This window comes from Alkalihalobacillus sp. MEB130, assembly GCF_032335535.1.
Lineage (GTDB): Bacteria > Bacillota > Bacilli > Bacillales > Bacillaceae_D > Halalkalibacter.
On the sequence record NZ_JAOANA010000016.1, the window covers coordinates 1 to 115,343 of the forward strand.

Below are 115,343 nucleotides of genomic sequence, written 5' to 3' on the forward strand. Positions count from 1 at the left end.
TGACATTCACTATACTTTTCATAGTTGGAACTCCTTTTGTAGATGACTTGTTAGTGGGAACAACAAGCTCAACACATCTACAATAGGAGTTTTTTTTATTTTCGTAAATACTTATATACTTTTTACAATTTTTTCAAGTCATGCAACGCCAGTGGGTCTGACCCCTGATTGTACGACAAACAAAAAAAGCCAGACTTCCTTAGTGAAACAAACCATTTTCAAGGCTCATTTCACTAAGGGGTCTGACCCTTAAAATCCTTTTGGGTTTAGAGGATGTTCTTTTCTTGTAAGTAAGAAATAATAATCTCTACTGATTCCTCAACGGTCTGCTTGTCTGAATCTACAATAACCTCTGGAGATTCTGGTTCTTCATACGGAGAGCTAATTCCTGTAAATTCCGGAATTTCACCTGCACGAGCTTTTTTGTATAACCCTTTTGGATCACGCTCTTCACACGCTTCCAATGAACAGCGAACATACACCTCGATGAACTCTCCTTCTTCCACAAGATTACGTACGCGATCACGATCCTCTTTAAATGGAGAAATAAATGCTGTACAAACGATTGTACCTGCATCAACAAATAACTTTGCAACTTCTCCAATTCTTCGGATATTTTCTTTTCGATCCTCATCGCTAAAACCAAGACCTTTGTTTAAGCCGTGACGAACATTGTCCCCATCTAGTACATAACTATTCTTACCTTGTTTGAATAGTTGTTGCTCAAGTGCATTTGCAAGTGTAGACTTCCCAGCTCCAGATAGTCCCGTAAACCACAATATCGTGCTTTTATGTCCGTTCCGTTCTTGACGTTCTTCTTTTTTAATCGTTGTATCATGCCAGACAATATTGTTCTCTGTCATTTTTACTCCCCCTTATTAATCCTCTAAAAAGAGTATGTAACTTAAAACTATACACCATTCACAATCCCACTTCACTGTGCTTATAAATGAAGATCGTAATTCCTAAAAATAAGATCCATTATCGCATTGAATCTCTTGCCCCTAGAAAAACATGTCAAGAGCAAGCAAAATACAATTGCGACAATGGACATCATCTATTCAAATTAAGCATGTACCTTCTGCATACCACGAATTAACACTTCTACCACTTCACGTCGACTAAATTCCGGTGGTGGAACAACACCTTCAGATAACATTTCACGAACCTTCGTTCCTGAAAGGATCACACGATCTTCTTTCCCATGAGGACACGTTTTTGTAGAGGCCATGTTTCCGCATGCCTTACAGAAGAAACTGTGCTCAAAGAATAACGGATTAATAGCTAGATCGCCTTTTTCAAATTCAGAGAAAATAAGTTGAGCATCATACGTACCGTAATAGTCACCAACTCCCGCATGATCACGTCCTACGATAAAGTGTGTGCAACCATAGTTTTGACGAACAATCGCATGGAAAATCGCCTCACGCGGACCCGCATAACGCATTGCCGCAGGAAACACAGCTAAAAATACACGATCTTCTGGGTAGTATTTTTCGAGCAACACTTCGTAACTTTCCATCCGAACATCAGCTGGAATATCATCAGACTTTGTTTCACCCACTAATGGATTTAAAAATAAACCATCGACAATTTCAAGAGCTGACTTTTGAATGTATTCGTGTGCACGGTGAACTGGATTACGTGTTTGGAATCCAACAATACGTTTCCACCCTAATTCTTCAAATTTCGCTCTCGTTTCTTTTGGATCAAGATAATATGTCTCAAAACGGTCATGTTTCACCCGTTTAGTTAACGTAATTTCGCCTCCAACATACACATTTGGACGTTCAAACATTTTCTTTACACCTGGATGAGCATCATCAGTTGCACGGTAAACTTTTTCAGCCTCCACTTTTTTGTCCGGTGTAAAGATATCTGAAATTTCAACAACTCCATAAACGTCACCATTAAAAGTCAACTTCGCTTTATCCCCTACAGAAAGAACAGCAGCTACCTCTTCTGAAACTGGTAACGTTACAGGAATACTCCAAACGGTTCCATTTGCTAGACGCATGTTATGAACAACCGATTCATAATCTTCTTTTCCTAAAAAGCCTGTTAAAGGGCTAAATGCTCCAATTCCAATTAACTCTAAATCTGAAAGTGAAAAAGAATCTAGTTCAATTTCCTTCTTAATAGCTGTTGTGTCATAAGATTGATCGAATCGGTTAATGAGTGAACCTCCATGTGCTTGTATCATTGATAAACTCCCTTTCTAGATTAATTTTATTTGTGTAATCCACATTCAGTTTTTTCTGTGTTAGCCCAACGACCACTTCGAGGGTCTTCCCCTTCAGCAACTGGTTTCGTACAATATTCACAACCAATGCTCGGATAATTTTGATCGTGTAACTCGTTATAATCTAATTGATGAAGCTTAACGTACATCCAAATTTCTTCTTCAGTCCAATGAATTAACGGACAAATCTTAATCGATTTGAACCGATTATCTTGGTTAATAAACTGTGTGTTTGCTCTTGTTGGAGATTGTTCCCTACGTAAACCAGAAATCCACGCGTCATATTTACTCAATTCACGCTCAAGTGGAACCATTTTTCGTACATTACAACACGCGTCAGGCTCTCTTTCCCAGAGGCGCTCACCATACTGTTGTGCCTGTTGTTCAGGCGTTAGCTCTGGTTTCGCTAATTCAATATTCAACGTTGGATAGCGATTCTTCACTTTATTAATTAATTCATAGGTTTCTTTAAAATGAAAATCAGTGTCGAGAAAAACAATCGTCGCATCTTTTTTCACTTTGCTTATGAGATCAATTAACACCATTCCCTCAACACCGAAACTACAGGAGTATACTAATTTTTCCCCAAACTCACCATAGGCCCATTTTAAAATGTCTAATGAGTCTTTTCTCTCTAACTGCTTATTAATTTCTTCAAAATCTTCTTTAGTCATTAAATCATATTTATAGTCCATTTCCTCACCCCTCTATCCACAATAAAAAAAGCGTAAGTAAAGCTCATACTTACCAACGCCACCTCTAGTTTTCTAGTCAGCACGCCTTACTTCATTCGTACCTTTTCATTTTTTTCCAATTGAATCACTTTGCCATCTTGAACAATAAGAGTTACAGAACCATATTTTAAATCCTTTAAAAGCTCTTGTAACTGCTTACTAACACGACTCCATTCTTGTTCGCTTCCCATATATATCCTCCCTCAATTACGATTATTTAACACGAGGAAGTTTTAATTCCTTGTAATTTGATATGATTTATTAGTTTAATAGTATTCTATCCATCATTCACCAAAAAGTCAAGTTGATAAGTGTGAAAAATTAGATAAAAAAGAAGAGCACAGCCTGTTGTAAACTATCCCCTTGAAGATCGTTTTACTCAGCAATGCTCTTTATATTATGGTTGTGTTATTGTCCCTGTTACTTCCTCAATTGAAATATTTCCCCCACGACTTTCTAAAATTTCTACATCACCATTTACTCCAACAATATTGATGTTCCCTGAACCGCTTCGTATCGTTACATCTCCAACATGATCTTCAAATTCAATATGACCGGATCCCGCTATCAACCTAACTGGCCCATTCGAAGCCGTGACACTCGTTGTCCCAGCATTATTATTAATTGAAATCGTTCCATTTATATTCTCTAATGTTACGTGTCCTGCCCCATCTGTCACTTCCACATTTCCGTCAATGTCGATAAGAGTTAGATGGTTTGACCCATGTTGCACTTTCAAATCCGACTTCATCGATACGATTTTTAATTGTCCTTCATTTTGGCGATAAAAAATAGGAAGGGTAGGAGGAAGTTCGATATGTAAATGGATAAAGCCTTGCTCAATGTCAGTCCCTCTCTTGACAGATGTTATTAGCTGACCAATCCCCTCTTCTTCCTCCAAGCTGAGAAAAGTATTATTTTCACTAAACTCTTTGGCATGTTCAACATCTCGATCACTTAATGCTGCAAATGTAGCGGTTACTCGTACCTCATCTATACCTTCCACTCCAGTAATCGTCACATCCCCTTCATCTTGGTTAATAGAAAGTGCTTCTAATTGCGTCGCATCTAATGTGAAGGTTTCTTCTGATTCATATTGTACAATATTACAACCTGTAATCATGATTAGTGTCATGATACAGAAACTTGCTAATACGATTTTCTTCATTCCAATTCTCTCCTGTCTCTATTATTCATGCCAGTTTCCTAGTTAAGTGTACAGAAACTTACAAAGGAAGCCAACAATAATAAACAGAAACGCTCTTTTCTTCACCATTTAGTCACTTTTTGACAATGGGAATCACTTGCGCTGGCGCTTTCTTTTTAACGATATATTCCGTTTTATAACCTTCTTTTTCTCTTTTTATAAACGTTGATTTTGAAATCGGCCTAGCTCTAGACCATTGTAGTGAATCAATGTTTTCCCAACAATCGTGCGTAATTAATTCTTTTTTATAATAGTAATGATTGCCTGATGGAAAAGACTCACATATGTATTTAACCGTTTGCTTTGAATGCATAAAGTGTCCCCTCCTTTTTTCTATATCTTTGCCAGAACCCTTCAAACTTAAAACGCAGAAGCGCTATGATATGTAAAAAGATGCACAGAATATAGAAAAAAGCTAGCTGTGACATCACTTTCACAGCTAGCTTTTCACCTCCAACCCGAACTCTTTTCGAATCGCTTTTTCACGTCCTCGAAACAAAGAAAGTAATAAGGGCTTTGTCAGATAACTTGGAACTACTGATCGGAACTCGACGATATCTTCCATAATTGTGTATTCTCCCTTCACATGAAAGACATGTTTATGCTGCCACTCTAAAAAAGGAAAAGGAAGCTTCACTCCTTTATCGATAAAAAAGTGCGGAGCCTGTACTTCTTTAATAAGAGACTCCCACTTCAATGAGAAGCACACAAAACGAAGTTGCATCTGTATCAAGTTCCCTTGTCTTGTCTCAGGGCCACTAAGAATGCTAACCTTAGGGAAAGATGTAATTTTTGCTAAATTTTCAGCAGTTGAAAAAAATGCCCATACCTCTTCAATAGGGGCTTCAATCCTCGTTTTATAGGTAAATACTACCAACAGCTTTCCCCCTTTCTTAATAAATAAAAAATGAGGTCAATTAAAATGAAGCAAACTTTCACTTTCTATTTTGGATTTCTTTTAGCTGTTACTTTGCTTTTCATCAGCTTTTTATTGCAACCAATTGACTTTTGGGTTCTCTTTCCGCTTTCACTCGCTTTACTAACCGTCTACAGCTGGCTATTGGAGAAACCATCTGTCCACCACCTTGATACAGTTGATTGGACACTCGCAATAAGTAGCGGCATAGGTTTGTATGTTTTGTTTGCAGTTGGGAACTGGTTTATCTTATGGACAGGCTTACCCCTTATGCCTCAACTAGCCAGTCTTTACCAAACGGTTAAACCGATTGATCCCCTCCATTACGTATGGTTGTTTATCATTATTATTCCTGGAGAAGAATGGTTTTGGCGTGGTTTTATCGTTAAACGATTACAGAAAAGAATGACGGGCTTCAAAGCCGCACTGATCGGGACATTTTTATATGGAGGAGCCCATATCGTAACAGGCAGTTTCTTGCTCGTACTAGCAGCTTTGCTTGCCGGATTCATTTGGTCAGTCCTTTATGTTAAAACGAGAAACATTTTCCTTGTTATTGTCTCGCACCTTGTTTTTGACTTATTTTTGCTAGTTTTATTTCCGTTATTGTAATCACTAAATCTGCCCTCTAGCCTGTTTATACCACTATGCATTCTCATGCACTAGGACTACACTAGAGGGGCTAAAATCCACTTGCTAAATTGAAGCGGTATTAAGCATAAATATTGACTAATAACCCTTTTATCTCACCAACCATATCAAGAATATCGAGCCCTTTTTTCTCTTTTTGCAATACCGCATCCGTTAAATCTAACAACTTCCGATCTACTTCTTGGACGATTTTATAAATTTTTGTACGACCTCTTCGGTTAAAACCTCTTCGCTCCTCAAGGCTTAAACCAAACTGCACCGCATCTTCCATGAACTCTTTCACAAGTTGTTTGTACTTTCTTAACTCATCAACCGTTCGTGATTCGGCAAGTACTTTTCCTTGATCATCGATTTTACTCATTAACTGCGAAAGCCGTTCATAAGCCTTCTCATCACGTTGTTTTCCCATTACTTCTTGAAATGAAACTTTTGCTTCTGGACCCTTTTTTTTCGGTTCAATTCGTCCTAAACCTGTCTTAGCTATACGTTGTACGTCCATCGTGCACCTACTTTCTTTCTTAGCTAATCACTCTTTAGTGTAGCTTACCACAAATCTTCATACAAAATGAGGTGTCCCAAAAGGTTCAAGCTCCCTTTATGAAACACCTCGTAATTCTCATTATTGTAATAATTGTAAAACACCTTGTGGTAGTTGATTCGCTTGTGCAAGCATGGCTGTAGCTGACTGATTAAGAATATTATTACGAGTAAATTCCGTCATTTCAAGCGCCATATCTGCATCACGAATACGTGATTCAGCTGCTGTTAAGTTCTCGTGTGTCACTTGTAAGTTGTTAATTGTATGTTCTAAGCGATTTTGGATTGCACCAAGTTTGGAACGCGCTTCAGATACTTTCTGAATTGCTTCATCAAGTGATGTGATCGCCCCTTGCGCATCCGTCTCTACGTTGACCGCCCCAATTTGAAGGGAGTTCACATTCATAGCAGGAATATCAAACTGAACATCTTGACCGGAATTAGCACCAATTTGGAACGTAATATTCATGCCATTTACCCCATCTAACAGTGTACGTTTGTTAAATTCCGTTTTATCTGAAATGCTATCTATCTCTTCAATAAGCTGGTTAATTTCTTCTTGAATTTGCTTTTTGTCTTCAGGTGTATTCGTATCATTCGCTGCCTGAACTGCTAGCTCTCGCATACGTTGAAGCATAGCATGAACTTCTTGCATCGCCCCTTCAGCCGTTTGCATGAGAGAAATTCCATCAAGAGCATTTCTTTCTGCCATTTTTAAACCTCGAATTTGCGAACGCATTTTTTCAGAAATCGCCAGCCCTGCCGCATCATCAGCAGCACGATTAATACGGAGACCTGAAGAAAGCTTCTCTAAATTTTTAGAAGTACTAGCTTGATTTTGATATAGATTGCGATAAGAATTTAAAGCTTGAATATTGTTGTTAATTTTCATTCAACTTTGTCCTTTCATGACTCATAGAGTGAATTGGTTTCGTACGCATTAACTTTAGCTTTAGTTCCTTTAGCTGAAGAAGTTGGTTTTGTTTTCATTGATTCATTCCAAGATGACATAATCATGCTTATAAGTGAAATAATCTCTTTAATAATAGCAGTATCTTTTTTTATATTGGCTTCTACTAATTTATCCGCTATATAGTTATAAACTTGTTCTAGCTGATCAGCAATAATTCCAGCACTATAATTTAAGCCCGCGCCTAAACGATGAACAATATCACTTGTCTTCTTTAACTTTTCGTTTGCAGCAGAGAAATTTTTTTCTTCAATATGACTGATCGCCTCTTCTAAGTTCGTTACACACGCTTCATAAAGGAGTGCGGTTAGCTCTTGTGACGACTTTTGGTAAAGAGTCTCATTTGATAGGATTGTGGTCAAACATTCCACCTCCATATTTTCTATTCTTCCTTATTACTATTATCGGATCTTGTCGAAGAAAGTTTAATAGCTTTTTTCCATTTCTTCTATTAAAAGCAGGATCTCAGCCATAACCGAATAAAGTTGAGGTGGAATGTTGTCTCCTAAATCCATATCAAGTAAGTTTTCAACAAGTTTTGCATCTTCTTGCATATGAACATTGTTCTTTCTTGCTAGCTCCATTATTTGATTAGCCACTTGACCTTTTCCTTGTGCAACTACCTTTGGTGCTCCACCATTTTCCTCATCATAACGAATGACAGCAGCAGTTGGACCATTGATTTTCTTACGTTGTTTATGATTAATATGTCTTGTTACCATCATATTTTATAATCAAACCCTTTCTCACCAAAAATAGGTTGTTGAGTCGTCGTATCAGATTCTTGTTTGCCTGATGGGTCTTGAGTAGAATTTAATTTGCTATAGTTAATTCCATTGATTGAATAGCCTATTTCAGACAACTTTGTTACCGCCATATCAATGAGTGGTTTCATTTTCTCTTGAAAATCATCATTATCATTTTTTAATGTAACGGAAAGCTGACGCTCATTAGAAGATACAACAATGCCAATTTCGCCCATTTTCGGCGTTTCCATCAAAAAGTATAGACTGCAATTTTCCCAGTCAATTTTATCCCCTTCATTACGTGAATTAACATAGACTTGTAGATTCTCTACTTTATTCTCTAACAAGAATGGTAATTGAAAATAAAGGCTCTGTAAGTTGCTTTGATGATCTGATCTGCTTAATAGTTGCTGACCTGTTACATTGGTTACTGCTTGATTCGCTAGTTGTTGTAATCTAGAACCTTCCTCTTCCCCTCGAGCTAGCTGCATTAAAATTGATTTAAGATTTCTTTCAGATAGATCTTGTTGTTCACGCCCAGATGCTAACTGTAAAGCAATGTCCGAATCACGGTTTAATCCTACATTTCTAAGCATTTCAAACATTGCACGAGGAGAACCTTCTTGAATGGGTCCGCGAATCGTTTCAGCATATTTCGTTCCAAACGATTGAGCTGGTGACTGAAGTTCACGCAACGCTTGCTCATTAGCCGCTGTATAATGTTTGACCTTTGTATCTGAAGGTTGAAATTGCAGTTTCTCTATTTGTTGTTTTACATCATGAACAATCTCGCTAGCCTGACGGACTTGTCCGCGTCCTAATAGTTTCTTCGCTTCGGCCAATTGGCTGCTAGCTTGCATTAATTGGCGTTCCGTTTTCATATCTGTAAATAGCATCATTTCACTTTTTAAAATCGCGTTATCCAGATTTTTTATTGTAGCTTCAAGCACCGGCTTTGCTTGAGTTTGAGCTTGATGTCGTACTTGGTCCATTTGTCGGTTGACTAAATTTAAATTTCTTGTTAGGTCGCGTTGAAGTTTTTTAAAATCAAAGGTCATTTGTGCCATTTTCTCTGTCACGGTCGTTACGGCAATTGACTTACTTTCCACAGCAACACTTGTTTGAAATTCCTCATTTATACGATACGTATTTGTTTCAGCAACTCGTGCAGGTTGATTTTGCTGATTGATCTCTTGAAAAGTAGAAGCTAGTTCTTGACGAGCTTTTAATTCTCTTCCTTGTTGGTGTAACTCTTTTGCCGTATCTAAGGATTGGTTAATAAGCGATGTTTCACGTTCAGGTAACCTATCTGCACCTACTAACGATTGGATCTTCTGAAGAGCCTGTTCTAGTGACGCCTCTTTTCTAAGAATGGTTTCGGCTTCTTTCGTGATTTTACTTATCGGTTTCGTTAGCTCTTGTATCGGCGAACTTTCTTTACCCATTTCAGGTACTTGAGCTCTTTGTTCTAGTAAGTTCAATGATTGTTGCATTCTTTCGGTTGCTACAAGTTGCAATTGATTGGCTTGGCGAGTCGCTACAGAAAGATTGTCACGATCTGAAGAATGAGCTATAGACAATTGCTGTATGACATTGTCTATTTTTTGTCTAGCAGAATTGGACAACCCTTCTTGTTGAATCTGTTGTCTTACATCTGTAACCAATTGACGATCCGTTGCATTCGATCCGCTTGTTGATTTCTCCATTTGCTGTAAAGCTTGATTGACTCTTTCTGTTGAGATCGTTACTAAATGCCTCGACTCTGCAAGCAACCGTTGCACTGATCGACTCGTCTCTCGATCCACTTGTGGTTGATTGGCTAGTTCTTGAACTCGATCCGCTACTCTATGAAACATCTCACGCTGACTATCACTTTGCAATCGTGAAAGTTGCTCACGTATGGTCGGTTCTCTATTCCCTAGATCTGCACCTTGATGTAGTCTCTGTCCTGGCTCACTTCGATCTACTTGTCGAACTTGATTATCACGTTCTACTAATCGTTTTGTAACGTTAGATTCTAACTGATTGAACGCAGTAAGTAACCTGTCACGCGCAACAGTCTGGACTTGATCAGCTTGTCTCATTTCAGATGATAATTGTTCATGTACGTTCGTAAGCCCTCTGCCTGTTACATTGCTCATTTGTTCAATTCGCTCTTTTACTACTTGAGATAAACCTTGTTGCTCCAGTAATTGACGGACTTCTCTAATTGCTTGTCGATCCGAGGAGTTAGTTGAGTGATTCTCCAATTGCACGAGAACTTGTTGAATTCGATCATTCATTGCTCGATCCGTAGAGCGGACCTCTCTTAGTATATTTTCTGCATTCTTCATCGTTTCTTTATCTTGTTGAGATATACTCATTACCTGTTGAAGGCGGTCGCTCCCCCTCTGCAAGGACTCTCGCTGAATCACATTTCGTATGTCAGAAGCTGATTCACGCGAAAAACGAACTTCCGGTGTCGTTTTTTGAGATTGAGATAGACCTTGGTCTTGATGCTGATTTACCCTTCTATCGTGAGGTTCTCGCTTTTGACCCTGACTCGCTTGATCACTTTCTTGTGAAAGGCGTGGAGTAAACTCTCTTCGCTCTCTAGAAATCGGCTCTACTTTATAATCCTGATCAATTTCTTTAGCAATACTTGTTAAAACTTCATTCATTGGCCTTCCATGCATCGCTTCGTGTACAGCGCGCAAATGCGAACTCGTTACGTCTAGGCTCTTATTCGCAACAGCTTGGACTGTTTGCAATCTTTTAGCTGAATTCCCTTCATTTACAAACCGTTGCAAATCTCTAACAGATTCACGAGACAGTGGAACATTTTTATCTAGTAACATTCTAGCAGCTTCACGTAATTCCGTACTTGGTTGTGCCACACCTAACTGACGTAAAACTTGACTCACTTCCTGTGAACGTCCTTCTGCCGACTTAGAACGAGCTGCCTCTCTCTTCGTTTGCTCTTGAACGGCTCTCACTTGCATTGGCTCTGAATCAGAGCTTAGAACTTGAATAGTTGCACGTTCTCCTGCCGGTACCCCTCCTTCAAAGGAGGCTACCATCTCTCTACCTCTTACAGTAATGATTGCTTCATTCGATCCTTTTTGTTCCTTAATAAGGGCAGATACTACATCACCTGCTTTCATCTGAACTTGTCGTTCTGATTTCGTTGTATGTAAAGATGGTTGAATCTGCATGATGTTCACACTCCGCTCATTTATATCTACCTTTACTATCGGTTGTAATTGAGCAGATGTTAACCATCAATCCTCTAGATGTTTTTTCCAACCCTTTCTCACAACTCCTTCTCCAAACTTTTCCTGTAGTTGCTGGATCGTTTGATTTATTTCTTCTTTTTTTATATCTTCTTCATACGTAAATAGATCTAGCTGTTTATAGGCGTATTTCTTTTCAAGCAAATCGTAAGTACTAATGCCCAATAAACGAATTGCCTCACCACTCCATACTTTATCAAATAATAGTTGAGCTTCTTTGGCTAGTTCTTCGTGTGATTGAATAGGATTTACTACCTTGTGACTTTTCGTAACCATTTTCCAATTAGAGTATCGAATGGTTATTTGCACTCCTCTTGCAAATACATTCTTATTTCGTAACCTTTGTTGTACTCGCTTGGCTAATTCTTCTAAAGTTGAACGAATCATCTGAGTGTTTCTAGTATCATTCCTTAAAGTAGTTGAATGGCCGATCGATTTGTATTCAGAATAAGCGTGTGGATTCACAGGACGATTGTCGTTTCCATTTGCACGCTCTTGTAAATCTAAACCTCTTTCTCCAAATTTTTTTAAGATTTGCTCACGATCTGCTTTAGCTAAGTCCCCAATCGTATGAATATGTACCTTTTTCCATTTATCAACCGTACGCTTTCCAATTCCATGCATGTCATCAATTGGCAATGGCCATAATTTATGTTCAATCTCTCTTTTACGTAAAACAGTAATTCCGTTAGGTTTCTGCATATCGCTAGCCATCTTTGCCAAGAATTTATTTGGAGCAATTCCAATGCTACATGGGAGATGTAATTCATCAAATACTCTCTTCTGCATTTCTTTTGCAAGACGAATCGGGTCATCCTCTTTTAAATAGGAGGTCATATCAAGATACCCTTCATCAATTGAAACTTGTTGGACTAGCGGTGTGTAAGTAAAAAGGATTTCAAACAAAGCTTTAGAAGCCGCACGATATCGATCTCCATTTGGTCTAAGTACAATTAAATTAGGACATAGTTTCTTTGCTTGCCAAACAGGCATTGTTGTTTTTACACCTTTAGCCCTAGCTTCGTAGCTACTTGTCACGATAATCCCTCTACGTTCTTCTGGATTACCAGCTATTGCTACAGGCTTTCCTTTCAACGTACGATCAAACGCAATTTCTACTGATGCAAAGAAACTGTTCATATCTAAATGGAATATAAGCCGCGCGCGATTCATTCTAAAGCCCCTCCTTCCTCACTATTATACGAAAGTGCGTTCGTTTTTCAAAGGGAACTAGTTGCAGAGTACAGAAGTTTACGATAAGGTGAAGGTATCATATAAATAAAGGGGAGTTACATATGAAGATAAAAAAGACAGATTCGTTTTATTCTGATCTATTTGATCATGTATTGCTCCTTGAAAATATGATTCGCTATGAAAAAAATACCTCACCAACTATTGCTGAACTAGCAATGATGATTGGTTACTCAGAAGAACTTATTTTAGAATGCTTAGAGTTTGGTAGATCCGGACACACTCGGATCGTACACTAAACACCCGAGTACAACAAAATAGAATCTTCGCGATCACTTTAAAGTTACAAAAAAAGCAATCCAATGTATCAACTTGGATTGCTTTTGTCATTAATTGTTTGTGGATACTTCTTTAATTACAGCAACAACAGCTTCTGATAACTTTACTAATTCAGAAATAGGCATTCGTTCATTTTTTGTATGAATTTCTTCGTATCCTACAGCTAAGTTAACTGTTGGTACCCCATGGCCAGCGAAAATATTGGCATCACTACCTCCACCACTTTGTAAAAGCTTAGGTGTACGACCAATCTGAGACATAGCTCGCTTGGCTACTTCAACCACTTCATCGCCATCGCCTAATTTAAAACCAGGATACATAATTTCTACTTCCACTTCAGCAGATGTTCCCATTTCTTTTGCAGTAGATTCAAAAGCCTCTTTCATCTTTGCTACTTGCGCTTCCATTTTCTCTCCAATTAGTGACCTTGCTTCCGCCAAAATAGACACATGATCACATACGATGTTTGTTTGTGTTCCACCTTCAAAACGACCAATATTCGCAGTCGTTTCTTCATCTATACGACCAAGAGGCATTTTTGAAATAGCTTTTGCCGCTACAGTAATTGCAGAAATTCCTTTTTCAGGAGCCACACCTGCATGTGCTGTTTTCCCAAGAACAGTCGCTACTATTTTCGCTTGAGTTGGAGCTGCAACAATGATATTTCCGACAGGTCCATCACTATCTAATGCAAAACCATATTTTGCTTTTAAAAGCGTAGGATCAAGAACTTTTGCCCCGTTTAATCCAGATTCTTCTCCAACGGTAATAATAAATTGAATTGCACCATGTTCAATATTTTCCTCTTTAAGAACGCGAATAGCTTCAAGCATCGCCGCAATCCCGGCCTTATCATCTGCACCTAAAATGGTGGTACCATCTGTGATCACATACCCATCTTGTATGGAAGGTTTCACTCCTTTACCAGGAACAACTGTATCCATATGAGAAGTAAAATAAATAGGATCTACTCCTTCTTTCGTTCCTTCAAGTGTACAAATTAAATTCCCTGCTGCATGCTCTGTTTTACTAGCAGCGTCGTCTTCTATTACCGAAACACCTAAATCTTCAAACTTTTTTTTAAGAATTGGTGCAATAATATCTTCATGCTTTGTCTCTGAATCAATTTGGACAAGTTCAAGAAATTCATCCACTAAACGTTGTTCATTAGCCATAAGTACGTGCCTCCAAATTTTTTGTCTATGTATGATTGATCTGTTTGTCTAAGAAAAGATCTATAGTAAATGGTACCGTTCTCTTGCATAAAGCGCAAGTTTCCTTTATCAAATTACACCTTCTCACAAAACTCGTATAATACTCCCTTTGCTGACTTAGGATGAAGAAAAGCCACTTTTGCTCCACCTGCTCCATCAACAGGTTCATCATGAATCATCGCAATCCCGTTTTTCTTAATGTCCTCAATTCTCTTTTGAATATCTATTACACCTAATGCAATATGATGAATACCTTCTCCTCGTTTTTGAAGAAACGTTGCAATGGGACTTGACTCAGATAACGGCTCAAGTAATTCAATTTTAGACTGACCAATTTGTAAGAAAGCCACTTTTACCCCTTGAGATAAAATTTCCTCTTCTCCAAGAAAAGGTAAATGCAAGTGATCTACATAAAACGGCAAAGCTTCCTTTATTGAACTAACAGCAATTCCAATATGATCAATTTTCTGTATTCCATCTTTAGTCACCGTTATCAACTCCTTCTAGTTCTTATTCTATTTTGATATTCTTTTTCCGATGTTTAAATCCTGCTTTAATTTGGTATTTGTAGATTTCCCTTGTCCAATTAATGATAAAAAGCTAAAATAGAAAAAGGTATTGAAGAGGAGGGTTTCACATGCCACGCAAATTTCAAAAAGCTATTATTTATGTAATGATTGTCACTATGGTTCTTGGTACCCTTTTAATGGGAGTATCTTTTTTCTAAACAAATTAAAAAGCAAGCTCATTATAGCTTAAAAAAACCTGGTACCCATGTACCAGGTTTTTCACTTTATTGCACCAAATTCTTGGGCGATTTCGATAAAAGGTGTCTTTTCCTCTACTATATGGATCTTTGTACCAAGCGGGACTTCTTCAAATAATGTCTCTACAATCTCATTAGGTAACCGAATGCATCCTGCAGTAATTGAATACCCTATTGATTCAGGTCGATTCGTTCCGTGAATACCAAACGTCCTTCCATCGGTATTATCTGCATCAAATCCAATCCATCTAGATCCAAGTGGATTATTCGGATCGCCACCCGGGATGTCTTTTTTGCGATAATAAGGGTCCTTCGCCTTTACAATTATCGTGAATGTACCTAATGGTGTTTCATCGCCAGTCTTCCCTGTTGCCACTTTGTAAACATCCTTTATTTCTCCATCATTTATATACGCAAGTTCATGAGAAGAAACATTGACAATGAGAAAGGGATCTCCCAGTGTAGGATTTTCCCCAACAGGCCATATAGGAGAAGCCAACACGAGAGCTAACACGGACAGGATTGAGAGTTTCACATAAAAACCTCCCTTAAACGATACTTATACCCTTTTTTGTTAGCTTTTCTCTATAACCTTTTTTTATCCGCATGATTCCACAATCGATCTTTTATATGTAAATACTCCTCTAACTCATGCATAATATACAACAATGAAGATCTGACTTCAAACTCTTCTCTCGTTTTAGGAAGTGGCATTTCTTCAAAACCCGCCCTCATTAATTGGATTCTATCTAGAAAATATGGCACTCTATTTGCCGGACTTACCGATTGACTCAACTCTTCTAAGAAGTCAGCTACTGTTTCACTTTGAGCAACAGTATGATGGATTTTTGATACATAGGGCATTAAACGTTCAATGATTTCGAACTGCTTCTCGCGCATTTTAAAGTAATAATAATATTGATCATCGTATCGCAAAATATGATTATGAATATTTCGTAATGCAAGGTTCTTTCCTTCTTGCAATAAATCAACGGTTTCTGGAATTTCCTTTCCTTTCCATTCACTTTCCCCAAAGCGTAAATATACGGAAAGTTCATATAGAATGGTTTTAAAGTGTTCTTCAATGTCTTTATGATAGTTTCTCAATGCTTTCTCACTACTTGGCATATAAAGATTCATTAAAAGAGCTACTCCAACCCCAATCGTAATTAATAAAAGCTCATTCATAATAAGTGCTACTGTCATATCCCCTACTGTATATAGATGAAGGATAATAACTGAACTTGTAGCAATCCCTGCGTTCATTTTTAGCATAACTACAATAGGGATAAATAAGATCATGATCAAGGTGAGGGTCCAAGGTTGGTAGCCAATCACTTCAAACAATAATCCACTTATCGCCATCCCAATCATACATGACACAATACGTGCCCACGATACCTTCAAAGAATCCCTTCTCGTTACAGAAATACATAAAATCGTAATAATGGCTGCTGAGCCATAAAAATCTAATTGCAAGCCTTGAGCAATAGCAACAGCTAGACCTGCTCCAATTGCTGTTTTTAGCGTCCGATAGCCTATTCGAAATGACATGAGTTCCCCCACTTACATAAAATTTGCTTTATTTTACCATATATTGTGTTCAATCAATCGGTTTTATCAAAAAAAATGCACCTCCAACGTTAGTCAAACAATTGGGGTGCTGTTCAGGCATGTGTTTTGTTTTTTACAATACTTTCTCTAAGAACTCTTTAGCACGATCTGATTGTGGCGCATGAAAAAATTCACTTGGTGGAGCGTCTTCCATTAAAATACCCTGATCTAAAAAGAGAACACGATCGGCTACCTCTCTTGCAAAACCCATCTCATGAGTAACAATCACCATAGTCATTCCAGAAGTAGCTAAATCCTTCATAACAGCAAGAACTTCTTTTACCATTTCGGGATCAAGAGCTGAGGTCGGCTCATCAAATAACATAACCTCTGGCTCCATAGCCAATGCTCGAGCAATCGCTACACGTTGTTTTTGTCCACCAGAAAGGCGACTTGGATATTCATCTCTTTTTTCAAGCAACCCTACCTTTTTAAGCAGCGTTTCTGCTCGTTCTGTCGCTTCTAGTTTTGATATACCTTTTACCGTCATTGGTGCATATGTTAAATTACCTAAAACGGTCATATGTGGAAATAAATGAAAATGTTGAAACACCATTCCAATTTGCTGTCTTACACGTAACACATTTGTTTTTGGACTTGTTAATTCTTCTCCTCCAACAAAAATCGTACCAGAGGTCGGTTTTTCTAGTAAATTCATACATCTTAAAAAGGTCGATTTACCTGATCCGGAAGGGCCGATAATAGCCACAACATCTCCTTTTTTAATTTCTGTAGAGATCCCCTTTAACACGTCAACTTTCCCAAAGGATTTATATAACTCATTCACTTTAATCACTGCGCTGTAATCTCCTTTCAATGAGACGACCGATGATCGTTAATACCATCACGAGCAAGTAATAAATTAACCCAACAAATAGAAGCGCCTCAAAGTACCGATATATTTGTGCGTTTAAAACTTGGGCACGACGCATGAGATCCATCACACCGATAATCGAAACAATTGCTGACTCTTTTGTTAAATTAATAAATTCATTGAAAAGTGCAGGCAATATATTACGGAAAGCTTGCGGTAAAATGATTCGTAACATCGTAGGACGATAAGGAATCCCTAACGCTTCAGCAGCTTCCTTTTGCCCTTTGTCGACCGCTTGGATACCTGCACGAATGATTTCTGAAACATAGGCAGCTGAGTTTAAACCAAAAGCCAAAACCCCAGCAACATAAGCTGATATATCCATCCCGAATTGAGGTATTCCAAAATAAATAATTGATAATTGTAAAATTAGAGGTGTTCCACGGAATATAGACGTGTAAGCATCCGCAAACCAACGGAGTACACGAAATCGTCCAATTTTAAAAATGGACAAGATGATCCCTAACACAAGTCCTAAGACTAGTGCGGCTGATACAAATTGTAACGTAACCCCAATCCCTTGTAGTAAAAAAGGGATATGAGGTACGATTTGACTAAAATCCAGATTCATCCCCAATTATCCTTCCTATAAACATTCTTTTTCCAACACAACACATCCCGCGGCAAAAATTGCGCGCGGGTATGTCGAAACGTTTTTTCTATTATTGCGCCAAATGTCCTTCAGCAACAGTATCTTCCATTAGTATAGCATCAATACGTCCAGCCATTAATTCTTGCATAATTTCAGGAATACGATTTAATTTAACCACTTCAAATCCATACTCTTCAGCAAGTTCATCTGCTTCTTCTTCTTGAATAGAACCTAATTGTACCCCAACTTTTAATCCTTCTAGATCTTCAAGAGATGTTAAATTAGAACTTTCTTTTGAAACAATAAGATTTGTTGCTTCATAATAAATATCAGAGAAATCAACATTTTCTTGGCGTTCTTCTGTAGGCGTCATACCAGCTAAAACAAAATCAACACGACCTGATTCCATTGCAGGAATTAATGCATTAAAATCCATATCTTCAATTTGTAATTCATAGCCAAGTTCCTGAGTGATATGTCTAGCAATATCAATGTCAAAGCCGATAATTTCTCCTGTAGCAAGATCCACAGATTCGTACGGAGGATAATCAGCTGATGTTCCCATAATTAAAGTCGTCTCTGCATCGACCGGCTCTGTTTCATCCGCTGCTTCATCCGTCCCTGCTTCATCTGCATCAAACCATTTTAATACGAGTTCATCCAATTTTCCACTGTCAACTAATCCATTTAACGATTCATTAAACGGTTCAACAAGCTCGCTTCCTTTTGGAAAAGCAATAGCAGACCCAAGCTCTCCTTCACTTGGAATCTCAAAACTCACTAATTGATCCGCATCATCGCCACCACAACCAGCTAATATTCCAACAGATAAAATGGCGGACACTCCTACCATCCATAAACTTTTCTTCATCGTAAAAACCCCCTGTATTCTTTTTTAATATAATATTTATTCTTGTAAATGCATATTAACACATAGTTTGAGTGATGAAAATATTTTTTTCACAATTTTAGTCACATTATTATTGACAGAAAATTATTTCATTTTCAATTGTTACGGCAGAAAACTTATCAGTGATTTAAAGATTTATTTTGGTTTACTTGTTTGACTTTTTCAAAAAAAAGAAGAGCGACCAGACTTTGGCCACTCTTCTACGTTTCACATGTTAAGTATTATTCTGCATCTGCCTCATCATCTTCAACAGGTTCGTCAATTGTCGCTGGATCATCCACTGGTGCATTCTCATCCACTGGCTCTCCACATGCTGCTAATACACTAATAGAAAGTGCTCCTGCTAATACCGTATAAAGTAGTTTCTTGCTCATCGCAAATTCCTCCTTTGTCGTTGAGTTGGAATTATGATGCGCTTCCAACTGTACTAATCTTACTAAACTACTACAGACGTTAGAAGCCTCCTTCCTTTTTTTACAAATTTTCACAAACTTGTTTGATAATGTCCCAACATACTAGCTACTTTTTTAGATTTCAATAGGTTGTATATATTCTACAGAAAAATCGTGTATTCATGTTCTATATTCGCTATACTAAAAGGTATCTAAAGATCAAAAAGAAAGAGAGCGAGTATCATGCCCTATCGACGCAAAGAAGCTTTTCGTTATGCTTTTAAACAACCTATTATCGGGAAGTTTAAATTAATAAAATTAGCGAATAAAGAAGTATCTAGCTCTGAAGGACAATTAAAAATATTAGACATAAGTCGCGGTGGTTTAAGAGGAAATTCAACACTTTCCTTACCAGATCCTAAACTGGCACATACTTCAATGGAAATAGACTTTAAGCTTAATTCAAATAATGTCATTCTTATAGGGACAATCGTTTGGAAAAAAACATTAGCCCATTCCTTTGAATATGGGATTGAGTTTACAAGTAATGAGCAAGAGAGAACATACCTTTTAGATGAAATAAAAAAGTTTGTTCGAGAAAATAAAGAATGAATTTTATCAAAAAAACGAAGTGCTATGATAGTAGCACTTCGTTTTTTTTACCTTCTAACAAAGCAGGTAAAATAATCTCGATTTTCGTTCCAATTCCTTCCTCGCTATAAATATTAAACACCCCGTTATGGTGTTCAATGATTTTATAGCAAACCATCAACCCTAATCCGGTACCCTTTTCTTTTGTTGAATAGAAAGGCTCACCTAAACGTTCAATTCTCTCTTTAGAAATCCCGCATCCATTATCTTCCACTTGGATACATATTTGTTGATCGGGATGATTTAAAACTCGAATTGTAATCGTTCCATTTTCATTCATTGCCTCTATTGAATTACGTATTAAATTAATAAATACTTGTTTCAATTGTTTTTCTAGCCCAGTAATCATAGGGACTTCTTCATATTCAAACTCTAACGTGACGTTGTTCATATTAGATTGTGTTTTCGTTAACGTTAAAATTTGGTTCATTAAGTTGACAATTTCTAACTTTTTAAATTGATTATCAAAATTAGGTTTCGCTAACGTAAGATACTCATAAATAATCGACTCGACACGATCCAACTCTTCCATAACCAAATTCAAATAAAATGGATTATACTTTTGTTCCTTTTGAAACAATTGTAAAAATCCTTTTACAGTCGTTAAGGGGTTTCTTATTTCATGCGCTACCCCAGCAGCCAATTGAGCAACAACCGCTAACTTATCAGATTTTCTAATAAGGTCATCCACTTTCTTTCTTTCTGAAACATCTTTTAGAATGGTCCGAAACGCCGGCTTCCCTCGAAAGCGAATAACCGTTGTTGTTGCTTCTACTTCTAAAGCTTTTCCATGTTGTAACATAATTTGATAAATCGCATTTGAGACCGATATCTTACCGGATAAAAGCTGTCTGGCATCTTCCCTAGCCCGTGCAATATCGTGACTAGATAAAATACCTTGTAACTTTAACCCAATTAATTTCTGTGGTTGAGAAAATCCAAAAAGAGCTTTTCCTGCCGGATTTAAATAAACAATTTTCATTCCATCATGGACCATAATGGTTTCCGGAGTATTTTCTACCAAGCTACGGTAATTTTCTTCTTTTATTCTGAGCTCTTTTTCCATCTGCCTTCGCTCTGTTATATTAATAAAATACATGGTTACTTGTTCATCCGAACGGTACGCTCTAACATCAAACCATTGCTCACTTAAGTCATGAAAATATTCAACTTGAGCATACTCTTCACCTACAAGTAATTGATAAAATTTCTTTGTTAACGTTTCATTCTTTGTTTCTTTTAAACATGCCCAAAAATCACAATACTGCAATTGTTCCCATGTCATAGATAGCATCCGTTCCGCTTCATCATTAACATAAAGAAATTGTCCATCAAGTCTAATCGTTATAATAGCATCCGTAATTCCGTCTAATATCTTCTTGGGCAATCGTACTTCATCGCGGTTTCTGATACTAGCTTCAAGCAAAGAGCGCTCTCCTTCTAGGCCGCCTACATTCATTAATTGATCTAGTTGGATATGAAAACACGTCTGCTCCTTTTTAGAAACGTCTGTTACCGTCAGGAGAGTTTTCTGAAGATACCCTTTTCCATGCAAGATGAGTTTCTCAAATTGCTCCTTCTCTCTTCCTCTTTTGAGTAGAGGGTCTTTTTGTCTTGAGCGATCATGTTCTTCGTATATAAAAAAAGATTCTATACTTAGTAAGAGTACTTCCTCTTTCGCATAACCAAACTGCTCACAAAACGCTGTATTAACAAAGAGGAATTCTCCATTGTCATTTACTATGGCCTGTCCCAATAAAGACGCTTCTAAACATGAAGAAACAATTGAATCATTCATTCTCTCTACTCCTAACTTAGGCAAAACTAGACACCTCGATAAAATTCGTCGTTCTCCGCCTAAATCCTCCTTATTTCCATGTTTTTCGCTGTACTTTTATAAGATTCAGTACAAAAATACTAGATGAGTGACGATTTTCTGAGTCTAACTATATAGAGGAAGGCTATCCCATGTAAGTTTCTGAGATAGCTCTTGTCTAGAAAGGTCGTTATCCCATATGAGGTGGGAAGTGAGGATCTGATGGCAACATTGTATTGTGCACATAAGGTGGTGCTGGTCTTAATTTGGGTATTTTTCCAAAAGGTTTTGGATTGTGATAGTATTTAAATTCTCCCAATCCATCCATACTTGGACCAGATGCCCAACGTCCAGCTTTGCTAGCTGTTCCACCAGATAAATCATAATAATCGTATGCAACTTCTTGCTTTTCTAGAGCTCGTGGGAATGTACTTGGTACAACAATATTTTCTTTTTCTTCTAACTCACAAATGGCTGCATACCATTGGTTTTGATGCATCGTATCACGAGCAATTAAAAAGGATAGCATATCTTTTACACCAGGGTCTGTCGTCATTTCATACAGCCTCACTGCTTGTAAGCGTCCTTGTGATTCATATGTTAAGTTCATCCTAAAATCAGCCAATAAATTTCCACTAGCATTTATATATGCTGCTGTCCAAGGATTTCCAACACTATCTACTGGCATGGCTCCCAAACCACTTACAATGGCATGTTGTGGATTCATTCCGCCTAATACTGCACCAATAACAGGATCTTTCGCCGCCGCTTCCTGATCGCCTACAGGTGCATTATCTAAAAGTCGTGCAATCATTGTTGCTAACATTTCAACATGGGCCATTTCTTCTGTACCTGTAGCTAACAGAAGATCACGATATTTTTCTTCCCCACGAAAACTCCAACCTTGAAACATATATTGAAGCGCTACCGAGATCTCTCCAAATTGTCCACCTAATACCTCTTGCAATTTCTTAGCATAAACAGCATCAGGTCTCGCTGGTTTCGCATTGTATTGCAATTGGTCTACATGATAAAACATATTGTCATCTCCTTGCTATCTTACTTGGATAGGTACTCTTTACTGTATTCCCGTCTAGAGGTAATCGTTCCTAATTATCCATTTTTTCAATAAATATAAAAAAGGCAGGGAGTCCCCCTGCCCAATAGAAAACTGAAAACGTATTTTAAAGCACATCTAAGTTAACAAGTAACGCTAGGAGAATTTGTAGCAATAATTGGATATTCACACCAATTTGCGTATCTGTTGTTGTTACATCAACGTTTCTTGAATTTTCAATAACAGTCTTCTGGAATGTTAATTGCTTTGTTTTTGTGCTCTGTAATAATTCTTGTGTGATTTGTTCAGCTTGCTCACTGCTCGCAATTGAGATGCTAACAACCAATGCAATTGCAGCTTGTAATGATGCTTGCAATGATACAGCTGCTTTTGTATCCGTTGAGCTTACATTTACATCACAAGAGTCCTTGATGATAATATACTCCTCAGACTGTTGGAATGTTTTATCTACTTGACCAGCACTTTGTGTTACAGTGTCGTCATCCATCGGGTGACAAGCTGACGAGTCAAGCGCAGACCACCTTTTTGTATCTTCTTGTTTTGTTGAATAATACACATCTTGATTCATTTTCAATTCCTCCTTTCCTTTTCTAATTTACACTATGTCTTTTAGCGGATTTTGCTTGGTCATTTGCCTCGGTTAATACGTCTAATTTGTCATTTCTTTTTAAAAAGAGGGTGACTGTTATGGCTTTCCCATAAAGTCACCCTCTTTTTGTGTTAAAGAACTTCTAGATTAACAAGTAGCGCTAATAGAATTTGTAATAGTAATTGAATATTTACCCCAATTTGTGTATCTGTTGTTGTAACATTTACATTTTTGGAATTTTCAATGACTGTTTTTTGGAACGTCATTTGCTTTGTTTTTGTGCTTTGAATCAATTCTTGCGTAATACTTTGAGCATCGTCACTACTTGCAACTGAAATGCTTACAATTAAAGCAATCGCAGCTTGTAAGGATGCTTGTAGGGATACCGCTGCTTTCGTATCAGTTGAACTTACCGTTACATCAGCAGAATCACTTATTAATATATACTCCTCGGATTGTTGGAATGTTTTATCTATTTGTTCCGCATTTTGGTTTACCTCTTGACTCATTTCAATTCCTCCTTTCCGTTTCTAATTTACAGTATTGTTTTCGCCTGTATATTGATTGGTTATTTGTCCCAATGTCTACGCCTATTTTTCATCCTCAATAAAATAGAAAGACTAATTTCGCATACTTTGGTGTTTTATGGGATACGTGTTCTCCTCATGTTCGTTCCATTTCACTATTAGGAAAAACTACTTCATAATAAACTTACGAACAAGCGAATAGAAAAAGGAAAGCTCAATGAAGAACATTGAACTTTCCTTTTCTTCTTACTCTTGATTTCTATTTATAAACGTCTTTACTTGAGTTAAATCATTATTACTTTTCATGATTTTCTTTAATGATTCTTCAATCACTGGATTGGTTTGTGGTGAAGGTTGTGGTGAAGCTTCTTCTGAACTTTGTGGCTCGTTATATTGCTTAAAATCCGCTTCACTTAAATTTTTATTTTGATTTTCTAGGAACTTTTCTACTTCTGATTGAATTTCCCCGACAACTCTTTTCACTTTTTCTTTTTCATCATCTGTTAAGTCTGAGACAGGCTTTGCATTATGCTTACTTAAAACTTTTTTAACCATAATGTCCATAAGCTCTTGCTGATAATTTTCCATTTTAATACTCCTCTCTTCCTTACATTGTAGCCGCATGGCATTATTAGAATATGATACAAGCGGAGACGATGTGTTAGACAGTTGCGGATTTGCCTCTTTCCCAAAAGATTACTATAGCTTGACGATCGACAAGATTGGTTATACAACTAAAAAAAGTGCATAAAAGGAATCCCCCCTTTTATACACCCATATTATATGATTACTTGTTCTTATCTTGGTCCACTTCTAACTCTTCAATGAGACCTTCCTTAATTTCCTCTTTCATTTCCTCAATCATTTCTTCTTTCATTTCGTCGATCATTTCCTCTTTCATTTCCTCGATCATTTCTACTTTCATCTCTTCTTTCATTTCCTCTATGACTTCTTCCTTTATGTCTTCATACATTTCATCACGAATTTCTTCTTTGATTTCTTTCCGATTTTTTCTACGACGTTTTTTCCCTTCTAGCTTGTAATCTTTACCAAGCATAATTAATATAGATACAATCATGATGGTCATAATAATTGCAAATGGAAGAGCCGCAATAATAGAAGCTGTTTGCAACGCTCCTAATCCACCGTCACCACTAATTAACAGAACGGATGCTGTTCCTGCAATTAAAACTCCCCAAAGCATTTTTGAAAACAAGCTTGGGTTCAGACTCCCATTTGATGTCATCGCCCCTAACACATAAGAAGCTGAATCAGCAGACGTTATGAAAAAAATTAGAATGAGAATAACAGCAATAAAACTAGTAATCGCACTTAAAGGCAATTCTCCTAGAGTTGCAAATAAAGCAAGCTCAACGTTATTCATGACTAAATCACCGATCGGAGCTGCCCCAGCAATCTCTAAATTTAATGCTGTTCCACCAAATGTCGTAAACCAAACAACGGCCAATATGGAAGGTACAACTAATACACCTGTCATGAACTCTCTTATCGTTCGCCCTCGCGAAATTCTTGCTATAAAAATACCCATAAAAGGTGCCCAAGCAATATGCCAGGCCCAAAAGAAAATTGTATTGGTCCCTAGCCAAGCACTCTCAATAAAAGGGGTCATCGTCAAGCTCATTGAAGCTACATTTGTAATATACCCACCAAGGGTTGTCACGAAGCTCTCTGCTATAAACAATGTTGGACCAACAATGATAACAAATAGTAATAGGACCCCAGCAACTGCTAAGTTAATATTACTTAGTCGTTTAATCCCTTTGTCAACACCTTTAGCTGCAGAAAACATAAAAAGAAACGTAACAATGGCAATAATAATAACTTGCGTAGCTACTGTATTGGGAATGGGAGAAATGTACGAAAGGCCTCCGGTAATTTGCAATGCGCTTAGACCAAACGTCGTTGCAACACCTGTACAAGTGGCAATGACAGCTAAAATATCAATCGACTTTCCAAGCCATCCGTGCACTCTATCTCCAAGTAACGGATAAAAGGCCGAGCTAATTAAAGCAGGTCGATCCTTACGAAATTGGACATAGGCTAACGTTAAGCCAACAATCGAAAAGATGGCCCACGGATGTAATGCCCAATGAAACACAGCGTAACGAAGTCCAGCCACTGCTGCTTCAGGTGTTTCAGGAGTAAAACCTGTTGGGGTATCAAAATAATAAAGTACAGGTTCTGCAACTCCCCAAAAAACAAATCCTACCCCAATCCCTGCAGCAAAAAGCATTCCTATCCAAGAATACCAAGAATACTCAGGCCGCTCATCGGGCTTACCTAAACGAATTTGTCCAAATGGACTAAGTGCTAGAACGATGACAAATAAGACAAAAAAAGCAGTTGATAGCATGTAAAACCAACCAAAGTTATCTAGCATCCAGCCAAGCCCTTGTCCTGCTGCCGCATCTAAAGACCCTGGTGAAAATGCTCCCCAAAGTACAAAAAGCCCAACAATTATGGCTGAAATAATAAGAACACTACCGAGTTGTTTTGTTTCCTTACCTTGTTCCATATAAACCTCCTTATCAAATCAGGAATAGACCTTAACAATTGCTCTTACCCATTATTCCTTAGATTTGAAACCTCTATCATACCGTTTGTTACCTTCACGTAAAATATTCTTCACACTAACACACCAATCCAATAATTGTAAAGGGGTTGAGAGTGTAGAATACTCTTTATCAGACAAACTAATGACACGATTGCATATTGACATTTATCTTCCAGATTTGCTTAACAACAACTTTTAGGAAAGACAATGTCGGATATTACGGTAGAAAGGTCGTTTAAAAATGGGTAGAGAAAAACGAGCTGAGATCATCTTTTGGAGTATCGCCTTTCCAGGATTTGGTCAATTTTTAAATAAAAAGTATGCAAAAGGATTCTTATTTGTTTTATTAGAGTTCATAGTGAATGTACAAGCAAGATTAAATTTAGCCATTATTCCAAGTTTTCATGGTTTAGGTGAAACAGCTAATGCTACCGTTAATTATCAATGGATTATGTTTTATCCTTGTTTGTATTTATTCTCCATGTATGATGCATATCGGGATGCTGGTGGTGAGCATGTTCGTTATGCATTCATTCCTTTTGTTGTTTCTGCTTATTGCGGTACAATTGGTGTCGTCTTTTCATCATCATTTGAAATATCCGGTCGGATCTTTGGTGTTATTTGGCTCCCGATCCTTTTTCATTTAAGTGGATACCTCATTGGTTTAATTATTAGAGCGATTGTTCTCCGGACGATAAAAGCAACTCCCCAAACATAAGCTATATTAATTTCAATTTACAATTATTCCTTGATATAATGAAATCTGACGAAGAAGGAGGGATTGTTTTGAAGGAAAAAGCGACATTTGCTGGTGGTTGTTTTTGGTGTATGGTAAAACCATTTGATCAATATGAAGGGATAGACTCCGTTGTTTCAGGATACACAGGGGGACATACGAAGAACCCAACATATGAAGAAGTTTGTTCTGAAACTACGGGGCACTATGAAGCCGTCCAAATCACATTCGATCCAAACATCTTTACATACGAGACTTTACTATCTATTTTTTGGAAACAGATTGATCCGACCGACGAAGGAGGTCAGTTTTTTGACCGTGGGGATTCCTACCGTACAGCCATTTTCTACCATACAGAAGAGCAAAGAAAACTCGCTGAAGCGTCTAAAAAATCTTTATCAGAAGTAGGAAAATTCCCTAGAACGATTGCGACACAAATCTTACCAGCAAAGGAATTCTATCCAGCGGAAGAATACCACCAAAATTATTACAAGAAAAACCCACTTCATTATATGAGATACCGAAAAGGTTCAGGAAGAGAAGCTTTTATTCAAACACATTGGGGGGAAAAAGAATGAGCAAAGAATCAAAGGAACAGTTAAAAAAAAGGTTAACATCGATTCAATATGCAGTAACTCAAGAAAATGGGACAGAACCCCCTTTTCAAAATGAGTATTATTCGAAAGAAGATGACGGCATCTACGTTGATATTATTTCTGGAAAACCACTTTTTAGTTCTTTAGACAAATATGATGCAGGATGTGGGTGGCCTAGTTTCACAAAACCAATTGTTGAAGAAGAAGTAATTGAAAAAGAAGATTATAGTCATGGGATGATTCGTACAGAGGTACGTAGCAAAGAAGCAGATTCTCACCTTGGGCACGTTTTTAATGATGGTCCTGGTCCTAATGGATTACGTTACTGCATCAACTCTGCATCACTTAAGTTTATCCCAAAAAGTGAGTTAGAAAAAGAAGGCTATGGCTCGTACCAAAAGCTCTTTGATTAGTAATTAGAATAGTTAATTGAAATCAAAAACCTGGAATCACAGAGTATGTTCCAGGTTTCTTTTTTTTTATTATTTAAACCGTTTCATCGTATGTGTATCTCACGACATACTTATCGGTTCTAAGCTTTTTTATCTCAACAAGCGGGCCGATTTCATACCCGTTCATCCAATTGTCCTCTATCTTAGCCTTCACACACCCTGCTTGAAATTTAGAGCGGAACACTTGTTTATAATAGATCCACCTCGGAATTTTGGCCATCTTCTCTCATACCTTTCATCCTTTTCTCTATAGTACAAAATATTAGCGAATACCACAATTTGTTCTACCTTTATTCATTACAAATGTAAGAATGCAACTCCTACTTCCATACCATCAGTATATTATTTTCCTTTACATAGCATTCTTACCTATCATTAGGTAAAATAAAATGAGGAGTTTCTATAAGAAAGGGGAATACAATTGAACAGACGAGCGCTAGAAGGCACAATTACAGAAAAAAGCCTAAAAAGTGAAGAATTACGAGAAGATGTTTCATTATTAATCTATACGCCACCTAATTTCACACCATTGCGATCATATGATGTCCTTATTTGTCAAGATGGGAATGATTACTTTCAGCTTGGCCGAATTCCACGACAAATAGAGCATTTAATAGAGGAAGGGGAAATAGAAGAAACCATTATTGTCGGTATCCCGTATCCATCTGTAACAGAAAGGCGAAAACGCTACCATCCTAACGGTGAAAAATGCCAAAACTATATCCGTTTTTTAGCAAATGAACTAATGCCATTTATTGATAGAGAATACCCAACTCATCAACTTGCTTCTTCAAGAACACTAGCCGGAGATTCGCTTGCCGGTACGGTCTCACTTTTAACAGCTTTACACTACCCTGCTTTATTTGGCCAGGTAATGATGCATTCCCCTTATGTGAATGAAACGGTCTTAGAGAGCGTAACAAAATACGCGAAAGCGGATCTACTCTCTATTTATCACGTTATTGGAATAAAAGAAACAGAAGTAAAAACGACCGACGGACAAATTCTAGATTTCCTTACCCCTAATAGACAATTACATGCATTGTTAAAAGAGAAGCCATTTGCCTATACTTATGATGAATTCGATGGCGATCACACATGGACATATTGGCAAAAAGATTTACCAAGAGGGTTAACCACGTTATTATCATAATAGGACAATCGTAAAGGAGGATCATTGTTATGAAATATGGAATTGCGTTATTTCCATCCAAAGAGCTTCAAGATCATGCGAATTCATATCGGATGCGATATGATTCTCATTATTCTTTAATTCCACCTCATATCACACTAAAGGAAACATTTGAGGTTCCTGAAGAAGAACTACCAGACATAGTTGAAACACTAAAGAAAATTGCAGCACAGGCAGACCCAGCTTTTATTGACATTTATAAAGCTGATACCTTTTATCCTCAATCTAATACGATTTTCTTTAAAATACGTGAACATCAATCATTAACGAATTTATATCAATCTCTACACGAGAAGCCTTTTGAAGCAAATGAAAAATACGGGTTTATTCCTCATCTAACAATTGGGCAAGATTTGTCAAGTCAAGAACACTCTGACATTGTTGGACAACTTAAAATGAAATCGATCGAACATCAAGAAACGATTAATCGAATGCAACTACTCTATCAACTAGAAAATGGGTCATGGACTGTCTATGAAACATTCCATCTTGGAAAGGACGTTTAATTTTCATGAAAGCTGTAAAGGTTAAAACAAAAAATCAACTAGAAGAAGCATATAAAATACGGACAGAAGTATTTGTCGATGAGCAGAATGTCCCCATTGAAGAAGAAATTGATCAATATGAAGATGAAGCCATCCATTTTGTCATTCATCAATCAGAAAAAACCATTGGAGCTGGACGCCTTCGATTCGTCGATGGGTATGGCAAAGTCGAACGCATTTGTATTGCAAAAGAAGCACGTGGGACAGGTGCTGGGCGTGAATTGATGAAAGTTATTGAAGAAACAGCTCATAGAGAAGGCGTAGAAAAAACAAAACTCAATGCTCAAATACAAGCACAGGAGTTTTACCGTAAATTAGGTTATGAAACGGTTTCTGGAGAATTTTTAGATGCTGGAATTCCTCATGTAACCATGATTAAAACGTTACGTTAATAAATAAAGGCGGTATCCCTAAGGTCATTTTCACCTTTTTGGGATACCGCCTTTTCTGTCTTATTATTGTTTATGATGAGCTGGTTCTTCTTCTATTTGGCTCTCACTCAGATGCGCTTGTACAGCTTCAAGTTTCCCTTCCATAGACGATACTTTATCACGACGATCATCAATACGAATATTTGTTGCTACTCGCTTTACTCCATGTTTGAAAGGAACTTCGTGAATGGCTTGTATCACTTCAAATAAAACTGGTAGTTCTCCTTCAATTAAAGTACTCATTGGGGTTAACTGATAGGTGATTCTACCTTCAAAAGACTGTAACACCTCTTGAATTTCCGCTACATACTTGCTTACGCTCGGAGTTTCTGTACCGATTGGAATCACTGTTACATCTACAATTGCCATATGTTTTTCCTCCTTCTTCTTTTTCGGACGCTTCACTTTCAGTCTGTCTGGAAATTCTTCTGCAGCTAATTTGCGATAGGACTCGATTGATGCAATCATATGCGCACGATCCGGCTCTAGTGTTGTTACATTGGTTTGCAACCAATAAGATACCGTTAATATGACCTTTTTTACCATTCCAAATCCTTTTATCTCCATTGCCTTTTGAATTATTGGAATGACCAACAAACTACTGTACGATGCTACCTCTAGAGAGAAAGCAACTCTCCCAGTTAGGACAAGAAACAGAATAAATAACATGACAACACTAAGAAAATAAATAACAACAACATTCGTTGAACAATTTCTGTTTGTAATACTTGCTTTTCCAATTTGCAACAATCGAGTTCTTCTAATCACTCCTTTATCACTAAAAACTTTGTGTTCAGCTCCATGGTATTTCCTTAACTGCCTTGGAAAGATAAAATGAGTCCCAAACATATAATAGAATAAGAAGTAATAGGGCAGTCCATTCCAAACAAAAGGATACCAAATACTCAATAATTTTGGGACAAACACTAAACCAACGTATAGAATCGTTAGGCCTTTAAACCACAAAGGCATAGACCAGATAATTTGTTTCATCATAAGAGTAAATGTAGCTGGACTAATTGGCTTGATCCAACTTTTTAGTCGGTCTCGCTCATGATACGCGCATGCAACATGTTGTTTCCCTATATAAAAAATACCTTTTTGATAGGACAGTCCTCTTATTTTCATGCACAGACCTTCCTTCTATACTAGTTACTCAGCTCGGTTACTAATTCTTAATCCCCAATGGGGAACATTTGCTGCACCTGTAAAGGTAGGTGACGACAATGATGCATCTGTTTTTTCAAGTGGAGCGTGGTCGGTCCACGTATGAATAAGGGTCAATATCACATCTTCCCCTTCGATATCCTCCCCTGCCAGGTTTACTTTCAGTCGACCAACATTGCCATAACTTTCATGCTCAACAAGCTTGTTTGAGAAAGGAAAAATAATTCCGTTTTCAACGACTGTACCTTTTGTTTCTTCAATGGTACGATCGGCATACAATAATTCTAGCTGACCTTGCTCTACCACAATATCTGTACGAGGTGTCATTGTATTTTTCTCCATTACGACAACCCCAATATAATCTTCTCCATATAATCCTTCTGCTGGCATAACGGTCCAGTCCCAATTTGCCGTAATTTCTATCCCTTGATCAGTCTCTCTAGTATCTAATTGAAAATCAATTACATTTTGCAATTCTTCATTTGTTATTGCTTCAGAACCTTGCAAAAATTGATATCCTCCGATTATCATAATCACGGCTAAAATAGCGGGGAGAATCAATACTGGTTTATTTCCACGAAACATGTTTCTTCTTCCTTCCTAGTCACAATAATCTGTTACTCATATACTAAACGATACATGCAAATGAGTAAACGAACAAGTAAATAATAATAAACAGCCAACTAGAATGATCCAGTTGACTGCTTGGTTTTTATTTTAGGCTTGTTCGATAAGCAGCATGGTTGGTTGGACCAATCCCACGCCCAATTTCTAAAGAATTAGAAATAGCAGCCGTTATGAACGCTTTCGCTGTTTCTGTTGCCTCTTTAATAGGAGCACCTTTAGCTAATTCAGCTGCAATGGCAGCAGCAAATGTGCAGCCTGTTCCATGTGTATGTTTCGTTTGAATTCGTTCAACTTCTAATTCATGTATGTTCTCACCATCATATAATAAATCAACAGCTGGCCCTTCCTCTAAATGACCACCTTTTAACACGACATAGCGAGGCCCAAGTGTATGCAGATCGAGAGCAGCTTGTTTCATTTCCTCTAGGGTTCTCATTTCATCTCGTTCAAGTAGCTTTGCAGCCTCAGGTAAATTAGGTGTAATCACAGTTGAAAGAGGAAGCAAATGATCTCTAAGAGCATTTATGGCTTCTTCTTGAAGCAGCGAGGCGCCTCCTTTTGCGATCATAACTGGATCCACAACAACATGCTTCACCTCATACTCTTTCAACTTATTAGCGACAAGTGTAATAATTTCTGCAGAAAAAAGCATACCCGTCTTAACTGCATCTGCACCAATATCAGACAAAACAGCATCCAGCTGTGCTTCAATGGCTTCTAGTGTCTGCGGAAAAACACCATGTACACCAAGAGTATTTTGAGCAGTTAGAGCCGTAATAACACTCATTCCAAACGTATGTAACTCTTGAAACGTCTTTATATCTGCTTGTATTCCGGCTCCACCACCACTATCTGAGCCGGCTATTGTTAGTGTTTTTGCTAAACCCATTTGAGTCTCCTTTCTTGTTGTCAAACAAACGGTTTACATAAAACGTTCTGGCTTACATGAGGCAAGCGGTGCATACGCTTCTTTTTCATCTAACAAATCTGCAACAGCCACAGCTGTAATCGGACTAAGTAAGATTCCATTGCGATAATGTCCAGTTGCAAAGACAACTTGCGAAGCTCCCTCCAGCTTGCCTATAAGTGGAAAGCCGTCCTGTGTTGCCGGACGCAAACCAGCCCATGTATGAAATGGATTCATATCAGCCAAGAAAGGAAACACCTGTTTATTCCAATTGGTTAGACGTTGGATCCCTTTGTCAGTTACATCCGTCTTAAATCCTGCAATATCTTCAGAGGCTCCATTGACCAACGTACCATTCCCCTTTGGAACTAGATAACCTTGACTTGTATAAACAATATGCTTTACTTGATCTACCGGAACGTCATACGCGCAAATTTGGCCACGTATTGGATAAACAGGAATTCGGATACCAAACACATCTTCTAATTCATTCGACCATGCTCCCGAACAGACAATAAGTCTTTCCCCTGTAAATTCCTTTCCTTCCTTCGCTCGAACGGTAATAGATTGTTTAAAATCAACCACCTCTACTGCTTCAAGGTGCTCATGAATTTTTACCCCGTTACGCCTACATGCAGCTTCAAGAGCCTTAACATAATCAGGTGCAAACACATGACTTTCCTCAGGATAATACATCGCTGCTTTTATATCCTTGGATAAAGTTGGCTCCATGTCCCAGAGGCGCTCACCAGAAATTAATTCGGTTTCTGCCCCCCATTCACTTTGCCACGATTGTCTTGTTTCAAGAGCGAGGACATCCGCATCATGATAAACTGCATGCAGACTACCACTTTCTGTATATTCAAAATCTAACTTTGATATTGCTTTCACATCAGCTTGCCACGTTTTATACATCCGAAGGCTGTCTAAACAAAGCTTAAAAAAGTCATCGGGGTCTTCACCAATTTCTGAATAAGGAGCTAACATCCCTGCTGCGGCTCCTGATGCTTGTCCACCACAACTTGTTTTTTCTAACACTGTCACATCATAGTTGCGTCGACTGAGCTCAAAGGCTGTTGCAAGACCTATGACGCCTCCTCCTAAGATAAGTACCTTCTCTTGCATATTCTCCCCCCTACTAACCTACTACTTTGAAACAAATTCAGTTAGCCCACTACTAGCTGTAGCATATTTTTTCTTCTGAATTCTGCCTGCTTCATACGAAAGCCTACCAGCTTCAATCGCATATTTCATCGCCGAAGCCATCTTCACTGGATCCTTTGCCTTTGCAACAGGTGTATTCATTAACACACCATCGGCTCCTAATTCCATTGCTTGTGCCACATCCATCGCAGACCCTAATCCCGCATCGACAATAATGGGAACATTGGCTTGCTCCGTAATAAGTTGTAAATTATATGGATTTAAAATACCTAGCCCTGTTCCGATTGGAGCTCCTCCCGGCATGACTGCTGCAGCTCCGGCTTCTTCTAGACGTTTACAAAGCACAGGATCATCCGATGTATACGGCAAAACAACGAACCCTTCTTTTGCCAAGACCTCTGTAGCTTTTAACGTTTCTATTGGATCAGGAAGTAACGTCTTCTCATCAACACTAATCTCAATTTTTATCCAATCACTTAATCCTGAAGCCTTAGCAAGCCTTGCAATCCGAATGGCTTCTTCAGCTGTTTTTGCTCCTGATGTGTTCGGCAGGTAAGTAAAAGACATACCTTCTAAATGTTGTAAAATGGCATCCTCATTTGGAGCACCTAAATTGACTCGCCTAATGGCAAATGTTAACACTTCAGCTCCTGATGCTTTAATTGCTTCATTTTGAACAAACGGATTTGGATACCTGCCCGTTCCTATAAAAAAGCGTGAAGATAACTCTTTTCCTGCGATTGTTAATTTTTTCTGTTTCACTTCATCCACCTCCTACAAATTGGACTAATTCAATTTTCATGCCATCCTTTAATTCAGTAACAGACCAGTTTGATCGTTCAATAATGTTTCCATCAACTTCTGTTACAACTAGTTGTGGATCAAGCTCGAAATAGGAAATAACTTCTTCTAGAGTTGACACCTCAACTTGATGTTCTTCGCCGTTAATAATTAAATTCATATTTATTACACCTCCTGCTTTTGTAAGATACGCGTAAATTGTTGACAAACCCCTGTAATATCGTCAGCTCCTACAATTTCTGATATCATACAGATCCTTGTTGCACCTGCGTCTAATACTTGATCGACATTATGCAATTTAATTCCACCAATGGCTACAAAAGGTATCGTAATCTCTTTTACGACTTGCTGAATATATGTGGTAGTAACAGGATCAACGACATCGACTTTGCTATTCGTATGAAAGATTGGCCCTACTCCAATATAATCTGCACCACCAGCCTCAGCCTCACGGGCTTCTTCAATCTTATGAGTGGAAATTCCAATAATTTTTTCTGGTCCCATAATTTTTCTTACATCTGCAAGTGGCAAATCATCTTGTCCTACGTGAATCCCATCCGCATCAACAGCAAGAGCCACATCAATATGATCATTAACGATAAACAGCACATCATGCTTCTTCGTTAATTCTCGTAGCGCTCTTGCCTTTTTCAATACTTCTCTTTTGCTACTTGTCTTATCTCGAAGTTGAATAATATCAACCCCACCAAGGATTGCTTCTTCCATCACTTCTACTACATCTCTACCTTGATGAAATTCTTCTCCAGTAATTGCATATAACCTAAAATTTCTCATAAATACCCACCTTTTCCAATAAATCAAAAAAGCCGCATCCGAACATACGGAATACGGCTCAGGCGACTTCCCTACGCTGGCGTGATCCAGATCAGGTACAAGGGTTTCTCTCAGCCCGATATCGGACACCCCTAGTCTTTAAACATACATAACGATTGATAACTTTTATTATGACACACAGAATAAAAAAAGCAAGAGTACAAGTAGGATCAATCCTATTCTTCTAAAAGAGGAACAAGTGTCCCTTCTTTTATATCAATGACATTTCCTAATCGCTCTCCTACTAATAAAAAGGAACCTTCAGGAGATATACTTATTGGAACTTGCCTCTCAACTGTCGTTAATCTCTCTTCAGCATCAGCTTCGACATTGTAAGCAAAGAGTTCATATCCATCTGTATAACTAAAGAAATCACTACTATACTTTGGACGTAAATAATAAAAGATTCCATGTTTGTCATCATACGAATAAAAGGGAATCCACCACTGTTCGGAATATGTGTTAAGGATAGGCATCTCAATTTGTCGATATGGTTCCTGTTCCTTATAAAAGGTATAGGTCGAATATAAATCGTACACTGTTTCAACTGTTACAGAAAGAGAAAGTTCATCAGGAAAGCTCATATAGGCAATAACAGCATCTTTCCATTTTTTCATGTCCCCACTGTCTACATTGACTTCATATAAAGGTGCCTGAAAATGAGGCTCAAGCTCTTCCCATTTCAAGTACCCTACCTGATTAGCAGAAATCCATTGAATATACGACTGTTCAAGAAAAATATCCTTTATTTTTGCATCAGCAACATTGACTACATAAGTGTCGAATTCCCAATCTGGCAAGTACGCTACCATAATGAATGTACCCAAATCATACGGGTTCCAATAAATAACATATTCTTCACCATAATCTTTTATCGTTTGCAAAATTTCTCCTCTGTCATTCATGACGACAAGATGTGTCTCGTTTTCTAATGTAACATGTTGGAAGGCGAATAAGGAATAATCTGCATTTGGCCTTACATCCATGATCCAGCCCTCAACTTCAAGAAAGCTAGTTGTCTCTCCGGTAAGCAAATGATACAGGTAGAGATTTGATTGTTCTTCCTGTTCGACCAAATACAATACTCTATTATCATCAAACCAACCAACAACCTCTGTGATCGCTACCTCATTTTGAATCGGGGCAATTGTTGAACCAGTAAAGAATGCATTTGGAACATCTCGCTTGATTGGTTGCTCCTCGAACCTTTTTGGCAACGGCTTACTCTCTAAGGGAGCTTGGGTACATGATGAAACAATTAATAGAGTTGCTATATATAATAAAATACGTTTCATTCTCCCCTCTCCCCTTTACAAAATTTCTCCTCTAGTATTAGACGTATTTCCACTTCATCTCGTTTCACAATTTTTTCATTTCAATAAAAAAAATGATCTTAGTAAGACGCTGGCACTGAAAAGAACTATTCTTTGCTTTTAGTACCTTGATGTGAGAGGTGTTACACACCTAAAAGCCTTCTACGAGTGATTTTCTCATAGAAGGCGCGCAACATGCGGATCCTTTGCTGCTTAATCTAGGCCCTATAAAAGGTAACTCTTCTTCAATAATGGCCTCGAGTTTCACCTTTTTCAGTCGTCTACATTACTTCATTAAATCCCTTTATTATAGCGTAGAATTATATTTTGTGAAATAAAAAATCATGATTATGTTCCATCAATGAATCTGGATCCAGCAATTCCTGGATTTGTCATTTCTTTAGGATCCAAAATCTCGTTCAATTCCTCTTCTGACAATATTCCTCTCTCAAGACAGATTTCTCGAATAGGTCGATTCGATTGAATTGCCTCTTTTGCAACCCTTGAAGCAACCTCGTAGCCAACATGCGGATTAATGGCCGTTACTATTCCAACACTACGCTCAACCATCTCCTTGCAATGTTCTACGTTTGCTGTAATTCCATCAATTGCAAATTTCCTAAAGACGCTTATTCCATTCTGCAAAATAGAGAAGGACTGTAACAAGTTAAAGACGAGCACTGGTTCCATCACATTTAATTCTAGTTGACCTGCTTCAGAGGCAAGAGAAATAGTATGGTCATTACCAATTACTTGGAATGAGATTTGATTGATTACTTCACACATAACCGGGTTCACTTTTCCAGGCATAATAGAGGATCCAGGTTGCCTCGGTGGAAGATTGATTTCGTTAATTCCTGTCCTAGGTCCCGAGCTCATAATACGTAAATCATTTGCCATTTTAGATAAATTAATCGCCATGATCTTCAAAGCACTAGAAACTTCCGTATATGCGTCTGTATTTTGTGTCGCATCCACCAAATCATCTGCTGTTCTAAATGGATAACCGGTTATGTCAGCTAAGTAGGTAGCCACTTTCTTAATATATTCTGGCTTTGCATTCAAACCTGTTCCTACTGCTGTTGCTCCCATATTTACTTCATAGAGATGCCCAGTAGACCTTTTAATTCGGCCGAGATCTCGAGTAAGAACTCGGCAATACGCACCAAATTCTTGTCCCATTCTTATTGGTACCGCATCTTGTAAATGAGTTCGCCCCATTTTAAGTACATCATCAAACTCTTCTTCTTTTTCCTTTAATGATTGAATTAATTCTTCAAGTTCTTTTGTTAACCCATCAGCTAAACGAAGAGCTGCTATATGAATCGCTGTAGGAAAAGCGTCATTGGTAGACTGAGCCATATTTACATGAGTGTTAGGACTAACTCTCATGTATTCTCCTTTCTTCCCCCCAAGTAACTCAATCGCTCGGTTCGCAATTACTTCGTTTGCATTCATATTAAACGACGTCCCGGCCCCACCTTGTATTGAGTCAACGATAAACTGATCTTGAAACTTCCCATGTATAATATCATTTGCTGCTTCAATTATAGCGTCGGCAATATTAACTGTAAGAACCCCAACATCACGATTTGCCATGGCCGCTGCTTTTTTAACATAGCCGAAAGCACGGACCAATTCCGGGTGCGGCGGATATCCAGTAATAGGAAAATTCTCTCGAGCACGCATCGTTTGAATTCCGTAATAAGCTTCCTTTGGTACTTGTTTTTCTCCGAGTAAATCCCGTTCTGTCCGGTATTCTGACATCCACATCTTTCTCCTTTTGGGTGCTTAAATCAGATAACATTATCCTTTGTCCATTTTATGTACTTGGCACTGGCATGTGAATGTTATCTTTACTTTTGTAACACACATCCTCTAAAAAAACCACTGAAATAGTAGTAACATGATTTCCTTAGGTCATTGTGTAATTGGGATAAAGGTTAGAATATTAGCATGGTGCAGTCAGGCCATTCTTATTACTATAATCCTCTATAACTCAATAACTAAGCATTTCTACACTTGCTTCTTTTCATTTTGTAAAATGAGTAACCCTTGTAGATACACATCTTTTTCAATCATTTTCCATTCATGTAACTCTCTTAATTCTTCTTCCATTAATGTTAAATCCAAAGACCGATCACGAGTATAAACAATCGATCCGTACTTTTTCAATAGCTGTCTAACATCATACACCGTCTTCAATGTATTCACCTCAAATTCATTATAACAGCTTCAAAACTGTTACGAAAAGAAGCCATACAAGAGGTGCAAAAGATATATAGGAATACTTCCAAAAAACTTGACGTATTTGCATCTGTACAAACACACCTAACCCTAGGGCACCCGTAAACAAAAAGGAGGCAGTGATAGTAAAGAAGGTTCTAAACTCTAATAACCCCCACTCAAGTCCCATAAGAAAAAATAACAAAGCTAGCACCGAAAGCAAAATTCGATCTTCCGGATGAAAGAACCCAAAAGTGGGATGAAATCGACTAAAACATGCCACAATAAATAATAAGGCCAGAATGGAAAGAACGATTTCAATAAATCGAATATTCATCCAACCTGTCATAAACATACCAGTAATCATCCCTATATAACCTAAAAACAAGAAAAATAATGAAAATAGTAACAAATGAAATGGGCGAATCGGATCTCGTGGAGCGGCCAAAAGTCCACCTATTGTTAATCCTACAGTAAAAACAAATACTAAGATTACAATAACAAACCACATAACAAACACCAACCTCCTATTACACATCTAGTGACAAAATTCGTAAAGCTTCAACGGATTATCTTTTAAGATTTTGTTCTTATGCTATGATATGTATGAATAACGCAAATAAGAAGGACAAGGAGAAACTTGTTCAAGTTAATTCGAAATGAGGAAGTCAAATGGATCAAAAAGTAAAAGATATTATTGATCGTGCCATCTATGGTGCACCTGAAATAAAGCCAGAAGAAAGAAATTTATTTTTAACAACAATCGTGGAGAGAATTTATATAGCTTTGACAAAAAAGCAGGTGATTCACAAAGGAATGTATTCAGAAGTAGTAGCAATGATAAAACAAGAAAAAAATGCTCATTTATATGTAAATGGTAACCTTTCCTATAGCAATTATTCAAATTACATTCAAGAGGCAAACAAAGCAGGTATCCGTTTTACCATTGTCACACCACAAAAACAAACCCCATTTGGTCTTGTCCTTGCTCATGAATCACAAGCAATTGATCGAACAGACATCTTTGTAAAAGATGACCTATATGAATTAGATATGGACGATACACTTCAACTATAAAAATGAAGCCACGCTTAAGAGGGCACTAAAAGAAGTGCCCTTCTTTTGTGCCCTCACGTTTTACTTTTTGTCTCTTATCGATCCGGATCATTCGGATGAATGGCCGATGGTCTTTGTTTTTTTAATGGCATCGCTGTTCTAAAAAGGACATCCTTTAATGCTTTCGCATTAAACGGCAGAAACGGCCACATATAAGGGGTCCCTAAAGATCTTAAATGTACAAGCATGATGATCCAAACTGTTATGCCAACAACGAAACCCGCTACTCCAAAGAGTGCCGAGAACATTAGAAATGCTACTCTAATTAATCGATTAGCAAGACTCATCTCATAACTTGGTGTAGCAAACGTTCCTACAGCTGCAACCGCTAAATAAAGAACAACTTCCGGTGAGAATACACCAACATTTATAGCAACTTCTCCTATTAAGAGCGCAGCGACTAATCCAAGTGCTGTAGCTAAGGCATTTGGGGTATGTATAGCCGCCATTCTCAGCATCTCGATTCCGATTTCGGCGATAAGAAATTGAGCAAACAGAGGAACGGTTCCCTCTTCCTGCTCTCCAATAAAATTTAGTGCAGCAGGAGCAAGACCGTCATTCGTTGCAAGTAAGTACCAAAGAGGTAGCAAAAAAAGAGATGCCCAAACGGCCGCATATCGTACGATTCGCAAACTTGTCCCTACGATTGGTTTTTGACGATATTCTTCAGCATGCTGCATATGATGCCAAAATGTTGTTGGCGCTATCATCACACTTGGAGACCCGTCTACCATAATGATGACATGACCTTCAAATAAATGACTAGATGCAACATCAGGTCGTTCAGTGTAACGAACCATAGGGTATGGATTATAATGATGACCAAAAATAAATTCTTCAATCGTCTTATCTGCCATAGATAATCCATCAGTATCAATTTTCTCTAACGATTCTTTTATTTGTTTCACGTATTGTTCATCAGCAATATCAGCAATGTACGAAATGGCTACGTCAGACTTTGAACGACGTCCGACGGAAACATATTCCACCCTCATCGTTCTATCTCTTATTCGCCTACGCATTAACGCAGCATTCATAACAAGCGTTTCAACAAATCCATCCTTGGATCCTCGAATGACCTTCTCAGTATCTGGTTCCTCTGGACCTCTAACTGGATATTCTCTTGTATCAATGAGAATAACTTGGTCTATTCCTTCCACAACAAGTGCTGCCGGTCCCGCCAATACTTGATCAACCACATTATCTAAGTCATCGGTAGCTTCAATTTCAGCATAAGGAATATACGTCTTCATTAATTTATCGAGGGGTTTGTCAGATAAATCAGACGCTTTTAAACGAATTAACTCACGCTGAATTTGGGTAATCGCTTGGTCCTTACCAAACCCATCTACAAGAAAAAGAGACATCTCTCTTTCTCCATATTCTAATTCTAAATGTACCAAATCAAAGCTATCATCAACAGCTAGTTCTTTTTTCAAAAATTCAATATTATCATTGTAAATAATCGTGACTGGATTTTTCACTTTATTAGCGCTCATATCATCACCTCCAATTCCTTTACATTATTTGTTTGTTTCTCTATTTCCATTCACATGAAGGCATAATCGATTCTGTTTGTACATATAAATGTGTCAAACTGTTTGTCCATTGGAGGCAGAACGATGAATAAATGGAAACTTTCAATTCTTTTATTACTATCATCATTTTTTGTAGGACTTTTTCTAGTCATTACGATTAAGCCTGAGCCCTTACGTGACGCCCTTATTTTTTTTCCACTTGATCCAAATGCAACTTTTGATGAAGCCACATCCAAAGTCGAGTTTCAATCGATTGAAGATGAGGATGAATATATTTTGGATTGGAGTGTCACATCCATGCTGAATCAATCAGCCTATCTAAGACAAGACGTATCACTTTTATTTGAGGATGGCTACTTAAAAGATACGTTATCAACATGGCGCGAGGATACGGATACGATTGAAATGGAAAAAGATATCAAATCTGATGATAGTGGCCATTATCGCGTTGTCACGTTTCACCACGCGGAATTACATTATCCAAATGATGAAATTAGAAGTGCACAGAAACTAAGCTTTGATCAGTTGTATGTAATTGACTCCCCACTCAGTCCGTTGCATTCATTCCGAACCCCTCAAACAGAAGAGGAAAAAGAAAGCAAACGAATATTGGACTATATTCTTATGCAGCAACAGGAGTATGATTGGGATGCTTTATTCGAGTATTATAATATTCCTAAAGATCGATACTTGCGCATCCCCTTAACAGATTTAGTTCAGTATGAAGAGCAACCGATTCCCGGATTAACAAAAGAACAGACCGCTCAATTTCTTGGCGGCCTGTGGGAAGGATTGTATAAAAATTATGTGCTAGGTATCACGAAGCAAGATGGTACAACTGTTAGTCCTATTGGAAGTACAGTTCCTGTCATTCTTGTACCAGACACAGCTGATCATTTTTTTGTCTTGTTTAGAACATCTGATGGTGAACCAATTCAACTTTTACAAACGATTCAAGATTAATTAATTTACGTGATCAACATTCAACCTTTCTTGCAAATCGAGGTATGTCTCGTCAGGATAAAGATCCACCGCTCGGTTCAGCGAAGCACGAGCTTCCTCGATTTGGCCAAGTTCTAGGTAAATGAGAGACAAATTATAATGTGCCTCATGAAAATCTCCTCGCTCTTCTATCGTTGTTACTAGAAGCTCTTTCGCTACCTCATAATTTTCAAACATAGCTTCAGCATAAGCTAATAAAAAGTAAGCTTCCGGCATTTCTACTCCTTCATCCACTGCTTTTTTCAAAAATGGATAAGCAGATTCAACATCTTCTTTTTGTAAATATTCTTGACCGATTTGCAACTCTAAAATAGGAGAAATAGCTTTTCTATCATTTTCCATCCCAAACCAAAATAACCCTAGTAACAAACAACTAGTTGTAATAAAAGCGGTGATTTGTCTCCAAGGTTTCTGATGCTTTGGCAAATGAACGATACTAGCAGCTAGAAAACCACCAATTAACCCTCCAATATGAGCTCCATTATCCACCATAGGCACAGCAAAGCCAAAGATCAAGTTAATCGCTAATATAGATAATAAACTTTTTCCCATCGTTCGAAAAAAAAGCTTTCGATAGATTGTTCCGAAATACAACAATGCCCCAAAGCAACCAAAAATAGCTCCTGAAGCACCTGCTGCGACTTGTTCATTAAACGCAAAACTCGCTATTGAACCGGAGAGACCTGCAATGAAATAAATGAAAAGAAAACGCAAGGTCCCGTACATTCTTTCGACGGCACTACCTAGAAAATACAAAGCTAACGAATTCATAAACAAGTGCAAAAACCCAATATGTAAAAACATTGCTGTTACAAGCCTCCACCATTCTCCTGCAATGATATACGGATTGTACTTTGCTCCAAACTCAATGAGAGTTAAAACAGACGTGCTTCCACCTTCTTGCTCTAACAGATAAAACATAAACGCAATACTTATCAAAAGGAAAATAGTTAAAATTGGTTTTCCATATAAAAACAAAGCTCTTTCTTTCTTCTCTCGATCGTTTGTCACTTTGCGTATTTGTTCTTTTACATTCATGATGGTCATTTCTACTTCTTCAATGTTTTCACTTAAAGGAACTTCTTGTAAGGAAAGTTGCTGAATATTTGCCTTATGATAAACAGAAGTCTGAACGATAGTTTTCTTCTTTTTACTTTCAAAATAAGGTTTTTTTACATCTTCCCAATCATCGATTGGCGGATAATGACTTATATAAATGTTCTCTCCTTTTATTTCCCGAAGACGCAAATGGCGGCGAACACGTTCAAACTGCTTTACAGACTCTTGGACATCTCGTCGTAACCATTGTGCAAAATCTATATCAGCCCTTACAATACGAAAAATACGTCTTGGTTTTGATTCTTCATTTTCTAACCAAACTTCATACGAGTTTCTATCGAGAACTCGATATCCTTTTTCAAAGACAAATTGATGGATCAATCTCCAAAAAAAATAATCTTGTAGCAAACGATCCATTTCATTCCTCCTTTAAAACCTCTTTTATAGTATAGTATAGCAATCATTTTCTTTTCTAGAAGGAAAAAGACAAAGGGTCTGTCTTTTAGATGCCAAACCACTCTAGAAGACAGACCCTTATATCTTATTAAAAATTCTCTTGTGGTCGGTTGGATTGAAATACCGAACCAAGTACCTTATCACGGATAAATGGAATTTGCATTGCAAACATCACTGCTAACTTCCGCAACATTTTACGGCTTAAAAAAGCATTAATCACACGATAACGGTACTTATAAGCAAAATACATGGAAAAAACAAGTGATAGAATTGAAATGAGACGTTGTAACATGATCATCCCTCCTCTACCTTAATGTGCCTGTGATTTCGTTTTTTATCCATGTAAAAAGGAAAGTGAAGCAATTGATTACGTTAGTTGATTTACTGGTTTCATCGCCTCTTTTAAAACTGATGCTGAATGATGAAGCTTTTTTAGTTCGTCTTCATTTAAATTTAATTCAAGAACGTCACGTATCCCTTTTCGATTGACAACTGCAGGTACACCAATATACACATCTTCTAGTCCATATTGACCGTTAAGCAATGTTGAAATAGTCAAGACCGAATTTTCATTTCGTAAAATTGCCTTCGTTAAACGTACTAACCCCATTGCTATTCCATAGTACGTTGCACCTTTGCGTTCAATAATATGATAAGCAGCATCACGAACATTTGTAAAAATCGTATCCAACTCATTCATATTCACATGATTATCTTCTTCAACATAATTTAAGATCGGCTTCCCACCTATATCTGCATGACTCCAAACAGGCAACTCCGTATCTCCATGCTCGCCCATAATATAAGCATGAACATTACGAGAATCAACATCGAAATATTGCCCTAACAAAAACCGAAATCTTGCTGTATCTAATATGGTCCCTGAACCAATTACTCGTTCCATTGGCAAACCAGAAAATTTCCAAGTTGCATAAGAAAGAACATCTACAGGATTCGTTGCGACAAGGAAGATACCGTCAAAACCACTATCCATAACAGAACCAACAATGGTTTTGAAAATCTTGGAGTTCTTTTCAATTAAATCAAGCCTTGTTTCACCAGGACCTTGGTTTGCCCCTGCCGTTATGACAACAATATCAGCTTGTTTGCAATCTTCGTACGTTCCCGCCCATATTCTCATCGGTGAACCAAAAGGCATACCATGGTTTAAATCCATCGCGTCACCTTCTGCTTTCTCCTTATTTAAGTCTACCAGGACGAGCTCATCAACTACTTCTTGATTAAGAAGGGCATACGCATAACTAGAACCAACAAACCCAGTTCCAATCACGACCACTCTTGTTCCCTTTCCTTTTTCCTCCATTTAGACAACACCTTTCTTCCGGGTCTATCCCCCAAATAATAGGAAACATTCACCTTAAGCGTTACCCTCCAATATATTTACTATACAGAGTTTTCGCTCTTGAAATATCTTCTGTCCCTTGCACTAGCACTCTTCCATCAGGAAATAGTACTAGTTTTTCTCCTTCATGAAGATGGACTCTAAGTAAAAACGGAGTTAATTTAATTTCGGAAATCGATTCTAACTTCTTGGCCCAAACATTCAAATCAAATTCTTCCTTACGCTGTATTTGGACCGTTTCTCTCCCGCAAAGAGTCGTCACATGATCTTCCTCTTCTACTAGTGCCGGATATTCATGCTTTTGACATGTAGGACATGACGGTTTAGCCTTATCCATTTTCAATTCAAATTGATGATTTTTCCAAATGTCAAAACTTCGTAGTGTCCCCCTGAGTGATGACTCATCCCCTACTAAATATTTTAAAACTTCCACTACTTGATACGAGGCGACAATATCGACAACTGGACTTATAACACCTATCGTATCACATGTTTGCCCCGTACCTTCTCCTGGATTAATAAAGCAACGTAAACAAGGAGTTTTTCCAGGAATAAATAAAGCTGACATTCCTCTAGAACTAACAGCTCCACCGTAAGCAAATGGAATGCCATATTTAAAACACATATCGTTTAGGAGAAAACGTGTTCGAAAGTTATCCGTTCCGTCCAATACGATATCAATTCCCTCTAATAAGCTCGGTAAATTATCCATAGTGACATCCGTAACGTACGCTTCTATTTTTACTGCTGAGTTAATAGCTTTTAGCTTCTGTTCTGCTGCAACAGCTTTTGGTAAACTTTCATTCACATCTTTTTCATCAAATAGCATTTGCCTCTGCAAATTACTCATTTCAACATAATCTCGATCTGCCAACCTCACTAGCCCTACTCCGGCTCGTACAAGATGATTAGCTAAAACCGTACCTAACGCACCTACACCCACAATTAAAACTGACTTTCCAGCCAGCTCTTTCTGTCCTTTTTCACCTATTGGTGAAAAACGCATTTGCCTTGAATAGCGTTCTAATTTGTCTTGTTCCATTTTTTCCTCCTTATAAAAACAACCAAGCAGCAAGTATGCCTATGATTGCACCAAAACTAGTGCAACCAAAATTAACAAAGTCATTATTCATCCAGCTTTTACCTTTTATTTGTATCGTCTTTTTGTTACAGTGAAATCTTCTTTCTGTTTCAATCGAACACTGAGAACAGCGATAGACTACTTGCCAAACTCCACCAAGTACTGTATCAAATAAATTACCGAGAAACCCAGCTAAAGTCAAAATGATTAGTGAAACATAAATAGAAGAAAATGTTCCTGACCAAAGAAAAATGGAAAATATAACAATAAATAAACTTCCAGCAAAAGCAGCAATAGAACCAAGGATTGTAATAGCTCCTGACGTTCCAGGTGGAACTCGTGTCCATTCAATTAAGTGAAGTGGCAGTTGCTTACTGTGTACACCAATTTCTGAAGCCCAAGTATCTGAATTGGCTGCAGCCAAACTAGCAACAAACCCGCAAATGAAAAGCTCCGATGGGAAAATAAAATAAACGATGGCTATTATAGCAGAGACTCCTCCATTAGCAAGAACTTGAGTTGCGTCCCTTCGTTGTCCTTTGTCCACAATTCCTAAATCTTTTTTTGAAGATGCAATCGATCCTATTATCATTGAACTAAAAAAAAATGCCCCAAGTAACAACAAACCAAATAACCCTAGACCAATTGAGATCAAACTCCCTACAACTACAGCGGTAATTGCACCTGAGAAAGTTAACTTTTTCTTGTAATAAGCTAACAAGGCGATGAGTACAACCCCGAAAAGCAATAATATAATCAACAATAAAACCCTTCTGGAGTAACAACGTAATCCACTTTACAATCATGCGATTCAATAGGGATCGTTGAGATCATTTGACATGGAAAGGCTAGAGCAATCGTTGTTGCTTGAGCGCAGGCAAGAAACCGATCATAAAATCCCCCTCCGAATCCTAATCGTGCTCCTTTTTTATCAAACGCCAGACCAGGAACAATAATTAAATCAATCTCTCGTTGTTGAATAAGAGAGCATTTTCTTGGGTCAGGTTCTTTTAACTCATATGGACCTTCTTCAAGTTGGTCAAAACTAGTTAGTTCATAAAATGTCATTTCTCTCGTGTTGAAATTAGCTCGAGGCACAACAACTGTTTTCCCTTGTGCCCAAGCATTCTCAATTAGAAAATATGTATCAACTTCTTTTCCACGTGAAATAGTTAATGCAATTGCCTCTGCTTCTTGCCAATAACTAGATGCAATTAAGTGGTTGGCAATCTTTTTTGACCATTCTCTCCATTGATTAGAGGAGATATCCTCTAGCAATTGACTTACTTTTTTTCTAACTTCTTTTTTCGTTTCCAAGACTTCACCCACTTCTCCGTTAGTAATGAATACGCCCTCATAGAAACAAATAAAAAAAGAAAAAAGCAGCGGATAAATCCAGCTGCTTACTTTGTTTCGCGATGTAACGTATGACGCTTTAATCTTGGGCTGTATTTTTTAAATTCAATACGCTCAGGATTTGTACGTTTATTTTTTGTTGTAATATAGTTACGATCTCCTGTTTCAGTGCAAGCAAGAGTTACTTGTACACGCATTTGCTATCCCTCCAAACTGTGCTTACTTCATACTTGAATATGATAGCAAATCTTTTCGTTTCAATCAAGTAGTTTTTCTTTACAGTATTTGTTTTGTTACTTGTCTTAGTTGATCTGAGCGTATTTGTTTGTCATGCTTAAAAAATACCTCTTCTTGTGATTCACCAGTTATCTCCCACATCCGCCCATACGTTTCTTGCCAAGGAGCTAGTTGTAGTCTTGTAACAACCATGCTTTCATGCCCTTCTTGACATAATGGAGAAAGGGCTAATTTCCCTTCTTTTTCAGACCAAATCTGTTCTTTTTTGCCTACAGATAACTGGCTTTCTTTTTCTTGAAAGAAATTAGCTGCAAATAGTGTTAAATCTCTCTCACCATAATGGATAATGGCCTGTTTGCTAGGAGAAACAAACGCTATATTTTTCTCTGTATTGATCATACGTTGCTGATGGACCACAAACTTAATATCCATGTTCTCGCTAGATTGGTTTTTAGTAATAAATGTATAGACCATACTATTTTCATCTTTTTTCCATTCTTGCAAGATTGTAATTTGTATTTTCCATTCTTTATGAAAGGCAACAATAATAGAAAGGGCACTGCCACGTTCTTGCCTAGGTGACAGATCCCAGTTTTTACTGTTCAACCATGAAAATTTCCCGTTAACCCAAACACCTACACTTTTTAAAAAGTGATAATAATTCTTTTTGAAAGAAATCATATTAGGAAGTTTGCTGTTTAATAACATTAATTTGTTCAATGTACTCACCTGCCAGTTGTTTTGCATGTGCTCCATCACTAGATTGAGCATAGACGGTAAATGTTCCTTTTTCTTGGTCTGGAACGATAAAGGTCCAGCTTCCTTCTGTATGGCGCACTTTCATTCCGTCAATTAATTCTACATCTTTCCCTTTTAATGATTCCATCAATTTTCGCATGACAATTCCCTTTTGCTGTGTTTTGCATGTTACTTCTTGTTTATAAATTGACTGCGATGGAAGTTGGTTTATGACACCTGAAAGCGTTTGGCCATTTTTAATTAAGTAATTAAATAAATGTACAATCGCAAAAGGCGCATCATATGCCATCATTTGTACACTTCCTTCAGTTTCCATCATGGCTCTAGCCGACGTTTTTGTTCGAATGAGCTTTCCGTCATAACTAGAAGCAATCTCTTCTAAAGCACTGCCCCCATAAAGAGGTACAGCCAATTCTGACCTCGTTCCATTTTCGAGTTGTAAATAGATAAATAGCATTAATTGTTCTTCTTCTGATAGCAACTGACCATTTTCATTCATTAAACTAATGAATTCGCCACTTTCACCAACCATTATTCCTAAGTCCGCTTTTTGTTTTACTACTAAATCGCTCATGTTCTCTACATCAATACGTTCAGGTGCTGTATGAACGGTACAACCAAACTGTTTAAGAAGCTTTGTAAACATAGCAGGATTGTTTTTTGACTCTTCATGAAGAACAATGGTTAAGTTTTTGGCTTTTATTACTTGTGTATCTACCTGATTAAACAAGTCTGAAAGATACCTTGCTTCTAGTTGATGATCAATTTCATATTTCCCTACATAATCAAATGCTACCCTGCGGTATGAATGGAAAGCGAGAATTTGTTCCAACTCTTTCTGTTCAGACGATCCAATTGGTAGTCCCTCTTCATTGAAGAACTCAATTACTAATTGCTTTTCCTGACTCTTATCAGCTAGTCTGATATAGATACCACCTTGTGCATCTGTTATTTCCACACTATATCTAAGTACTGGTAACATCGTCTGTCCTAGTTCAACAACTTGGATACCTGTAGCTTGAAGACTTTGAATTAGTGATAGTTTCATAACTTGAGAAAAAGAATGGCTGTCGCTAGCAACAAAAACTTTTTCACCTTGGTTCTGCAACGTCCCATACGCTGCTCCTAGTTTAGAAGCTTCTTCTGGAGTCATTTCAATGTTAGCCACTCCAATAGAACGATGGCCTTTCAGTAATGATTTTGCACCAACCTCATTCCATACATATGATTCTGGAACTGTTGTTGCTTCTTCCACTCTTTTGTATGGCCAGATTTTAACATCTGGTTGAACTCTGGCATGTTCTCCAATAATCGTATTATGACCCACCACTGCATCTTCAAATAAAGAAGCTCTTGTGCCAACCGTTACACCTTGACACAGTGTTGCCCCTCTTACCTCACTATCATCACCAACATATATTCCATCCCACAAAACAGAGCGTTTAATGGATGCACCATTCGATACCGTCGACCCTGCACCAATAATAGAATGTTGTCCTAAGTAAGCACCTGATCTAATAATGGAATTCGATCCGATTGATACTGGTCCTTCAAGTTTTACACCATCTTCAATAATGACATTTTCGCCTACCCATACGCTAGGTTCAATCTCTGTACCCGTAATCGAAGCAGTAAGCTGACCACTTAATATATCACTTTGAGCTTGACGGTATTGTTTTAAATTACCAATGTCAGACCAATATCCTTCCGCTGCGTATCCAAATAATGGTGATTGATCCGCTAATAGTTGAGGAAATACATCTTTACTAAAATCTACTACTGTATCTTCTTTAATATAGGAAAATATTTCTGGATTCATAATATAAATCCCTGTATTCACGGTGTCACTAAATACTTCACTCCAACTAGGCTTTTCCAAAAAGCGGACAATCCGATCTCTTTCATCTGTCATGATGACACCAAACTCTAATGGACATTCTACTTGCTTCATAAAAATAGTAACAAGGCTATCATTTTGTTCATGAAAACTAATTCCAGATTGAAGATTAAAATCTGTTAAAGCATCACCACTCACAACGACAAAAGGTTCATCTAAGAATTCTTCCGCTTGTTTTACACTACCTGCAGTGCCCAAAGGTGTTGTTTCTTCAAAATAGTGCAATTTGACTCCAAATTTTGATCCGTCACCAAAATAATCTTTTATAACATTAGACAAATATTGAACCGTTACAGCGATTTCTGTAATACCATACTTCTTTAAAAGTTCAATGCTATATTGCATAACCGGTTTTTGAATTAGTGGAACCATTGGTTTTGGTACATTACAAGTTAATGGGCGGAGTCTTGTTCCTTTTCCTCCTGCCATGATGACACCTTTCATATAATAGCCTCCCTATTTTTAGATGGTTAGTTCTAACTCTCCAACAAGACAATCTTCAATTGCTTCTTCCGTTTGTTTCGCTATAGTCTCCCAGTTAAAACGTGACTTTACATCTCGTAAGCCCTGTGTGGCAATTGCCTCCCGCGTAATCGGATGATTGTATAGATAAAGCACTTGCGAAACTATACTGTTTACATCACCAGGAATGACTTTTAAGCCATTTTCTTCATGCCGAATAATGCCAGCTAATCCACCCGTATCGGAGACAATGGTTGCTTTTCCAGCTGCAAGTCCTTCGAGTGCAACAATCCCAAAAGGTTCATAATAACTTGGAAAGATCGTGGCATCACATTGACAAAACCAAGTATTTCGTTCCTCATCACTAACAAACCCTAAAAAAGTTACATGAGATTCTAATTGTCTTTCCACCACTTGCCTTTGATACTCTTCTAGCATTGGTCCTTTTCCAGCTATGACGAATCGAACCTTCTCATTGCGTTCCTTAAGAACAGCTGCTGCCTCAATAACGGTTTGATACCCTTTTTCTTTCACCATTCTTCCTACAGAAAAGACGGTAAACTGGTCATTCATTTTTGGTATTCCGTTATTCGTATATGGTTGCAATAATTCAATGTCTACCCCATTCGGAATGACAGAGAGTTTCTCTTCTGGCATTGAAAATATAGATAAAAGCTCCTCTTTCATATAATCACTGCACACAATGACACGATTAGCTTCAAATGTCAGTTCCCATTCTTTTTGGTTTATTTCATATTGCATTTCACTGTGAATTCCATTATTTCTTCCATGCTCAGTTGCATGAATAGTAGCAAGTAATGGAAGTTGAAGAGATTTCTTTGCTGCAACTGCTGTCACACCTACTAACCAGTCATGAGCGTGAATGATGTCAAACTGATATTTTCTTGAAAGCTTTTCAACATAACGAGTCATTTCTATATTTAAACTACCAACCCAATCAAAGAAATTAGGAGCTTCAGGTTGCAGTCCTTTTATTCGATGGACGTGTACCCCTTGATTTATCTCATAGTCTGGGTACCCAGCAACATAAGAAGTAATGACATGGACTTCATGTCCTTCTGTAACCAATGCACGCGAAAGATCGTACACATGCCTTGATAATCCCCCTACCATCATAGGCGGGTATTCCCAACTCAGCATTAAGATTGACCGTTTTTCTCCTTTTGCACTCTCTTCCTTAGCCTGAATATATGCATCGTGAGAAGAAAAGAAGATGCGATCATCAATATCTTTTAGGAATGGGAAACTTTGTTCCATTTTTGTAATCCATTCTTCTTGAACTTCACCTTGAAGTAATCTCTCTTTTGTCAGATCAAAACGGTATAGATGAGTTGAGAAGCGCTCATGAGCATACTGTACGGCACTTTGCCCGTCCATAATAAATGCCCAGTCACTACTTACAGTCAACATCCACTCGCGAACCATTTGTTGTAAATAGCGCTTCTCTAGTTTTGTTGGATTAGCAAATAGAGCAGCACTTGTTGCAAGATCTACCTCCATACGATGATGGTGACGATAAAGATACTCATTTTTCTCATTTACCCACACTTCTCCATACCCTTTTCTTCCCCAAGTTGAAAAAGAAACATGAGCTGTATCGAAATCTTGATAATGACGATCGATGTAAGTTTCTGGTGTAATAAAAGAAATTTTACCTTCGCCCTTTTTTAGAAGTTGACCGATCCAATCAGGCCCTTCAAACCACCAATGACCAAATAACTCTGCATCAAACGGAGTAACCATTAAATATGGAGGATAACATTGACTTCCATGTTCATTAATTTGTTGTTCAATGGAATATAAGAAGTCGTCTGCATGCCCTTGAACCTTGCCTTCTGCCCACTGACGAACATATAGCTCCTTTGATTCTTCATTCCCTGTTATTCTTTTATGTTTAATGCCTGTATCAATTCTAATACCATCTTCGTGAACATATGGTTTGATATAGTCCCATTCTCTTTCATAAGCAATATCTCGATAAAATTCGCGATAATCAACATCACCTGGATATCCTAGATTTGAACTCCACACTTTACTAGATAAGTCTGTATGTCTTGGAAATAAGACTAACCCATGGGGTGAATAGATCGGAGCACCGCTACCTTTAGAAGGCTGAGGATCTGCATGTAGAACCGCATGTTCATCAACGAAAGTATAAGTAATTCCTTCTTCAACCAATATACGGTCAATTCCAGGTGCAAAAGCACATTCTGGTAACCAAAATCCTTTAGGCTTTGTTCCAAAGTGCTGTTGGAAGCAACGTATTGCTTCAACTATTTGAGATCTAATAGCTGCTTTCGTTTTTACATAAGGCAAAAATGCATGAGTTGCGGAACTTGTTATACATTTAATGATTCCTTTTTCAAATAAATCTCGATACCCATATAACACATTTTTATTAAGATCAATAAACGTTTTTTTAATTTTCTGATAACGATCTGTGTAAAAGTTTACTAGATTTTTCTCCTCTACCGTTTCAGCTACCTGTTTTTCTTTACCTAGCAATTCTTCTGTCTTTATAATGTAATCTAAATATCGTTCTTGTATTACAGGATCTGCTAACATCTCTAAAACTGGCGGCGAAAAAGAAATAGTTAAAGCATCTTTCATGTCCGTTTCATTTAACTCCCATAACAACGGGATATAAGATTCTGTAATCGCTTCAAATAACCATCGCTCTTCAAGTCGCCCCTCTTCCTTGTGACGAACATAGGGAAGGTGCGCATGTAAGACTAACGAATAATAACCCTCCTTCAAAAAAACCCCTCCTATTTAATTTTCTCGTAGTATGAATACGTACTAAAATGTTCTAACCAGTTAGGTTCATTACACTTTCCTGATTTCCATTGATTCACAGCTTCTACATGTAATCCATTTATAGAATCAGAAGAACGTGGTGTATCAATTGCGTTAGAGCGAAGTAAAGATAAGAATGAGCCTTGTCTTGTCTGAACTCCAAAATCAACAATATACGTTCGATTTGGTTCCAATTCACGAATCACCCAATTATTTGTCATTTCTGGTATGTAAATATCAAAATACCGATGTGAATTATGCCCATTAAAATCTATCATCGTACAGTCGTAAACTCTTAAACATTTAGACAGTTCCTCCCAACGATGACGAGTTTGATGTTCAGAGACTTGCCGAAGTGAAGCACTAACTTCCCAGAACGCATAAACAGTTGTAGGACTTTGTGGCAGCAAACTAAACTCATCTCTTTCATAACTACTAGGTACACTTGGGATCATATCCATCTGTTCAATCTCCTCATTTTCTTCTTGTTGTTGACGATACTTTTGATACCGGTATTGCACTTTTCCAACTGTTGTATTTAATTCAATTGCAATTTTACGGAAAGAATAACCTCTTTCACGTAACGTAAGTATTTGCTCAATCAACATCTTCACCTCCCTAAAACTCGTTCTTTTTTCGAATACAAATTCATTACTTTATGTAAGTTAATCTCACTTTATGACTTTTATTTTGCTATGTTTATCATACATTCCAATTTTTCAGCAAACAAGAAGCTCATTTTGTCTCTTTTTGTCAGGTTGAAGCTAGTGTAGCCTTTGGTAAAGGAAAAAAAATTATTCGCCTTTTTTCGCCATCTATTTTTGTCAGAAACTTTCGTCGTTTTATGTTGAAATTTAGAAGAATTTAGCAGCAATATTCATAATTGATGGTAAATGTCGAATTTTTCATGAAAAACAATAACGATTTTTATCATTCACAGGTACTAAACAAAAGGTAAAAATCGACTTTTTCAGTAGCCTCTGTATTTGACTTCGCTATTATTATTGCTAAACTTAATAATAGTCATAGTGACTTTGAGGAAAGAGGGTTTTAAGGTTTGGAATTAATAATCATTATTTTGTTTTCCCTATCCATTATCTTATTCGTCCTATCTTTTTTTCGAAAAGACAGGGTAAAACAACTTGAAAAGCAAATGGATCAGTTGTCGATCACATACATGCAGGAAATATATCAATTAAAAAAGAAAATACGTTTATTAGAGGAAGAGTTGTTGATCAGCCCTAGGCACAGCTTTGATGTACAACATAAAAACGAAGCAGACGTTATCGATTTGTTTGAAAGCGGAAATGATCTTCGGACTATTGCTAGTAAAACCAACATCTCTCTAGCAGAAGTTGAGCATATTTTACAGAAAGCACAAAAGTAATGCCTGAAGTTGACTATGCTAGTTTGGACCTTTCTAACATTTCTATGTTTTTCAAGTCCTTAGGTGGAATAAGACAAAGTAGTCATTCAAGGAAGGATATCTCTCAATTACCGTAACATAACTTCTTAAACTGAACACGTAATACGAGAGGAAATCTAACGCATAAATTCATTTCAGCATAAAAAAGGTGTTTCCAAAAGAGAAGTCTCTTTGGAAAACACCTTTTTTCTATTCATCTGGTTGTTCAAGAATTGGACGTGATGCTTGTTCTGGTCCATTTCTAACAGTCTTAAGTTCAAAGTAGGCATCAAGTGCCTGACTCGCAATTTCTTGAGCCATCCCCTGTCTGCCACCATTTCTTTCTAATTTGACATTAGGGACCACAACAGCAAAAGCTACCTCAGGTTCATTAAAAGGTGCATACCCTACAAGAGTTTGAGTATTCCCATCAATAAATCTGCGATTATCTCCTGTTCCAACCGCTACTCTCACTTGCGCTGTACCTGTTTTTCCAGCAGGCTGATAAGATTTATTAGCAAAACGACTACTTGCCGTTCCTCTTGTCATAACGCCTCGTAATCCTTGTTGTACTCGAGAAATATATTCATCATTCATATCAACCCTATTTAACACTTTAGGTTCAAATTTCTGTGAAACAGCCCCGTGCTCGTCTACACTTGAAACAGGCTCGCGAATCTCCGTTACAATCCGGGGTTGCATTCTAAGCCCATCATTAGCAATAGTGGATATATATTGAGCAAGCTGTAAGGTCGTGTACGTATCATATTGACCAATCATTAAATCGAGTAAGTTCCCATAAATGGTCGAACCACCTTGTAAGCCTGTAGAACTAGTAGGTAAATCTATACCTGTATCCGCACCTAAGCCAAACTGACTAAAGTGATATCTAATTTCATTGTATGCTTGCTCAACAGATTGATTTGTCCAATTACACTGATTAGGATAGTGGCAACCTGCCATTAACATCGCCATTTCAAACATATACACGTTCGAAGAAACCTCTAATGCTCGGACATCATTAAGCCAACCATAATTTCTTACAGATTTCTTTTCAGGTGTTGAAGGAAGACGAATCGGCCGGTCATTAAAGCTTTTACCAGGGTGAGCTACACCTGCTTCAAAACCAGTCAACACCGAAGCTGCTTTTATGGAAGATCCCATTTCAAAAGCTTTCGTTACATTTCCAATATGATCAGCATTTGTTGGGCGATCTCGATCAGCTGGATCATTAAACCCAGCCATTGATAAAATGTCCCCTGTACGTGGATCCATAAGAACTGCATAAGCAGATCGATCTAGGATAAAGGAATTACCTGCCTTTTTCATTTCTTCTTCAATAATACTTTCTAACCGTTGTTGCAATTCCATATCTACACTTAATACTAAATCATTTCCACGTCTACCTTGACGCTCGTTTACAGAATTCTCAATCGTTTGTCCGCCGGATGAGTGTGTGATGCTTTCAACCACAGCCTTTTGGCCACGCAGTACTTCTTCATATTGCAATTCTAGAAAACTTGTTCCAACAAAATCAGAACGATCATATCCTCTAGATAAATAATAATCGGCTTTTTCTCTAGGAATAGATCCGGTTGAGCCAAACAAACTACGTAACGATTCTCCATAAACATAATTTCTACGTGAATCTCTTAAAATATCAATTCCTGGCAATCGATATAAATTTTCACTCAATTTATGGGCTTCCTCTACCGTTATGCCTCGTTTAATTCGCTGTGGACTATTTGCATAACCTCGAGACATTTCGCGGTATATAGCTAAAATTCGTAAATCTTTTTCTGTTAATGCTTCAATCTCTTCACTAGAAATACGTTCAACTTCTAATCTATATTCTTCTGTTGTACTCCCTAACTCATTTCTTTCTTCCCTACTTACAAGCTCGTATCTTTCCTCAGGGCTCATTTGCATTAAAATATAGTCTTGTTTATCTCGCTCTGTAATTCGTTCTATTTCAATATCAATTAAGCTTTCTAAATCCTTTGCAATACTAAGCATTGTTTCTGAACTTGTTGCTCGCGATGGGTTTGTGTATGTAACGGATAACTCTAGTTCATTGTCAACAATTACATGTCCAAAGCGATCATACATAAGTCCTCTTGGTGCATCGATTCTCGCTGTTGTGTTACTCGTTCTTTCCAGTTCTTTAACAAACTCTTGCCCTTCTACAATCTGCACAACTCCTAATCGAAGGATGAGAGCAGAAAATAATACAAAAACAGCAAAGAAGAGAACATTTAACCGAGCTGGAACGTGATGTTTCTTTTTACGCTTTGATGTTCTTTCCACCTTGGAAGTTCCTCCTAAATATTATTCTTTTTCCCCAATAGAATAGGCACCTAAAAAGGTGCCTAGATTAATTTCAAAAATTTGTAACCCGCGTATGCCGTTGCTTCAGTTGTTTCATGAACCTACACTCGTAGGTGGGTGTTCGCAGAAACCCATTCAGCGTCCAGAATATACTGGCATGCTGGCAACGTCTCAATATAGAACTCCCTTAAAAAAATCAAGGTTCGAAACAAGGTGAAGCTGACTAACACGGCAGGATACGTTTGTTACATTTATTATATCATATCTAAAATGGTTGTCAAAAGAGAATAGATCAAAATCATACACTTGATCCTCCCCCACCTGTTGGGTCGCCTTCTCCTCCTTTTTGTCTCGCAAAACTGTAACTTTCTCCCCCTTTATTCTCTTTAAAATGGACATGTCTAACGAAGAAGTAAATTAAGGCATGTCCTGCACCTAAGACGAGCAGAAGTATCGGAATTCCACGTTCTTCTGAAAATAACGTAACAGTGGCCAAGAAAGCTAGTACCGAAACAATTCGTCCAGAGTTGACAAAGAGTTCCCTAACCACAATATACTCTACTCTCATTTCTGCCGCCTTCCACCCTTTTCCAATAACATCGAATGTAAGGGATACATATGGAACAAGTAGCATTGGATAAGCAAGCGAAACAACAACTCCATATGTAATTAATTTTGCGAACGACAATTCTCCAAGTACAATGATGAAGATCGCACCATACAGTATTAAACCCCCGATTAAAATTAATCGTTTTCTAAAATTAGGTTTTATCATTCTTGTAATGACGTAATATGCAACGAATTGAGTAGCAGAAGCCACCAACCCATATGTACCAATGGCTAGTTCGCTTCCAGTTGCAATATAAACCCAAACTGTTATCACAAAAACAAAAGTACCCTCTCGCAATCCTTGGAAAAAGTGCGCTCGTGTAATCTGCTTCCAGTTTGGATTATTCTTTCTCTCTTTTAAAATTTTCACAAAATAGAAATTCCCTTCGGCTGATCGACGCTTTAACATAAAACTCATTAATACAGCGGCTAAGAACAACGCAAGAGAAATCGCAAATATAATGGTATAGCCTGTAAATTGCTCCATCCTTGTAATAATGAAACCGGAAAGAATCGGCCCTATCATTCCTGCAAAAGAAGTTAATAAGCCTAAAAACCCATTAAAAAAGTCTCTTGTCTCAGGTTCAGTTATTTCAAATGTAAGAACATTAAATGCGAGCCAATAAAAACCAAATCCTGTCCCTATTAAAACCCCCAGTAACAGCAAATATTCATTTGCATTCTCTCCTAAAAACAAAACTGTGGAGAAAAAAATAGCAAGTGCGATGACACCCGCTCTCAGTACAATAACTCGATCAATCTTTTTTGCCACTTTTCCAGCAAGAATAAAAGCAAATGGCTGCATGACAACTGATCCTAAATTATATAGAGCAATATCGACAAATTCACCTGATTGTTTCCATAAATAAACATTAACAAATGTGTTTGACAAGGCAATACTTAATGCATAGAGCCCACCGATGATGAGCAAAAGCTTTAAATCCCTCGTCACCTCTATATCACCAATCACTTTCTTTACCAATACCTTATTCACCGACTCCACCACCCTCACATAGTAGTGTGTCACCTGAAAAACCGGTTATACAAAAAAAAACCTAAAGGTAAGGTTCCTTTAGGTTCTTTTGCATAAGTGCTTTTAATTATTTTGCTGACTCATAGCGTTTTGATACTTCGTCCCAGTTAACCACGTTCCAGAATGCATTAATGTAGTCTGGACGACGGTTTTGGTAATTTAAGTAGTATGCATGCTCCCAAACATCAAGACCTAGGATTGGAGTCTTCCCTTCCATTAATGGTGTATCTTGGTTTGGTGTACTAGTTACTGCAAGCTTGCCACCATCTACTACTAACCAAGCCCAGCCAGAACCAAAACGGTTAGCACCAGCGTTCGCAAATTCTTCTTTAAATGCATCAAGGCTTCCAAAAGTTGAATTGATTGCATCAGCCAACTCACCTGTAGGAGCTCCGCCTCCATTTGGACTTAGAATTTGCCAGAAGAAAGTATGGTTAGCATGACCTCCACCATTATTACGAACAGCACCACGAATATCTTCTGGTACAGCATCTAGATTAGAAACTAACTCTTCAATGCTCTTGTTCGCAAGATCGTCATGACCTTCAAGCGCTGCGTTAAGCTTTGTAATATAAGTATTATGGTGTTTGCCGTGATGAATATTCATAGTTGCCTCGTCAATATGTGGTTCTAGTGCGTTTGCTGCATAAGGTAATTGTGGTAATTCATAAGCCATAATAAATTTCCTCCTCTAAGTACGTTAAATTATTTGTCGGAGTATGTACCCCAAAAAAACATAGACTTTAGCAACATTTTTGTTTCATAAGTCTTTCAATTCATACATTACCAAATTTTGAGCATTGTTGCAACGATAATGCTCACGAAAAATTTAGTCATGTAAACACTCTTACTCTACCCTTACATGATATGGAATAAACACGCTTTGTCATAACAAAAAAGCTAGTACATAAACATATACAATCAAAAGCTACAAATAACGGAGGAATCAAATGAATTGGTGGGAAGCATTGATAATTGGGTTTATACAGGGGATATCAGAATTTTTACCGATTTCAAGTACCGCACTTATGCTTATTGTTCAAAGACTTCTCGACATCCCCATTGGTGAAAACTTCAAGCTTGCATTTGAAACCTTTTTGCATATCGCTTCTGTGCTAGCTGTTATTGTTTACTTTCGACAAGAGGCAACAAAAATCCTTTACGATTTTTGTTCATACCTTGTAAAGAAAGAAGATAGAGCTCGCACTAATTATAGATTTGTTCTTTTACTTATTATTTCGACTTTTATAACCATTTTAGTTGGAAATTTCATTGAAGGAGTACTTGGTGATCAGATGACAACGCCTGCTACAGTAGGAGTTTCTCTTATTATTACAGGTTTATCTTTAATTTTAATTGAGCATGGATTAAAAGTTGGATCTAGGGGACTTTCCAAGCTGAATTGGAAGGATGGAATCATCATTGGAATTGGGCAAGCTTTGTCCTTAGTACCAGGGATTTCTCGTACAGGTAGCACCTTATTTACCGCTCTTTGTCTTGGTTTAAATAAAGAGACAGCCCTTCGTTACTCCTTTTTTCTTTCCATTCCCGTTTTTCTTGGAATGACCATTTTAAAAACTCCTGAACTAATAAGAAGCTATACAGAGATAAGCTTACCCTCCTTAGTCATAGCATTTTTATCATCATTTCTATTTGCATTAATCGGAATTAAATGGTTTATTGTTATGTTACAAAATACAAGACTCACTTATTTTGCTTTTTATTGTATTGGACTCGGTATCATTACATGGAGTTATATTTAATAAAGGCTGAGGAAGAACTATTTCATAGCAACAATCTTTACGAAAACAGCGTTAATAAAACAGCATGCAAAAAAAGACCTCAAAATGAGGTCTTAAAGTTTCATCATATGTAAAAACAATGGCGGAGGAAGAGGGATTCGAACCCCCGCGCGGTTTAACCCGCCTGTCGGTTTTCAAGACCGATCCCTTCAGCCGGACTTGGGTATTCCTCCGCATAAAAAAAGCTAATTGTAAATGGTGGACCCTGTAGGACTCGAACCTACGACCGATCGGTTATGAGCCGACTGCTCTGACCAACTGAGCTAAGGGTCCTCTATGGGGCGACTGATGGGAATTGAACCCACGAATGTCGGAATCACAATCCGATGCGTTAACCACTTCGCCACAATCGCCGTAACATATTTAAATAAAAGTAGCGGCGGAGGGAATCGAACCCACGACCTCACGGGTATGAACCGTACGCTCTAGCCAGCTGAGCTACGCCGCCATATGTTTGGCTCCACAGGTAGGACTCGAACCTACGACCGATCGGTTAACAGCCGATAGCTCTACCACTGAGCTACTGTGGAACGACAATTAAGGACAAGAATTATATTACCATGCACTTTCTAATGAGTCAACACTTATTAGAAAAAATGTTATTTGACAAAAAAGAGCATTTATTTGGCACTGATATAACTTACCACACATCAAATTATTAGACAAGCATAATTTCATTAAAAGACCAGTGTCCCACTTACTTTGGACACTGGTCTCCTTTAGATTAGTAATTGTCTTCTCCTATAACTGCTTCAGCAATATTCACTGAATGATCACCAATTCGTTCAAGGTTACTTACAATATCAACAAAAACGATCCCCGCTGAACCGGAACATTTTCCATCATTGACTCGCTGTATGTGCTGCTTTCTAAGTTTTCTTTCCATTTTATCTATCTTTTCTTCTTTTTCAAGCACCGAACGAGCCATATCACTATCAATTAGTTCAAGCGATTGGATGGCTTCTCTTAACGTTGAGAGTGTTAACTCCGACATTTCTCGAAGATCATCCAATGCTGTTTCTGAAATATGAACCTTATTGACTTTCTGATAATCCTTCAGTTCTACGATATTCTCTATATGATCACCGATGCGTTCAATATCGCGTACGGTATCCATTAACATTGAATGTAGTTTTGAATCATGTGCCGAAAGAGATCTTGAGGAAATTTGTATTAAATAATCAGTGATTTTCCGATCTAGATTATTGATTGCTTCCTCAAACTGTATGGACATTTCAGCATGTCTTTTTTGACCAGTTTCAAGATATTGACTTACTTCATATAATCCTCTCTCTGAAAATTCAGCCATACGCAATACCTCTTGTTTTGCTTGTCCAAGCGCAATAGCTGGTGAACTTCCAATAAATCGAGGATCTAGATGTTTCGCTTTATATTCAATGCTAAATTCTTCACCTGGTACTAGCTTTGTTACAATAATTGCCAATATCGCCACAAACGGCAGTTGAATTAGCGTATTGGATACATTAAAGATTCCATGTGCAAATGCAATCGTCATTGGTCTATTTAGACCTAGCTCAACAGCAAGAAAACTAATGAGCTGAAAGAAAAACGGATAAACAATTAACACAATGATTGTACCTATTAAATTAAATATAACGTGCGTAAGTGCTGCTCTTTTTGCAGCTACTGAAGCTCCTATTGCTGCTAAAATTGCGGTGATAGTCGTTCCAATGTTATCTCCAAATAAAACAGGCAAAGCCGCATCTAATCCCATTGCACCTTGTTCATATAACTGTTGCAACAGACCAATTGATGCGCTCGAACTTTGAACAGCAACTGTAAAAATCGTACCAATTAGGACACCAAGTAATGGATTTTCACTCATACTTACCGTCAGTTCCGCAAACGCCTCTAATTCTCGAAGAGGTTTTAATCCAGTTCCCATTAATTCTAAACCATAAAATAAAGCTCCAAATCCAAAAACAACTTGACCATAGTTATTTACTTTTTTCGCTTTTATGAAGAAAATTAATGCTGCACCAACTGCGATAATAGGCAACGCATAAGCAGAAATTTTAATTCCAATAATAAATGCCGTCACCGTTGTACCTATGTTTGCTCCCATAATGACCCCTATTGCTTGCTTCAAAGTCATGAACCCAGCATTAACAAGGCCAATCGTTAAAACGGTTGTACCGGTACTCGTTTGTAGGAGGACCGTTACAAATAAACCTGCAAACACACCCATTACCGGATTCGTTGTAAATTTATCAAGCACATCACGTAAACCTTCCCCTGCAACCTTTTGCAGGCCATCCCCCATGTATTTAATACCAAAAAGGAAAATACCTAGTCCACCAAAAAACATGAACAAGAGCGTTTGTAAATCCACCAATCCTCATCCCTTCATCTCATAAGTCAAATACTCATCCAACTTTCGACAAACATCAACATTAAACACCCTGTCTATTATTAAGCATTTATGAATGGTTTGTAAACCATAAATTATTAAGAAATGCTCTTTATTTAAAATTAATATAAAAAAGTCATAAAACGAAGGAGCTCTGTGAAACAATGATAGCTATTTCAGGTTCGATTCGTTAAAATAACGATGAGTGAGAAGCACATTCTTTATTCTCACTGAAAGAGAGGATCAGCTAATGAGTTATTGGGAATGGTTTTTCAAAAGCTTTTATAACAGAAAAGCTATTGCATATAGTCGCTTTAGACCAATTACAACCACAATAGGGTATGTACTATTTATTATTTTTCTTGCAAGTATTCCTTATTTTATTTCTTTAAACAGTTCGATTATTACAAGTATTAACCAGTTAAATCGTACATTACAGCATGATTTACCAAATTTTCATGTGAGCGAAGGAAACTTATCTTGGGACGGAGAAGAGGCCTTTTTTGCTGAAGAATTCAATGAAGGATTCTTCTTAATTGACCCATCTAATACATTTTCTGAAACTGATTTAATTCAGTTAGATGAAGGAATTGCATTGCAACAAAGTGAATTTATTTTCGTATCTGATGGACAAACGCATTCGGTCTCGTATGTGCTATTAGGGTTACAAGAATTATCTAAGGAAGAGTTATCTAACAGAATCAGTCAATTACAAAATTTCCTTCCTATTTTGTTAATCATTATCACAAGCTTACTTTATGTCGGACTTGCCGGTTTGGGATTCCTTGGTATTTCAATATTAGCTTATTGTTCGCTTCTCATTAAAGGAAAACGCAGATTAGAATATCGTCACCTTTGGTCCATAACAGCCCACGCTCTTACATTACCTGTAATTGTCCTCTACTGGACCGATGTTTTGGTTATCCGTATTCCTTTTCTTGCATTTGTTGCATCAACTTTCTTAATTGTCCTATTAGCCGTACAGTCTATTCCTAGCATTAAGGCCCAAAAACAATAAAAAACCAAACGAAAGAAGCGAGCATATCAACCTACTCGCTTCTTTGTTCGTTCTCTTCTATGAGTTTAATAACTATTCTTGTACCATCAACTGAGACAACGACAACGTCTTGATTCGCTTCAATCCAACTCCCACCGCTAGTTGCACTGTATTGCTCACCTTCTAGTTCTACCGTACCTGTTGGACGAAAGGAACTAATTGTTCTTCCCCTTTTGCCAACCAGTTCATGATATTGATCATTAATCGAATTGTAACCGAGGTCTCCCGTTAACTTATCCTTTAGCGTCATTTTTGCCCATAAATTTCTAGATGGGAACACTTTTAGAAAAAGAGCCGAACTAAATCCCCCAACGATAAAACCCATTGAAACCAAAATTCCGTAAATAAAAGAAGGGGCAGGAACTGCTAAACCAATAATCATTAATACTACCCCTAATAGAGCAACCGTTCCGTCCGTTATCACTTTTCCATCGATAACGATTAATGCCAGACCTACTATATATAATATTACAACCCACAGTCCGACATCTCCAGTAATATGGTATGAGAAATACATGGCCATGATAGCGACCCCTAAAATAGCAAATAGTCCTTTTACTCGTACTAAAAGTTCTCCAATTAAAAACAAAGTTCCCAAAAATACAACGATAAATCCAACACTAGGTGAATCTAACCATTCCATTTTCCTTCCTCCTTTCTCTTGTTATTATTACGGATCATTGATTGAATCCGTTTCACTTCCTAACAAATAAAATAAGAGAGGGAATGCCCCCTCTCTTATTATGAACTAAATAAACCACGAAGGGAATCAATTAACCGGTTAATTAAATCAAGAAAATTTCGGATAAAGCCTTGCGTCTCTTCACGATTTAAAAACTCTCCCAAATTATCACGCACCCTTGAAATTTGGTCCTGTACTTGATTCCAATCAATATTAAGGTCTTGCATTCTCATAAATAACGAAACCAACCCATTTAGTTCTTCATCTGTTAATGTAATACCTAGTTCAGCTGCAATACGTCGAATGAGATCCCGAAGATCACTTTCCGTTTCTACAGGATTATTTGCTATTTCTTCTTTGATTCGATTCATCAATTCAGTAGCTTCTTCCATTCCAATTGAATCACTTAATTCCCCTGTTCGGATTAATTCTTCATTGGCAATTTGCTTTTGCTCCTCAGGTATTTCAATATCAGCAGCAATTTCATATGCCTTAATTAATCCAGTTAAAGCAGCCGTTCCTGAAACTGCAATCGGAGCTGTAATGTAAATATCTGCATCTTCCACTCCTGCTGTTATTAATGCATTTAAATACATTTCATCAGAAACCCAATTAATATTGGTCGATTCAACAGCTAAGCCATCTCCCTCGTTACCAATTGTAATTTTTGATGAAGATAATGCATTCGTCCCAATTCTCGCAGCACTAATGTAATTACCCAGATATTGGTGCTCCTCTTCATTCGTTACGTATATAATTGTGTCATCTTGTGTTGCTCCCATTTCATTCAATAAAGCTTGTTTTTGTGACTCAGATAAATCTTCCCCTAAAGTGATAATGACATCTCCTGGGATCGCGTCCGCAACCACGAGCATCGGAAAAACAAGCGCTAATACCAGTATAAGAATCATTGACTTTTTCCAAAAGAACTTCATTTTAACATCTTCTCCTTTTATGACTATTACGATTGAATCGTTAAGCCCACACTCATTTATAAGACGAGTGCTATATTAATTAAGAAACACTTTTTTCGAAACAATAAAAAGGTGCTTTAGTCCCATTTTTCATTTAAATCCGTGAAAGATCAGTGACTGGACAATCATGGCCAAGCGGAAAACACTTCCAACTAACTAGCCAAATCAATATATTAACTGTTACAAAGAAGAAGGAAGTAAACAGCATCTGCTCTACATTGCTGATCCAGTATCCAAAGAGAAGGGGACCTAATGCTACTCCTAGGAAACGTAACATAGAATACAGTGAAAAAATAGTCCCTCTGTCCTGTTGTGAAACGATAGATGCTAGTGCTGAATTAGCCGCAGGCAAAACCATTCCTAATCCAATCGAATAGAGACTTAGAGAAAGAATAAACCAACTTAAGGAAGAGAGTATAATCATCATACATGTTCCCGTTGCCATTAAAGCTCCTCCATAAATAAAAGCACGTTTGTAGTTATTTTCATTTCCCTTTAATTTCCGAGCCGTTCCATATGATAATACCGTTAATAGTAGAAGAGGAAGCGCAAGAATGCCCCCATCCACTATAGACGAAAAGAAACCGTTCACTTCTAGTAAATAGGCTAAGTAAAATAAATAGCCAAATAACAAAAACATTCCTATAAAACCAGAAGTACAAATTGGTGTTAGCCATCGCCAATGATCCCTAAATAACTCTTTAAGTCGAACTAAGGTGCCTGATCTTTTATCATTTATTTTGTTAGCTCTTTGTCTTGGTTTTATGAAAATGGAAACACCTAAAAAAGCAAAAAGAGAAACCGCTAAATAGATAACGAAGCTATAATTCCAAGAAAAAAGTAAGACAAACCCACCAATTATAGGACTAATCACTTTTCCTGCTCCATTAAATACCTCTACCGTTCCTAAAGCCCGATTTCTTTGTTCTCCCTCGAAAACATCGGAAATGAATGCCATAGCTAACGGAGTGACACCACCTGCCCCAATTCCTTGAAAAACGCGGCCTACTAACATCCATTGAAATGCCCCCTCTATATGCATAACCATCGCCGAAATGGCCGCTATTACACATCCAATCATAATTAAAGGTAGTGCCAGAAGTGCCACTTTTTTTCTCCCAAATCGATCAGATAAGAAACCTCCCACCGGAACTAATAGAGCCGCTGGAATGGAAAAGCTAGTAAGTAACCACCCGCTTTCCACTGTGGTTATGCCAAGATCTGCTTGCATTTGCGGCAATAAGGGAATAAACATGGAATTCCCAATAACCATGATTAGCGGGAGAAGCCCTATAAAAAAAAGAATGTAACTAGGACGAGCATCCTTCATGTTATTCACTCCTTACACTTTTATTCCTTTTGATATGATTTTTGTAATATTGTCATATTCAACCAATAACTACATATACTTAAATTGAATGAAAAGGGAATGTAAAGGAGGACAAGCTCATGAAACGAATTGGAACGTTTTTCATCATCCTCGTTATCTTATACAGCACTTATTATGATCTAACTATCGGAACTTTACCCAATGGTCTTTCACAAACTGCTACTCCATCTCAACCGGAAGAGGTGCCTGAGTTGGAAGTGGAAGAAACGATCGTTGAAGAATTTGAGCCATTTCGCGAAATCACTGTAGAGCCTGGACATACCGTGTTATCTATTGTAGAACATATGCACGAAGGACCGATTTCAGCTTCAATTCAAGAAATCGTCCATGATTTTCAAACTTTAAATGGAGGAACAAAACCAGAGGAAATTCAAATTGGTAATACTTACCTTTTTCCTGTTTACTACTAATTTACATGCCTTAAATATTTTTTTATAAAAATCGTCTTCACTTTATCCTTGCCAAACAATTGTGGACATTGATAAAATGAAGGCGATTCTCTTTATGAGACTAGGTGAAGAGGCTACTCTTCAAAATAAAGGAGCGATTGGTCAATGACCGAAATAATACATCGTACGAAAACACGCCCCGTTAAAGTTGGAAACTTAACGATTGGTGGAAATAATGAAGTAATAGTTCAAAGCATGACAACAACTAAAACACATGATGTAGAGGCGACTGTTGCCGAGATTAAGCGACTTGAAGAAGCAGGTTGTCAAGTCGTGCGCGTCGCTTGTCCTGATATGCGTGCAGCCGAGGCCATTGCAGACATTAAAGCACAAATTAACATCCCTCTTGTAGTTGATATTCATTTTGATTATAAGCTTGCTCTTAAGGCCATTGAAGGTGGAGCCGATAAAATTAGAATTAACCCAGGGAATATTGGAAAGCGTCATAAAGTTGAGGCTGTAGTTAAAGCTGCTAAAGAAAAAGGAATTCCGATTCGCATTGGTGTTAATGCTGGTTCGCTTGAAAAAAGAATTCTTGATAAATATGGATATCCGACAGCGGACGGCATGGTTGAAAGTGCTTTACATCATATCCAAATTTTAGAGGATTTAGATTTTCATGACATCATTGTCTCCATGAAAGCCTCTGATGTAAATTTAGCAATTGAAGCTTATGAGAAAGCCGCAAAAGCGTTTGATTATCCTCTACACTTAGGTATTACGGAATCTGGAACTTTGTTTGCAGGAACGATTAAGAGTGCAGCTGGCCTTGGCGCTATTTTAAATATGGGAATCGGTAACACGGTTCGTATATCATTAAGCGCTGACCCTGTTGAAGAAGTAAAAGTTGCCCGCGAATTACTTAAATCTTTTGGGCTTGCCGCAAATGCAGCTACTCTGATCTCTTGCCCTACTTGTGGACGTATCGAAATCGATTTAATTAGTATTGCTAATGAAGTTGAAGAGTACATTGCAAGCATCAAAGCCCCTATTAAAGTAGCCGTTCTAGGTTGTGCTGTAAACGGACCTGGAGAAGCTCGCGAAGCCGATATCGGAATTGCAGGAGCTCGTGGTGAAGGCCTTCTCTTTATGAAAGGAGAGATTGTTCGTAAGGTTCCTGAAGAAACAATGGTTGAAGAATTAAAAATTGAAATTGATAAAATTGCAGAAGAACATTTTAAAAAGCAGCGTGAATTAGAAAAAGCATAAGCTCTCAAGCTTATGCTTTTTCTTTTTATTGTTCCCCGTTCTCCCCTACTTTCTACTTATTTCTAAGTTAGAAAAATGGGGAGAAAAAGACGGTCATGAGAATCGAAACAGCACCTATACCAATCGCCCAGTTCCCGAGCGTTGTGGAGCCATAACGACGTGAAACAAAACCTATAACGATTCCGGCTGCACCTAGCAATACCGGTAAGAAAAATAATGATAAGATAGAAAGAACAATCGCAAATGTTCCGACACCGCGACCCGCAGTGACATCATCCACGTTTGCCTCCTCTGTCTCATTTCTTTCTGCCATCCCATTCATGGTTGCATATTCTGCAGCCGTTTCCTCTTGGAAATTGCTCACAAATGGTTCATCTTTTTCTTCTTCGTGTAATGAAAGATCACGGGAATCAGCTCTCCCGTTCTCATATCGTCCTCCCTCAACATGGTTATTCACCAAAGTTAAAGAACGATCATCTTCATCAACTAACCTTATTGGTTCATCTTTCGGATGTTCTCGGTCTGCCATACGAATCCCTCACTTTCTTTTTATCGGGGAACAGTCATAGTATGACGCAGTCAACTAAAATTATCGGTGTTAATCTTTTCTTGTAAATCCAACTCAAAGCTAGACCTATTGTTCAATTTCGTGTAAGGTTATGGATAAGCAATTTTAGGCGAGGTGAAGAAATATGATAAAAAAACGTTTAGGGTTAGATATAGACGGAACAGTTACAGACCCTAATACTTTTATTCCGTACTTAAATCAACACTTTAACAAGACACTAACATTAGATGACTTAACGGAATACGATTTAACAACTGTCCTTAATATTACAGAAGATCAATTTTGGGAATGGATGGGGAAACATGAAGGTCTTATTTATGAACAGGCTGAATTAGCCGCACATGCCGAACCAACTTTGCATGAATGGACAAAGCATCATGATTTGATTTATATTACAGCACGAAGAAATCATCTAGCTGATATTACAGAAAAATGGTTTCATTCGAAATCTGTACCGTTTGATTACATAGAACTAGTTGGAAAACACGATAAACTTGATGCTGTAAGAAAGCATAACCTTGATATATTTTTTGAAGACAAACATGACAACGCTGTAGCCATTGCTGAAGAATTTAGCATACCTGTTATTTTAATGGACACACCATATAACCGCCTCCCCTCCCCTAAGAATGTAATTCGAGCCTACAACTGGGTAGAAGCAAAGGAATGGGTAAATAATTGGATAAAGGAAACAACATAAAAGGACTGGTTCATTATAGAACCAATCCTTTATCTTTGTTATTGTTTTGGACGGAAGGTATGACAGCATGTCTCTTTTATGTTATGAGCCGAATCTTCATGCTCAGCCATCTCATAGGGTTCTTCTCCCGCTTCCATTGAATAATCTCGGTTAGCGTGCGAATCAATTTCAACAAGTATCGATTCAGCTTGACACTTATTGCCTTCTCCCCAAAAAGTACAGTTAGCTACATTGCATTTCACTACTGGCTTAGACATGTATTCATCCCCTCCTACACTTAGGATGGAACAACTGACTTAATTCATGTATTTCAAAAAATACCAACAGCTACACCGTTTTTTGTTCAGCACATGTTTGACATTTCCCATAAATCTCAAATTTGTGACCCGTCACTTGAAAATCGGGAAATTGCTGGTGAATGGCATCCATTGGACAGCTTTCAATATGTTTTGTTTTTCCACAATCTAGACAGATTAAATGATGATGGTGGTTCGTTGTTGAACAACTAAAACGAAAGCGTTTCTCTCCTTCAAGCTCTGTTTCTTCTAATATGTTAAGTTCTGTGAATAAAGACAAATTTCGATAAATCGTATCAAAACTCATTCCTGGATAATCACTTTGTAGGCGTTCAAGTACATCCTTTGCCGATAAGTAACGTTTTTCATCTGCAAAAAAATGTAACATCTCTTCCCTTTTCCCAGTGTGTTTAAAACCTTTCGTTTTCAAGAGCTCCATTGCTTCTTGCACATCCATGTTAGCCCTCCATTCAATTCAAGACCTTTATTTTTTTCGCTAGTAAGATCATCATTAATATGATCAAACTAATAAGCACAATCATTCCACCTGTTGCAATATTAAATTGGTATGAGAAACACAAGCCAAGCAATATCGCCATCTCGGCAAAGACGATGCCAAAAAGAATTAATTGCTTAAAGCTTTTTGCAATTTGTATACTTGTTGCAATCGGAATAACAACAAGAGCCCCTACTAGCAATATTCCAACTACTTTCATTGACATGGAAATAACCATAGCAATTAACAAGGCAAAGATAAAATTTACAACCTTCATAGAAACACCTGACACTTGCGCATATTCTTGATCAAAGGATATGAGAACAAATTCCTTATAAAATAGACAAATCAAGACTAATACAACAATCGCAGTGAATATTATAAATTGTACATCACTTATTGTCACACTTACAATACTACCGAATAAATAAGAATACCACTCTGTATAACCCGTACGAGCAAGACTAATAAAAATCGCACTTAACCCTATTCCAGTCGATAATATAATGGGAACAGCTAATTCCTGAAAATGACGATACATATCCCTCAAACGTTCCGTTATTAACGCACCGATTAACGCAAAAACAACACCCATGTACATTGGATTAATTGACTGAAACAACGGACCTACCGTACCTAAAAAAACCCCTGCTGAGATTCCTGTCAGTGTTATATGTGAAATTGATTCTGTAACAACAGAAATTCTACGCACAAGTAAAAAAGAACCTACAACAGGTGCAATTAAACCAATAATGATTCCTGCTAAAATTCCTCTCTCAATAAAAGTCATATTCGATAATAAATCCATCTTTCCAGAGCCCCTATCCTTTTATTTACTTGGCTGAATTTTTCCAAATTCACGATATTTCTTAAAGGCAGACTCTAAAGCAATGACAAGAAGCAATATCAAGACAGCAATCATCACAATCATTCCACCAGGTGCTAAATCTAAATAAAAAGAAGTGATTAACCCTGTTACTACTGCCACTTCACCAAACACAATGGAATAGAAAAACATTTGCTTAAAGCCCTTTGCCAATCTCATGGCCGCGGCTACTGGCAATGTCATTAAAGCCGATACAAGAAGTATGCCTACAATCCTCATAGAAGCCGCAATGACCAAGGCCACCATGATAATAAAAATAAAATTGACCAATTTACGGTTTATCCCTGAAACAATCGCTTGTTCCTCATCAAAGGAAAGAAAAAATAATTCTTTATAAAATAAAAGTAAGACCATTAACACAACTACGGTGATAATGCTAATTGTCCATAAATCAGAGCGACTAACAGCAATGACACTTCCAAATAAATAGTTAAATAAATCATTATTAAATCCATCAGCAAGTGAGATAAATACAACCCCAAGCCCTATTCCACCAGACAAAATAATAGGAATAGCAATTTCTTTGTAATACTTATAGGCACTTCTTAGTTGTTCAATTAAGAGTGAGCCTCCAACTGAAAAAACCAATCCCAAATACAAGGGATTAAGTCCTTGAAAAAAAGCAACATGTTTAGCAAGAAGTAAACTTGCTGCAATTCCTGATAAAGTAATGTGAGATAGAGCATCTGCAATTAAAGCTAATCGACGTACAACTAAAAAGACACCCAACATCGGAGCAAGTAACCCAATCAACATTCCTGAGTAAAAGGCATTTTGTAAAAACTCATACCGTAAAAACGCTTCTAACATTCTTAATGTCCTCCATGGTTATGGGTAATAAGGTGAACATCATGCCCGTAAAATGCTGATAAATCTTGATTTGACTCGAAATCTGCTGTATTTCCATGGAAATGAAGTGTCTTATTTAGACAAGCTACGTCGGTGACATGATCTGTCATTGCCCCAATATCATGGGTCACAAGCAAAAGGGTAATTCCTTTTTCCTTGTTTAATTGGTCTAGCATGTCATAAAACTGCTTAACACTAGAAGCATCTACCCCTACTGTCGGTTCATCTAGTATTAACAACTCAGGTTGGCTAACAAGAGCTCGTGCAATAAATACTCGTTGCTGTTGGCCTCCTGATAATTCGCCAATATTTTTATGGATAAAATCGGTCATACCGACTTGTGCAATGACATCTCGAACTAACTGTTTATGTTGTCGATTTAAAAACCGTAATAATCCAATCTTTCCATATAAGCCCATAGAAACAACTTCAAAAACAGTTGCCGGAAAACCAGAATTAAAACTATTAGCCTTTTGTGAAACAAACCCAACTTTTTCCCATTGCTTAAACTTTGAAACACGTTCCCCAAACATTTTTATTTCTCCAGATTGAATGGGCAATAATCCTAAAAGCAATTTAATTAATGTTGATTTTCCTGAACCATTCGGACCCACTAATCCAAGAAAAGAACCTTTTTTTATTTGTAATGATACATTTTCTAAAACTTTTTGATTACCATACTGAAAAGTAATATCTTTTATTAGTACAGCTTCAGTTATTTTAGGTGAATTCATTCGTATTCCCCCTTTGTTAAGAATAATTCCGATTTATAGAGTCCTTACCTATTATAAAGGTTATTTTCATTCTGTCTACCTTTAGGCACAGGTAACAATTTTTGCTATAATTTACTTACTTATCATGGGAAAAGTAGAGGTGTAGGGTTATGTTAAATAAGCAAGTTGCGATCATAGATATGGGGTCGAATTCCATTCGATTAGTTATAAATAAAATTGACAGCAATGGATATTATAATGAATTACATAACTTTAAAATTGTCGCTCGTTTAAGTGCCCATATTGATGATGCTGGGAATCTTTCTAAAAGTGGAATTCAAACTGTCTTGGATACACTAAAGCGTTTCAAAGATGTCATTCAATTCCACAGAGTTACTCAAGTGACGATTATTGCAACAGCTGCCATGCGGAAAGCCAATAATCGAAAAGAAATCGTTAAACTAGTGAAAGAGAAAATCGGATTTGACATTCGGATTTTATCTGAATACGAAGAAGCATTTTATGGTTATTTAGCTGTCATCAACTCTACTAGCATTGAAAATGGGTTTACGGTTGATATTGGTGGTGGTAGTACAGAAATTACGTTATTTGAAAATCGCGAATTAAAACATTATCACAGCTTTCCTTTTGGGGCTATTACGTTACATCAACAATTTTTCAGTGGCGAACAATCTCAACATGAAAGCCTTGCATTATTAAATCAATATATAAAGGAACAATTAAACAAACTTCCTTGGTTAAACAAAAATAAGCATTATCCAGTTATCGGCATTGGTGGGAGTGCGAGAAATCTCTCTTTAATTCATCAAAGAAAAAACGATTATCCTTTAGCTGGACTTCATCAATATGAATTTCCAGGAAACGAATTACAAGAATTAAATGAGATGTTACAACAATTGTCAGTTGAAGAACGCCTAAATCTTGACGGATTATCTAAAGATCGTGTTGATATCATTGTACCTGCTGCTGAAGTTATTACAGCCATTGTTAACCAAGTTAATGCAAATACGTTCATCATGAGTAGAAAAGGTCTTCGAGAAGGTGTTTTTTACGAAGAACTATTAAAGACGATGGAGACGTCACGCTTCCCTAACGTTGTAGAGGAGAGTTTGTATCAACTGTCTAACAGCTATGAGTTAAATGTTGAACACGTTAATCATATTTCTTTGCTTGCAAATGAACTTTACCTTAAACTACACGACTATATTCCACTACATCATAGCAAGCAAGAAGCTGCTGCATTATTAAACCAAAGTGCCAGACTTTTATATATTGGTGAATATATAAATAATGAAGCTAGTAGCGAGAATACATTTTACCTTTTAACCAATATGACAATAGAAGGGTTATCACATAAAGAGCGCTTAGCCATAGCACTCATATCTTCTTATAAATCAAAGAATCGTATGCAAAATTACGCAAAAACGTTTAACAAAATCATCTCAAAAAAAGAATTAAAGTACTATGAATTTTTAGGTTCTATCCTGAAGTTAGCTTACTCGCTAGACCGTACAAGAAGAAAAGTCGTTACAACTATTGGAGATGTTACAGAAAACGATAAAGGCCTTTCTATCGAATTGCATATTCAAAATGATGCATTTTTTGAGGATGTACAAGCTACTAAAAACAAGAAACATTTAGAACGGGCTATTAATTATCCAATCGAATTTAGATACGTTCCTTTAGAAGTTCTGAATACAAATTCTTAACATAGAATTTACAATCAACTGTTAAAATGAAACGTAGAATTTAACAGAGAGGTTGAGTCCCATGCGTAAGGATAATCTAATTCAAAAGCACATTGACCTTCATAACCCAACCTTTTATAACAATCGTGAATTAAGTTGGCTCGCTTTTAATGAACGTGTTTTAGAGGAAGCAATTGATGAAAGAAATCCAATCTTAGAGAGGTTAAAATTTTTAGCTATTTTCAGTTCCAATTTAGATGAATTTTTTATGGTTCGTGTTGCCGGCTTAAAAGACCAAGTAAAAGCAGGTTATAGCCGTCCGGAAAATAAAGCAGGTCTCACTCCAAAACAGCAGTTAAAACATATATCGGAAAAAAACCATTTACTCGTACACCTTCAAGATACTGTTTATACGGAAACGTTAATTCCGATGCTCTATCACGAGGGTTTTCAGTTTTTATCTATTGAAGAGTGTAATGATGAGCAAATCGAATACCTTCAGGAAAGGTTTCAACATTATATTTTTCCGGTGCTAACACCGATGGCCATTGATGCATATCGACCATTTCCGATGCTTCTAAATAAGAGTCTAAATCTAGCTGTCATGTTAAAAAAAGTAAATCAAATTGATCAGGATAAAGATAAAGACCAACTGGCTATTGTACAGGTTCCAGCAGTTTTAACGAGATATATTAAGCTTCCATCTGAAAAGGGTGGAAATGAGCAGTTTATTTTATTAGAAGACGTGATCAGTCATTTTATCGATGATTTATTTATTGGCTTTAGAGTTCAATCAGTTTCACCTTTTCGGATTACGCGGAATGCAGATATGACCATACATGAAGAAGGCGCTCGGGACCTATTAAGTGAAATTGAAAAAGAAATAAAAAAGCGTAAATGGGGAGCCGCTGTTCGGTTAGAAATGCAGGAAGGTCACATGAATCAGAGAGTTTTAAACTTATTACTTGATGTTCTTGAGCTTCACCAAAATGATGTTTATTCATTAAAGGGACCTCTAGACTTAAGCTTTCTTTTTAAACTTTACAGTCAACTTGCTTCAGACCATGAGCACTTAGCTAATGAAACACTTGTCCCACAAACTCCTGAAGATTTAATCGGTGAAGAGGATATTTTTCAAGCAATATTAAAACGTGACATGATTCTCCACCATCCTTATGAATCATTCCAACCAGTTATTGATTTTATTACAAAAGCTGCCGTAGATCCAAACGTGTTAGCCATTAAGCAAACGTTATACCGTGTTAGCGGAGATTCTCCCATTATCCACGCATTAGCCCTAGCAGCTGAGAATGGTAAACAAGTCACTGTTCTCGTGGAATTAAAAGCTCGATTTGATGAAGAAAATAACATTCAATGGGCTAAGAAATTAGAAAAATCAGGGGTTCATGTGATATACGGAATCACATCATTAAAAACCCATAGTAAGATTACTCTTGTTGTTCGTCACCAAGAAGACCAGATTCAACGTTTTGTTCACCTAGGTACAGGAAACTATAATGATTCAACGGCTAAGCTTTATACGGATCTTGGTTTTTTTACAGCAGATGAAAAATTCGGGGTAGATGCGACAAATTTCTTTAATTATTTGAGTGGTTATAGTGAAAAGCCCCATTGGCATTACCTCTCAACAGCTCCATTCGAAATTAGAGAAACATTCCTTCAATTAATTGATGAAGAAATTGAATGTCATAGTAAGAACGGAAATGGTAGAATAATTGCGAAAATGAATTCTTTAACAGATAAGCCAATTATATTAAAACTTTATGAAGCTTCACAAGCTGGTGTCAAAATTGATCTAATTATTCGCGGCATCTGTTGTTTACGTCCAGGAATAAAAGGAGTAAGTGACAACATAAGAGTGTTAAGTATAGTTGATCGCTTTTTAGAACACAGTCGTATTTTTTATTTCCATCATAATCGAAATGAAAAAATTTATTTATCTTCTGCCGATTGGATGACAAGAAACATGGAAAAAAGAATTGAAATTCTATTTCCCATTATTAGCATGAAAAACAAAGAACGTGTCAAAGAGATTTTAACGATTACGTTACAAGACAATACAAAGTCTCGTAAGCAAAATGCGGATGGAAGTTATAAATATATAGAACGCACTTCCCACCAACAACCGATACAAAGTCAACTTCTGTTTCATGAAATGGCTTCGCGCTCTACTATGATCGAAGAATAAATGCCAATAAAAGAAAACACCAGGCTATAGCTTGAGGGCACTGAAAAAGGTGAAGATCATCCTTTTTCAGTGCCCTCCTATAATTGCCCGGTGTTTTTCTTCATGCTTATAATGCTTTTTGCACCTTTCTTGATCTCCATTTTCTTGTTAAAACTCCCTGCTTTGGTGAAAAGAAAAACGCTAAACCAAACAGCACTGAAGCGACTAATACAATGGATGCACCTGAAGCTACATCATATATGACTGAATAATACATACCTACGATGGCTGAGATGACTCCAAAAAAAGCAGACAAGGATAACATAACCGGTAAACGATCCGTTAGTAGATAAGCCGTTGCCCCTGGAGTTATGAGCATAGCTACTACAAGAACTATCCCTACTGTTTTTAGTGAAGCGACCGTTACTAAAGATAAAAGGAGCATTAATAAATAGTGAACAAGTTGAACAGGCACTCCAGTTGCCTTAGCCATTACAGGATCAAATGTACTAAGCAAAAGCGGACGGTAAAAAATGACAATCATAAGTAATACAAAAGCACCAATTCCCACAGTCACCATTAAATCCGATCTTGAAACCGCGAGTACATTTCCAAAGAGAATGTGCCAGAGGTCAACCCCTGTTCCACGAAGTCCTGTAATCAAGACGATACCAAGAGCAAAGGCAGCCGTAAACATTATTCCTATTGCCGAATCATCTTTTATTCGGCTATTTTGCGATACGTACCCTATAGCTAATGCTGTTAAGACTCCGGTAATAGTGGCCCCAACAAAAAAACTAGCTCCAATCATGTAGGCAATAACAACCCCGGGTAAAACAGCATGAGAAATGGCATCACCCATTAAAGCCATTCCTCTTAAAATAATAAAACACCCGATTACACCACAAATGATTCCTACCAAAATGGCTGCTATTAATGCCTGTTGTAAGTAAGAATATCGCATTACTTGATCAATGAACATTGTAATGTTCTCCATTACTCACTCACCACCATTATATTCTCATTCGAGCCAAACAAAGTAATACTTCCCTTATACGTTCTTGAAAGTATGTCTGGTTTATAGACGTTTTTGACTGTCCCAAATTCAATTAACTCTTTATTGATTAATAAAAGCTCATCAAAATATTGTTCAACTTTACTTAAGTCATGATGGACTACCAAAACCGTTTTTCCTTCGTCTCTCATCTGTCTAAGTAAATTAATGATAATCTCTTCTGATGTAACATCAATTCCAACAAAAGGTTCATCTAAAAAGAATAAGTCAGCATGTTGAGCTAAAGCACGCGCTATAAAGACTCTTTGCTGTTGCCCTCCCGACAATTCTCCAATTTGTCTTTTACGAAAATCTAGCATTCCGACTTTCTCTAGAGATTCAGCAACAATAACCTTGTCTTCCTTACCAGCTTTTTTATACCAAGGGATGTGCGTGAAACGTCCCATCATCACCACATCTTCTACTAAAACTGGAAAATCCCAATCAATTTGATTACGTTGAGGAACATATGAAATTTGCTTTCTAACATCCTTCACTTTTTCTCCAAGTACAGAAACGCTTCCTTTTGCTTTTTCTAAGCCTAGAATGGCTTTTATCAATGTTGATTTACCGGCACCATTCGGTCCGACAATCCCAATTAATTTGCCTTTTTCCGCTTGAAAACTAATATCCTTTATTGCTTGATTATTCTCATAATATACAGATAGCGATTCTACTTCTAAAACATTGGTCATTAGCTTTTCCTCCAATCGAATCAAAGTATCTCATGTTGCAATGATGCAACTTTTTTTGAGAAAAAACTCCTTTGGTTTTTTAAAAGCAACAACTGGACACCTGTATCTTTTAATTGATCGTAAATTCAATCATCACAACATACTATGGTCTAGTTAAAAAAATGTGCTAAATTAGGACAGGGCATAAAAGTTTCCCTTAGTAAACTTTTATTATCTTAATTATAATCGTAATTTATAAGGTTGTAAATGTATTCCCATATTTTCGATAACAAATTTTACAAACAAAATAAAAAAGACCTGAACCACTGAGGGTCAGATCCTTACTCTCCTAAAGGCAACGAAACAATTACGTTCGTCCCAATACTGTACGTACTATCCACATGGAAACTTCCTCCATGATCTTCAATAATCTTCTTGCATAATGGAATACCAATCCCCGTCCCTCTTGCCTTCGTAGTAAAAAAAGGTTTACCCAATTGATTTAATACTGATTCAGGCATTCCCTTGCCATTATCCTTCACTTGAATCATGTACATTTCGTCTTCAACAGATGTTTCTATAGTTAGAATTCGATTGGAATTCGATTCTCCAAAGGCTTCTACTGAATTTCGCAAAAGATTTAACATCACTTGCTTAACCATAGATTCATTTACGTAAACTTGTTTATTCGTATTTGTTAAATGTAATGAAAATTCTACATCATGAAGAAGACATTCTGCTTTCATAATTTCTACTAGCGAGTTCATAATCTGCACAGGTGATTGCCATCTTCGCTCCATTTTTTTTCTAGATACAGATAGAAAATCTTCAAGAATTCCATTCATTCTGTTCATTTCTGACATAATGGTATCGTAATACTTTTGGTGATCATTCGTTAGCTGAGCCAATTGCATAAACCCTTTTATAACAGATAAAGGATTCCGCAATTCGTGCGCCACTCCAGCCGCTATATGAGAAACTGCCTCCATTTGATGATGAAACGTTAGTAAGTTTTCAAATTGCCTTTGAAGTGACCGGTCTTCGTACAGAAGGTAGATCATATTATCTGCCTCAAAAGGGATCACCCTTACACGATATAATAAATCATCATCTTCAAAATCAGCTATCTGTTTGCATTTTAACACCAAAGCTTCTTGAACAAGTTTCAAACTAAAGTAAATAATTGAATTATCAAGACTCAATTCCTCCAGATTATAAACTCGTAACTCTGTCTCACTCATATTTGTAAGTTCTACAAATGAGTGATTCCATTTCAATATATGTAAATTTAAGTTGATTTTTAAAAAAGGAATACCTAATTCCTCGATGAGAAGATGTTGTTCAATCATTTTTTTCTCCGTAAGTATGGACGAACGAGCTGTCGAAGTATGACCTGTTACCGAAGAATCCATAGGCATAGAGCTAATCCTTCCTGGGGCTATTTGTTCATCTAGGTGCTTATTATCCATAAGGCCCCACCCCCCTCTTCTTGTAGCAATTAATGACATTTCTTAAAAAATTGAATCCCCTTATTTTTCCTTTAAAAACCTTTATTCGATAAGTCTACCAAGATTTCCTTTTTTTCTGCACATTTTCTTAAAACATCTCATACATTGTCATTATGTTACTTACTTAAGGGGGGCTTTTTTGTGAATGCCATTATGCAACAATTAGTCAATAATAAGATCAATTCGTTAACACCAGGTGAATTATTAAATCTCGCTAATCAGTACAACATTCAACTTACTCAACAACAAGCCGAGAAAGTCATTTCTATTATTAGATCAGAGCAGATTGACGTAGCCAATCAAGCACAGGTGCAAAGAATGATTCAACGTCTACAAACAGAAGTAGATCCTTATGTGTCTTCTGTCATTCAACAATTGCTTCAGCAATTTAGTCAGTACCTGTAGAACTTCTGCTACTAGAGATATCATTTAAGAAAATTAAGAGTTAGATTGCTATTACACATAATTTATTAAACGTACGAAAAGAAGCAGAAGAAATTCTTCTGCTTCTTTTTTGGTTGTTTTCATTAATTATTCTTAAACACGGAACCGTTCCATTTCAGGCACTTGCTTTCCGCTCAGTCCACTATAGTCCTGGAGATTCAATAACAACAATCTCTGTGAATACATTTAATTCATCATTTTCTCTTTTACATTCTCATCAAATGTTCCTGCATGAAGCATTTCAATTTCATGTTTGTAAGGTGCTTTTTTGTTCTTTTTATCCTCCCCGACAAAAGGAGTCTCAAGAATTTTAGGTACATTACTAAGTTGAGGATGATGAACGATATAATGCAAGGCTTTGTAACCAATATGACCAAACCCAATATTCTCATGGCGGTCTTTTGCAGCTCCTCGTTCATTTTTACTATCATTAATATGAAGAACCTTAATACGGTCGATTCCAATAATTTTATCGAAAGAATCAAGTACCCCATCAAAATCTTCAACGATATCATAGCCCGCATCATGTGTATGACAAGTATCAAAGCAAACTGATAGCCGTTCATTGTGTGTGACTCCATCAATAATAGTGGCAAGCTCTTCAAACGTACGACCACACTCTGATCCTTTTCCTGCCATCGTTTCTAATGCAATTTGCACATCACGTTTTTCTTCAAATACTTCATTAAGACCTTCAATGATCTTTTGAATTCCGACTTCTGCACCAGCTCCAACATGGGCGCCTGGGTGCAAAACAATTTGCTTAGCCCCTAGAGCTTCTGTTCTTTCTATCTCTGAACGTAAAAAGCGTACACCTAGTTCGAACGTTTCCGGTTTTGTTGTATTCGCGATATTAATAATATACGGAGCATGAACAACAATATCGACCATTCCGTTTTCTTTCATATGAAGCAAACCAGCTTCAATGTTCAACTCTTCAATCGCTTTACGCCTTGTATTTTGTGGCGCACCTGTATAAACCATAAACGTGTTTGATCCATAAGACGCTGCTTCCTCGCTTGCGCCAAGTAACATCTTTTTTCCACTCATAGAAACATGAGATCCAAGTTTCACCGTCATTATTTCTCTCTCCTATAACCTTACTTTTTCTTATTGATTCTTCTTTGTCTTTGATCTTCTTTTGCTTTTTTGAATTTCGCTTTTTTCTTATAGCCAGGTTTGACACTTTTTGGTCTTGCAACTGCTTTTCCACCGGTTCTTTTTTGCTCTTTTGGTTTCGATGTTGCTTGACTTGTTTCTGTTGTAGATCGAGTCGTTTTTTTCTTCCCTGGTACACCGAGTGGTGCACGCTCAAGTTGAGTCCAGTTACCTTGCTTGAAATCATAATATGTAAACGTAATTCCACGCTTCAGTAACTTTTCGACTGCCTGCTGATCATGATCTTCATAAATAGTATAGGCGATCCCGTCTAAACCTGCTCGAGCAGTCCGTCCTACACGATGAATGTAAAAATCTAAATCTTTTGGTAAGCCAAAGTTAATAATATGCGTAACACCTTTCACATCAATCCCACGTGCAGCTAAATCTGTTGCAACTAAATACTGTACTTTCACTTCTTTAACATGCTTCATCACTTGCTTTCGTTGTCTAGGTTGCAATCCACCGTGGAGCCGTTCTACATTTAGACCTGCGGCTAGCATTGCATCCGCTACTTCGTCAGCTTGTTCTTTCGTATTTGTGAAGACAATAGCTAAATAAGGATTTATTGATTTGGCAATATCGACTACAAATTGAATCTTCTCACGATGTCTAAGCGGAACAATACGGTGCTCAATTTTCGTTGCAGTCACATGCTTTGGTTCTACCTGGACATGACGTGGATCTGTCATATATTTTTTTAGAAAAGGTTGAAGCTTTTCTGGAATCGTTGCAGAAAAGACCATCATTTGTAACGATTCAGCCATCCGAGATGCCACTTTGTCTACATCAGCGATAAAGCCCATATCAAGCATTTGATCAGCTTCATCCACTACTAGCATATTGGCCGTATACACTTGCAAGGCCTGATCATCAATTAAATCCCCAATTCTTCCCGCAGTTCCGACAACAATGTGAGGTTGCTGTACTTTCAAACTATCGCTCGCACGTGTACGATCTGTTCCCCCAACTAAAAGTTTCGCCTGAATCATTTCGTCTTCGTGACAAAATTGTAAGAGCTTTTTTAATTCATCAAATAATTGTCCAGCAAGTTCACGGGTCGGTGCTGTAATGACCGCTTGTACTTCCTGAACTGAAGGATTAATACGGTCAAGAATTGGTAATAAAAAGGAAAGTGTCTTCCCTGTTCCTGTTTGAGATTGTCCGATAACATCTCTTCCGTTTCGTATTGCCGGAATGAGTCTTTCTTGTATTTCTGTAGGTAATGTAAACCCTTGATCACTTAAAGCCTCTAATAGAAAAGGCTTAAGTTCAAATCGCTTAAAATTTTCTGATTTCATGTAACATTCAACTTCCTTCCGATGCCTTTGTGCAATACTTCATTTTATCATATAATGTCGTATTTTGCTTATTTCTCACACTATTAATTAAAATCCTTTTCTTTTCATGATCTCTTTACTCTTTTTTTCACCGCATTCTCTTCATTTGCATATAGTTGTTATAAGAGTTTACGTATCTTATTTTTATGTTCCCCAAAATTAGGAGACTGTACACTTACTAAATCTGTTTATACTAGGAAAGGAGACTTACTCATGCAACCATTTTTTGGACCCCCGTTTGGCTCCATGCCTATGCAAGGAATGAGTCAAGCTGCCAATATGCTCTCGCAAGGAGCTCCTCAAGCAGCCAACATGTTAGGAGGAGCAGGAGGGCAGGCATTGAGAGGCGGAGGCCTTCTTTCAAGGTTACTCGGTGGTCTTGGTGGTGGTGCCCAAAGTGCAGCAGCTGCCAGTCCTATGATGAGCGGTCTTCCCTCAGCTGCTGCAGCTGGTGGAGGGATGAATTTCACTACCATGTTAACCAATGCCCAAAAAGTATTAGGATTAACTCATCAAGTTGTTCCTATGATTCAACAGTATGGACCACTTATCCGTAATGCACCCGCGCTATGGAAAATCATGATGAATAATAATTCGGATGCCAGTTCTAGTGAGATGCAACCAAATGAACAAGAGCAAGAGCAAATTCAAACTCCTGTTGCAATTGAGGAAACCGAAGATCACATTCAATCCCCCATCACAATAGACGATACAGATCACGACAATAATCAAATATCTCAACAGATAATATCTAATTCCTCTTTAGAAAATCAAGTTAGTAAATCCAGACACCCAGCTTCCTTCAAACCTAAAAACATTCAAGGAATTCCTGGCCCAAAATTGTATATTTAACCAATAATGAGAAAAACTAAAGTAGATTATTCATTATGCAATTTTTTTATTGACAAGAATCGCACAATGATAGTAAAATTTACTTTTGTATTTTTTTATGTTATACTATGGTTACTACTCGATTGGAGGAATGCCCATGTTTAAAGTTGGTGACCACGTTGTCTATCCATATCACGGTGCAGGAACAATTCAAGATATTGAAGAAAAGGATGTTTTAGGTGAAACGCATTCTTATTTTATCCTTAACTTTCCGCTCGTAGATGTGAAGCTTATGCTTCCAGAAAGCAAGATTAATGATTCTGGTTTGCGTAAGATAATAGACCAATCAGAGTTAGATTCACTTGTAGACGCACTGCAAAACGGACCAGATATTCCGCCATCTACAAGTCATTTTTCTCGTGAGACCGAAAATCTCTTAAAGAGTGGAAGCATTATTGATGCAGCTCATTTGATTTCATCTCTTTCAAGAAAGCAAACAGAACGGGCAAACGGCCTCCATATTCAAGACCGTAATCACTTACAGAAAGCTCGACAAATGATTGCTAGTGAACTTGTCCTCGTAAATGATATGACTGAGGAGCAAGCTTATGAATTTATTGATGATGCACTTATTGAGTTAAAACAAGCGTAAGCATTGTCACTTGAAAGAAACTACATTATACTATATAGCAGGAAAACAAGGCTGTCTCGAGTTATTCAAGAGACAGCCTGCTGTTGTTTTTCTCCCTGATTTAGTTTAGTCATTGTCTAAATAAATCGTTCTCTAGTCTTTACTAATAGGAGGCAACCAATGAATGTAAAGAAAATTTCTCCAAGAGGGTATTGTTACGGCGTAGTTGATGCAATGGTTTTAGCAAGGCAAGCTGCTGCAAACTTGGACTTGCCAAGACCCATTTATATTTTAGGAATGATTGTCCATAACAAGCATGTTACGGATGCATTTGAAGAAGACGGAATCATTTCATTAGATGGTCCAAATCGATTAGAAATTCTTAAGCAAGTGGATAAAGGAACTGTGATCTTTACTGCTCATGGGGTATCCCCAGAAGTTCGTAAACTAGCGAAAGAAAAAGGACTCACCGTTGTTGATGCGACTTGCCCTGATGTCACGCGTACACATGATTTAATTAAAGAGCAAGTAGCACAAGGATACGAAATTATTTATGTTGGTAAGAAAGGACATCCTGAACCTGAAGGGGCTATTGGAGTCGCACCTCACGCAGTTCACCTTGTCGAATCAACTGAAGATGTACAAAATTTACAAATAAAAACAGACAAAATTATCATTACGAATCAAACAACGATGAGTCAATGGGACGTTAGCGATATTATGAAAAAAGCGATGGAAATGTATCCAAGTGCTGAAGTTCATAATGAAATTTGCTTGGCGACTCAAGTTAGACAAGAAGCAGTTGCTGAGCAAGCAAAAGAGTGTGATCTTGTCATTGTCGTTGGTGACCCTAAAAGTAATAATTCCAATCGATTAGCACAAGTATCAGAACAAATAGCGGGAACAAAGGCATATCGCATTGGTGATATTACAGAATTGCAGCAAGATTGGTTACAAGGCGTGACGACGGTTGGTGTTACTTCCGGCGCATCAACTCCTACACCCATTACAAAAGAAGTGATTTCCTTCTTAGAAAACTACGATCCTGAATTGAATTCAGATTGGAACCCAGAACGGAAAGTGTCCCTGCAAAAAATATTACCGAAAGTTAAGGTTAAAAATTAGATGTAAGAATAAGACTGTTCCTTTTGACAAAGGAACAGTCTTATTTGTATGGAGTTGGTATGATTACAATCTCTCTATACAAACTGAAACGGGTCAGTATTAGGCTCTGAGACAATCACAGACGTATCGTATTTAGACTGTTCTAGAAAATCGTCAAAGAATCTTTTTACTCCTTGTTTCATAATTTTTTCTACGTTATGCCCTGGATCAACAATATGTAATCCATCCATCATCGCATCGTGCGCAACATGATAGTAGACATCTCCTGTCACAAAGACGTCAGCTCCTTTATAGATTGCTGCATTCATATATTTATTTCCATCTCCACCGAGCACGGCCACTTTCTGTACATTTGCAGATAAGTCTCCAACCACTCTAGCCCCTTTAACTCCAAAAGCTTTTTTTACATGCTCAGCAAACTCACCTAATGGCATAGCCGTTTCTAATTTTCCAATTCGACCTAGGCCCAGAACTTCTCCTTTATTATCTAAAGGATAGATATCATAAGCTGGTTCTTCATATGGATGGGCTTTTATAATTGATTTGATCACTTTATTTTGAAGGTGAGCCGGTATAATGGTTTCTACTTTCATTTCATCTACAAATTCAAGCGTCTCTTTTTCTCCTATAAAGGGGTTGGTTCCTTCTTCAGGTTTAAAGGTTCCTTGTCCATTACTATTAAATGTACAATGACTATAGTTTCCTATGTGCCCTGCACCAGCATTCCCAAGCGCCTCTCTTACTTCCTCTACATGTGTTTTCGGAACAAACACCACCACTTTTTTTAAAGATGTAGTCATGGTCGGTGCTAGCACTTCTGTCTGCTTCAATCCAAGTGCTTCAGCCATCATATCATTGACTCCACCCTTAGCTATATCTAAGTTTGTATGAGCTGCATAAATAGTGATGTCATGTTTGATAGCTTTAGCAATAATTCTCCCGTGAGGTGTATCTACATCTACTTTTTTTAACGGCCTAAATAGCAATGGATGATGAGCCACAATTAAATCAACCGACTTTTCAATCGCTTCATCTATTACTTCCTCTAGTACATCTAAAGCCACCATTACTTTTTTTATTTCCTTATTTAACGTTCCTATCATTAGCCCATTTTTATCTCCCTCAACAGCAAGTGACTTAGGTGACCATGATTCAAAATGTTGGATCAAAGCTTGACCATTTATATATTTAGTCATTGAACTAATACCTCCTCAACCATACTAATTTGGTTTAATAGTTCCCTTCTTTTTTGTTCTACCTGTTCATTGGCATTGGCGTTCTCAAACTGAGCTAAGACTCGCTTCCAGTTTTTTAACTCTTCTTGCCATTTTCTATGAAACGCAGAATTGGCCTCTTTTATTAAATAAGGACCAAGCAATATCTTTTGTTCTGTATGTTCTTCATATAAATATGTATCATCACCACGATTAGCAATTAGAATTTCGTAAATTTTATTATCTTCTTCTAGAATCTCCTCAGCAATTAAAAGCCAACCGTTTTCACGTAGCCATCTTCGTATAATATGTGCCGATACGTTAGGCTGTAAAATGAGAGTCTTGACTCCTTCAAGCTTGTCCCTTCCTTCATCAAGGATCGTGGAAATAAGACTTCCTCCCATTCCTGCAATCGTCACTGTATCCACTTCATTGGGAGCTAGCACCTCAAGCCCATTTCCTTTTCTCACATCTATTCTTTCAGCTAAGCCCGACTTTTCCACTTGCTTTTTTGCTGACTGAAAAGGACCTTCATTGACTTCACCTGCAATGGCCGTACATTCTGGATCATCTAAACATAAATAACATGGCAAATAAGCATGGTCTGACCCAATATCAGCAACCTTTGCTCCTTTTGGTACATAATTCGCCACTCTTATTAACCTTTCTGACAAATGCCTCTCATTCATATCATCACCTAATTATGTATCAATTTTTATTTATCATTATTTCCTCATCTACCTTATTTATCCTTTGTGAACTCTAAGATGAGTATATAGAAAAGACGAGAGCTCAATATTCACTCTCGTCTTTGTATTTATTCCGATTCAGCTAACAAGTATTGAGCAATGGCATCCGCTTCAACATCATTTAAGTTTGTAATAGCTGGCATGGTTCCGTAACCGCCTGTAATAATATCAGCAATTTCTTCGACTGAATATTTACCATCAAGCGCTGTTAGTGCAGGACCTGATGCTCCACCAAGATCTCCACCATGACAGCCAATACATGATTGCTGAGCAAGTTCTTGACCAGCAGTAACAGGGTCATCGAACTCTTCTACTTCTTCAGCCTCTTCTGGATCAGCATTCATTTGAGCACGCTGATCTAGCCCAACAAATGAAAGTGCTACCATAAGCAAAATTCCAACAATAGCAGTAATAGCAAATGGTAATAATGGTCTTCCTTTCATTATCATATCCTCCTTTAAATAATATCGGATCACACTTATCGTCAAACTTATGTAGACGCTTTTAAAGATTCCCTTCTCATTCTACTTGATATTGTCCATAAAGAAAAGGGATCTTTTAAGTTTTGCTTTTTTTGTCACTCTTTTTCTTTTTTAGCTAAATAAAATATAAATCGCAAAGACTAGACCTAAAACACCTGCTAGTAAAAAAATACGTAACGAAAAACGCCATCCAATTATAATCCAAGCAATACAATGAATGATCGTGAGGTACGGAATAGAATAAGAAGTTTCAAAAAACAATACGGCTATTTCTACTGAAAACAAAAAAAAGATAAGAGCTATGAGCATGAAATAATAAGAAGATACTAGTTGATTGGTTGACTTACTCGCAATTATCCATATGGCTGCCGTTAATATAACGACAAAAGCCATTTGCATTACTAAAAGAAAATCGGTAAAATAAATGACAAGAATTGTTAAAAGAAATGAGACATGTACAATCAAAAACGTGAACCATAATTGGTTCAAACCTGTCTGTTTCTTATTGCTTTTACCTACGTCTTGATCTCCTTCTGTATAGAGCGTCAAGAGAAAATCACAATAATGCTCTGGTAATAACTTTGTAGCTTTCCAATGCTGTATTTCGTTTATAATAATTTCTTTTCTGTTCTTGTCCATCTTTGTCCTCCTGCAAGCCTTTAATTTAGAAGGCAAGCCAAAAGGCCTGATTCCCAATACGCATATAGTCATTGATAGTGACAATGCATTCTACTTCGGAACCAGACCCATATAAAGACTCTTTTTTCCTTAATACAACCTTTTACGAAAATGTACTACTCGAGAAAATCTTTTAGACGTTTACTTCGACTTGGGTGACGAAGCTTTCTCAATGCTTTCGCCTCAATTTGGCGAATCCGTTCACGAGTAACACCAAAAACTTTACCAACTTCTTCTAATGTTCGAGTTCGGCCATCATCTAAACCAAAACGTAGACGTAGAACATTTTCTTCTCGATCTGTTAATGTATCAAGAACATCTTCAAGTTGTTCTTTTAATAACTCATATGCTGCTGCATCAGAAGGAGCTAACGCTTCTTGGTCTTCAATAAAGTCGCCAAGGTGTGAGTCGTCCTCTTCCCCAATAGGAGTTTCTAAAGAAACTGGTTCTTGAGCAATCTTTAAAATTTCTCTCACTTTATCTGGAGTTAATTCCATTTCCTGAGCTACTTCTTCCGGTGTTGGTTCACGACCAAAATCTTGAAGAAGTTGACGTTGTACTCTAATTAACTTATTAATCGTTTCTACCATATGAACGGGTATACGAATCGTACGTGCCTGATCGGCAATGGCACGAGTAATTGCTTGCCTAATCCACCATGTTGCATACGTACTAAATTTATACCCTTTTTCATAGTCGAACTTTTCAACTGCTTTGATAAGTCCCATGTTTCCTTCTTGAATAAGATCTAAAAATAGCATTCCACGACCGACATATCGCTTTGCGATAGAAACAACAAGACGCAAATTCGCTTCCGCTAACCTTCTTTTTGCTTCTTCATCACCTTGTTCAATGCGTTTGGCAAGCTCAATTTCTTCTTCAGCCGAAAGAAGGGGAACACGACCAATTTCCTTTAAATACATTCGGACAGGATCATTTATTTTAATCCCTGGTGGTACACTTAAATCATTCAAATCAAATTCTTCTTCATCTTTTACTGCTTGTTGGAGATTCGGAACAACATCGTCTGCCTCATTAAGAATTTCGACCCCTTGTTCACCTAGATATTCAAAAAACTCATCCATTTGATCAGAATCTTGATCAAACGCTGCTAATTTTTCTGTAATTTCAGCATAAGTAAGTACCCCACGCTTTTTACCAATCTCCACTAATTGTTCTTTCACTTGATCGATAGACAATTCACCTTCCGCTAATGGGCGTAGTGGTTTATCTGCCATTCGATCCCCTCCTTCCATTGTTCACACCAAAGCTTCTTGCCAATACACGTTAGTGAAGCTCTTGTTTCATACGATTAATTTCCATTAGCAGTCTAGCTGCTTCTATCGGATCTCGTTCTCGCTTCATTTCTAATTCTTTTTGTTGTATTTGTACCCGCTTTGGATAAGTTTCAATCAAATTCATATAGTCGAGCAATTCTTTCTCTTGATAATCTTCATTTACAGGCATCATTGCAAGTTCGGTAGCAATTCTAATTAACTTTTCATCTTGTAAGCCTTGTATGAATTGACTAGGACTCGCTTCATGTCCTTCTCCAAAATAGGCAAACAAATGAGCTGCTAAAGCCTGATGTTCATCAATATGAAATTCGCCACCAATTCTCTCTTGAACAAGTTCTGCCACTTCTACATCCCTCATCATGTGAGCTAATAAAAATCGCTCTGCATTTTGATGAGCTGGCAACAATTTCTTTGTCTCGAAAGTAGATTTTCTTGTTTGTGTAGGTTTCTCTTTTGATGAATACTGATTCTGCTCCTGGTTACGCTTCGTTCGATAAATTTGGAGCTGTTCTTGCTTTAATGCTTCTAAAGAGATCGAAAACTCTTCCGCAATTTGCCTTAGGTAATGATCTCGTTCAACGGCTCGAGGCAACGTCGCTATTTCTGTTAAGACGTCTTCAATATAACTCATTCTCTCTGCTTCATTTTGCATATTCTTACCTTTACGCAAATAACGCATTTTAAATGACATTAACGTTAAACTTTCCCCTATTACATCCGATCTAAATCGTTCTGAACCATATGTACGAATATAGTCATCGGGGTCAAGCCCTTCTGGCATTTGAGCGACCTTAACAGTACATCCAACTTGCTCTAATATTCCAGCAGACCTAAACGCCGCATTAGTTCCTGCTTTATCAGAGTCATAACAAATGGTAACCATTTCTGCATTTCGCCTAATTACCTTAGCTTGTTCTTCCGTCAAAGCGGTGCCAAGTGTAGCAATTGTATTAGAAAGTCCCGCTCCCCAAGCTGCAATAACATCAACATATCCTTCAAACAACACAACAGAACCTTGCTTTCGAATAGAAGGTCTAGCCAAATGAAGGCCATAAAGGGTGTTCCCCTTATGAAAGATTGGTGAGTCTGAACTATTTAAGTACTTTGGCTTTTCATCTGAGATGGTGCGTCCACCAAAGGCAATTACATTGCCTTGACCATCCCAAATTGGAAACATTAACCGGTTCCGAAAACGATCATAATACCCATCTTTTGATTCTCTTTCTCCTAATAAGCTAGCTTGAACCATTGTGTCTAACGAAAAATTTCGTTTAGTTAAAATAGTGACCAACGAATCCCAGCGATCTGGTGCAAAACCAATCTGAAAATGATTAATTTGTTCCCTTGTAAAACCACGCTCTTTGACATACTCACGGCCTTCGGACCCTTGTTCTGTTAAAGTTAAAACGTGATAATATAGTTTTGCGGCCAGTTCATGCGCTGAACGCATCAATGACTGTGGACCCTCCACTACTCTTTCTTGGTCAGTAGCCTCTGGTAAAGCGATATTAGCTCGTTCTCCCAGTTTTCTTACTGATTCAATAAATGATAATCCTTCTAACTCCATTAAGAACGAAAAAACATTTCCACCAGCACCACAACCAAAACAATGATAAAGTTGTTTATCAGGTGATACAGAAAAGGAAGGTGATTTTTCTCCGTGAAAGGGGCATAATCCAATATACTGTCGACCTTGCTTTTTTAGTTGTACATAATCACTAATTATTTCGACAATATCTGATGAGCGCCTAATTAACTCAACCTTTTCATCCGGAATTCGATTGCTCATTATGTTCATCACCATCTTAAAATCATACCAATTTCTCTTACATTCGAGTTTTTTTGCTATGTTCCTTCTTTTTCTGTAACAATTTTTGTGAGTTGTTCAATAAATCTAGAACGGTCTTCTTGTCGAAAAGGTTTTGGTCCTTTTGTCTTTCCACCCATTCTTCTATGTTTTTGAGAAACATATCTTGCGTCTAACATTTGCAAAATGGTTTCTTCTCGATAGACAAACCCACGTGGAGATAATGCGATAACCCCTTTAGCTAATAAAATAGAAGCAAGAGCATGGTCTTGAGTTACACAGATGTCTCCTTTTTTTATATTGTTCATCAAATATAAATCGACAGCTTCTTTTTCATTATCTACAGTTACAACTTTTGCAGTACTCGGAAGTGTCAATGTGTGTGAGTATGATGAAACAAATACCATGGGAAGAGTAACGAACTCACAAATTTCTACTATTTCTGATTTAACCGGACAAGCGTCTGCGTCAACATAAATGGTTTTTACTGAAGGTTTCATATAGTTGAATTCAACATCCCCTTCAAAAATCCTGCAATCATTTTAAAGAATTTCGTAGATATTTGTCGAATAAAAACCCTTCAACGAAGTTCGTTTTTTTTATCCTTACTATCATTACCAAAAAACAAAGAAAAAGTCTTGACTTTTAAAATTTATTTGTTCTTTTTTTTATTATGACTAAAAAATCTTTGCTATTAGAATCACAATTCTCTATTATACGCAACTTTCCCTTCTTTGACTAGTTAAAAAATAAAAAGTATCTTACGCGCTTGCGCAAGATACTTTTTATTATTTTTTTAAAAACATACTAGAGATTAAATTTGCGGTTTCTTCCACAGCCTTATTTGACACATCAATGACCGGACAACCGATCCGTTTCATAATTTTTTCTGAATAAGCCAATTCCTCTTTTATTCGATCTAAGTTCGCATAATTTGCCTGAGCCTTCAAACCAAGAGCTTTTAAACGCTCTGCTCTAATATCGTTTAATTTCTCTGGGCTTATTTTCAAACCTACACACTTTTTCGGTGTTATATGGAATAATTCTTTAGGAGGCTCTACCTCAGGAACTAATGGTACATTCGCTACCTTTAATCGTTTATGAGCAAGATATTGAGAAAGTGGCGTTTTAGAAGTACGTGATACACCAATTAACACAATATCAGCACGAATGATCCCCCTTGGGTCACGGCCATCATCATATTTAACAGCAAACTCAATCGCTTCTACTTTACGAAAATAATCTTCATCTAATCGATATATCAAACCCGGTTCATAGCGAGGCGCCTTCTTTGTAAGAGTACCTATCTTCTCCAACATGGGCCCAATAATATCAACTGTATCAACTCCAGCTTCTTCCGCGAGAGTTAATAGATGCTCTTTAATATCCGGGACAACAAGCGTAAAGGCAATTAATGCATGGGCCTTACGGGCTAGAATAATCACTTCTTCAATTGTCTCTTTATCTTCCACATAGGGAATTCGTCTAACTTCAAGCCCTGCGCTACTAAATTGACTAGCAGCCGCCTTCACGACTAGTTCAGCTGTTTCACCAACAGAATCTGAAACGACGTAAACAACAGGGCGTTGCCTACCCTCTTCCATGAACGCTCCTCCTCACCACTCTTAAATGACTTCATCGTTTGCTAAATCTACTAATAGTGCTGTAATATTCGTTTTTGTAATTCGACCAACTACTTCAAAACGTGAACCGTAGTCTACCTCGACTACGATCGGAAGTCCGTCTATTTGCTTATCAATTAACTTATTAGCTACTTCAATGATAAGATCATCTTGTTTACAAACCGTTATATTTGGCATTCTTGTCATGATAATACTAACAGGAATGGACTCTAGAGCTTGCTTACCAAGACTTGCTCGCAGAAGATCTTTTCTTGAGAGGACACCTACTAAGGTTATATGTTTATCCACCACAAATAATGTGCCAACATCCTCAAGAAACATCTGACAAATCGCATCATACACTGAAGCAGATTCCTGTACGACAACAGGTCTAGACTGGTATTCATTTACTGTGATGTTCTTTACTTTATCAGCTAACATCTGATTGCCAGACTTACCTGTGTAAAAATATCCGACTCTTGGCCTTGCATCTAAATATCCGGCCATCGTTAAAATTGCTAAGTCAGGTCGAAGAGTCGCCCTTGTAAGAGAAAGACGCTCCGCTATTTGTTCGCCTGTAATCGGTCCGCTTTCCTTAACAATCTCAACAATTTGCTCTTGTCTTTTTGTAAGTTCGATTGGTTTTCACCGTCCTTGCACATAAAAGTGCCATACTAATTATATAAATATTATATACGAATGAAAGCCAATTTGGAAAGAAAAAGCTCGATTTCCGTCAATTCAGTACACTCGATCTAAGCGAACACAATGTTTTGAAATTGAGCAAATGTATGAATGACCTTTGCCAGCTCATCCATTTGGGCTAAACGGTTAGCTCGAACTTGCTCATTTTCAGACATGACCATTATATTGTCAAAATATCGATTGATGACCGGTTCTGAACTTGCGAGCGCCTCAAAAGCACTACTTGCATCTCCTTTTTCTAGAGCTACTTCTACCTGAACTTTCAACTCTTCATAATGCTTAAATAATGCTTCCTCTTCTTCTTTTTCAAATAAAGACGAATCAATAGCTTTTCCACCATCAGCTTTTTTGGCGATATTGGTTACACGACTAAGAGCCTCAACAACTTTTTTGAAAGCGACATCCCCTCTTTTTTCGGTAATCACTTTCGCCTTTTGAATTACAGTTGGAAGGTGCCCTATTTCTTCAACTAAAACCGCGTCGATGATATCATACTGAACCCCTTGATCCTGTAGCAATGCTCGTACACGTAAGCGGAAGAAATCAAACAGTTCTTTTTCAATCTCTTCAGAATCTCGTTTAAGCAATTTCCTTCCTTCGGCAATTCCTAACGTTATTTTAAGAAGTTGCTGAAGGGTGATTTCCAACTTGTGATCATGAAGCATTTGAACAACACCTGCTGCTTGGCGTCTAAGAGCATAAGGGTCTTGTGAACCTGTAGGGATAAGACCAATTGCAAAGCATGTTACTATTGTATCTAGCTTTTCTGCCACACTTACGATCGTGCCTGCTAGTGTCGATGGGCTCGTATCTCCTGCAAAGCGAGGCTTATACTGTTCGTGAATTCCTTTTGATACCTCTTTTGATTCTCCTGCTAGCTCCGCATAAACTTCTCCCATTCTTCCTTGTAATTCAGGGAATTCATTTACCATTTGAGTCACCAGGTCAAACTTACCTATTTCTGCGATTCGATTTGCCGTCTGTAGCGTAGTTGAATTAACTTGAAGTTGTTCACTAAGCTTAGCTACAATTTGACTTACTCGTCTTACTTTATCTCCGACAGAACCAAGCTCTTCATGATAAACGATTTGTTCTAGCCTTTGAAGCGCATCTTTAATATCTAATTTTTGGTCTTCATGATAAAAGAAAGCAGCATCAGACAGTCTCGCACGAAGAACTTTCTCATTCCCCTTAGAAACATTTTCTAGGTGTTGATGATCTCCGTTACGAACCGTGATGAAATAAGGCAATAAATCACCGTTTTCATCTTGAACCGGAAAATAACGTTGGTGCTCTTTCATTGATGTAATTAGAACTTCTTTTGGAAGCTTTAAGAAATCCTCATCAAAACTTCCAGAAAGCGCTGTTGGATATTCTACAAGATGAGTGACTTCTTCCAATAAATCTTCATCAATCGGTACAACCCAACCATTTCCCTCAGTCATCGATTCAATTTGATTTCGAATGGCTCTTTTTCTTTCATCGGGGTTTGCAATGACATATTCTCCTAGTAGTGAAACGACATAGTCATTCGGAGTCTTTAATTCAATTTCATTCCCGAGGAATCTATGACCAGTGGTTTTATTCCCCGATGTAATTCCTGTAATAGAAAAGGGAATAATTTCATCTCCATACATAGCAACAAGCCATCTAATTGGGCGAGCAAAGCGTAAATCGTTGCTACCCCAACGCATATTTTTAGGGAAATGCAATGAGAGTATTAGCTCTTTCATCGTCGGAAGAAGATCTACGGTTTTTTTCCCAGCAACAAACTTATTGGCAAAAATGTATTCTACTCCTTTTACCTCTTTAAAAAACAAATCATCAGTTGCCACACCTTGGCCACGCGCAAAGCCTTGTGCAGCTTTGGACCAATTTCCATCCCCATCATAAGCTATTTTCTTTGCAGGACCTTTCGCTTCTTCCTCAATGTCAGGTTGGCTCTCATCCAAACCTTCGACCAAAATAGCAAGACGTCTCGGTGTAGCAAATGCAGAAATGGTATCATAATTTAGTCTCTCTTCACGAAGCCACGTCTCGATTTTTTCCTTAAATTGATTAATCGAATTCGTAACAAATCGTGCAGGCAATTCTTCTAACCCGATTTCTAATAGGAAGTCTCTCTTACTCATTGACGTTTCCCTCCTCTTTTTTTAACATTGGGAACCCAAGACGCTCTCGTTCATCGTAATACAATTTTGCTGCAGTACGTGCTAAATTCCTAACTCGTCCAATATACCCTGTTCTCTCTGTTACAGATATAGCACCACGTGCATCGAGCAAGTTAAATGTATGGGAACATTTCAAGATGTAATCGTACGCTGGAAAAACCAGCCCTTCATCTAACGCTCTCTTTGCTTCTTGCTCATACGTTCCAAATAGTGAAAACAGCATTTGCGTATCAGATACTTCGAATGTATATTTTGAATGCTCATATTCCGGTTGTTTGAAAATATCCCCATACGTAAACCCTTCTACCCATTCAAGATCAAACACATTTTCTTTGTCCTGAATATAAGAGGCAAGTCGTTCTAGGCCGTAAGTGATTTCCGCCGATACTGGATTCGCTTCTAGCCCACCTACTTGTTGAAAATAGGTAAATTGAGTAATTTCCATTCCGTCTAACCATACTTCCCATCCTAAACCCGCACAGCCTAGTGTTGGATTTTCCCAGTTATCTTCAACAAAGCGAATATCGTGCTCTAATGGGTTAATTCCAAGAGCCTCTAAGCTTTTTAAATAAAGTTCTTGAATATTAATAGGAGACGGCTTCATGATAACTTGAAATTGATGATGCTGATACAATCGGTTCGGATTTTCCCCATATCTTCCATCCGCTGGACGACGAGACGGTTCCACATAGGCTACATTCCACGGCTCTGGTCCTATTGTTCGTAACAAGGTGAAAGGACTCATCGTCCCTGCTCCTTTCTCCGTATCATACGCTTGCATAATCATACAATTTTGTTTTGACCAATACTCTTGTAACGTCAAAATCATATTTTGAACATTCACTTTTACTTCCTCCTTCTTTTTTATGGTGTCATTCGAGTAATCAAGGTATAAGAAAAAGCTCTCATCCCTATGTCATTAAGACATAGGGACGAGAGCTCCTCCCGCGGTTCCACCCTATTTATTAGAGAATGTAGGTTCTCTAATCACTTTCATCGAATGTGCTCCAGAATGCCTTCCTGATCATCATAAGCCCTAGCTCTCACTATCCTAGGTTCGCTTTCTTAAGAGAGGATCAGTACTAATTTCCATCAATGCACCATATGTTATTATTAGCATCATACTAAATCTTCAGCTAAGGTGTCAATCTTCCGCTTAAAAATCTTGCATCCGCTCCATTTGTTCGAGAAATCGTTTGGATTTTAATCTTAATCCAGAATACTCATCATAATAAGCAGATAGTATTTCTTTTAATTCATTTTTCGTTTCTTTTTTTAATGAAATTTGTCCAAGGCGTTGTAAATCAATATAGAAAAACAATCTCAATAACCTTGCTGTATGACCTGAAATACGATACGCCTTTTCATCTCGATGCGAGCAACGATTACATAAAAAACCTGCATGTCGAATTGAAAAAGCAACAGGCACATCGGCTGAACGACAACTCACACATTGGTCTAACTCTGGCTTAATCCCTGCAACGGCAAGCATCTTAACTTCGTAAATTCTAAGCAAAACATCGGAATCAATTCCTTCATTCAGAAAATAGAGCGTCTGATAGAGCAATTCAAAATGATATGGATTTCTACTTCTTTCCTCTGTTAACTTATCTGTAAGTTCAACTATGTATGTTGCATAAGAGGCTCGAAATAAATCACTTCGAACCTCTCGAAAAGAATTTACTATGTCTGCTTGGCTGAGGGAACCCAGTCCTTGACTTTGTTGATAAACAAACGTGCCATAAATAAACAATTGAGAAGCAGCCGATAACCGATTTTTCGGTTTCTTCGCTCCACGGGACATAACACCCACTTTTCCAAACTCTCTCGTAAATAATGTTACAATTTTATTGGACTCGCCGTAATCGGTTGTTCGAATCACAATACCTTCAACTTTCTGAATCATGTTTGTCACCACACGTCCTTTGTGAGGTGTCAACATACATTAGTGTGTGGGAGCGTCGGATGTTTCAAAATCCTCCATGTCTTCTGTTCCGAATTGATCATCTGAATCCCGCTCTAGTTCTTTCAACAATAAATACGTATCTACATTACCTGTCATTGAAAAGACTTTCCATGAAAAATCGAGCATTTCAGAATCCACCTTTCTATATAAAAGACTTAGACTTACGCTCTATACTTGTATGATGACCTACTTTCCTAGAATCATGATAAGGAAATATTGTTAATTGAAATAACTTGACATTCACTAGTTCCATTATTTGTTTATCTATAACTATGATAATTGGTTATACATGAAAAAACAATGGATATTCGCCCATCCATTGTTTAAGGAATTGATTAAAGTTTTAAAAGAAAAAGAAAGAGCACCCTTTTCTCCTGATTCATGCGAACATGGTGGCGCTGGCTTCTCTCGCCGTGCGCCTTTTAAGAAGACCACTTAAAAGGCTTATAACATTACGGCGGCTCCGCTCAGCGCTTCGATTTAAAAGAAACAGGGAAGGGCGCCCTGTTTCTTTTAAATCTTTAGTATTCATCTTCTCTAAATCCGAAGTCTCTGAGGTGGGCTGGTTTGTTGCGCCAGTCTTTTTGGACTTTTACCCAAATTTCAAGAAAGACTTTTGAACCGAGTAACGCTTCAATATCTCCTCTTGCTCGCTTTCCTACTTCTTTTAGCATTGAACCTTGTTTTCCGATAATGATTCCTTTTTGGGAAGAGCGTTCTACAATAATGGTTGCTCCAATATAAACGGTATCACTATTGTCGCGTTTCTTCATCTGTTCAATGTTGACGGCAACTGAATGAGGGATTTCTTCTCTTGTTAAATGTAACACCTTCTCACGAATGAGCTCCCCTACGACAAATCTCTCAGGGTGATCCGTTACTTGATCACTCGGATAATATTGCGGTCCTTCTTCTAAGTACTCTGTAATTTGCTCCATTAAGGTTGGAACATTGTTTCCTTGTAACGCCGAAATAGGGATCACTTCTTTGAAATCATATTTTGTACGATACGTTTCAATAACACCTAGCAAATCATCTGGTGCAATTTTATCAATTTTATTTATAACAAGAAACACAGGAGTGGTTGTATCTTTCAAACGTTCTATTATAAACTCTTCTCCTGATCCAAAAGCTTCCGTTGCGTCTACAACATATAGAACTAAATCTACTTCACGCAATGTATTTTGTGCTACCTTCATCATAAAGTCACCAAGTTTATGCTTGGGTTTATGTATCCCTGGAGTATCAATAAAAACAATTTGAGATTCATTGCTTGTATAAACACCTTGAATCTTATTCCTTGTTGTTTGCGGTTTATCTGACATAATCGCAATTTTTTGTCCAATCACATGATTTAACAACGTTGATTTCCCAACATTCGGTCGACCAATAATAGAAACAAATCCTGACTTAAATCCTTTTTCGTTATTCATCCATATCCTCCGCTGTAAATGCTCCTGGTAGTAATTCTTCTACCGTCATTTCTGTAATATCACCTTTTAAATTTGTTAAGATAACGGGTGTATCTTTGGAACATAGCTCGGCCATTACTTGACGACATGCACCACAGGGTGATACTGGCCTGTCTGTTCCTGCTACGACTGCTATCATTTTCACGTCACAATTTCCATCTGAATAAGCTTTAAATAAAGCTGTCCGTTCAGCACAATTAGTTAGCCCAAATGAAGCATTCTCAATATTAGCACCTCGGTAAACTTCGCCATTCCCCATAAGTAGAGCTGCACCTACAGGAAAATGCGAATACGGAACATACGCTTTTTCTCGCGCCCGCTTAGCTTCAACTATTAATTCTTCTTTATTCAAGGTCCTCATCCTTTCTTCTTGAGCGTACATGAACGACCATTTCCTGCTCATCGTATTCAGTTTCCATTTTATCTACAATAGCTTCTGGATCGGGCGGTACAACAACCCCTCCAGAAATAATAAATTTTAACCCTTGTTCAACCGTCATGTTTAATACAATCACATCATCCCTTGGTACAAGGACAAGCCACCCAGAGGTTGGGTTAGGTGTGGTTGGTAGAAACACGTTAATACAATCTCTAGAGGTAACTCTTTGCACTTCTCCTTTTGACTCCCCTGTCTGGAAACCAACCGTATAAAGGCCTTTCCTTGGATATTCTACAAGCACAACGTTTTTAAAAGAAGAACGTTCTTGTGCAAAAGCATGAATAACTTGTTCTACAGATGTATAAATGGAATTGGCAATTGGAATTTTACGAAAAGAACGATCAATCGTACCGAATATTTTATGACCTTTCCCTTGAATTCGCATCGCTCCAACCCATGTAATTAGTAAAATTGTTAAGACAAAACCAATTCCTAGTAGACGTTCAGAAAAAGGTGTATATACACCAAGAAAGTATATCCGGCCTTCTTCCGTAGTAATGATATTCAACGCTTTTAATACATCTGTTATAAAAGATCCGAGAAATGCATCGATTAATCCAAATAAAAATTGTATTACATAAATCGTTGCTATCGCAGGTAACAAAAAGATAATGCCTGCAATAATATTTTTTTGAAATCTTTTCCACATATAGAGGAGACTCCTCTCAACCTTTTCTAAAACAGTGCGAGTAATGCAGGAATAAATAGAATGCAGCCAATTATAACAGCAAACAAACAGTACACAAAGACGGCAGCTGCCGCAATATCTTTTGCCCTTTTAGCTAAAGGGTGAAACTCTTCTGTTACTAAGTCGACCGTTCGTTCAATCGCCGTGTTCATAATTTCTAAAGCAAACATTCCAGCTATCACTATTAGTAATAATAACCAATGAGTGACTGGAAAATCCAACAAAAAGGCAGCTAGTAAAGTAATCGTTGCAACAACCAAATGAATTTGCATATTTTGTTCATTTTTTACGACGTAGCCGAACCCCTGAGAAGCATAGGAAAATGACCTGAGTAAACGTTTAAACCCTCTCTTATTTCTATCTTGTAAGCCCATAAGCTGCCAAAATGTCCTCCTGCCTTGAGAACATTTCCTTCTCATCGGCTTCTGTCATATGGTCGTAGCCTAGCAAGTGTAACATTCCATGAACCGTTAAAAATCCTAATTCCCGTTCAAAAGAGTGACCATACTCCATTGCCTGCCTTGTTATATGAGGGGAAGAGATAATGATATCTCCAAGAATGTTAGGCATATCCTCAGAGTAGACAAACTCAGGTTCATCCTCTTCTTGTTCGTTTAAAGCAAATGAAATAACATCGGTTGGTTGATCTTTATCACGATACTCTTTATTAATTTCCTGTATTCGCTGCTCATCTACAACCGAAACCGATACTTCAATGTCACCCGTTAATTGTTCTAGCTCAGCTGTTTTTAAAATAACAGACTCTATCAACTTTTGTTGTTCTTCCGTTATACTATTTGTTTCATCATTAAAATCGACGATTACATTCATGCTTTTTCTCCCTTTCCTTTTACATCCTCTGGGTACTCAATTCTTTGATGGAAGGTTCCTTTTAATGTTTCAAGAATAGATACTGCGATCTGATCTAATTCTTTTAATGTTAAATCAGACTCATCAAATTGGCCATCTTCTAGTTTATCTTGAATAATTTTTCGCACGAGCGTTTCAATTTTGTCTGGAGTTGGCTTTTGTATCGTCCGCACAGCTGCCTCTACGCTATCTGCAATTCCGACAATAGCCGAAACTTTTGTCTGCGCTTTGGGACCTGGGTAGCGAAATTGTGCTTCTGGTATTGGCTGTTCCGCATCTTGGTTAGCTTTGTGATAAAAATATTTTAATAAAGTTGTACCATGATGTTGTTCAGCAATATCGATAATTTCTTTAGGCATTTTGTATTCCCTCAATAAATCAGCTCCATCATAAGGATGTGCAATGATAATCGTTCTACTTAACTGAGGAGAAATTTTATCATGTGGATTTTCCATCCTCATTTGATTTTCGATAAAGAAATGAGGCCTTTTCGTCTTCCCTAAATCATGATAATAAGAACCAACACGTGCTAATAATCCATTTTCTCCAATTGTTTCGCAAGCAGCTTCAGCCAAGTTCCCCACAACAACACTATGATGATACGTACCTGGAGCTTCTACTAAAATCTTCCGTAAGAGTGGATGGTTCGGGCTTGAAAGCTCAATTAGTCTTGATGTTGACAGAATGCCAAATCCTGCTTCGAAAAACGGCAATAAACCAATTGTTAAAACCGCTGCTACAAAACCAGATAGAAACGCAAATCCAACATGCATCCCAATTTCAAACCAGCCGCTTTGGACGGATTTCATAAACAGGAGCGCAACAATGGCTACGATATTAATAGCCGAAACAAACAATCCGGCACGAAGAATTCTAGAGATCCGATTTGACTTATCTAAAAAATAGGCACCTGCAAAAGAACTAAATAATATATAAAAACCATACGTAAAATGAAACGTCCCAACTGTCTCATTATTGAACATAATACTGCCAATTACGGCAAACATAATACCAGTAAATAATGCGAGGCGAGTATGAATTAGCAATGTTATTAGCATCGCTCCTATTGAAACAGGTACAACAAAACCAATCCCTTGAATTTCTAGACCTTCTAGAAGACTCGTTATTTTCATAATAACCACCGTTACAATAAAAATTAACATGAACATTAATAGGTGACTATTATTTTTCTGAACTGAAGTTTGCGCTTCATTTACATAGTAAGCCAACATACCCATAATAAGTAAAACGAGCAACACTAGTCCGATATATGGAAAAATATTAAAGGAGCCATCTAATAACCCGACAATACGAAGCTGTTCATAGATGTCATGAGTAATCATTTCCCCTTCTTTTACAAGCAATTGACCTTCCCTTATTAAAACAGGTTCAACACTTTCAGCAGCTTCTTGTCTTACTTGTTCTGTTGCATTAGCATCATATATATAATTGGGAATGATCGCAAATTGAGCAACTTCCATCATCGCATCTAATAAACGACTCGTTACCGTTGATATGGCGATTTGGTTGCTCACTTCTTGTTTTGCATCCGCTAATTCACGAATAGAAATTCGCTCACTCATTACTTCGTGAACAGCATTTGTTGTAGTCTCTCTTGCAATTTGTAATTGTGAATCCGACGCTTCTAATAATGTGATAAGCGTCTGATCCGTAATGCCATTGTTCCTTCGTAAAGATAAAACATCTTTCACATGTTCAACGCGCCATTCTAAAATATCTTCCTCACTTGTATCTTCTCCTACTTCGTTAAGGTCTGGTTCTTCATTTTTAATTTGATTAACTAGATCGAAAATATCATCCACTTTTTTAACTTGATTTTGGGCATATTCTCTTTTCAAATCATAGACTGGTCCAATTTCATCTACAGCCGCACTTCGCCTTTCCTCAGTAGCAGTTTGATGCTCAATTGTAATCGGGGACCGAATATCTTTATCCGCAATTTGCGAAAGGCGTACATCCAAAGTTTCAGGAATAATATTCCCTAATAACAATATGTATAAAATGACTCCCACAGTAAAAAAAAGTATTCCTCGTATGTATTGATGATCACGTAGCCGCTTCCACCACTTTTGTTGATCAATGGATGATCTCCTCTTCAAATGATTCACCTCATTCCCTTCCACTTTTTAATGAAAAGCAAGGAGGCCGCCTCAGAAAGATCTGTCCATCCCAACGAGATACAATAATGAATCTGCATACTGTCTCCATGCATACTCCTAATTGTGTGCTCGGGGGGTCAGAAACTTTAATTTGAGACAACCTCCTCATATCCATACCTCCTAAGGTAGGCATATTTCCACAAAGAGCTACGACTTTTCGCTCTGCTCCTTCTGCTCAGCATCTTGTTTTTCATACGCTTGCAAAATTTGTTGTACAAGGGTATGACGAACAACATCTGATTGTTGCAAGTAGATAAAAGCAATATCTTTCACTTTGTCCAAAATTTCAATAGCAACTTTTAGACCCGATTTTTTCCCGCGTGGCAGATCAATTTGAGTTAGATCCCCATTTATGACCATTTTTGATCCAAACCCAAGTCTTGTTATAAACATCTTCATTTGTTCTCTTGTTGTATTTTGTGCTTCATCTAATATGACAAAGGCATCATCTAAAGTCCGACCACGCATATAGGCAAGTGGTGCAACTTCAATCGTGCCACGTTCCATTAATCGAACCGTTTGCTCCATCCCTAATACATCATGCAATGCGTCATAAAGAGGACGCAAGTACGGATCTACTTTTTCCTTTAAGTCTCCAGGAAGAAACCCTAAACTTTCACCCGCTTCAACAGCAGGACGGGTTAAAACAATTCGTTTCACATGGCCTTCCTTTAAAGCCGTCACAGCCATGACGACAGATAAATAGGTTTTTCCTGTCCCTGCTGGTCCAATTCCAAACACCATATCTTTTCTCTTCAATGCAGACACATAATGACGTTGTCCAAGTGTTTTGGCAATAATGGGTTTTCCCTTAGCATTCGTTGCCACTTTTTCATCATACAGCTCAAGTAACTCTTCAAGACGATTATTCTCTGCTAATTGAACAGCATAAACAACATCTCTTTCAGAAATAGAAATCCCTTTTCGTATTAATTGTATTAAAGTTGAAATTATTTGGCGAACGATCTCTATCTTGCTACTATCTCCCGTTACAACAACTTCCTCACCACGGGTGACTAATGATACATCAAGATGCTCTTCTATTCGCTTCAGATGTCTGTCATTAGGACCAATAAGAGCTTGTGTCTCATTGGCATTCTTGACTTCTAACTGTACTGTTTTCGTTTCTGACAATAGACTCAATCTCCTTGAATAATCGGTTGCTCCGATGTGATATCTTCTATTACTTGGTAATGTATCCGTAAGTTTACTTTACCATTCTCAACTGCTTCGTGCAAAACTTTTTCGCCAATGATTTCAGCATCATGTGGCAAATCATTTATTAATTCAACACGAGCTCGCTCCCGAGCGGCGCGAACGGCTTCTTCTTTTGTATACGAACGTTCATGTCGTTTGGTTTCAAGATAATCATTTCGTTTATACGTAATCGGCAAAGACCAGTTAAAAAGTCTGAATGGTCTTTCATGTAAAGACTCAGCTGATTCTTCAAAAGGAATAGAACCAAACCCCCAAATAGGAATATCAAATCCAGATAGCGATATATAATGCTTTGATTTTTTTTCACCAGTTAATGTTGTAAAAAGTGTATCTAAAGATGCCGAAACGGTAGACTGGTACCAGATCTCACCAAGAACGACTGCTTGAGCAGGGACTAACTCCTTTTCCTCATCTTCTGCATCCTTCTTGCCAATATAGCCAGAAACAAGAAGATCTCCTTTTTGTACAAAATCATTTGGTTTTACAATAGCTTGGCCATGTTCAACGAAGATTTTATGAATGATTGCTTTTTTTGTTGCTACTAAATGCCTTGGACTATACCTTTCTGCTTCTTCTGGGAGTTGTTGCTCCACTACTTCAAATTCGAAGGTCGTCCCTTTTTGCCTCACACCAACCCATGTTGCACCTTGAACTAATTCTGTAACATCTCTTTGAATCAGTTCGACACTCGGAAGGGAAAATTGAAAAGCTCCTCTTTTTATCCCCATTTCTGTTACAACTTGTCTTAATTCATGTTCTACTTGGGGAGAAGCCCCCTTAATTTCAACCCCCCAAACCATATTTGAGAGGATAAACATAATAACTAAAAAACTTGCAAGACCAGCGATGAACCCAGAACGAACGATCATTCGCCTTATCAAAAACGGCACACCATTTCGCTGGATAAAGGATACTTTACAGTTTGTCATTCTAAGAAGAGGTCGAATCCGCTTGGCATCTTCTACATTCATATAACAGACAATACGATTATCACCAATCTTCTTTATCTGCCATATTGAAATCTCCTCTTCAATACACCTATTTAAAAACCTCTCTGGATAATCACCATCTATCCTCACTCGCACATAGCCATGTAAATGGTTAGTCCAATTATTCTTCATTGTAGTTTTTCCCCCTTTAAAACATACATATACTTAATCGTCTGCTATGTACGTGAATCGTCTAGATAGAGTACTTGATCAATTCGCCCTTCAAGCAGAAGCTCTTCAGGTAATATTGTTTTTATGACAAAATGATCACCTTTTATCAATAATTGTCCGTGCTTTAGTAATAAACGAAGCTCCTGATTTGAAAATCTTAGAACACCACGATGGTTTTCAATGTATATATGCAACTGGCCAATCATTGTAATACGCGGCAGGTCCATCATGACATCCGCAGGCAATTGCAGTTGTTTAGTCATCCAGTTCTTCATTTGCTGTCTCATCTTTTTCATAAGTGAACCCCCTCTCCTCTAATCTTTATGATCAATGGTCAGTTGATATCACAACGAATCGTTTTCAATACAAAAAAAAGAAGCAGTGCCAAGTAGGCACAGCTTCTTTAACGTTTTCTTGCAAACGTATTATGTGGTTGACGAGCTCGCGGTCGACCAAGAATTTCAGACCATACCACAGCTTTCATCGCTTCTTGATTAGATAAACGGTTCAACTGAAGGTCAAGTCCTTCCCTGTCTCTTGAGACCTTTGTTGTTTCCTCACGCTTTTTGCGATTCCACTCAGGATTTTTTTCTCTTTTTTTACGTAATTCATCATATCGATCTCGGAGCTCTTGCTCCCTTAGATCCCTTTCGAGTGGGACGTCGAGCTGTGGTTGTTCAATTGTTTGAGCTTGGACAGGCTGTGGCTGTGGTTCTGGCTTCATCTCTTCTTGTTTGAAGATATCACGCCAATCCACTTGCTCTTCCTGTTGCTGAGGCTGTCTTGGTCTTTGATTAGTGTTTCGACGTTTTTCCTGTTGCTCTTGCCCACCACCAGCCATACGACCGAACATACTAATAAGACCACCAATAAGAACAGCAACAAAGATAAAATTTTGAGCAATAAACTCAAGTAAGTTTTCTAAAGGCACATTCATCTCCTCCTTTCATTTTTAGGGGAGGAATCATGATTATTCACCCTTTTTGTTGCCTGAATCTCCATCAGTTGCTTTACTAATGGAATCACGCATATCCGTGTCAGCCATTACATTCTGATAGTTCATATAATCCATAACACCCATGTTTCCTTGACGTAAAGCTTCAGAAAGTGCCATCGGAACTTCAGCCTCTGCTTCCACAACCTTCGCACGCATTTCTTCAACTTTCGCTTTCATCTCTTGCTCTTTCGCTACAGCCATTGCACGACGCTCTTCTGCTTTTGCTTGAGCAATTTTCTTATCAGCTTCCGCTTGATCCGTTTGCAATTCAGCTCCAATGTTTTTGCCGATATCAATATCTGCAATATCAATTGAAAGAATTTCAAATGCGGTACCTGCATCCAATCCTTTTGAAAGAACCGTTTGAGAAATCATATCTGGATTTTCCAACACTTTTTTGTGATTGGTTGCCGAACCAATTGTAGAAACAATCCCTTCACCAACACGCGCAATAACCGTATCTTCACCAGCACCCCCGACTAAACGGTCAATGTTAGCTCGAACTGTAATACGTGCTTTTGCTTTAACTTCAATTCCATCCATCGCAACACCTGCAATAAAAGGCGTTTCAATTACTTTAGGATTAACACTCATTTGAACTGCTTCCAGTACGTCACGACCAGCTAAGTCAATTGCTGCTGCACGCTCAAAGCTTAATTCAATATTCGCTCGTTGCGCAGCAATCAAAGCGTTAACTACGCGGTCAACGTTACCACCAGCTAAGTAGTGGCCCTCTAACTTCGATGTGCTAAGATCCAGACCAGCTTTCACCGCTTTAATTAATGGATTTACAACTCTTGCAGGGATAACACGACGTAACCTCATTCCAACTAACTCAAAGATTCCAATTCGAACTCCTGCAGCTAAAGCAGAAATCCACAGCATAACTGGAACAAATGTAAACAATACGGCTAGTAAAATTAATAAAATCGCTAAACCAATTAACAATGTAACACTACCAGCATCTAATACCATTCTTTACTCCTCCTTTAATTGTTCTTTTACCTCACGCACAACTATGCGTGAACCAGCTGTATACACAACTTCAATTTTGCTACCCTGTCCAATATATCCTCCCTCGGAAACAACGTCAAGACGCTCTTGCTCAAAAACGGCCGAGCCAGAAGGACGTAATGGGGTTAAAGTCGTTCCGATTTGACCAATTAATTCTTTTCTAGTCTCATTCGAAATGTACCCCTCTTCAGTGTTAGTTGAAGCTGTATGGACAATTTTCTTCATTGGACCACGGTGACCAAAGTACTTAAAGATGAAAATGGCTGCTACCGTGGAAATAACGAGTGCGATCGCAATATAGATCAACATAGAAGCTGTTGAAAATGAAGCAAGAAGCATTCCACCAATGATCGCGCCAATCCCCAATAAGCCAAATATCCCAAATCCAGGAATAAAAATCTCAACCATTATGAGTAAAAATCCAATGACAAATAAAATCATGGATTCCCAACCAGCAAACCCTGCAAACATGTGACCAAAGAAAAATAATAACAAGGCAGAAATCCCCATAATTCCAGGCACACCAAAACCCGGTGAGTATAATTCAAGGACAAGTCCTAAACTTCCTATTGACAACAGAATCGGAATGACTACTGGGTGAGTGACAAATCTTGCAATTTGCTCCGAGAAACTAACCTCCATATCTCGCTCTTCCACATTGCCAAGCTCAAGATATTCAAGAAGTTCTGTACGGTTAGAAGCAATCGCCTCCGCATACTCTACTTGAATGGCTTGCTGTGCGGTCAATGTCAACAATTCTCCTTCGGGTGCCCCTAATTCAGGTAAATCAATGCGTTGATCAGCCATAGCTAGTGCATATTGCGGATCTCTGTCATTTAACTCTGCAGCACTCCGCATTTCTGATAACCAATATGATTGTGTTTTATCATCAGCTGCGTTTCCTGCTCCATCAATGACAGCCGCTGAACCCATTGTAGCCCCAGGTGCCATAATAATTTGATCGGTGTTCAGTGCAATATAGGCCCCTGCTGAAATCGCCTTATTTCTAACAAATGTAATAATAGGAAGATCAGTTTCTTGAATTAACATAGCGATATTACCAGCTGCGTCAACAGCACCACCTGGCGTATCCATTTCTAACACAATATGAGTCGCCCCATCTTCTATGGCCGTTTGAATCGACCGGGCCATAAAGGCTTCGAGTCCACGCTCCACCGTTTGTTCAACCGGGATATAATACACAACCGCGTCCTTTTGTGTCTCTTCCTCACTAAATACAAAAGACTGTATCGGTATTAGCAAGGCTGCTAATAGAAGAAAAAAGACAGAACACATAAGCCGCATACGTATTAACCTCATATTTCCCCTCCCTTCTTCGATGTTATCATCTTCTACGAAACAGATTTCATCAAGGTTTCATTTTTTCACTCATTTCATGTATACGTTTCGTTAAACCTATCCTTTTTATTCTATCACGAAAACGAATTCAAGCTCTAGTGAAAGCAAAAAACGCCTCATCTCTTATTTAAGAGATGAGGCGTTTGTGTCATTATGATAAATGTTGTTGCACAAGACGATTCACAAGACCACCATCAGCTTTTCCTTTAACCTTAGGCATGATTGCTCCCATGACCTTACCCATGTCTCCTTTGGTTGAAGCCCCTACTTCCTCAATTGTTTCTTGAACAATTTGAGCGACTTCTTCTTCAGAAAGCTGTTCTGGCATATAGTCTTCAAGTACGACAATTTCGTCACGTAACTTGGAAGCTAAATCTTCACGGTTTGCTTGTTCAAACTCATGGAGGGAATCCTTGCGTTGTTTCAGTTCGCGATTAAGCACCGTAAGGCTATCATCGTCCGTCAACTCACGTCCGAGCTTATACTTTTCGTTTTGCAACGATGACTTTACCATACGGATGACAGAGAGTCTATCCTTTTCCTTGTTCTTCATCGCATTCTTCATGTCTTGATTTAACCGTTCAAGAAGATTCAATGAAAGCACCCTCACTTCAATTAGAACTTACGTTTTCTTGCTGCTTCAGATTTCTTCTTACGCTTAACACTAGGCTTTTCGTAGTGCTTACGCTTTTTAACCTCAGCCAACGTTCCTTCTTTAGAGAGTGATCTCTTGAAGCGACGAAGTGCAGCATCAATCGATTCGTTTTTGCGAACACGAGTTTCTGCCATTTTATTTCCCTCCCTCCGAAACAACCAACTCAGGACGTACATCCTATCTCTGAGTGCACGTCTCTTAGCATTATAATACAATTAAATTAAACGGTCAACCGAAAAACGACAAGTTCCACTATCTTTCTGTTTCTTTTAAACCGTTTAACATTAAATCAATGTATATTTTTGACACTGCTTTCTCATCTAGCTCCCCTTTTGGATCAAACCAATGATAACTCCAATTTACAGCCCCTAGTATAGCAAGAGTCACAATATTAGCATGAAGATCTTTTCGAAACTCGCCTTCATTTATACCTGCCTCAATAACTTTTTTTATATTTTCTTTAAATTGATCACTCTTTTTAAAAATATCTTTTAAATGGTTCTCATTCAGATGTTGCATTTCTCGGAAGAATACTCGTGCACTTTGTCCATGCCCTTCTATATGTTTCATAAGCATATAAACCATTTCGAATAGTTTTTGCTCTTGTGTGCCTATCTGGTTTACTATTTCCTCTTGACTTACTAGCAAATCTTCAATATAGCGAAGATGAATTTCCATTAAAAGTTCCTCTTTGCTCTTAAAATAATAATAAAAAGTTCCCTTTGTTACTCCTAGCTCCTCCACAATATCTTGTATGGATGTTTCCGTAAATCCATTTTTTCCAAATAAACCAATACTTACTTCAATAATTTTCTCCTTCATTCTTACGTACGCCTCACAATCTTCTAAAATCATCCGCTTATTATACCATAAACATTTAAGGTATTTTCGTTTATGTACTCCTTGTTTCCACTGTTTAACTAGTACTAATTATGTCTTTATTCCTTTGAAAAGTTATATCTGCTAGGTTTGTTGTCTTTCTCATATGGAATAAAATAAATTGTTTCTTTTTTCTATTTTTTCCTGTCATGCTTGATCACCTTTGTCCATAGATTGAATAGAGAGGTGATCGGAGTGATCAAAGAATTATTTTCACTATTGGCTGTGTTTATTGCTTTATTCTTATTCGGGATGGTCGTGATGAGAGCAGGACTCTTCCAGATCGGACAAGCGCGTTTTAAAGAAGTCATACATCGATTGACCGATTCAGCTTGGAAAGGACTTATAGTTGGCGCTATTGCTACTGCGATTCTTCAAAGCAGCTCAGCAATCATAATCATGACGGTTGGACTTGTAGCAACAGGGCTCCTTGCCTTTCGTCATTCCATTGGCATCATCTTAGGAGCAAACATTGGGACGACCATGACAACGGAATTACTTGCTTTAGATTTGTCCATGCTGATCGTGCCTCTTTTAGCAATTGGTCTTATCGGTTTAGTGATTCCTAATAAAAAGGCCTATTCTATTGGATGTTTATCCTTTGGACTTGCCTGTATTTTTATCGCAATGGACGGCTTAGAAACTTTGGCTTATCCTCTTTCATCTATCCCATCCATCCACTCTTTTTTTGATTTAACGAATGATCATCAATTAATTGGAATTGGTATAGGGACTATTTTAACAGCAATTATTCAGTCGAGTACTGCCACAACAGCCATTGCTATGGGGTTTATGAGTGATAATGTACTAGGTCTTCCCGCTGGAATTGCCATTATGTTAGGGGCAAACATCGGAACTTGTGTTACGGCTTATTTAGCAAGTATTGGATCAGGTAGAAGCGCTAAGCTTGTTGCTTACGCGAATATTTGGCTTAATGTATTCGGTGTTCTCCTTTTTATTCCATTAATTGGTTGGCTTAGTACGTTTGCAAGTAGTTTAACATCATCACCTATGATGCAACTTGCTCATGCAAGTCTCATTTTCAATGTCATATGTTCAATAATTATGTTGCCTTTTGTAACACAATTCTCAAAGTTTGTTGAATGGTTACATTCAGAAAAAGCAGGTTAAAAAATAAGTACCTGTTGACCGATCGGTCAACAGGTACTTTCTTTTTTTCTAGTTCTGATATGACTGTGACATACTTTGGCCATATTGGCTTTGCCCTTGTTGGCTTTGCATCTGCTGGAGCTTTTGAAGTTCATTTTGCTGTTGCTGTTGTTGCTGTGTTTGTTGTTGCAACTGTTGTTGAGACTGATTGATTTGTTGAGTCATTTGGTTAAGCACATTAATGGATTGGATAGACTGACTTACACTTCCTAACATTTGTGTTGCTTGTTGAATGGATTGTTGCAAGTCTTGGAATGTTTTCTGTTGTTGTTGTTGAGCTTGACTGCTAATTTGTTGCATTTGTTGCAAAAGTTGATTTGTTTGTTGTTGTTCTTGACCAGAAGTCATCATTGAATTCGCTTGTTGTTGAGTAGACTGAAGTTGGTTTAGTGTAGATTGCATTGTTTCCAAATGTCCTTTTAATGGATCCAACTCTACACCAATCTCTAGTTCTGCCTCTTCTGTCACATCTTCAATAATTTCTTTTGTGTCTTTTTCCATTGCAAACTCCTCCTTAAATGACTGCTGGTTCATATTAATATGGTTAAGGTCTGTTCGACCAACATATGCAGGTGCCGGTTCAGGTCTACTTCGAAAGAAATAGGCTAGCGCACCTACAACGGCAACAAGCACAATAACAATGAAGAATAACATTCCATCGATGGTAATGCACCCCCTAAGCAATGCCCCAAACGGTAAAGTTCAGGACAAAAGTTATTATGGGCTAGTTACAAGACGAATATTAGGGACGACCAATGCCAATATCAGGAGGAATAAAAAAACCAAACTAAAACCTTCATGTTTTGTTTGGCTTTGTCCAACTTATTTCTAAGTAGTTATTTATAGGTGGCTACACGACCATCGTTGTCATGCTATTGTTCAGTAGGTATTGGAAATGTTTTAAAAATCTCCCCGTTTCGAATCCCTTCAACAAGGGATAATAACCAATAATAATAGCACTTTGATTGCTCAAGTAAATGATACATCTCTTCAGCCTCTCGCTTGTGACCTTCCGCAACATCATTTGCCTGCCTAATTTCATCAAGGACTTTTTGTGCTTGATGGATTGCTTCAAGATTAAGGTTCACTTCCCTTTCCCATTTTTTTGTGAAAAACTTGTTGAAAAACTGAAAAAAGTCTTTTTCAGCTACGTACGTGTGTTTTCGATTTCCACGTTGAAAAGTCTTTTTAACAATGTCAAATTCCTGTAACTTTTTCACCCCCGTACTCATACTAGGTTTACTCATCCCAAGTTCTTCACGCATTTCGTCTAAAGTCATATCCTTTTCAAAATACATGGTTCCATAAAGAATGCCTACACTTCGAGTTACTCCATATAAATCCATTGTTTCCGCTAAAGAGTCAATGACTAAATCTTTTGCTCTATTTATAGTTACTTTTGCTTTTTCATCAATTTGATTCATAGTAGGCCACCTCCTGTCTATATATTAAATTAATTAATTTTTTTCTTTATTAACTTAATGTTACTTGAATAATGTGAGATGTCAAAAAAAATTTGACGCTCTTTTTTAAA

125 protein-coding genes, 5 tRNA genes, 1 other RNA gene, 1 pseudogene and 1 riboswitch are annotated in these 115,343 nt (G+C 37.7%); of the genes and pseudogenes, 26 read left to right on the plus strand and 106 right to left on the minus strand.

Going from position 1 to position 115,343, the window contains the following annotated elements; translation table 11 throughout:
• Positions 1–266 precede the first annotated feature (266 nt).
• From cysC to N0O92_RS15785, 7 genes are all read right to left on the minus strand, one after another.
• Positions 267–863 (minus strand): adenylyl-sulfate kinase, encoded by a 597-nt coding sequence (gene cysC / locus N0O92_RS15755; RefSeq protein WP_315615623.1) that lies wholly within the window; start codon positions 861–863, stop codon positions 267–269.
• A gap of 203 nt (positions 864–1,066) precedes the next feature.
• Positions 1,067–2,203: a sulfate adenylyltransferase gene (gene sat, locus N0O92_RS15760; protein WP_315615624.1), complete on the minus strand. Its 1,137-nt coding sequence runs from the start codon at positions 2,201–2,203 to the stop codon at positions 1,067–1,069.
• 26 nt (positions 2,204–2,229) lie between these two features.
• Positions 2,230–2,937 (minus strand): phosphoadenylyl-sulfate reductase, encoded by a 708-nt coding sequence (locus N0O92_RS15765; RefSeq protein WP_315615625.1) that lies wholly within the window; start codon positions 2,935–2,937, stop codon positions 2,230–2,232.
• Between the two features lie 86 nt (positions 2,938–3,023).
• Positions 3,024–3,167, minus strand: a complete 144-nt coding sequence (locus N0O92_RS15770; protein WP_315615626.1) for a YezD family protein — start codon at positions 3,165–3,167, stop codon at positions 3,024–3,026.
• A 206-nt stretch (positions 3,168–3,373) separates the two neighbouring features.
• Positions 3,374–4,144, minus strand: a complete 771-nt coding sequence (locus N0O92_RS15775; protein ID WP_315615627.1) for a DUF4097 family beta strand repeat-containing protein — start codon at positions 4,142–4,144, stop codon at positions 3,374–3,376.
• 112 nt (positions 4,145–4,256) lie between these two features.
• Positions 4,257–4,496: a hypothetical protein gene (locus N0O92_RS15780; protein WP_315615628.1), complete on the minus strand. Its 240-nt coding sequence runs from the start codon at positions 4,494–4,496 to the stop codon at positions 4,257–4,259.
• A gap of 126 nt (positions 4,497–4,622) precedes the next feature.
• On the minus strand, positions 4,623–5,060 hold the full coding sequence (locus N0O92_RS15785; protein ID WP_315615629.1) for an SRPBCC family protein: 438 nt from the start codon (positions 5,058–5,060) through the stop codon (positions 4,623–4,625).
• Positions 5,061–5,105: 45 nt separating this feature from the next.
• Here N0O92_RS15785 and N0O92_RS15790 point away from each other — a divergent pair, with 45 nt between their 5' ends.
• The gene (locus tag N0O92_RS15790) at positions 5,106–5,711 is read left to right on the plus strand and encodes a CPBP family intramembrane glutamic endopeptidase (RefSeq protein WP_315615630.1); all 606 of its coding nucleotides are present in this window, start codon (positions 5,106–5,108) and stop codon (positions 5,709–5,711) included.
• A 100-nt stretch (positions 5,712–5,811) separates the two neighbouring features.
• Here N0O92_RS15790 and N0O92_RS15795 read toward each other — a convergent pair whose 3' ends face one another.
• From N0O92_RS15795 to N0O92_RS15820, 6 genes are all read right to left on the minus strand, one after another.
• Positions 5,812–6,249, minus strand: a complete 438-nt coding sequence (locus tag N0O92_RS15795) for a YaaR family protein (protein ID WP_315615631.1) — start codon at positions 6,247–6,249, stop codon at positions 5,812–5,814.
• A gap of 120 nt (positions 6,250–6,369) precedes the next feature.
• Positions 6,370–7,179 carry a flagellin N-terminal helical domain-containing protein gene (locus tag N0O92_RS15800; protein WP_315615632.1) on the minus strand — a complete coding sequence of 270 codons (810 nt, stop codon included), beginning with the start codon at positions 7,177–7,179 and terminating at the stop codon, positions 6,370–6,372.
• A gap of 14 nt (positions 7,180–7,193) precedes the next feature.
• Positions 7,194–7,619 carry a flagellar export chaperone FliS gene (fliS, locus tag N0O92_RS15805; RefSeq protein WP_315615633.1) on the minus strand — a complete coding sequence of 142 codons (426 nt, stop codon included), beginning with the start codon at positions 7,617–7,619 and terminating at the stop codon, positions 7,194–7,196.
• A gap of 63 nt (positions 7,620–7,682) precedes the next feature.
• Positions 7,683–7,982 carry an EscU/YscU/HrcU family type III secretion system export apparatus switch protein gene (locus N0O92_RS15810; protein ID WP_315615634.1) on the minus strand — a complete coding sequence of 100 codons (300 nt, stop codon included), beginning with the start codon at positions 7,980–7,982 and terminating at the stop codon, positions 7,683–7,685.
• The gene (locus N0O92_RS15815; protein WP_315615635.1) at positions 7,979–11,197 is read right to left on the minus strand and encodes a hypothetical protein; all 3,219 of its coding nucleotides are present in this window, start codon (positions 11,195–11,197) and stop codon (positions 7,979–7,981) included. The genes N0O92_RS15810 and N0O92_RS15815 overlap by 4 nt, the downstream gene beginning before the upstream one ends.
• Positions 11,198–11,263: 66 nt before the next feature.
• On the minus strand, positions 11,264–12,448 hold the full coding sequence (locus tag N0O92_RS15820) for a DNA polymerase IV (protein ID WP_315615636.1): 1,185 nt from the start codon (positions 12,446–12,448) through the stop codon (positions 11,264–11,266).
• A gap of 122 nt (positions 12,449–12,570) precedes the next feature.
• On the opposite strand from N0O92_RS15820, the gene N0O92_RS15825 reads away from it, so the two are divergent.
• The gene (locus N0O92_RS15825; protein ID WP_315615637.1) at positions 12,571–12,765 is read left to right on the plus strand and encodes a hypothetical protein; all 195 of its coding nucleotides are present in this window, start codon (positions 12,571–12,573) and stop codon (positions 12,763–12,765) included.
• Between the two features lie 90 nt (positions 12,766–12,855).
• Here N0O92_RS15825 and N0O92_RS15830 read toward each other — a convergent pair whose 3' ends face one another.
• Both N0O92_RS15830 and mce read right to left on the minus strand, forming a co-directional pair.
• Positions 12,856–13,980 (minus strand): tripeptidase T, encoded by a 1,125-nt coding sequence (locus N0O92_RS15830; RefSeq protein WP_315615638.1) that lies wholly within the window; start codon positions 13,978–13,980, stop codon positions 12,856–12,858.
• Positions 13,981–14,093: 113 nt separating this feature from the next.
• Entirely contained in the window at positions 14,094–14,507 is a 414-nt protein-coding gene (gene mce, locus N0O92_RS15835) for a methylmalonyl-CoA epimerase (protein WP_315615639.1), read from the minus strand.
• Positions 14,508–14,656: 149 nt separating this feature from the next.
• Between mce and prli42 the strand changes: the two genes are divergently transcribed.
• Complete coding sequence (gene prli42 / locus N0O92_RS15840) at positions 14,657–14,746, plus strand: stressosome-associated protein Prli42 (protein ID WP_315615640.1); 90 nt, start codon at positions 14,657–14,659, stop codon at positions 14,744–14,746.
• Between the two features lie 61 nt (positions 14,747–14,807).
• Here prli42 and N0O92_RS15845 read toward each other — a convergent pair whose 3' ends face one another.
• The 6 genes from N0O92_RS15845 to N0O92_RS15870 all read right to left on the minus strand — a co-directional run bounded on the left by N0O92_RS15845 (position 14,808) and on the right by N0O92_RS15870 (position 19,149).
• Entirely contained in the window at positions 14,808–15,320 is a 513-nt protein-coding gene (locus N0O92_RS15845) for a L,D-transpeptidase (RefSeq protein WP_315615641.1), read from the minus strand.
• A gap of 50 nt (positions 15,321–15,370) precedes the next feature.
• Positions 15,371–16,339 carry an aromatic acid exporter family protein gene (locus N0O92_RS15850; RefSeq protein WP_315615642.1) on the minus strand — a complete coding sequence of 323 codons (969 nt, stop codon included), beginning with the start codon at positions 16,337–16,339 and terminating at the stop codon, positions 15,371–15,373.
• Positions 16,340–16,472: 133 nt separating this feature from the next.
• On the minus strand, positions 16,473–17,195 hold the full coding sequence (locus N0O92_RS15855) for an amino acid ABC transporter ATP-binding protein (RefSeq protein ID WP_315615643.1): 723 nt from the start codon (positions 17,193–17,195) through the stop codon (positions 16,473–16,475).
• Positions 17,188–17,844: an amino acid ABC transporter permease gene (locus tag N0O92_RS15860; protein ID WP_315615644.1), complete on the minus strand. Its 657-nt coding sequence runs from the start codon at positions 17,842–17,844 to the stop codon at positions 17,188–17,190. Before N0O92_RS15860 ends, N0O92_RS15855 begins: the two co-directional genes overlap by 8 nt.
• 91 nt (positions 17,845–17,935) lie before the next feature.
• Positions 17,936–18,736 (minus strand): transporter substrate-binding domain-containing protein, encoded by an 801-nt coding sequence (locus N0O92_RS15865; RefSeq protein ID WP_315615645.1) that lies wholly within the window; start codon positions 18,734–18,736, stop codon positions 17,936–17,938.
• 260 nt (positions 18,737–18,996) lie between these two features.
• Positions 18,997–19,149: a hypothetical protein gene (locus N0O92_RS15870; RefSeq protein ID WP_315615646.1), complete on the minus strand. Its 153-nt coding sequence runs from the start codon at positions 19,147–19,149 to the stop codon at positions 18,997–18,999.
• A 261-nt stretch (positions 19,150–19,410) separates the two neighbouring features.
• Here N0O92_RS15870 and N0O92_RS15875 point away from each other — a divergent pair, with 261 nt between their 5' ends.
• Positions 19,411–19,779, plus strand: a complete 369-nt coding sequence (locus N0O92_RS15875; RefSeq protein ID WP_315615647.1) for a PilZ domain-containing protein — start codon at positions 19,411–19,413, stop codon at positions 19,777–19,779.
• Between the two features lie 22 nt (positions 19,780–19,801).
• Here the strand turns inward: N0O92_RS15875 and N0O92_RS15880 are convergent, their stop codons facing one another.
• The 6 genes from N0O92_RS15880 to N0O92_RS15905 form a co-directional block, all read right to left on the minus strand.
• Positions 19,802–21,616, minus strand: coding sequence for a PAS domain-containing protein (locus tag N0O92_RS15880; RefSeq protein ID WP_315615648.1), 1,815 nt, complete (start codon positions 21,614–21,616; stop codon positions 19,802–19,804).
• A 208-nt stretch (positions 21,617–21,824) separates the two neighbouring features.
• The gene (locus tag N0O92_RS15885; RefSeq protein ID WP_315615649.1) at positions 21,825–22,673 is read right to left on the minus strand and encodes a manganese catalase; all 849 of its coding nucleotides are present in this window, start codon (positions 22,671–22,673) and stop codon (positions 21,825–21,827) included.
• A gap of 145 nt (positions 22,674–22,818) precedes the next feature.
• Positions 22,819–23,280 carry a spore coat protein gene (locus N0O92_RS15890; RefSeq protein ID WP_315615650.1) on the minus strand — a complete coding sequence of 154 codons (462 nt, stop codon included), beginning with the start codon at positions 23,278–23,280 and terminating at the stop codon, positions 22,819–22,821.
• Between the two features lie 152 nt (positions 23,281–23,432).
• A complete protein-coding gene (locus N0O92_RS15895; RefSeq protein WP_315615651.1) occupies positions 23,433–23,810 on the minus strand; it encodes a spore coat protein in 378 nt (125 codons plus the stop codon).
• Between the two features lie 264 nt (positions 23,811–24,074).
• On the minus strand, positions 24,075–24,416 hold the full coding sequence (locus N0O92_RS15900) for a hypothetical protein (RefSeq protein WP_315615652.1): 342 nt from the start codon (positions 24,414–24,416) through the stop codon (positions 24,075–24,077).
• A 199-nt stretch (positions 24,417–24,615) separates the two neighbouring features.
• Complete coding sequence (locus tag N0O92_RS15905; protein WP_315615653.1) at positions 24,616–26,364, minus strand: BCCT family transporter; 1,749 nt, start codon at positions 26,362–26,364, stop codon at positions 24,616–24,618.
• A 280-nt stretch (positions 26,365–26,644) separates the two neighbouring features.
• Here N0O92_RS15905 and N0O92_RS15910 point away from each other — a divergent pair, with 280 nt between their 5' ends.
• The 3 genes from N0O92_RS15910 (at position 26,645) to msrB (ending at position 28,148) form a co-directional block, all read left to right on the plus strand.
• The gene (locus N0O92_RS15910; protein WP_315615654.1) at positions 26,645–27,121 is read left to right on the plus strand and encodes a hypothetical protein; all 477 of its coding nucleotides are present in this window, start codon (positions 26,645–26,647) and stop codon (positions 27,119–27,121) included.
• A gap of 68 nt (positions 27,122–27,189) precedes the next feature.
• Positions 27,190–27,717 carry a peptide-methionine (S)-S-oxide reductase MsrA gene (msrA, locus tag N0O92_RS15915; RefSeq protein ID WP_315615655.1) on the plus strand — a complete coding sequence of 176 codons (528 nt, stop codon included), beginning with the start codon at positions 27,190–27,192 and terminating at the stop codon, positions 27,715–27,717.
• Positions 27,714–28,148 (plus strand): peptide-methionine (R)-S-oxide reductase MsrB, encoded by a 435-nt coding sequence (msrB, locus tag N0O92_RS15920; protein WP_315615656.1) that lies wholly within the window; start codon positions 27,714–27,716, stop codon positions 28,146–28,148. The genes msrA and msrB overlap by 4 nt, the downstream gene beginning before the upstream one ends.
• Before the next feature lie 73 nt (positions 28,149–28,221).
• Here msrB and N0O92_RS15925 read toward each other — a convergent pair whose 3' ends face one another.
• Positions 28,222–28,407, minus strand: a complete 186-nt coding sequence (locus N0O92_RS15925; protein ID WP_315615657.1) for a hypothetical protein — start codon at positions 28,405–28,407, stop codon at positions 28,222–28,224.
• A 201-nt stretch (positions 28,408–28,608) separates the two neighbouring features.
• Between N0O92_RS15925 and N0O92_RS15930 the strand changes: the two genes are divergently transcribed.
• From N0O92_RS15930 to N0O92_RS15940, 3 genes are read left to right on the plus strand one after another with little or no spacing between them, the layout of a single operon-like run.
• A complete protein-coding gene (locus tag N0O92_RS15930; RefSeq protein ID WP_315615658.1) occupies positions 28,609–29,340 on the plus strand; it encodes an esterase family protein in 732 nt (243 codons plus the stop codon).
• A 29-nt stretch (positions 29,341–29,369) separates the two neighbouring features.
• Positions 29,370–29,885, plus strand: coding sequence for a YjcG family protein (locus N0O92_RS15935; protein WP_315615659.1), 516 nt, complete (start codon positions 29,370–29,372; stop codon positions 29,883–29,885).
• A gap of 5 nt (positions 29,886–29,890) precedes the next feature.
• Positions 29,891–30,316, plus strand: a complete 426-nt coding sequence (locus N0O92_RS15940; protein ID WP_315615660.1) for a GNAT family N-acetyltransferase — start codon at positions 29,891–29,893, stop codon at positions 30,314–30,316.
• A gap of 63 nt (positions 30,317–30,379) precedes the next feature.
• On the opposite strand, the gene N0O92_RS15945 is transcribed toward N0O92_RS15940, so the two are convergent.
• From N0O92_RS15945 to N0O92_RS16000, 12 genes and pseudogenes are all read right to left on the minus strand, one after another.
• On the minus strand, positions 30,380–30,724 hold the full coding sequence (locus N0O92_RS15945; RefSeq protein ID WP_315615742.1) for an MTH1187 family thiamine-binding protein: 345 nt from the start codon (positions 30,722–30,724) through the stop codon (positions 30,380–30,382).
• A gap of 75 nt (positions 30,725–30,799) precedes the next feature.
• Positions 30,800–31,483: pseudogene (locus N0O92_RS15950) on the minus strand (DUF1385 domain-containing protein); the annotation flags it as partial.
• 24 nt (positions 31,484–31,507) lie between these two features.
• The gene (locus tag N0O92_RS15955; protein WP_315615661.1) at positions 31,508–32,107 is read right to left on the minus strand and encodes a hypothetical protein; all 600 of its coding nucleotides are present in this window, start codon (positions 32,105–32,107) and stop codon (positions 31,508–31,510) included.
• Between the two features lie 127 nt (positions 32,108–32,234).
• Entirely contained in the window at positions 32,235–33,038 is an 804-nt protein-coding gene (gene thiD, locus N0O92_RS15960; RefSeq protein WP_315615662.1) for a bifunctional hydroxymethylpyrimidine kinase/phosphomethylpyrimidine kinase, read from the minus strand.
• Positions 33,039–33,071: 33 nt separating this feature from the next.
• Positions 33,072–34,181, minus strand: coding sequence for a glycine oxidase ThiO (thiO, locus tag N0O92_RS15965; RefSeq protein WP_315615663.1), 1,110 nt, complete (start codon positions 34,179–34,181; stop codon positions 33,072–33,074).
• A 21-nt stretch (positions 34,182–34,202) separates the two neighbouring features.
• The gene (locus tag N0O92_RS15970; RefSeq protein WP_315615664.1) at positions 34,203–34,982 is read right to left on the minus strand and encodes a thiazole synthase; all 780 of its coding nucleotides are present in this window, start codon (positions 34,980–34,982) and stop codon (positions 34,203–34,205) included.
• A 1-nt stretch (position 34,983) separates the two neighbouring features.
• On the minus strand, positions 34,984–35,181 hold the full coding sequence (thiS, locus tag N0O92_RS15975) for a sulfur carrier protein ThiS (RefSeq protein ID WP_315615665.1): 198 nt from the start codon (positions 35,179–35,181) through the stop codon (positions 34,984–34,986).
• A 5-nt stretch (positions 35,182–35,186) separates the two neighbouring features.
• Positions 35,187–35,816 carry a thiamine phosphate synthase gene (gene thiE, locus N0O92_RS15980; protein ID WP_315615666.1) on the minus strand — a complete coding sequence of 210 codons (630 nt, stop codon included), beginning with the start codon at positions 35,814–35,816 and terminating at the stop codon, positions 35,187–35,189.
• A gap of 51 nt (positions 35,817–35,867) precedes the next feature.
• Positions 35,868–35,959, minus strand: a riboswitch (TPP riboswitch).
• 72 nt (positions 35,960–36,031) lie between these two features.
• Entirely contained in the window at positions 36,032–37,150 is a 1,119-nt protein-coding gene (locus N0O92_RS15985) for a YqgU-like beta propeller domain-containing protein (RefSeq protein ID WP_315615667.1), read from the minus strand.
• Positions 37,151–37,516: 366 nt separating this feature from the next.
• Positions 37,517–38,935, minus strand: a complete 1,419-nt coding sequence (aspA, locus tag N0O92_RS15990) for an aspartate ammonia-lyase (RefSeq protein WP_315615668.1) — start codon at positions 38,933–38,935, stop codon at positions 37,517–37,519.
• 249 nt (positions 38,936–39,184) lie between these two features.
• Entirely contained in the window at positions 39,185–39,382 is a 198-nt protein-coding gene (locus N0O92_RS15995) for a YqgQ family protein (RefSeq protein ID WP_315615669.1), read from the minus strand.
• Positions 39,383–39,392: 10 nt separating this feature from the next.
• Positions 39,393–39,905 carry a hypothetical protein gene (locus N0O92_RS16000; RefSeq protein ID WP_315615670.1) on the minus strand — a complete coding sequence of 171 codons (513 nt, stop codon included), beginning with the start codon at positions 39,903–39,905 and terminating at the stop codon, positions 39,393–39,395.
• A gap of 161 nt (positions 39,906–40,066) precedes the next feature.
• Between N0O92_RS16000 and N0O92_RS16005 the strand changes: the two genes are divergently transcribed.
• Complete coding sequence (locus N0O92_RS16005) at positions 40,067–40,471, plus strand: YueI family protein (protein WP_315615671.1); 405 nt, start codon at positions 40,067–40,069, stop codon at positions 40,469–40,471.
• 74 nt (positions 40,472–40,545) lie between these two features.
• Here N0O92_RS16005 and N0O92_RS16010 read toward each other — a convergent pair whose 3' ends face one another.
• Positions 40,546–42,009: a spore germination protein gene (locus tag N0O92_RS16010; protein ID WP_315615672.1), complete on the minus strand. Its 1,464-nt coding sequence runs from the start codon at positions 42,007–42,009 to the stop codon at positions 40,546–40,548.
• A gap of 123 nt (positions 42,010–42,132) precedes the next feature.
• Between N0O92_RS16010 and N0O92_RS16015 the strand changes: the two genes are divergently transcribed.
• On the plus strand, positions 42,133–43,011 hold the full coding sequence (locus tag N0O92_RS16015) for a hypothetical protein (RefSeq protein WP_315615673.1): 879 nt from the start codon (positions 42,133–42,135) through the stop codon (positions 43,009–43,011).
• Here N0O92_RS16015 and N0O92_RS16020 read toward each other — a convergent pair whose 3' ends face one another.
• The 11 genes from N0O92_RS16020 to N0O92_RS16070 all read right to left on the minus strand — a co-directional run bounded on the left by N0O92_RS16020 (position 43,012) and on the right by N0O92_RS16070 (position 55,145).
• Entirely contained in the window at positions 43,012–44,526 is a 1,515-nt protein-coding gene (locus N0O92_RS16020; protein ID WP_315615674.1) for a rhomboid family intramembrane serine protease, read from the minus strand.
• Between the two features lie 127 nt (positions 44,527–44,653).
• On the minus strand, positions 44,654–44,857 hold the full coding sequence (locus tag N0O92_RS16025; RefSeq protein ID WP_315615675.1) for a sodium:proton antiporter: 204 nt from the start codon (positions 44,855–44,857) through the stop codon (positions 44,654–44,656).
• Between the two features lie 75 nt (positions 44,858–44,932).
• Entirely contained in the window at positions 44,933–45,889 is a 957-nt protein-coding gene (locus tag N0O92_RS16030; protein ID WP_315615676.1) for an L-lactate dehydrogenase, read from the minus strand.
• A gap of 61 nt (positions 45,890–45,950) precedes the next feature.
• Complete coding sequence (locus N0O92_RS16035; RefSeq protein ID WP_315615677.1) at positions 45,951–46,970, minus strand: ThiF family adenylyltransferase; 1,020 nt, start codon at positions 46,968–46,970, stop codon at positions 45,951–45,953.
• Positions 46,971–46,980: 10 nt separating this feature from the next.
• The gene (locus tag N0O92_RS16040; protein WP_315615678.1) at positions 46,981–47,772 is read right to left on the minus strand and encodes a DUF92 domain-containing protein; all 792 of its coding nucleotides are present in this window, start codon (positions 47,770–47,772) and stop codon (positions 46,981–46,983) included.
• Entirely contained in the window at positions 47,766–48,326 is a 561-nt protein-coding gene (locus N0O92_RS16045; RefSeq protein WP_315615679.1) for a 5-formyltetrahydrofolate cyclo-ligase, read from the minus strand. The genes N0O92_RS16040 and N0O92_RS16045 overlap by 7 nt, the downstream gene beginning before the upstream one ends.
• Before the next feature lie 86 nt (positions 48,327–48,412).
• Positions 48,413–48,562, minus strand: coding sequence for a 50S ribosomal protein L33 (rpmG, locus tag N0O92_RS16050; protein ID WP_034624960.1), 150 nt, complete (start codon positions 48,560–48,562; stop codon positions 48,413–48,415).
• Positions 48,563–48,641: 79 nt separating this feature from the next.
• Entirely contained in the window at positions 48,642–49,322 is a 681-nt protein-coding gene (locus tag N0O92_RS16055; protein WP_315615680.1) for a hypothetical protein, read from the minus strand.
• Positions 49,285–51,702: a sugar phosphate nucleotidyltransferase gene (locus N0O92_RS16060; RefSeq protein ID WP_315615681.1), complete on the minus strand. Its 2,418-nt coding sequence runs from the start codon at positions 51,700–51,702 to the stop codon at positions 49,285–49,287. The genes N0O92_RS16055 and N0O92_RS16060 overlap by 38 nt, the downstream gene beginning before the upstream one ends.
• An 18-nt stretch (positions 51,703–51,720) precedes the next feature.
• On the minus strand, positions 51,721–54,498 hold the full coding sequence (locus N0O92_RS16065; protein WP_315615682.1) for a 1,4-alpha-glucan branching protein domain-containing protein: 2,778 nt from the start codon (positions 54,496–54,498) through the stop codon (positions 51,721–51,723).
• Between the two features lie 11 nt (positions 54,499–54,509).
• Positions 54,510–55,145 carry a DUF4912 domain-containing protein gene (locus N0O92_RS16070; protein WP_315615683.1) on the minus strand — a complete coding sequence of 212 codons (636 nt, stop codon included), beginning with the start codon at positions 55,143–55,145 and terminating at the stop codon, positions 54,510–54,512.
• Between the two features lie 449 nt (positions 55,146–55,594).
• Here N0O92_RS16070 and N0O92_RS16075 point away from each other — a divergent pair, with 449 nt between their 5' ends.
• Positions 55,595–55,924, plus strand: a complete 330-nt coding sequence (locus N0O92_RS16075; RefSeq protein ID WP_315615684.1) for a hypothetical protein — start codon at positions 55,595–55,597, stop codon at positions 55,922–55,924.
• A gap of 228 nt (positions 55,925–56,152) precedes the next feature.
• Here the strand turns inward: N0O92_RS16075 and N0O92_RS16080 are convergent, their stop codons facing one another.
• The 4 genes from N0O92_RS16080 to N0O92_RS16095 form a co-directional block, all read right to left on the minus strand.
• Positions 56,153–58,249, minus strand: a complete 2,097-nt coding sequence (locus tag N0O92_RS16080) for a peptidoglycan D,D-transpeptidase FtsI family protein (RefSeq protein WP_315615685.1) — start codon at positions 58,247–58,249, stop codon at positions 56,153–56,155.
• Between the two features lie 81 nt (positions 58,250–58,330).
• A non-coding RNA gene (gene ssrS / locus N0O92_RS16085) (6S RNA) lies at positions 58,331–58,511 on the minus strand.
• 57 nt (positions 58,512–58,568) lie between these two features.
• Positions 58,569–59,873 (minus strand): MFS transporter, encoded by a 1,305-nt coding sequence (locus N0O92_RS16090; protein WP_315615686.1) that lies wholly within the window; start codon positions 59,871–59,873, stop codon positions 58,569–58,571.
• A gap of 106 nt (positions 59,874–59,979) precedes the next feature.
• Positions 59,980–60,588, minus strand: coding sequence for a superoxide dismutase (locus tag N0O92_RS16095; RefSeq protein WP_315615687.1), 609 nt, complete (start codon positions 60,586–60,588; stop codon positions 59,980–59,982).
• 274 nt (positions 60,589–60,862) lie between these two features.
• Here N0O92_RS16095 and N0O92_RS16100 point away from each other — a divergent pair, with 274 nt between their 5' ends.
• Positions 60,863–61,675: an undecaprenyl-diphosphate phosphatase gene (locus tag N0O92_RS16100; RefSeq protein ID WP_315615688.1), complete on the plus strand. Its 813-nt coding sequence runs from the start codon at positions 60,863–60,865 to the stop codon at positions 61,673–61,675.
• A 119-nt stretch (positions 61,676–61,794) separates the two neighbouring features.
• On the opposite strand, the gene N0O92_RS16105 is transcribed toward N0O92_RS16100, so the two are convergent.
• The 6 genes from N0O92_RS16105 to N0O92_RS16130 all read right to left on the minus strand — a co-directional run bounded on the left by N0O92_RS16105 (position 61,795) and on the right by N0O92_RS16130 (position 64,067).
• A tRNA-Ser gene (locus N0O92_RS16105) sits at positions 61,795–61,887 on the minus strand.
• Between the two features lie 23 nt (positions 61,888–61,910).
• Positions 61,911–61,987, minus strand: a tRNA-Ile gene (locus N0O92_RS16110).
• Positions 61,988–61,991: 4 nt separating this feature from the next.
• Positions 61,992–62,067, minus strand: a tRNA-His gene (locus N0O92_RS16115).
• Between the two features lie 21 nt (positions 62,068–62,088).
• Positions 62,089–62,162, minus strand: a tRNA-Met gene (locus tag N0O92_RS16120).
• Between the two features lie 7 nt (positions 62,163–62,169).
• A tRNA-Asn gene (locus N0O92_RS16125) sits at positions 62,170–62,244 on the minus strand.
• A gap of 194 nt (positions 62,245–62,438) precedes the next feature.
• On the minus strand, positions 62,439–64,067 hold the full coding sequence (locus tag N0O92_RS16130; protein ID WP_315615689.1) for a Na/Pi cotransporter family protein: 1,629 nt from the start codon (positions 64,065–64,067) through the stop codon (positions 62,439–62,441).
• Between the two features lie 268 nt (positions 64,068–64,335).
• Between N0O92_RS16130 and N0O92_RS16135 the strand changes: the two genes are divergently transcribed.
• Positions 64,336–65,103, plus strand: a complete 768-nt coding sequence (locus N0O92_RS16135; protein ID WP_315615690.1) for a DUF1189 domain-containing protein — start codon at positions 64,336–64,338, stop codon at positions 65,101–65,103.
• Between the two features lie 31 nt (positions 65,104–65,134).
• Here the strand turns inward: N0O92_RS16135 and N0O92_RS16140 are convergent, their stop codons facing one another.
• From N0O92_RS16140 to N0O92_RS16150, 3 genes are all read right to left on the minus strand, one after another.
• Positions 65,135–65,785 carry an NfeD family protein gene (locus tag N0O92_RS16140; RefSeq protein WP_315615691.1) on the minus strand — a complete coding sequence of 217 codons (651 nt, stop codon included), beginning with the start codon at positions 65,783–65,785 and terminating at the stop codon, positions 65,135–65,137.
• Positions 65,786–65,883: 98 nt separating this feature from the next.
• A complete protein-coding gene (locus N0O92_RS16145; protein ID WP_315615692.1) occupies positions 65,884–66,759 on the minus strand; it encodes a DUF1002 domain-containing protein in 876 nt (291 codons plus the stop codon).
• 133 nt (positions 66,760–66,892) lie between these two features.
• Positions 66,893–68,128, minus strand: a complete 1,236-nt coding sequence (locus tag N0O92_RS16150) for an MFS transporter (RefSeq protein WP_315615693.1) — start codon at positions 68,126–68,128, stop codon at positions 66,893–66,895.
• A gap of 119 nt (positions 68,129–68,247) precedes the next feature.
• On the opposite strand from N0O92_RS16150, the gene N0O92_RS16155 reads away from it, so the two are divergent.
• Both N0O92_RS16155 and ispG read left to right on the plus strand, forming a co-directional pair.
• Entirely contained in the window at positions 68,248–68,598 is a 351-nt protein-coding gene (locus N0O92_RS16155; protein WP_315615694.1) for a nucleoside-diphosphate kinase, read from the plus strand.
• 153 nt (positions 68,599–68,751) lie between these two features.
• Positions 68,752–69,846, plus strand: a complete 1,095-nt coding sequence (gene ispG, locus N0O92_RS16160) for a flavodoxin-dependent (E)-4-hydroxy-3-methylbut-2-enyl-diphosphate synthase (protein WP_315615743.1) — start codon at positions 68,752–68,754, stop codon at positions 69,844–69,846.
• 67 nt (positions 69,847–69,913) lie between these two features.
• Here ispG and N0O92_RS16165 read toward each other — a convergent pair whose 3' ends face one another.
• A complete protein-coding gene (locus N0O92_RS16165; RefSeq protein WP_315615695.1) occupies positions 69,914–70,375 on the minus strand; it encodes a DUF4190 domain-containing protein in 462 nt (153 codons plus the stop codon).
• Between the two features lie 163 nt (positions 70,376–70,538).
• Between N0O92_RS16165 and N0O92_RS16170 the strand changes: the two genes are divergently transcribed.
• A complete protein-coding gene (locus tag N0O92_RS16170; protein ID WP_315615696.1) occupies positions 70,539–71,114 on the plus strand; it encodes a hypothetical protein in 576 nt (191 codons plus the stop codon).
• 38 nt (positions 71,115–71,152) lie between these two features.
• Here the strand turns inward: N0O92_RS16170 and N0O92_RS16175 are convergent, their stop codons facing one another.
• From N0O92_RS16175 to N0O92_RS16195, 5 genes are all read right to left on the minus strand, one after another.
• A complete protein-coding gene (locus tag N0O92_RS16175; protein WP_315615697.1) occupies positions 71,153–71,371 on the minus strand; it encodes a DUF1540 domain-containing protein in 219 nt (72 codons plus the stop codon).
• Positions 71,372–71,441: 70 nt separating this feature from the next.
• Complete coding sequence (locus N0O92_RS16180) at positions 71,442–71,867, minus strand: Fur family transcriptional regulator (RefSeq protein ID WP_315615698.1); 426 nt, start codon at positions 71,865–71,867, stop codon at positions 71,442–71,444.
• A gap of 13 nt (positions 71,868–71,880) precedes the next feature.
• Positions 71,881–72,714 carry a metal ABC transporter permease gene (locus tag N0O92_RS16185; RefSeq protein ID WP_315615699.1) on the minus strand — a complete coding sequence of 278 codons (834 nt, stop codon included), beginning with the start codon at positions 72,712–72,714 and terminating at the stop codon, positions 71,881–71,883.
• 21 nt (positions 72,715–72,735) lie between these two features.
• Positions 72,736–73,602 carry a metal ABC transporter permease gene (locus N0O92_RS16190; protein WP_315615700.1) on the minus strand — a complete coding sequence of 289 codons (867 nt, stop codon included), beginning with the start codon at positions 73,600–73,602 and terminating at the stop codon, positions 72,736–72,738.
• 2 nt (positions 73,603–73,604) lie between these two features.
• Positions 73,605–74,375 carry a metal ABC transporter ATP-binding protein gene (locus N0O92_RS16195; protein ID WP_315615701.1) on the minus strand — a complete coding sequence of 257 codons (771 nt, stop codon included), beginning with the start codon at positions 74,373–74,375 and terminating at the stop codon, positions 73,605–73,607.
• A 149-nt stretch (positions 74,376–74,524) separates the two neighbouring features.
• Here N0O92_RS16195 and ppx point away from each other — a divergent pair, with 149 nt between their 5' ends.
• A complete protein-coding gene (ppx, locus tag N0O92_RS16200) occupies positions 74,525–76,084 on the plus strand; it encodes an exopolyphosphatase (RefSeq protein WP_315615702.1) in 1,560 nt (519 codons plus the stop codon).
• A gap of 61 nt (positions 76,085–76,145) precedes the next feature.
• The gene (locus N0O92_RS16205; protein ID WP_315615703.1) at positions 76,146–78,272 is read left to right on the plus strand and encodes an RNA degradosome polyphosphate kinase; all 2,127 of its coding nucleotides are present in this window, start codon (positions 76,146–76,148) and stop codon (positions 78,270–78,272) included.
• 106 nt (positions 78,273–78,378) lie between these two features.
• Here the strand turns inward: N0O92_RS16205 and N0O92_RS16210 are convergent, their stop codons facing one another.
• From N0O92_RS16210 to N0O92_RS16220, 3 genes are all read right to left on the minus strand, one after another.
• Entirely contained in the window at positions 78,379–79,248 is an 870-nt protein-coding gene (locus tag N0O92_RS16210; protein WP_315615704.1) for a metal ABC transporter permease, read from the minus strand.
• Positions 79,248–80,000, minus strand: a complete 753-nt coding sequence (locus N0O92_RS16215; protein ID WP_315615705.1) for a metal ABC transporter ATP-binding protein — start codon at positions 79,998–80,000, stop codon at positions 79,248–79,250. Before N0O92_RS16215 ends, N0O92_RS16210 begins: the two co-directional genes overlap by 1 nt.
• 320 nt (positions 80,001–80,320) lie before the next feature.
• Positions 80,321–81,448, minus strand: coding sequence for a two-component system sensor histidine kinase NtrB (locus N0O92_RS16220; RefSeq protein ID WP_315615706.1), 1,128 nt, complete (start codon positions 81,446–81,448; stop codon positions 80,321–80,323).
• A 180-nt stretch (positions 81,449–81,628) separates the two neighbouring features.
• Here N0O92_RS16220 and N0O92_RS16225 point away from each other — a divergent pair, with 180 nt between their 5' ends.
• On the plus strand, positions 81,629–81,892 hold the full coding sequence (locus tag N0O92_RS16225; RefSeq protein WP_315615707.1) for a DUF2624 family protein: 264 nt from the start codon (positions 81,629–81,631) through the stop codon (positions 81,890–81,892).
• Positions 81,893–82,117: 225 nt separating this feature from the next.
• Here the strand turns inward: N0O92_RS16225 and N0O92_RS16230 are convergent, their stop codons facing one another.
• Positions 82,118–83,011 (minus strand): deoxyribonuclease IV, encoded by an 894-nt coding sequence (locus N0O92_RS16230; RefSeq protein ID WP_315615708.1) that lies wholly within the window; start codon positions 83,009–83,011, stop codon positions 82,118–82,120.
• Positions 83,012–83,031: 20 nt separating this feature from the next.
• Complete coding sequence (locus tag N0O92_RS16235; RefSeq protein WP_315615709.1) at positions 83,032–84,390, minus strand: DEAD/DEAH box helicase; 1,359 nt, start codon at positions 84,388–84,390, stop codon at positions 83,032–83,034.
• Positions 84,391–84,642: 252 nt separating this feature from the next.
• On the opposite strand from N0O92_RS16235, the gene vrrA reads away from it, so the two are divergent.
• The 3 genes from vrrA to N0O92_RS16250 all read left to right on the plus strand — a co-directional run bounded on the left by vrrA (position 84,643) and on the right by N0O92_RS16250 (position 87,016).
• Positions 84,643–85,281, plus strand: a complete 639-nt coding sequence (gene vrrA, locus N0O92_RS16240) for a VrrA/YqfQ family protein (RefSeq protein ID WP_315615710.1) — start codon at positions 84,643–84,645, stop codon at positions 85,279–85,281.
• A 136-nt stretch (positions 85,282–85,417) separates the two neighbouring features.
• Positions 85,418–85,912 carry a CarD family transcriptional regulator gene (locus tag N0O92_RS16245; RefSeq protein WP_315615711.1) on the plus strand — a complete coding sequence of 165 codons (495 nt, stop codon included), beginning with the start codon at positions 85,418–85,420 and terminating at the stop codon, positions 85,910–85,912.
• A 159-nt stretch (positions 85,913–86,071) separates the two neighbouring features.
• Positions 86,072–87,016 carry a 4-hydroxy-3-methylbut-2-enyl diphosphate reductase gene (locus N0O92_RS16250; protein ID WP_315615712.1) on the plus strand — a complete coding sequence of 315 codons (945 nt, stop codon included), beginning with the start codon at positions 86,072–86,074 and terminating at the stop codon, positions 87,014–87,016.
• A 74-nt stretch (positions 87,017–87,090) separates the two neighbouring features.
• Here N0O92_RS16250 and N0O92_RS16255 read toward each other — a convergent pair whose 3' ends face one another.
• The 13 genes from N0O92_RS16255 to N0O92_RS16315 form a co-directional block, all read right to left on the minus strand.
• Positions 87,091–88,212, minus strand: a complete 1,122-nt coding sequence (locus N0O92_RS16255; RefSeq protein ID WP_315615713.1) for a Nif3-like dinuclear metal center hexameric protein — start codon at positions 88,210–88,212, stop codon at positions 87,091–87,093.
• A complete protein-coding gene (locus N0O92_RS16260; RefSeq protein ID WP_315615714.1) occupies positions 88,209–88,919 on the minus strand; it encodes a tRNA (adenine(22)-N(1))-methyltransferase in 711 nt (236 codons plus the stop codon). Before N0O92_RS16260 ends, N0O92_RS16255 begins: the two co-directional genes overlap by 4 nt.
• 128 nt (positions 88,920–89,047) lie before the next feature.
• Positions 89,048–89,422: a cytochrome c550 gene (gene cccA / locus N0O92_RS16265; protein WP_315615715.1), complete on the minus strand. Its 375-nt coding sequence runs from the start codon at positions 89,420–89,422 to the stop codon at positions 89,048–89,050.
• A 150-nt stretch (positions 89,423–89,572) separates the two neighbouring features.
• Positions 89,573–90,100: a hypothetical protein gene (locus N0O92_RS16270; RefSeq protein WP_315615716.1), complete on the minus strand. Its 528-nt coding sequence runs from the start codon at positions 90,098–90,100 to the stop codon at positions 89,573–89,575.
• Positions 90,101–90,255: 155 nt separating this feature from the next.
• On the minus strand, positions 90,256–91,377 hold the full coding sequence (gene rpoD / locus N0O92_RS16275) for an RNA polymerase sigma factor RpoD (RefSeq protein WP_034625024.1): 1,122 nt from the start codon (positions 91,375–91,377) through the stop codon (positions 90,256–90,258).
• Positions 91,378–91,426: 49 nt separating this feature from the next.
• Positions 91,427–93,226, minus strand: a complete 1,800-nt coding sequence (gene dnaG, locus N0O92_RS16280) for a DNA primase (RefSeq protein ID WP_315615717.1) — start codon at positions 93,224–93,226, stop codon at positions 91,427–91,429.
• 56 nt (positions 93,227–93,282) lie between these two features.
• Complete coding sequence (locus tag N0O92_RS16285; RefSeq protein ID WP_315615718.1) at positions 93,283–93,744, minus strand: YaiI/YqxD family protein; 462 nt, start codon at positions 93,742–93,744, stop codon at positions 93,283–93,285.
• A 288-nt stretch (positions 93,745–94,032) separates the two neighbouring features.
• Positions 94,033–94,848, minus strand: coding sequence for a pyruvate, water dikinase regulatory protein (locus tag N0O92_RS16290; protein ID WP_315615719.1), 816 nt, complete (start codon positions 94,846–94,848; stop codon positions 94,033–94,035).
• A gap of 21 nt (positions 94,849–94,869) precedes the next feature.
• On the minus strand, positions 94,870–95,505 hold the full coding sequence (ccpN, locus tag N0O92_RS16295) for a transcriptional regulator CcpN (protein ID WP_315615744.1): 636 nt from the start codon (positions 95,503–95,505) through the stop codon (positions 94,870–94,872).
• Between the two features lie 116 nt (positions 95,506–95,621).
• Positions 95,622–97,703 (minus strand): glycine--tRNA ligase subunit beta, encoded by a 2,082-nt coding sequence (glyS, locus tag N0O92_RS16300; RefSeq protein ID WP_315615720.1) that lies wholly within the window; start codon positions 97,701–97,703, stop codon positions 95,622–95,624.
• On the minus strand, positions 97,696–98,586 hold the full coding sequence (glyQ, locus tag N0O92_RS16305) for a glycine--tRNA ligase subunit alpha (protein WP_315615721.1): 891 nt from the start codon (positions 98,584–98,586) through the stop codon (positions 97,696–97,698). The genes glyS and glyQ overlap by 8 nt, the downstream gene beginning before the upstream one ends.
• Before the next feature lie 312 nt (positions 98,587–98,898).
• Positions 98,899–99,648 (minus strand): DNA repair protein RecO, encoded by a 750-nt coding sequence (gene recO, locus N0O92_RS16310; RefSeq protein WP_315615722.1) that lies wholly within the window; start codon positions 99,646–99,648, stop codon positions 98,899–98,901.
• A 39-nt stretch (positions 99,649–99,687) separates the two neighbouring features.
• Positions 99,688–99,834, minus strand: coding sequence for a YqzL family protein (locus tag N0O92_RS16315; protein WP_315615723.1), 147 nt, complete (start codon positions 99,832–99,834; stop codon positions 99,688–99,690).
• 163 nt (positions 99,835–99,997) lie between these two features.
• On the opposite strand from N0O92_RS16315, the gene N0O92_RS16320 reads away from it, so the two are divergent.
• Positions 99,998–100,147: a hypothetical protein gene (locus tag N0O92_RS16320; protein ID WP_315615724.1), complete on the plus strand. Its 150-nt coding sequence runs from the start codon at positions 99,998–100,000 to the stop codon at positions 100,145–100,147.
• An 82-nt stretch (positions 100,148–100,229) separates the two neighbouring features.
• Here the strand turns inward: N0O92_RS16320 and era are convergent, their stop codons facing one another.
• The 15 genes from era to N0O92_RS16395 all read right to left on the minus strand — a co-directional run bounded on the left by era (position 100,230) and on the right by N0O92_RS16395 (position 112,582).
• Positions 100,230–101,141: a GTPase Era gene (era, locus tag N0O92_RS16325; RefSeq protein WP_315615725.1), complete on the minus strand. Its 912-nt coding sequence runs from the start codon at positions 101,139–101,141 to the stop codon at positions 100,230–100,232.
• Entirely contained in the window at positions 101,134–101,532 is a 399-nt protein-coding gene (locus N0O92_RS16330; RefSeq protein ID WP_315615726.1) for a cytidine deaminase, read from the minus strand. Before N0O92_RS16330 ends, era begins: the two co-directional genes overlap by 8 nt.
• A complete protein-coding gene (locus N0O92_RS16335; protein ID WP_315615727.1) occupies positions 101,525–102,268 on the minus strand; it encodes a DUF502 domain-containing protein in 744 nt (247 codons plus the stop codon). The genes N0O92_RS16330 and N0O92_RS16335 overlap by 8 nt, the downstream gene beginning before the upstream one ends.
• Positions 102,269–102,294: 26 nt before the next feature.
• Positions 102,295–102,681 (minus strand): diacylglycerol kinase family protein, encoded by a 387-nt coding sequence (locus N0O92_RS16340; RefSeq protein ID WP_315615728.1) that lies wholly within the window; start codon positions 102,679–102,681, stop codon positions 102,295–102,297.
• Complete coding sequence (gene ybeY / locus N0O92_RS16345; RefSeq protein WP_315615729.1) at positions 102,665–103,138, minus strand: rRNA maturation RNase YbeY; 474 nt, start codon at positions 103,136–103,138, stop codon at positions 102,665–102,667. The genes N0O92_RS16340 and ybeY overlap by 17 nt, the downstream gene beginning before the upstream one ends.
• Entirely contained in the window at positions 103,135–105,297 is a 2,163-nt protein-coding gene (locus N0O92_RS16350) for an HD family phosphohydrolase (protein WP_315615730.1), read from the minus strand. Before N0O92_RS16350 ends, ybeY begins: the two co-directional genes overlap by 4 nt.
• 207 nt (positions 105,298–105,504) lie before the next feature.
• A complete protein-coding gene (locus N0O92_RS16355; RefSeq protein WP_315615731.1) occupies positions 105,505–106,491 on the minus strand; it encodes a PhoH family protein in 987 nt (328 codons plus the stop codon).
• A gap of 5 nt (positions 106,492–106,496) precedes the next feature.
• Complete coding sequence (gene yqfD / locus N0O92_RS16360; RefSeq protein WP_315615732.1) at positions 106,497–107,696, minus strand: sporulation protein YqfD; 1,200 nt, start codon at positions 107,694–107,696, stop codon at positions 106,497–106,499.
• Positions 107,697–107,740: 44 nt separating this feature from the next.
• Entirely contained in the window at positions 107,741–108,031 is a 291-nt protein-coding gene (yqfC, locus tag N0O92_RS16365) for a sporulation protein YqfC (protein ID WP_315615733.1), read from the minus strand.
• Positions 108,032–108,138: 107 nt separating this feature from the next.
• Positions 108,139–108,666 carry a hypothetical protein gene (locus N0O92_RS16370; protein WP_315615734.1) on the minus strand — a complete coding sequence of 176 codons (528 nt, stop codon included), beginning with the start codon at positions 108,664–108,666 and terminating at the stop codon, positions 108,139–108,141.
• A gap of 39 nt (positions 108,667–108,705) precedes the next feature.
• Positions 108,706–109,707, minus strand: a complete 1,002-nt coding sequence (gene floA / locus N0O92_RS16375; RefSeq protein WP_315615735.1) for a flotillin-like protein FloA — start codon at positions 109,705–109,707, stop codon at positions 108,706–108,708.
• 3 nt (positions 109,708–109,710) lie between these two features.
• Positions 109,711–111,066 carry an NfeD family protein gene (locus N0O92_RS16380; protein WP_315615736.1) on the minus strand — a complete coding sequence of 452 codons (1,356 nt, stop codon included), beginning with the start codon at positions 111,064–111,066 and terminating at the stop codon, positions 109,711–109,713.
• A gap of 190 nt (positions 111,067–111,256) precedes the next feature.
• The gene (locus N0O92_RS16385; protein WP_315615737.1) at positions 111,257–111,700 is read right to left on the minus strand and encodes a GatB/YqeY domain-containing protein; all 444 of its coding nucleotides are present in this window, start codon (positions 111,698–111,700) and stop codon (positions 111,257–111,259) included.
• Positions 111,701–111,720: 20 nt separating this feature from the next.
• Complete coding sequence (gene rpsU, locus N0O92_RS16390) at positions 111,721–111,894, minus strand: 30S ribosomal protein S21 (RefSeq protein WP_003323311.1); 174 nt, start codon at positions 111,892–111,894, stop codon at positions 111,721–111,723.
• A gap of 118 nt (positions 111,895–112,012) precedes the next feature.
• On the minus strand, positions 112,013–112,582 hold the full coding sequence (locus N0O92_RS16395; protein ID WP_315615738.1) for a TetR/AcrR family transcriptional regulator: 570 nt from the start codon (positions 112,580–112,582) through the stop codon (positions 112,013–112,015).
• A gap of 252 nt (positions 112,583–112,834) precedes the next feature.
• Between N0O92_RS16395 and N0O92_RS16400 the strand changes: the two genes are divergently transcribed.
• Positions 112,835–113,770, plus strand: a complete 936-nt coding sequence (locus N0O92_RS16400) for a Na/Pi symporter (protein ID WP_315615739.1) — start codon at positions 112,835–112,837, stop codon at positions 113,768–113,770.
• A 48-nt stretch (positions 113,771–113,818) separates the two neighbouring features.
• Here N0O92_RS16400 and N0O92_RS16405 read toward each other — a convergent pair whose 3' ends face one another.
• Entirely contained in the window at positions 113,819–114,310 is a 492-nt protein-coding gene (locus N0O92_RS16405; protein ID WP_315615740.1) for a hypothetical protein, read from the minus strand.
• Positions 114,311–114,681: 371 nt separating this feature from the next.
• Positions 114,682–115,233 (minus strand): choline uptake/conversion transcriptional regulator CudC, encoded by a 552-nt coding sequence (gene cudC, locus N0O92_RS16410; RefSeq protein ID WP_396334536.1) that lies wholly within the window; start codon positions 115,231–115,233, stop codon positions 114,682–114,684.
• Positions 115,234–115,343 lie beyond the last annotated feature (110 nt).

Coding starts and splice junctions, on each gene's coding strand:
- N0O92_RS15770 (WP_315615626.1), bottom strand. CDS start 3,167: ATGGGAAGCGAACAAGAATGGAGTCGTGTTAGTAAGCAGTTACAAGAG.
- N0O92_RS16095 (WP_315615687.1), bottom strand. CDS start 60,588: ATGGCTTATGAATTACCACAATTACCTTATGCAGCAAACGCACTAGAA.
- N0O92_RS15830 (WP_315615638.1), bottom strand. CDS start 13,980: ATGGCTAATGAACAACGTTTAGTGGATGAATTTCTTGAACTTGTCCAA.
- cudC (WP_396334536.1), bottom strand. CDS start 115,233: ATGAATCAAATTGATGAAAAAGCAAAAGTAACTATAAATAGAGCAAAA.
- N0O92_RS15850 (WP_315615642.1), bottom strand. CDS start 16,339: ATGTCATTTCGAATAGGCTATCGGACGCTAAAAACAGCAATTGGAGCA.
- N0O92_RS16205 (WP_315615703.1), top strand. CDS start 76,146: ATGCGTAAGGATAATCTAATTCAAAAGCACATTGACCTTCATAACCCA.
- N0O92_RS16015 (WP_315615673.1), top strand. CDS start 42,133: ATGAATAAATGGAAACTTTCAATTCTTTTATTACTATCATCATTTTTT.
- cccA (WP_315615715.1), bottom strand. CDS start 89,422: ATGAAAGGAAGACCATTATTACCATTTGCTATTACTGCTATTGTTGGA.
- N0O92_RS16320 (WP_315615724.1), top strand. CDS start 99,998: ATGAAAAAACAATGGATATTCGCCCATCCATTGTTTAAGGAATTGATT.
- rpoD (WP_034625024.1), bottom strand. CDS start 91,377: ATGGCAGATAAACCACTACGCCCATTAGCGGAAGGTGAATTGTCTATC.
- thiS (WP_315615665.1), bottom strand. CDS start 35,181: ATGAATTTAATTATTAACGGCGAAGAACATCAAGTTGAGGTGTCAACT.
- N0O92_RS16060 (WP_315615681.1), bottom strand. CDS start 51,702: ATGAAAGGTGTCATCATGGCAGGAGGAAAAGGAACAAGACTCCGCCCA.
- N0O92_RS16395 (WP_315615738.1), bottom strand. CDS start 112,582: ATGAAGGAGAAAATTATTGAAGTAAGTATTGGTTTATTTGGAAAAAAT.
- yqfD (WP_315615732.1), bottom strand. CDS start 107,696: ATGAAGAATAATTGGACTAACCATTTACATGGCTATGTGCGAGTGAGG.
- N0O92_RS16135 (WP_315615690.1), top strand. CDS start 64,336: ATGAGTTATTGGGAATGGTTTTTCAAAAGCTTTTATAACAGAAAAGCT.
- N0O92_RS16180 (WP_315615698.1), bottom strand. CDS start 71,867: ATGGATGTGCAAGAAGCAATGGAGCTCTTGAAAACGAAAGGTTTTAAA.
- N0O92_RS15895 (WP_315615651.1), bottom strand. CDS start 23,810: ATGAGTCAAGAGGTAAACCAAAATGCGGAACAAATAGATAAAACATTC.
- N0O92_RS16185 (WP_315615699.1), bottom strand. CDS start 72,714: ATGGATTTATTATCGAATATGACTTTTATTGAGAGAGGAATTTTAGCA.
- N0O92_RS15900 (WP_315615652.1), bottom strand. CDS start 24,416: ATGGAAAATTATCAGCAAGAGCTTATGGACATTATGGTTAAAAAAGTT.
- thiE (WP_315615666.1), bottom strand. CDS start 35,816: ATGAGAAATTTTAGGTTATATGCAATTACTGGAGAAGAATTTCATCAA.
- N0O92_RS16220 (WP_315615706.1), bottom strand. CDS start 81,448: ATGGATAATAAGCACCTAGATGAACAAATAGCCCCAGGAAGGATTAGC.
- N0O92_RS15795 (WP_315615631.1), bottom strand. CDS start 6,249: ATGGACGTACAACGTATAGCTAAGACAGGTTTAGGACGAATTGAACCG.
- N0O92_RS16250 (WP_315615712.1), top strand. CDS start 86,072: ATGAATGTAAAGAAAATTTCTCCAAGAGGGTATTGTTACGGCGTAGTT.
- N0O92_RS16165 (WP_315615695.1), bottom strand. CDS start 70,375: ATGGCAGACCGAGAACATCCGAAAGATGAACCAATAAGGTTAGTTGAT.
- N0O92_RS16340 (WP_315615728.1), bottom strand. CDS start 102,681: ATGGGCTTACAAGATAGAAATAAGAGAGGGTTTAAACGTTTACTCAGG.
- N0O92_RS16005 (WP_315615671.1), top strand. CDS start 40,067: ATGGATCAAAAAGTAAAAGATATTATTGATCGTGCCATCTATGGTGCA.
- N0O92_RS15825 (WP_315615637.1), top strand. CDS start 12,571: ATGAAGATAAAAAAGACAGATTCGTTTTATTCTGATCTATTTGATCAT.
- N0O92_RS16315 (WP_315615723.1), bottom strand. CDS start 99,834: ATGCTCGATTTTTCATGGAAAGTCTTTTCAATGACAGGTAATGTAGAT.
- N0O92_RS16230 (WP_315615708.1), bottom strand. CDS start 83,011: ATGACGGTGAAACTTGGATCTCATGTTTCTATGAGTGGAAAAAAGATG.
- N0O92_RS16010 (WP_315615672.1), bottom strand. CDS start 42,009: ATGAGCGCTAATAAAGTGAAAAATCCAGTCACGATTATTTACAATGAT.
- N0O92_RS16150 (WP_315615693.1), bottom strand. CDS start 68,128: ATGAAGGATGCTCGTCCTAGTTACATTCTTTTTTTTATAGGGCTTCTC.
- cysC (WP_315615623.1), bottom strand. CDS start 863: ATGACAGAGAACAATATTGTCTGGCATGATACAACGATTAAAAAAGAA.
- thiO (WP_315615663.1), bottom strand. CDS start 34,181: ATGCAAGAGAAGGTACTTATCTTAGGAGGAGGCGTCATAGGTCTTGCA.
- N0O92_RS16335 (WP_315615727.1), bottom strand. CDS start 102,268: ATGTGGAAAAGATTTCAAAAAAATATTATTGCAGGCATTATCTTTTTG.
- N0O92_RS16235 (WP_315615709.1), bottom strand. CDS start 84,390: ATGAAATCAGAAAATTTTAAGCGATTTGAACTTAAGCCTTTTCTATTA.
- N0O92_RS16025 (WP_315615675.1), bottom strand. CDS start 44,857: ATGTTACAACGTCTCATTTCAATTCTATCACTTGTTTTTTCCATGTAT.
- rpsU (WP_003323311.1), bottom strand. CDS start 111,894: ATGGCAGAAACTCGTGTTCGCAAAAACGAATCGATTGATGCTGCACTT.
- glyS (WP_315615720.1), bottom strand. CDS start 97,703: ATGAGTAAGAGAGACTTCCTATTAGAAATCGGGTTAGAAGAATTGCCT.
- msrB (WP_315615656.1), top strand. CDS start 27,714: ATGAGCAAAGAATCAAAGGAACAGTTAAAAAAAAGGTTAACATCGATT.
- N0O92_RS15935 (WP_315615659.1), top strand. CDS start 29,370: ATGAAATATGGAATTGCGTTATTTCCATCCAAAGAGCTTCAAGATCAT.
- yqfC (WP_315615733.1), bottom strand. CDS start 108,031: ATGAAAAAGATGAGACAGCAAATGAAGAACTGGATGACTAAACAACTG.
- N0O92_RS15860 (WP_315615644.1), bottom strand. CDS start 17,844: ATGAATCTGGATTTTAGTCAAATCGTACCTCATATCCCTTTTTTACTA.
- N0O92_RS16190 (WP_315615700.1), bottom strand. CDS start 73,602: ATGTTAGAAGCGTTTTTACGGTATGAGTTTTTACAAAATGCCTTTTAC.
- N0O92_RS15800 (WP_315615632.1), bottom strand. CDS start 7,179: ATGAAAATTAACAACAATATTCAAGCTTTAAATTCTTATCGCAATCTA.
- N0O92_RS16285 (WP_315615718.1), bottom strand. CDS start 93,744: ATGAAACCTTCAGTAAAAACCATTTATGTTGACGCAGACGCTTGTCCG.
- N0O92_RS15870 (WP_315615646.1), bottom strand. CDS start 19,149: ATGAGCAAGAAACTACTTTATACGGTATTAGCAGGAGCACTTTCTATT.
- N0O92_RS16140 (WP_315615691.1), bottom strand. CDS start 65,785: ATGGAATGGTTAGATTCACCTAGTGTTGGATTTATCGTTGTATTTTTG.
- N0O92_RS16405 (WP_315615740.1), bottom strand. CDS start 114,310: ATGGAAAAAGACACAAAAGAAATTATTGAAGATGTGACAGAAGAGGCA.
- N0O92_RS16155 (WP_315615694.1), top strand. CDS start 68,248: ATGAAACGAATTGGAACGTTTTTCATCATCCTCGTTATCTTATACAGC.
- N0O92_RS15790 (WP_315615630.1), top strand. CDS start 5,106: ATGAAGCAAACTTTCACTTTCTATTTTGGATTTCTTTTAGCTGTTACT.
- N0O92_RS16035 (WP_315615677.1), bottom strand. CDS start 46,970: ATGGAACAAGACAAATTAGAACGCTATTCAAGGCAAATGCGTTTTTCA.
- N0O92_RS15955 (WP_315615661.1), bottom strand. CDS start 32,107: ATGTTTCGTGGAAATAAACCAGTATTGATTCTCCCCGCTATTTTAGCC.
- N0O92_RS15925 (WP_315615657.1), bottom strand. CDS start 28,407: ATGGCCAAAATTCCGAGGTGGATCTATTATAAACAAGTGTTCCGCTCT.
- rpmG (WP_034624960.1), bottom strand. CDS start 48,562: ATGCGTGTACAAGTAACTCTTGCTTGCACTGAAACAGGAGATCGTAAC.
- N0O92_RS15940 (WP_315615660.1), top strand. CDS start 29,891: ATGAAAGCTGTAAAGGTTAAAACAAAAAATCAACTAGAAGAAGCATAT.
- N0O92_RS16270 (WP_315615716.1), bottom strand. CDS start 90,100: ATGGACAAGAACAGAAAAGAAATTATTATAAACGAAATACAGCATTGG.
- N0O92_RS16100 (WP_315615688.1), top strand. CDS start 60,863: ATGAATTGGTGGGAAGCATTGATAATTGGGTTTATACAGGGGATATCA.
- N0O92_RS16020 (WP_315615674.1), bottom strand. CDS start 44,526: ATGGATCGTTTGCTACAAGATTATTTTTTTTGGAGATTGATCCATCAA.
- dnaG (WP_315615717.1), bottom strand. CDS start 93,226: ATGAGCAATCGAATTCCGGATGAAAAGGTTGAGTTAATTAGGCGCTCA.
- N0O92_RS15865 (WP_315615645.1), bottom strand. CDS start 18,736: ATGAAGAAAAGTTTATGGATGGTAGGAGTGTCCGCCATTTTATCTGTT.
- vrrA (WP_315615710.1), top strand. CDS start 84,643: ATGCAACCATTTTTTGGACCCCCGTTTGGCTCCATGCCTATGCAAGGA.
- N0O92_RS15910 (WP_315615654.1), top strand. CDS start 26,645: ATGGGTAGAGAAAAACGAGCTGAGATCATCTTTTGGAGTATCGCCTTT.
- N0O92_RS16290 (WP_315615719.1), bottom strand. CDS start 94,848: ATGGAAGAGGGTAGGCAACGCCCTGTTGTTTACGTCGTTTCAGATTCT.
- prli42 (WP_315615640.1), top strand. CDS start 14,657: ATGCCACGCAAATTTCAAAAAGCTATTATTTATGTAATGATTGTCACT.
- ybeY (WP_315615729.1), bottom strand. CDS start 103,138: ATGAATGTAATCGTCGATTTTAATGATGAAACAAATAGTATAACGGAA.
- aspA (WP_315615668.1), bottom strand. CDS start 38,935: ATGTCAGAATACCGGACAGAACGGGATTTACTCGGAGAAAAACAAGTA.
- N0O92_RS16175 (WP_315615697.1), bottom strand. CDS start 71,371: ATGTCTAAGCCAGTAGTGAAATGCAATGTAGCTAACTGTACTTTTTGG.
- N0O92_RS16145 (WP_315615692.1), bottom strand. CDS start 66,759: ATGAAGTTCTTTTGGAAAAAGTCAATGATTCTTATACTGGTATTAGCG.
- N0O92_RS15945 (WP_315615742.1), bottom strand. CDS start 30,724: ATGGCAATTGTAGATGTAACAGTGATTCCAATCGGTACAGAAACTCCG.
- recO (WP_315615722.1), bottom strand. CDS start 99,648: ATGATTCAGAAAGTTGAAGGTATTGTGATTCGAACAACCGATTACGGC.
- N0O92_RS15890 (WP_315615650.1), bottom strand. CDS start 23,280: ATGAATCAAGATGTGTATTATTCAACAAAACAAGAAGATACAAAAAGG.
- N0O92_RS15765 (WP_315615625.1), bottom strand. CDS start 2,937: ATGGACTATAAATATGATTTAATGACTAAAGAAGATTTTGAAGAAATT.
- era (WP_315615725.1), bottom strand. CDS start 101,141: ATGAATAACGAAAAAGGATTTAAGTCAGGATTTGTTTCTATTATTGGT.
- N0O92_RS15880 (WP_315615648.1), bottom strand. CDS start 21,616: ATGAATGATTCAATTGTTTCTTCATGTTTAGAAGCGTCTTTATTGGGA.
- N0O92_RS15875 (WP_315615647.1), top strand. CDS start 19,411: ATGCCCTATCGACGCAAAGAAGCTTTTCGTTATGCTTTTAAACAACCT.
- thiD (WP_315615662.1), bottom strand. CDS start 33,038: ATGGGTTTAGCAAAAACACTAACAATAGCCGGCTCAGATAGTGGTGGT.
- N0O92_RS15780 (WP_315615628.1), bottom strand. CDS start 4,496: ATGCATTCAAAGCAAACGGTTAAATACATATGTGAGTCTTTTCCATCA.
- N0O92_RS16245 (WP_315615711.1), top strand. CDS start 85,418: ATGTTTAAAGTTGGTGACCACGTTGTCTATCCATATCACGGTGCAGGA.
- N0O92_RS16000 (WP_315615670.1), bottom strand. CDS start 39,905: ATGTGGTTTGTTATTGTAATCTTAGTATTTGTTTTTACTGTAGGATTA.
- N0O92_RS16195 (WP_315615701.1), bottom strand. CDS start 74,375: ATGAATTCACCTAAAATAACTGAAGCTGTACTAATAAAAGATATTACT.
- N0O92_RS16215 (WP_315615705.1), bottom strand. CDS start 80,000: ATGACCAATGTTTTAGAAGTAGAATCGCTATCTGTATATTATGAGAAT.
- N0O92_RS16380 (WP_315615736.1), bottom strand. CDS start 111,066: ATGAGGTTAATACGTATGCGGCTTATGTGTTCTGTCTTTTTTCTTCTA.
- N0O92_RS16260 (WP_315615714.1), bottom strand. CDS start 88,919: ATGAATGAGAGGCATTTGTCAGAAAGGTTAATAAGAGTGGCGAATTAT.
- N0O92_RS16210 (WP_315615704.1), bottom strand. CDS start 79,248: ATGGAGAACATTACAATGTTCATTGATCAAGTAATGCGATATTCTTAC.
- N0O92_RS15885 (WP_315615649.1), bottom strand. CDS start 22,673: ATGTTTTATCATGTAGACCAATTGCAATACAATGCGAAACCAGCGAGA.
- N0O92_RS15815 (WP_315615635.1), bottom strand. CDS start 11,197: ATGCAGATTCAACCATCTTTACATACAACGAAATCAGAACGACAAGTT.
- N0O92_RS16030 (WP_315615676.1), bottom strand. CDS start 45,889: ATGGAGGAAAAAGGAAAGGGAACAAGAGTGGTCGTGATTGGAACTGGG.
- N0O92_RS15905 (WP_315615653.1), bottom strand. CDS start 26,364: ATGGAACAAGGTAAGGAAACAAAACAACTCGGTAGTGTTCTTATTATT.
- N0O92_RS16070 (WP_315615683.1), bottom strand. CDS start 55,145: ATGTTGATTGAGCAAATACTTACGTTACGTGAAAGAGGTTATTCTTTC.
- N0O92_RS16170 (WP_315615696.1), top strand. CDS start 70,539: ATGATAAAAAAACGTTTAGGGTTAGATATAGACGGAACAGTTACAGAC.
- floA (WP_315615735.1), bottom strand. CDS start 109,707: ATGGTATTAGATGCTGGTAGTGTTACATTGTTAATTGGTTTAGCGATT.
- N0O92_RS15775 (WP_315615627.1), bottom strand. CDS start 4,144: ATGAAGAAAATCGTATTAGCAAGTTTCTGTATCATGACACTAATCATG.
- ppx (WP_315615702.1), top strand. CDS start 74,525: ATGTTAAATAAGCAAGTTGCGATCATAGATATGGGGTCGAATTCCATT.
- N0O92_RS16255 (WP_315615713.1), bottom strand. CDS start 88,212: ATGACTAAATATATAAATGGTCAAGCTTTGATCCAACATTTTGAATCA.
- sat (WP_315615624.1), bottom strand. CDS start 2,203: ATGATACAAGCACATGGAGGTTCACTCATTAACCGATTCGATCAATCT.
- N0O92_RS15985 (WP_315615667.1), bottom strand. CDS start 37,150: ATGAAACGTATTTTATTATATATAGCAACTCTATTAATTGTTTCATCA.
- N0O92_RS15820 (WP_315615636.1), bottom strand. CDS start 12,448: ATGAATCGCGCGCGGCTTATATTCCATTTAGATATGAACAGTTTCTTT.
- N0O92_RS15810 (WP_315615634.1), bottom strand. CDS start 7,982: ATGATGGTAACAAGACATATTAATCATAAACAACGTAAGAAAATCAAT.